Genomic DNA, 115,343 nt, shown 5'->3' with positions numbered 1-115,343 from the left:
GCGCCATTGGCGCCGATCAGCGTCACCCGTTCGCCTTCATTAATATGCAGGTCCAGGGACTTGACCGCCTCGATGGCGCCGTAGCGCACCTTCAGGCCGTCAATCTGCAACAACGCTTCAGACATGGGCGCCGGCTCCCAGGTAGGCCTGGATCACTTGCGGGTGGCGGCGCACTTCGGCCGGCGCGCCCACGGCGATCACGCGGCCGTAGTCCAGCACGCTGATGCGGTCGCACACGCCCATTACCAGCTTCACGTCATGCTCAATCAGCAGCAGGGTGTGGCCGTCATCGCGGATCTTTTCCAGCAGGCTGCGCAGTTGCACTTTCTCGCTGGCATTCATCCCGGCGGCCGGCTCATCGAGGGCCAGCAGGCGCGGTTCGGTGGCCAGGGCGCGGGCAATTTCCAGGCGCCGCTGGTGGCCGTAGGACAGGCTGTCGGCGCGGTAGTGGGCAAACCCGGCGAGGCCGACATAGGCCAGCAGGCGGTGGGCGTGGGCGCGGGTCTGCGCTTCTTCCTCGCGCCCGCGCGAGTGCCCGCTCAAGGCCGCCCACACGCCGTTATGGGTGCGCACGTGGCGCCCGACCATGACGTTTTCCAGGGCGCTCATGGCGTTGAACAGGCGAATATTCTGGAACGTGCGCGCAATGCCGGCACGGGCCACCTGGTGCACCGCCGTGGGCTGGTACTCCTCGCCGTCGAGCTGGAAGCGCCCGGAATCCGGGGTGTACAGCCCCGTCATCACATTGAAGAAGGTGGTCTTGCCGGCGCCATTGGGCCCGATCAGGCCGTAGATTTCCCCGGCCTCGATACTCAAGCTCACGTCATCGAGCGCAGCCACGCCGCCAAACTGTTTATTGACCTTCTCGATCTGCAATAACGGATGGTTCAAGGTGCACCTCCTGTGCGGCTCGGCCAGAGGCCGGCGGGTCGATACAGCATCGCCAGAATCAGCGCCAGGCCGTAGAACAGCTGGCGGATAATCTCCGGGTCCACCAGCACTTGGCCAAACAGCGCCTGCTGCAAGGGGCCCATACTGGCGCGCAACGCTTCGGGCAGGGCGGCGAGCAACACGCAGCCCAGAATCACCCCGGGGATATGCCCCATGCCGCCGAGCACCACCATGGCCAGCACGGCGATGGACTCATTGAGGGTGAAGGATTCGGGTGAAACAAAGCCCTGGAATGAGGCAAACAGCGCCCCGCTGATCCCGCCGAACGCCGCGCCGATGGCAAATGCCAGCAGCTTCAGGCGCAGGGTGTTCAGGCCCATGGCCTGGGCCGCCTCTTCGTCCTCGCGGATCGCCATCCAGGCGCGGCCGATACGCGAGCGCTGAAGGCGGATGCAGGCAAACAGGATCAGCACCACCAGTGCGGCGAACAGGTAGTAATAGAGGTAGACCGAGGGCAAGCGCAGGCCGAACAGTTCCTGGGTACGCCCCAGGTTGACCCCCAGCAGCGTCACCGGATCGACCTGGGCGATGCCCTTGGGGCCGTTGGTGAGGTTCACCGGGCGGTCGAGGTTGCGCAGCAGGATGCGGATGATTTCGCCAAAGCCCAGGGTGACGATGGCCAGGTAATCGCCGCGCAGGCGCAGGGTCGGCGCCCCCAGAATCACCCCGAACCCCGCCGCCAGCAGCGCCGCCAGCGGCAAAATCAGCCAGATCGAGGTGTGCATGCCCTGCGGCATCAGCGCCAGCAAGGCCGGGAACTGTTGCAACAAATGGGGCGATGACAGCAAGGCCGCCAGGTAGGCGCCCACCGCGTAGAACGCGATAAAGCCCATGTCCAGCAGGCCGGCATAGCCCACCACGATGTTCAGGCCCAGGGCCAACATGATGTACAGCAGGGCAAAGTCCAGGGTGCGCACCCAGGTATTGCCGCCGGCATGCCCGACAATCCACGGGGCCAATACCAGGGCCAGGGCGAACAGCAACAGCCCAAGGCTGGCGCGTTTGCTCGAAGGGCTCACAGCGGTTGCCAGGCTCATGCGCGGGTCGCCAGTCGTTCGCCCAACAACCCCTGGGGCCGGAACACCAGCACCGCGATCAACACGATGAAGGCGAACACGTCCTGGTAGTTGCTGCCGAACACGCCGTTGGTGGCGGCCCCCAGGTACCCGGTGCCGAGGGCTTCGATCAGCCCCAGCAGCAGGCCGCCGAGCATCGCGCCCTTGAGGTTGCCGATGCCGCCCAGCACCGCCGCGGTAAACGCCTTGATGCCGGGCAAAAAGCCCATATAGAAATGCGCGCTGCCATAGTTGCTGGCCATCATGATGCCCGCCAGCGCGGCCAGGGCGCCGCCGATGGCGAAGGTCATGACGATGATGCGGTTGGGGTTGATACCCATCAGGCTCGCCACTTGCGGGTTCTCGGCCACGGCGCGCATGGCCCGGCCAAAACGCGTGCGCTCGACCAGCAGCAACAGCCCGACCATCAGGCTCAAGGCCACGCCAATGGTGGTCAGGGCGGTGGCATTGGTCACGGCGGCGTGGGTGGCATCGCCGGCCAGCACTTCGATGGGCTCCAGGGGCAGCAATTGCGGGAACATCTGCGGGTTACGGGTCCAGACCAGCATCGCCACGGTCTGCAACAACAACGACACGCCGATACCACTGATCAATGGCGCCAGGCGCGGGGCGTTACGCAAGCGCCGGTAGGCCACGCGCTCGATCACCACCGCCAGCACCGCACAGAAAGCCATGGCGATCATTGCCGCCACCAGCAGCAACAGCACCGGCGGCATATCCGGCCAGGCCGCCTGCAACACCCGGATCACCGACAGGCCCACCAGCGCGCCGATCATCAACACATCGCCGTGGGCGAAGTTGATGATCCGCAAAATGCCGTAGACCATGGTGTAACCCAAGGCCACTAAGGCGTAGAGACTGCCCGACAGCAAGCCGTTGAGCAGTTGCTGGATAAACGCATCCATGAGAACCATCAACTCCATACACAGAAAACATCGGTGCCAGGGCGCACCGACTAAAAGTCCGAGCGCGGAACACTAGTTATTTATTCTGTTTTTATCAAATATCTGAAAGGAATATGTTTATACCCAATACCAAACGCCCTATATGCGGCACATTTTCCACACTGATGCTGCTTTATTTATCTTTTCACTTGGTATTTAATTCAACACATGAATAATTTAGAACAGTTAGCCAACGATCCACCCTTGCGTGCCGTGCGCACGTTCGAAGCCTTTGCCCGCCATGGTGGGGTGAATGCCGCCGCCCGCGAACTGGGGGTGTCGCCCTCGGCTGTCAGCCATCAGTTGCACTTGCTCGAAAGCTTCCTGCAACAGCACCTGACCCTGCGCCAGGGCCGCAACCTGGGGTTGACCGACGAAGGCCGCGAGTACTACCGGGCGATTCGCTCGGCATTCGCGGTGCTGCGCAGTGCCACCGAGCACGTGCGGGAAAAAAGCGCGACGCGCCAGGTCACCATCAGCCTGATCCCGATGTTCGCGACCCACCTGTTCATCCCGCGCCTGCCGCAGTTTTTGAGCGCCAACCCGGCGCTGGATATCAACATCACCTACGCCAACCACCGCAGCTACCCCAGCGATGCCGCCGACCTGTCGATTCGCTTCGGCACCGGGCACTGGCCGGGGTATCACAGCGAGCCACTGATCAGCGGCGCGGTCACGCCGTTCTGCAGCCGCGAGTTCCTCCAGCGCCACGGCCCCATCGCCACGCCGCAAGCCCTCAGCGAACTGCCACTGCTGCACGACGAAGAGCGTGGTACCTGGGGCCAATGGTTCGACGCAGCCCAGGTGCCGCACACCCACTCGCACAATGGCCTGCTGCTCGAGGACGGCCAGTTGACCCTGGTCGCCACCCTCACCGGCCTGGGCTGCTCGCTGTTGCGTGCGCCGTTGGTGGCGCCGCTGGTGGCCAGGGGGGAACTGGTGCAACTGTTTGACGTGCAGGCAGATGACGGGCGCCAGTACTACCTGTGCCGCCGGGCCAACAGCGAGTTGTCGAGCGAAGGCAACAACCTGTACGACTGGATCAAGGGCCGCCTGGGCCACAGCCCCGTGTAGGAACAGTGGTTAACGATGCCGCGGCGTGCCCTCTCAGGGTCTTCGCCGGCAAGCCGGCTCCTACAGATGGGGTATGATGCCGCGCTTTGAAGAACCAGCTGTAGACCTGCGAGGAAACGCACCTTGAGTAACGACGCAAAAATGACCGGCGACCTGTTCGAAGTAGACAAGCGCCTGTCGCTCAAGCCTGTGGTGGATTTCAATAGCTACCTGCAGGCGGCCTTCGGCGATGGCCCTTGCACCTGTGTGCGCTGTGTTGCCAGTGCGGGTGACGAGAAAGGTTACGAGTATCAGCACAGCTTCAACTTCCTGGGCCAGGTGGCCCACCGGCGCTTTGCGTTGACCGCTGGCAGCGATGTGCTGCAGATGCTGAAAAAGGCCTGGCTGTCGTACACCAAGGCCGAGCTGCCTGGCAGTGGCGACTTGGCACTGGAAACGGTCAAGGAGTTCGTCGAGCCGCAGTTGCACAAGCGCTTGCTGCCACTGTTGCTGGCCAGTGGGTTGGTCAAGGATGTCGAGGGTGGGTTGCAGCTTCAGGCTGTGGCGGCCTGATAGACAACCGGATCATTACAGCGAACGCATCACCCTGTGGGAGCAAGCCCGCTCCCACAGGGTGATGCGTCTCATGGGCGTCTACAGATGTTGCACGCCCTGCAACGGCAACTCATAAGACTTCTTCACGGTGCGCACCACCAACGTCGAAGAATAGGTACGAATCGGAATATCCCGGTAAGTGTCGAGAAACCGATAGATGTATTCGGTGTACTCCGTGGCATCACGAAACTTGGCCACCATCACAAAATCAAACTCTCCGGTCATCAGGTAGCAGTCCTGGATCTCCGGGTGATTGGCCAGGATGTGCTGCATCTTGCGATCAATGTCGTTGCTGTCTTTGTCGAGCTTGATCAAAAAGAACGCGGTGACCTGGATCCCCAGCTTTTTTTCATCCAGCACCGCGACTTTCGCCTTGATGATGCCCACGCTCTCCAGGCGCCGGATGCGCCGGTAACAACTGGTCGAGGACAGCCCCACGCTGTCGCTGAGCAGGTCCAGGCTTTGGGTGCAGTCTTTCTGCAACTTGCCGAGAATTTTCAAATCCATGGCGTCTGTCATTATTTCCACTTCTTCCTTGAGAAAACTGCAATGAATCCGCCGTAAAAGCGGGCCAATTTGCACAATTCTCTGCACAGTGGCCCGTTACTATCAAATCCAGCTTAGCAGCCCCGGCAGATCCAGCATGGGGGCTGCATGAGAGGGATCTTATGATAGTCGCGAAACCGACATGGACCGCTGATATCCAAGGGCTTTTCACCGCGCCTTACTGGATCCCGGCGGCAGATCGCGCCAACGTCGCAGGCTCGTGGGTGCGCTGCATGAATGCCTACGATGTGTTCCTGCAAGACCCCGATTCGGTCAAGACCTGGTCTGAAACCATCTACCAGCACCTGGCGTCGCGCAATATGCCGCTGACCCTGGATGACCGGCAGTTCTGGCCTATCGACGCCCTGGAAACCTTCCGGTTGTGGGTCAACCAGGGCTGGCGCCTGAACAGCTTTTCGCCGTTCGACATCGCCGAGCGCATCCCCCCTCCAGACCTGCCGCACCCGGTCAAGCGCGTGCGCCAGGACATCCGCGCATTGAGCCAGGAGCAACTGGACCTGTACCGCGCACGGCTCGACGACGTGATGCAGATCGGCAATCCGGACAGTGGCTCACCCTGGCAGCGCTATGCCTATATCCACACCAACTGGTGCCTGCATTACCAGGAAGCCTTTGCCCTGTGGCATCGCGCTTACCTGCTGTACCTGGAAGCCTTGATTGACTATCCGATCCCCTACTGGGACTGGATGGCCGAGGACGCCAGTGTCGACGGCAGCCCCCAGGCCGGCCTGCCCCAGGCCTTTCTCGATGAGACCTATGTGCACCCGCACAGCGGCGAGGTGCGGCGCAACCCGTTGCGGTATGCGGCGGCCAAGGATGGCCGCTCGAAAGTCTGCGCCTCGGGCAATGTCGAGGGGGTGGACTGCGGCTTCGTGCAGCGCAACCCGCTGTTCTACACCCAGGGCGACCAACAGCGGTTCAAACGTACCCAGCTGTACGGCATGAGCCGGATTTTCCAGCAGCAGGTGGTGGACGCCTTGAAATTCAAGACCTTCAGCCAGCCCCAGGGCGTGCCGGGGTATCCCTGGGCCAATATCACCGTGTTTGATCCACCGCAAAAGGACGCGCTGTACCCCAACCGCACGCTGAATTTCGATGGCCTGTACGAACAGCCCCACGACAACTATCACGGCTGGATCGGCGGCGATATGGCCGACAACGCCTACACCGCCTTTGACCCGCTGTTCTGCTCCTATCACGCCAATATCGACCGCGTGCTGGAGATCTGGATCCGCGCCAACCCGGCGGCGCAATACACCACCCAATGCCTGCTCCAGCCGTTTGCCGGCAGCCAGGCCGACGCGGTCACGTTCACCAGTGCCGATGCCTGGCGCTACACCACCTTGGGCGATATGGCCCAGGACAGCCGGCACATCGGCTACGACTACGCCACCCCGGTGGCGCCGCCGTTCGGCGCCCGCCGCGCCAGCGCCAGTGCGTGCTGCCCCCACAGTGCCGCGCCGGTCCAGGAGCAGGCCCAGGCCAGCGGCCCATGGGTGGTGTTCGACCATGTGCGCTGCACCCATGACACCTATTTGATCGACGTGTTCCTCAACCAGCCCGACGCCACGCCCCAGCAGGTCAACGCGGATAACCCGCACTACGTCGGGCGCTTCAGCCGCATCGGCATGGGGCTGGTGGACGACAAGGGGCGCTGCATCACCCACGGCGTCTGCCGCGCACTGAATGCGGCGCGCAGTGCCACGGCGTTGCACCTGGGCCCCACGGACGCCGTGCAGTTGAGCCTGCTGGTCACCCATCTCGATAGTGGCCGGGTATTGGCGCCGCAAGAGTACGCGCCGCTGCCTGGCTTTATCGCCCAACTGGTGTGGGACGACCCGCGCCAGACCGTTGCCGACCCTCCCCCGAGTGCCGGTTGCTGCGCAGCTTCTACCCCCACACCCCATGGAGATCTGTCATGAGCACGCCGTTCAAGCAATTCACCTCCCCCGCTGGGCAAGCGCCAAAGGACTACAACAAGCTGGGCCTGGAAAACCAGTTGCCGCAATTTGAAATCGACTGGAACAACGACGTCACCGGCTGGACCGAAGCGGCGATCATCGGCAACCCGTGGTCGGGCCTCAACGACGCGCCGCGCTCGGGCTATTACAACCCGCTGGTCGAGGGCTATGGCGACGTCACCCCGCCGGCAATCACCTGGCAACCCTTCCCTAACCGGCTGTGGACGTTTTTCTACAACAACGGCACGGCCGTGATTCCGCAACTGGGCGGCAAGGCCATGACCCTGCAACAGGTCATGGAACTGACCGACAACGGCCAGATCACCCTCAACAACACCCTCTACACCCTGTACGACCCGGACAAGAAAGGCACCCTGCTACAACTGCCGGTGACCCGTTGCCCGAGTATCGACTGGAACGGCAAGTACAAGGATTTCTCGCCCTCCGGCCCACGGGGCTGGCTGGACGAATACTGCGAGTGGTCGATTGTGCGCGATACCAACGGCAAGATGCGCAAGATCACCTTCACCAGCGAAAACCCGGCGTACTTCCTGGCCATGTGGCGCATCGATCCGAATGCAGTGCTGGGGCTGTATCGCGACTACATCGACCCGAACGTGCAACTGCAAGACCTGTACCTGCGCTACACCGCCAACTGCCCGACCGGCAATGCCGGTGACCCGGTGATCGACCCGACCACGGGCCTGCCGGCCTACGACACCGTCAACAAATGGAACGCCGGCACCGCCTGTACCCCCGGCCAGTTCGGCGGCGCAATGCACCTGACCTCCGGCCCCAACACCCTCAGCGCCGAGGTGTACCTGGCGGCAGCGGCCACGATCATGCGGCCCCTGAAAAGCAGCCAGAACCCCCAGTCGCTGATCTGCTGCGCGCAGTATGGGCAGAACTATCGCAACTCCGACCCGCATATCGGCTTTGCGGCCAATGAGGCGGCCATCAGCAGCCGTATTTCCCTGACCAACCCCATCGCCCTGTACCTGCAACAGCCCACCAACTTCAGTGCCTGGAAAGGCCCGCAGGGGCAGGATGTGAGCCAGTACTGGCGCATCACCCGTGGTACCGCCAAATCGGCGATCAACGGCTCCGACCAGATCCTCCAGGCGGTGTTCGAGGTCCCGCAAAGCGCGGGGTTCTCGATCAATGACATCACCATCAACGGCCAGGCCGTGGACTATGTGTGGGTGATTGCCCAGCAACTGCTGGTGGGCCTGAGTGTGACCGCCACCCCAAGCACCACGGCGCCGCCGTCCCCTTGCGTGCAGGACCGGGTCAATGGCCTGCAACCCTGGCCGGTGCAGCTGTTGCCGCTGGACCTGTTCTACGGCCAGTCGCCCACCGACCTGCCGGCCTGGCTGGCCCCAGGCAGCAGCGGGCAGTTCGCGCTGGTGGTGCAAGGCGCCGACCTCAAGACCACCGCCGCCACTGCACGGATCCAGTTCAGCAACCCCGGGGTGACCGCGCAGGTCACGAAGTTTTTGCCCGATGCCTCGGCCATTCCCGGCCAGACCAATGCGGGCGGTACCCAGGGTTACATCATGACCATCAGCGTCGCGAAGAACGCGGCGCCGGGGCTGGTGACGGTCCGTGCGCTCAACCCGGGCGAAGCGGATAACGTCAGCGCGGCGGACCACCCATGGGAATCCGGGCTGGCGCTGGTGCCATCCCTTTAAGGGCCCCCCCCCTGTGGGAGCTGGCTTGCCAGCGAGAATCCTCAACGATAACGCGGGGTATCTGATGCCCAGCGGTGCTCTCAGGTTTTTCGCCGGCAAGCCGGCTCCTACAGAACGGCTAGAAGCTTCACCTTCATGCAAGGAGCGCGATGATGTACAAATTTCGCTTAAGTGTGCTGCTGGCCGGCACGCTGCTGTCGCTGTTTCTCCTGCCCACGGCCCAGGCATCGGATGCCGATACCTGCGTCCAGCAGCAGTTGGTGTTCGACCCCAACAGCGGCGGTTTTCTACCCGTCAACAATTTCAACACCACTGGCCAGAGCTTCATGAACTGTTTTGGCTGGCAGCTGTTTATTGCCCTGAACTGGCCCGTGGATCCCGGATGGCCAGCCAATGCAGCCCTCGCGGGCGAGCCGAACCGCAAGATCAGCATGGCGCAATTTGGCGTGCCCCAGGTCGCCGGGCAACCCATGACCACCGCGCCGGTGTGGGCAAGCTTTAAAGACGCTAACGATATATTCCTGCCCGGCGCCCGACCGCCCACAGGCTGGGGCGTGCAAACGTTGGTGCCGTCCAATTGCAGCAGCCAGGACAGCCTGCAGGCGCTGTCGGTAGGCGCGCGCAAATTCATGAACGCCACCTCGGAAAGCGCGACCAACGCCAAGCATCGCTTCCACTTGTCCAGCGGCACCCTGGCGTCGATTCCCGACCCGATCATGGAGGCCGCCGGTGGCTGGCTGACGGACCAGACCGGCAACCTGGTGTATTTCGAACGCAAGGTGGGCAAGGCCGAGTTTGACTACATCGTCGACAACGGGTTGTACGATGCGGCCAATCAACTGGCCGTGGCACAGAACAGCGATGGCAAGCACCCTGCAGGCCTGTCGCTGCCGGCCGGCGAGTTGATGCGTTCGATGCCGGCCAAGCCGCTGCCCCAGGAACAATTGGGCGCCCTGGAACTCAAGGCCGCCTGGCGCATCCTCACCGGCAAGCCCCAGCTCTACGGGCGCTACCTGACCACCGTGGCCTGGCTCAAGAACCCCGCCACCCTGCAATGCACCCAACAGGTGGTAGGCCTGGTGGGCCTGCATATCATCAACAAGACCCAGAGTTCACCGAACTTCATCTGGACCACCTTCGAGCAAGTGGACAACGTACAGGAACCGGGGCAAAACCCGGCGCAACAGACACCGCCCGACGGCTATACCTTCTACAACCCCGATTGCAGCGGTGGCCCTGACGTGTGCACGCCGAACGTAGCCCGTATCCAGTGCAAGCAGCACCACCCTGATCGCGAATGCACCGAGCCCTATCCCCGCAACCAACCGGTGCAGACCACCCGCGAACACCCCTTGCCTTCGGACATGCAAGCGCTCAACGGCGCGGTGCAGGCCAGCTTCGCCCAGCAGACCAGCGGCCAGTCGGTGTTCCAGTACTACAAGCTGGTCAATGTGCTGTGGATCACCGCCCCGACACCGCCGGACCCCGAGCCGGGCGCCGGCGCAAAGGTGCCCCTGTCCTATGGACCCTTTATCAGCGATAGCAACGTACCGGTGGCCAATACCACCATGGAGACCTACGTCCAGGGCCTGAACTGCAATGACTGCCATCAAAAGGCAACGATTGCCGGCGACCCGAGCCTGGCCTCGGACTTTTCGTTCCTGTTCAACAACGCCGATTCGGCCAAGCAAAAAAGCCTGATCAAGCGCGTGCATGCCTTCGAAACCCTCAAGGACGGTCAACCATGAAACGCTCCCTCGCCACTCTCCTGCTCGCATTATCGATGGCCCTGGCCCCCCTAGCCCTGGCCCATTCGCCCCATGAACTGCATGCAGTCAGCAACGGCGCCGATGCCGATGCACCGGGCAACCACGGCATGTTCATGGTCGGCTCGCAGACCCTGTTTTTGGTGCACATGCCGATGTTCACCACGGAAAAGCACATGTACCAGATCGTCCTGCAGGCCAGCCTGCCCGCCGACGTGATGGCCAAATACCAGGCGCTGCGCGCGGCCAACCCGAGCAAGCCGTATAACCTGATCAATGTCGATAACGACACCTTCACCCTGCCCCAGCTCAAGGCCGGTGAGGTGACCACGTTCAAGGCAACGATCTTTGACGGCTACTCCAATGATGGCGGCGGCACACCGGGGCCGGTGTTGTTTGACAACGTGCCGGTGACGGTCGAAGCGGTGGTGATCTACCGGCCGTTCAACCTGGGCATCGACCGCCCCAAACAGCTGGTCTACACCTTGTTTGGCCGGGGCAATGAGGCGCACTTGACGCACTACATCGCCCAGGATCCGGACTTCCAGGAAATCATTACCCTGCCTGGGCCACCAGCACCGTTTTCGGCGGCGCAGTTGGTGTCTACGGTGGATTTGAATTTCACCACCGTGCAATCGTTGCCGATCGTATGCCAGTCGCCGCTCAAGCCCGGGGTTTACCCAACGTTGCTGGAGGGGCGTGCGGATGCGCCGGTGGCCCTGGATCTGGGACCGGCGGCGCAGCGCGTGTGGTATTCGACGGGCAATCTGTTGAACAAGACAGATCCTTGTCAGCGTTAGGCGGTGCCATTGACCTGCATACGGCCGTTTTCCGCAAATGCAGCAATAATCCGCAATCGATAGGAATGTGGCGGGAGATTTGCCAGAATGCGCGACTTAGAAACATTCGCATTCGCAGGAAATTCCCATGCACGCCCACCCTTCGCTCCCCGCTGCGCGTCGCATCCTCGCCGTCGAGGATGACCCGGTGCTCGCCGCCCACCTGGACAGCCACCTGGGCCAACGTGGCTTCGATGTCACGTTGCGCCAGGACGGTGGCGAGATCGTCGAGTTGGTGCGCGCCCAACCTTTCGACCTGATCCTGATGGATATCATGCTGCCGGGCAGCAGCGGCCTGGAGGTGCTCGCGCAACTGCGCCGGCATCAACGGGTGCCGGTGATCCTGATGTCGGCCCTCGGTGCCGAGCAGGACCGCATCACCGGGTTCAGCCAGGGCGCCGACGATTACCTGCCCAAGCCGTTCAGCATGCTGGAGATGGATGTGCGCATCGACGCGATCCTGCGCCGGGTGGCCTATGAACATGAGGTGCCCGGCACGGCGCGCAATGAGGACCCGCAACTGACATTCGACGAACAACGCACCGATGTCAGCCTGAACGAGCAGTGGGCCGACCTGACCACCACCGAGTATCGGGTGCTGGAAACCCTGGTGGCCCATGTCGATGAGGTGCTGACCAAGGCGTTTCTGTACCAGCAGGTCATGCACCGTGCCTATTCCAGGCATGATCGCAGCCTGGACATGCATGTCAGCCGCATCCGGCGCAAGTTGCAGGCCATCGGCTACACCGCCGGGCGCGTGGAGACGGTCAGGAGCACCGGCTACATGCTGACCCGGCTGCAAGCATGAGGCTGCCCAACCGCCATTCGCTGTTGTGGAAACTGATCGGCTTGCTGGCGGTACTGTGCCTGTTGGTGGTCAGCCTGCAAGTGGATGTGAGCCAGCGTATCTATGAAGCCACCGCGCGCCTGCCCGCCCCCACCCGCTACATCCTCGGCGAATACGCGCGCCAGGCCGAAATGGCCTGGCGCGAGCGCGGTGCGGCAGGGGTCGATGAGTTCCTCAAAAGCCTGCGTGCCCAGGAGCAGGTGTGGGCGGTGGTGGTGGACGACCACCATTCGCTGTCCTCCCAGGCCTTGACCACGGTCGAACGGCGCAAGCTGGACTTTGTGCGCCAGATCGACTGGCCCGTGGGCCGCCCTGGTGGCCGGCCAACGTTTTACATGCCGTTCAGCGACGGCGCAGCCCGCCTGGTCATGGAGTTGCCGCTGCACCTGGACCCGCGCCAGGGCCGTGGCCTGTGGGACATTTTGCTGCGCCAGGTGCTGCCGACAGGCCTGGCGTTGTTGTTTGGCGTGCTGTTGTACCGGGTGCTGATTTCACCGCTGGTGATCCTGCGGCGCCAGGCCAATGCCCTGAGCGCCGGTGACCTGGCCTCGCGGGTCGGGCCGCAGGTGACGCGGCGCCGCGATGAATTGGGTGAGTTGGCCCGGGCCTTCGACCATATGGCCGAGCGCCTGGAAAGCACGGTGGTGCTGCAACGGCGCTTGCTGCGGGACTTGTCCCACGAACTGCGCACGCCCTTGAGCCGGCTGCGGGTGGCCGGTGAGCGCGAGCCTGATCCAGGCGCCCTGCGCCAGCGCCTGGAGCGCGAAGTGCAAGGTATGGAACGCTTGATCGGCAGCACCCTGGAGCTGGTCTGGCTGGATACCGAACGCCCATCCATGCCCGTGGAAGCGGTCGAGATGGAGCCTTTGTGGGACCTGCTGCGCGAAGACGCCTGCTTTGAAAGCGGCTGGCCCAGCGAACGCCTGCCCTGCGAACTGCCCGCAGGCGTCTGGGTGCTGGGCAACCTCAATGGCCTGGCCCAGGCCCTGGAAAATATCCTGCGCAATGCCATCCGCCACTCCCCCGAACACGGTGTGGTGCGCTTGACCGGTGTGCTTGAGGGCGATTTCTGGCACCTGTGCATCCAGGACCAGGGCCCGGGGATCGAGCCCGACAAGCTGGAACAGATCTTCCTGCCCTTCACCCGCCTCAATGCCGCCCGCCCGGGTGGTGACGGTTATGGCCTGGGCCTGTCGATTGCCCGCAGCATCGTGCAGTTGCAAGGCGGCCAGCTATGGGCACAGAACACCACGCCCGGGCTGTGCCTGCATCTGCGACTCAAAGTGTATAAGTTGTAAATTGCGTTTACTCTCATATGAGAATCACTAGCATTCGAGCCAACCCTATGCATGGTCGCCCTCTGTAGGAGCCGGCTTGCCGGCGATGGCGGCTGATAAGTCAGCACAAGGCTCAAAGGCCTGATCGCCGGCAAGCCGGCTCCTACAGGGGATATTCGTTGCTGACCTGATTCTGATGAGTCCCCATGAAAAGCAAATCCCCTGCCTGGCCGACACTCTCGCGGATGGTCGCCGCGCTGATCGGCGGCTACCTGTTTACCTATGCGTTTACCGCCGCCCTGGCGCGCCTGTTGCCCATGGACAAGGTGGATGCCCTGGTGGTCGCCAGCCTGCCCTCGTTCCTGATCTACACCCTGGCGATCCTCTGGGCCTTCGCCTGCCGCAACGCCTGGCGCGCGTGGGCCGGCATGGCCCTGGCACTGCCCTTGGCCGCCATCGGCTTCTGGCCCCAATGGCGTGAGGTACTGGGATGAAACACAAGACCCTGACCCAGGCCATGGCCTGGCTGCATACCTGGAGCGGGCTGGTGTTCGGCTGGCTGCTGTTTGCGATCTTCCTCACCGGCACCCTGGCGGTGTTCGACAAGGAAATCGACGGCTGGATGCGCCCGGAAATCCCCACCTCCACCCTGTCGCAAAGCGCTGCTGCGCAACAGGCCCTCGGCTATCTGGCGCGCCAGCATCCCGAGGCGCGCACCTGGAACATCGGCCTGCCCGGCGAACGCTCCGACACCCTGACCGTATCGGCCGGCGAACAACGGCGTGGCGGCGGCACCGCGCTCGACCCGCACACCGGCGAGCCGCTGGCCGTGCGCGAAACCGCTGGGGGCGGGTTCTTCTTCCGCTTCCACTTCACGCTCAACCTGCCGCGCGACCTGGGGATCTGGACGGTCGGCCTGGCTGCAATCGCGATGCTGGTGGCATTGCTCAGCGGAATCGTGATCCACAAGAAATTCTTCAAGGAATTCTTCACCTTCCGCCCGGCCAAGGGCCAGCGTTCATGGCTGGATGCGCACAACGCCACTGCAGTGCTGGTGTTGCCCTTTCACTTGATGATTACCTACACCGGGCTGGTGATTTTCTACCTGATCTACATGCCGGCGGCGGTGGACGCGCTGTTTGACGGCGACCGCGACAACCTCTTCCGCGCCTTGCGTGGCGCGCCCGCCGAGCACCAGGTACGCGGCGAACGCCCCAAGCACAGCGAGGCCGCCGAACTGACAGCGCTTGGCCCGGTGCTGGCCGAGGCCGAGCGCGCCATGGGGCCGGTGTCCAGCTTGTCGATCCACAATCCCGGACGCAGCGACGCACGGATCGAGGCGCGCCCGGTGCTGGGCAACCGCATCGAGCTGACCAAGGGCCAGAGCATGCTGTTTGACGGGGTCAGCGGTGAAGTCCTGCGCCAGCCGGCGGTCAGTCGGCCCAGCCTGCTGACCCAAAAGGTCATGGCCGGCCTGCACTTTGCGCAGTTTGGCGGCTACTCCATGCGCTGGTTGTACTTTGTCTGCGGCCTGGCCAGTTGCGCGATGCTGGCGACCGGCGTGGTGCTGTTTACCGTCAAGCGCCGCCGGCGCCACGATGGCGAAGGCGCGGTCGGCGCCCTGCTCTACCACATCGCCGAGCGGCTGAATGTGGCGGTGGTGGCCGGGCTGATAGTGGCGTGCGTGGCCTTGCTGTGGGCCAACCGCTTGCTGCCGGTGGAACTGGCCCAACGCGGTGGCTGGGAGGTGCGGGTGTTTTTCCTGGTGTGGCTGCTGAGTCTGGGCCACGCGATTGTCCGCCCCTGGCGCAGTGCCTGGCGCGAGCAACTGGGCCTGGCCGCCGCCCTGTGTATCACTCTGCCGGCCCTGAATCTGCTGGGGCAAAGCCTGGGTGATTACGTCTACCTGGAATTGACCACCGTGGGCCTCGGCCTGCTGCTGGCCTGGCCGTGCTGGAAGCTGTACCAGGCGCCCAAGGAACGCAGCGCACGGCGCGTGGCCAAGCACGCCGTGGCGCAGGTCAATTGAGATGGTGTTGATAGTCGCGTTATTACTGGCCTGCGCGGGGATGGTGGGGTTGTGCCTTGGGTTGGAGCGCCATTACCAGCAACTCAGGCGGCGCCTGCCCTCGCCGATGCTGCGACGTGGCCTGCGAGTGCTGGGCTGGGGGATGCTGGCGGCGAGTCTTGCCGTCAGCGTACTGGGTTGGGGCTGGGCCATGGGGCCGGTGGCGTGGTTCGGCTTGATGTCGCTGGCGGGGCTTGGCGTGGTGTTTCTGTTGCCGTATAGCACCCGTTGATTACCCAAAAAAACTTGTGGGGGGTGGGTTTGTGTACATATCCGTTGCTGCGGTCATGGCCACTTAGGGTTCCGCCCTTACGGCGGGTCAATTTCGAAAAGCGCGAAAGTAACCAAAGCGCTCTTGCCCCACCACTCGGTGCCTCGCCTAGGCTCGGCATGCCCGCAGTCAGGCATTGCTCCGTGGGCCCGCCGCGATCGGCCATCGTGGTTTGACGGGGCACCCAAGATCAAAAGCCAGATCAAAAGCAGAGCAACAGCAACAGTAGAACCAGAGCGCGAAGCTGCATTCCCCTGTAGGAGCTGGCTTGCCTGCGATGACGCCCGAAAGAACACATCAGAGTATCTGGTATTCATTCGTCATCGTTAACGACCATCGCAGGCAAGCCAGCTCCTACAGGGGTACGCGTACGCTTCGATGATCAGGTCGGCTGTCAGGCCGCCTCGCTTAGCTTGTGAAGGCGCCCCGTTAAACCACGCTGGCCGTCATCCGATATTGATTTGGGGGTAACCCGGCAGGACGCCGGGTTAGCCGCGCTGGGCCAGGGATGGCCCATCGCGGCGGCCCCCCAAATCAATGTCGGATGACGGGCACACCGAGCCTAGGCGAGGTGCCGAGTGGTGGGGCAAGAGCCCTTTTGGTTACTTTTGGCTGGGCCGGCACTCCGGGCTCTTTTCCAAAAGTGACCCGCCGTAAGGGCGGAACCAATAGCCGCCATGACCGCAGCAACGGATATGTACCCAAACCCCGCCCCCCCATCAGACCGCCTGGATCTCGCGCTTGAGGCTATCCATGTCGATCACAAAGCGATACTTCACATCACCCTTGAGCATGCGCTCATAGGATTCGTTGATGGCCTGGATATCAATCATCTCAATCTGCGAAACGATCCCGTGCCGGGCGCAGAAGTCCAGCATGTCCTGGGTCTCCTGGATGCCGCCAATCAATGACCCCGCCAGGCTGCGGCGCTTGAAGATCAGGTTGAACACCGAGGGCGATGGGTGCGGGCTGTCCGGCGCGCCCACCAGGGTCATGGTGCCGTCGCGCTTAAGCAGGTTGAGGAACACATCCAGGTCGTGGGGCGCGGCCACGGTGTTGAGGATGAAGTCCAGGCTGTTGGCGACCTTGGCCATTTCGTCGGGGTTCTTCGACACCACCACTTCGTCGGCCCCCAGGCGCAGGCCGTCTTCGCGTTTGTTGGGCGAGGTGGTGAACAACACCACATGTGCGCCCATGGCATGGGCGATCTTCACCGCCATATGGCCCAGGCCGCCAAGGCCGACCACGCCGACTTTCTGCCCAGGGCCGACCTTCCAGTGGTGCAGCGGCGAATAGGTGGTGATGCCGGCACACAACAGCGGTGCCACGGCCGCCAATTGCGCCTCGTCGTGGGAGATGCGCAGGACGAACTGCTCCTTGACCACGATGTTGTCCGAATAGCCGCCAAAGGTGTTTTCGCCGCCAAACACCGGACCGTTGTAGGTGCCGGTAAAACCGTTCTCGCAGTACTGCTCCTCGCCTTCGGCGCAGGATTCACAGTGCTGGCAGCTGTCGACCATGCAGCCGACGCCGGCCAGGTCGCCGACCTTGAAGCGGCTGACATTCGCCCCCACCGCCGTCACCCGGCCGACGATTTCATGGCCCGGCACCGACGGATAGAGCGTGTTGTGCCACTCATTGCGCACGGTGTGCAGGTCGGAGTGGCAGACCCCGCAATAGAGGATATCGATCTGTACATCGTCGGCCCCGGGGGCGCGGCGCTCGAAGGTATAGGGCTTGAGGGCATCCTTGGCGTCACGGGCGGCGTAGCTGTAAGTCTTGGCCATTGCGGTCACCTCTTTGCGTCGACATTGAAGGTCAGTTGACCAGCATAGCCGCCCAAGCGTTCAACCGAAGTAAATCAGCGGTACTTCAAACAAACACAGACCCTCTGTGGGAGCGGGCTTGTCGGATCGCCGCATCGCCGCGAAGACGTCGGCCCAGCAAACACTGATGTTGACTGACCCACCGCTTTCGCGAGCAAACCCGCTCCCACACAAGCCCACACACAAGGCCACGGTCAGTGAACCATCGCCCGGGTCACCAAAAAGCTCAGCAGTTGCGGCTCGTCATCCAGCTCAATGGCCTGCACCGGGCGCGGCAGGTTATCCAGTACGCTGCGCCAGAACGCCTGGGACACCTCGTCCTGGTCATAGAAGCGCACCAGCCAGTCGGCCTCGCCGCTGGTCAATACCTGGGTGGCCAGTGCTCGGCCTATGCCCTTGCGCCGATAGCGTTTCAAGATAAACAGGTCAGCCAGTTCCAGGGCGTTGATCCCCGGCAGTTCGCTGCGCTCGATCAGCAGGAATCCGGCGATGTAACCATCCACCAGCAATAGATTGGCGCTCCATTGCGGGTCTTGCCAGTAGCGCGACAGGTGTTCTTCATGGATGTAGAAGCGGCCGTCCTGTTCGACGTCCTCCTGCTCCCAATCCGAGGATTCATAGGCATAGAACTGGTAGAGATTGCAGATCAGTTCGGCCTGTTCAGGGCCGGTCTGGATCAGTTCGACAGTGGTGTCACTCATGGCGGGGCTCACGCGGGCGGGGCGCCACAGTAGCGAAGGGTGGCGCCCCAGGCAAGCCGCTAGGCCTGCTGCTTGAGCAAGGGCTGCGCGCCCAACCACTGTCCCAGTTCGCGATGCACCTGCGGCGCCAGCAGTTGCCGGTCGGCCATCCATTGGTCGTTGAACACGGTGTCGAGGTACTTTTCGCCGCCATCGCACACCAGTGCCACGATCACGCTGTGGGCCGGGGCGTGCCGCGCCTCGCGCAGGGCTTGGTAGACCACTCCACCTGCCGAGCCGCCAAGCAGCAGACCGTAATGCCGTGCCAGGTAGCGCGCGGTTTCAAAGGCCTGGGCATCACTGACGGTGAGGCCTTTATCAATCAGTTCGTAGTCGACCACGGCACCGATTTCCGCGCCCTCCGGGGTGCCGGTGCCGGACTGGTGATACGGCGCCCCGGGGCCGCCGAAGATCACTGAGCCGCAGGGCTCGACACCGATCACTTGCAGGCCGTGGGCATGGCGTTTCAACGCACGCGCGGTGCCGCACAGCGAGCCGCCGGTGCCCACGGCGCCCACCAGGTAGTGGATTTCAGCGCCGAGCACCGCACGCAGTTCTGCGGCCAGTTGCGTGTAGCCGTTGGCATTGGCCGGGTTGTGATGCTGGCGGGTCCAGTAGGCGCCCTGCTCCGTGGCGATACGCTCGGCGGTGGCATCGCGGTCGGCGGTGGCCAGCCCGCCACCGGGGTCGCCGACCCGCACCAGTTGCGCACCAAAGGCTTGCATCGCCCGCAGTTTGTCGGGGCTGGCGTGTTCGTCGACCACGGCGGTGAAGCGATAGCCGCGCTCGGCGGCCAGCAGCGCCAGGCCCAACCCGGTGTTGCCTGAGGTCGACTCGACAATCCGCCCACCCGGCTTGAGCTGCCCGCTGGCCTGCGCCTCGTCGAGCATTTGCCGGGCCATGCGGATCTTGGCGGTACCGGTGGGGTTGAATTGTTCCAGCTTGAGCAGCACGCAACTGCCGTTTTCGGTGACGCACAATTTGAGCAGCGGCGTATCGCCGATCAGCTCGGACAGGCAACTCTTGATCATGACAACCTCTGGGCAGTATGAAAAACCGGCTCGGCGCTTACCCGGCCAGGGCCGCGACGGCGCGTTGCAGGCTGGCGAGAAACGCCTGGTTTTGTTGGGCCAGGCCCAGGGACACGCGGATAAAACCGGTGTACCCCGGCTCGCGCCAGGCCTTGACGATGATCCCGTCCTTGAGCAGTTCGTCGACCACTTCCAGGGCGTTGCAGGCGGTGTCGATAAACAGGAAATTGGCCTGGGACGGCGCCACGCGAAACCCCGCCGCCTGCAACCCCTCGGTCAGCCGTTGGCGCTCGATGGCGACAAATTCACGACTGCGCGCCACGTGTTCCTGATCGAGCCAGGCAGCCTTGGCGGCCTCCTGGGCCGGTTGATTGACGTTGTATGGCGTGCGCACCCGGTGCAGCGCATCGATCAGGCTTGGGTGCGAGGCAATGCCATAGCCGATCCGCAGCCCCGCCAGCCCATACGCCTTGGAGAATGTGCGCAGGACGATCCACGGCCGCGACTGCGCGCCGAGGATCGCCAGGGCATCGGCGCCCTGCTCGACGAATTCGAAGTACGCCTCGTCGATCACCAACAAGGTGTCGGCGTGAGCGGCGGCGATCAGTGCCGTCAGCTCAGCGCTGGACAGCGCGGTGCCCACCGGGTTGCAGGGGGTGCTCAGCATCAACAGCTTCGCCGGTTGCTTGAGGGCCGTGGCCCAGGCGTGCAGGTTGAAGCTGAAATCCGGGTTGAGCGGCACCTTGTCCAGCGTCGCGCCCATCATCAACGGCAGGCTTTCATGCAAGCTGAAGCAGGGTTGCTGGGTGACCACCCGGTCCTGGGGATCGAGCAGCGCCAGGCACAACAGCTCGAGGATATTTTCCGAGCCATTGCCGAGGATGATCCTGGCCGGATCCACATCCAACTGCCCGCCGATCAGCTGGCGCAGCGCCCGGCCAGTGGGGTCGGGGTAGCGCTCCAGCCCTGCCCCGCCCTGGCGTGCGAGCATGGCCGCGGCAGCCGGCGACATGCCCAGCGGGTTTTCGCAGTTGGACAGCTTCGTCACCATTGGCGTACCCATCTGGCGTGGGTCGGCGCCCGCGTCATACAGGGGCAAGCGCCGCACACTGGGCCGCACCAGCGCCTCGATGCGCTGTGCGGGGTTGTCTTGATGCATGGAACACCTCCTGGTCATGACAGTGCGATAGCGCCCGCGCGGTCCAGCGCGTTGAGTTGGCGTTCAAACGAAACAATCAGCAGCAACGCCGTGGCCGCCAGGCCTATCGCCAAACCGGCCCACACGCCAAAGATCCCGTAGGGGCTGACAATGCCCAGCAACCAGGCGGCGGGCAGCCCCACCAGCCAGTAGCCGAACAGGGAAATGCGCAGTGGCCCCGCCGTATCGCCGATGCCGCGCAGGATGCCGTTGCCGATGTTCTGGCTGGCGTCGAACACCTGCAGGACGATGGCGATCAACAAACCGGTGGTCGCCAGGCGCACCGCATCCAGGTTGTTGGCGTGTTCGGTGCTGATAAACAGGCCGATCACCTGTTCGGGCAGCAGTGCGTAGGGAATGGCAAACAGCAGCATGACTAGCACCCCCAGCCCCAGGCCCAGGCGCCCCAGTTGCCGCGCGCGCTGATACTGCCCGGTGCCGCAGGCCTCGCTGATGTGGATCGAGGCGGCATGGGAGATACCCGCCGAAAACATGAACACGATGTAGATAATCTGGTTGAGCACGGTCTGCGCCGCCAGCGCTTCCATGCCCAGGGTGCCGATCAGCAGGGTCAGCACACTGAAGAACCCGGCCTCGCTGGCATAGGTCCCGGCAATCGGCAGCCCGAGCTTCCACACCGCCTTGATCGCCGCCGGCGAAAAACGCAGGTGCGAAAGCTTGAAGTAACCGGCCAGGCGCCGATGGGTCAGTACCACCGCGAAGAACATCAGGAACGACAGCAGGAACACCACGGCGCTGGTGATCGCCACCCCCGCCAGCCCGTAGGCCGGGACGCCGAACTTGCCGAACACCAGCACGTAGTTCAGCGCCGCCGTGAGGAAGATCGACACCAGGGTGATCGCCAGCAACGGCCCGGGGAATTTCAGGCCCACGGTAAAGTGGCGCAGCGCCTGAAACCACAGGCAAGGCAGCAGGCCGGGAGCAATGATCAGCAGGAAATCCATGGCATTGGCTACCACGCTGGCATCCTGGCCCAGCCAGGTCAGCGGCTGGCGCAACCCCAGCAACACCCCCATAAACACCAGGCCACTGACGGTCGCCCAGAACAGCCCCGCCACCAACAGCGCCCGCACCTGGGCTTCATCGCCCTGGGCATTGGCCTGGGCCACCAGGTTGCTGACGCCGGTGACCAGGCCAGTGCCGGTGGTGCGCAACTGGTTGAACAGCGCGATGGCCAGGCCGCCGGCGGCCAGCTCCTTGGCACCCAGCATGCCGAGCACCACGATGTCGATGGTGGTCAGGGCAACGTAGGCCAGGTTGGTCAGGATCAGCGGCAACGCCAGCAACAGCAGGGCCCGGCTGTCGGCGCGCCACGCGCCGGGTTGTGCGGCAGTCAGGCCGACCATAGTTGGACCCTCTGCCCACGGTTCTGCGCCAGGGCGCGGTCGGCCATCAGGCGGCCGAGGGCGACATCAGTCACCACCATGCCGCTGTTGTAGGCGAACACCACATCGCTTGGATCGCGACGTGCGGGCGCCAGGCCCAGGAGAATGTCCGGCAGTTCGGCGTCTACCTCGGGCAGGCTGCCGTCGGCGGCGGCCAGGTCGGCGCTGGTGACTTGCATCTGCGCGGTGTCGGTGGCGATTAGGTAGTCGGCGCCGTGCAGCACGTCGGCGTCGATGCCATAGCCGACCAGCACCGCCACGGCGCCCGGCTTGAGCCACGCCCGCTGCACTTGCTGGCGTGCCGAAAGCCCGGCCACGCCAAGGATGATATCGGCCTCGCCCGCCGCCGCCGGCAGGTCATCGACCACGATCACGTCGCGCAGCGGGTAGTGTTTGCGCAGGGTGTCCTGCACCGCGCGCAGGCCCTCGGCGTAGTGCCCGTAGACATACAAACGCTCCAGGTCCGGCATGGCCGCGAGCAACATGGGCAACGCCACCTGGCCCTGCACGCCGGTACCGACCACCAGGGCACTGCGGGCATCCGGGCAGGCGGCCCGGGCCATCAGCGCCGAGGTGGCCGAGGTGCGCAGCGGGCCGAGCTTGACCACGTCCATCAAGGCAATCGGGCGGCCGGTGCGGTCATCACACAGGAAGATAAACGAGTGGAACTGATAGGCGTCGCGAGCGCGCTGCGGGTCATGCTCGTAGACCACCTTGAAGCCCACGGTGTGGCTGGCGCCATCGCGGCCGACCATCGAGTAGCTGATGGAGTGGCGGTCCGCAGGTTCGACAATGGTCTTGAGCGGGTTCTGCGAGTCGCCGCTGCGCAAGGCCTTGTACGCCTGCTCGACCACCTGCAGCACTTCACGGTAACTCACCCCCAGGTCTTCGAGCGCAGCCTGGGGCAGCACCCATAGGTCGGCGGGGGCTGCGGGTTTATTCAAACTGTTCACTCGGGGCTCCTTGTTGAATGCGCTCAAGCCAGGCTGTCCAGCTTCCAGCGCAGGTAGGGGTTACGCAGCTCCAGCACCACTTTGTGTGGCAATGGCGCTTCGTGAAACGGCGACTCGTTGGAATCCATCTGATAGCCGGCGGTATTGAGGTAGATAAGCAAGTCACCCGCCTGGATCGGGTAGTCGAAGGCGACTTTGCGCCAGGTCAGCATGTCCGACTCCAGGCAGGTGGACCCGCCAATACACGCGACAAACGGCGACCGCGGCCGTGGCGAGGCCGGCACCAGCAGCGGGTCGGGCAAGAACTCGCTGTTGAACCACTGCTCGGAGAGGTTGAAGCTGCTGCCCTGCACGGTGACCTGGGCATAGCCGTCGCAGGCCGTGCGGTCCTTGACGCCCTGCACGCGGAACACGCTGATACCGGCCTGGTCGAGCAAGGCGCGGCCGGGTTCGATGATCAGCCGCACGCCCTGTTCGATGACCTTTTGCGCCAGGCTCAGGCCGGGGCCCACGGTCGTGGCGAGGACATCGTCAAGGGCCTCGGCGCCGGCGCGTGGCGCACCATAGGGATAGAAGCCGGCGAAGCCCTTGTCGCTGTGGTAGCGCTCGGCGCAGTCCTCGGCCATAAACGCCTGCCACTGCGCCGGGTCGACATAGCGCACGGCAAAGCCACCGCCCAGGTTGACCGTGCGGCAGTCGTCCAGCTCACTGGCCTGGCACAGGTCGACCAAGTGGCTGGCGACGTGCGCACGCTGCGCGGTGTCGTAGCCACCAAGGTGAAAGGAAAAGCCTTGCAGATCCAGGTTCGCCACATGCTTGCGGCAAAACACCAGGGCCTGGTCACACTCCCGTGGATTGAGGCCGAAGCGGCTGTGGAGCTGGCTGGCAGGGCAATAGCGCAACAACAGGCGCGCCCGCTGGCGCAGGGATAACGCCAATTGCTGGATACGCAGCAACTCCTCCAGCGAATCCACCGCCAGCAGGCACTGGTGACTCAAACTCAACCCAAGTAATTGATCGCTTTTACGCGGCCCGGACACGCCGATCTCACGGCCGGCCACCCCGCCCGCCAGGGCCTTTTGCAGCTCGCCGACGCTGGCCACATCCAAGCCAATCGCACATTGCGCGCAGGCCTGGGTAAAGCAGTTGGCCTTGTTGGCCTTTTTGGCAAACAGCAGGCTGCCGCGCACCTGGGCCTGGGTAAAGCTGTGCTGGAAGGCTTCGACATTGGCGTGAAATACCTGCGGGCACAGCAAGTGCAGCGGCGAGCCAAGGCCATCGACCAACTCGGTCAAGGTACCCGCGTGCCGCTCAAGCAGGCGCTCGACCCACAGGTGGCGCAGGCCGGGCAATGAGCTGGAATACGTCATGGTTCTAGAACTCGAACTTGGCCGACAGGAACACTTCGCGCTCGCGCCCCACATCCAGCCCGCCCTGGTAATAGGCACTGGCGTAGTAGTACTTGTTGGTCAGGTTCTTGCCGTGCAGGCGGTAGGTCACCGGGGTATCCGCCAGTTTCGAGCGGTAGCTGATACCGGCGTCGAGCAAGGTGTAGCTGGGGATGTAGCCGCTGTTCTGCGCATCCACCGGGCGGCTGCCGACATAGCTGACGGTGCTGTCCAACGACAGGCCGGGCACAGCGGCCACGGTGTACAAGGCACCGACCGCGCCTTTCCACTTGGGCACGCTTTCGGTGCGTTTGCCGTCCACGGTGACGTCATCCACATCTTCCATGCGCGTGGCCAGGTAGGCGGCGTTGGCGCTGAGAGTCAGGGCATTAGTGACGCGGTTGGACAGGGTCAGCTCGGCGCCACGGTGGTGGAATTCACCGTTGCTCACATAAGTGTTGCTGGTGTTCAGGTAACTGGCCTTGCGCCGGATATCGAACACCGCCAGGCCCAGGTTCAGGCGATCATTGAGGTCCAGCTTCAGGCCCACCTCGTATTGCTGGGACTCGATGGCGTCGGTGGGCTGGTTGGCGTTGGTCGCGTTATAGGGGGCGTAGTCGCCTTTTTCAAAGCCTTTGGAGTAGCTGACGTAAGTCATCACGCTGTCCCAGGGCCGGTAGATCAGCGCAGCGCTGGGCACGAACACGTCATGGCTTTGCGAAGGCGCGATGGCCGAGAGTTGATCCGCGCGGTACCAGATATAACGCCCGCCGAGCATCACCTGGAATTGCTCGGTGAGGGAAATCAGGTCGCTGGCAAAGACCGAGGTTTCCTTGATGGAAGACACAAAATCGGTGGGCCGTTCCGGGCCGAAATGCCACTTGGGCGGATTGACCGGGTGGCGGATATTGCCCACCGATACATCGCCGATGCCGATGCCGGGAGTGCCGCTGTCCACCGAATCCCAGAACGGGCTGACGTCCTTGAACTGCTTGTAGCCGGTGCCGAAGAACACGTCGTGATAGATGTTGCCGGTGGCGAATTTGCCGGCCAGGTACGACTGCAGCGACCAGGTGCTGAACACTTCGCCACGGGACACGTAAAAGTCGGCCGAGCCGATATCGCCGTTGGGCTTGATCCCGAACAGGTCGTTATAGCCGCCGTGGCGCTCGACCCGCGAGTAGTTGCCCTGGGTCACGGAGGTCCAGTTGTCGTCCAGTTCGTACTCGAACTTGGCATCGAGGTTGGCGCCTTCGGTCTGGTGACGGAACCAGGAGCCGGTCAACAGATCGCGGCGATTGACCTTGGGCGGCAGCACATAGCTGGACGGGTCCAGCGGGTTGGCGCGACCACTCTGGTCGGCACGCAGCAACGGGTCGGAGACCGTGGACTTGCGCGACCAGTCGGCATTCAGTTGCAACAGCGCGCGGTCGCTCAGACGCAAGTCGGTGGCCAGGCCGATAAACTTGCGCTCCATGTCGCGGGCATGGTCGAAGTCGCCGTTTTTCTCGTAGCCGGCATTCAGGCGATAACCAAAGGCGCCATCGTTGAACGAATCGCTGGTATCAATCGCCACGTAGCGGCCGAGCAACGAGGAGCCTTGCACGCTGACATTGAGCAGCGGCTCCAGGGTCGGGCGCTTGAGGATGTAGTTGATGGTGCCGCCCGGTGAATTGAAACCGTAGAGGAAACCCGACGGGCCCTTGAGCACGTCGATGCGCTCGACGTTTTCCAGGGGCACGTCGTGGTGCGGGGCCAGGGTCAGGCCATCGCGGCGGATGGTGTTGAAGTTGTCCATGGCAAAGCCGCGCAGGCGGAAGTTGTCAAAGCCGCTGCCGCCCGACGAACTGAGCACCGAAGGGTCGAGGCTCAGCACATCCACGGCGGTGCGTGCGGAGCTGTCGGCGATGGTCTTGCTGGAGTAGCTCTGGATGGCCAGGGGGATCTCCATGGCATCCTTGGCGCCGAAGCCACCGGCGTTGACTTCCAGGGCCTTGTTCAGCGGCGCACTGACCCGCGTGGCTTCAAGCTCGGTGACCGACTCTTCACGTTCCAGCGCCGCGACGGCGGGCAAGCCGGTGAGCGAGGACATCAGGCCTACTGCCAACAACGTCGAAAACCCTGGAGCTACACCGTGCAACTGGTTCATCTGCAATCCCTTGAGCCGAAAAAAAACGTATCGACCTCAAGCCCGGCAACACTTGAGAATCGATCTCAAGAGATACAATATAACGTTTCTTTTAACCTGACAATCGCACGATCATTCAATACCCGTTCTCACGTGGCACTTAATGTCAGGCTTCGATCACCTGAGATGACTGCCATGCCCTCCTACACCGCCATCAACTTTGCGCAAAAATACAGCCTGTTCAGCGAGCAATGGACACCCAAGGTCATCGCGCAGATGAACGACTACCAATTCAAGGTGGTGAAGATCGAGGGGGATTTTATCTGGCACAGCCACGCGGACACCGACGAGACCTTTATCGTCCTCGAAGGCGCGCTGCGCATTGATTTTCGCGATGGCGCGGTACAGATCGGCACCGGCGAGATGTTTGTGGTGCCCAGGGGCGTCGAGCACAAACCGTATGCCGACGGCGAGGTGAAGTTGCTGCTGGTCGAACCCTGCGGCGTGTTGAACACCGGCAATCAGGGCGGCGAGCGGACCCAGCAGAATGATGTGTGGATCTAGATCACCACGTTGCGGATAAAGCGCACCGCCACTGGGCCCTCATTGCGATAGGCATGGGGCTGGTGGCTGGGAAACATAAAGAACTCGCCGGCGGCGATGGTGGTTTCGACGTCATCCACTACCAGGGTCAGGCTGCCCTCGAACACGAACAACTGCTCGCTCCAGCCTTCCAGGTCTGGGTCCGGGCAATAGCGATCGCCCGGTTCCAGGCGCCATTCCCATAGCTCCACCTCACGCCGGGCGGTGGCCTTGGCCAGCAATACGGCCTTGCTGCCATCGATCTCACCGGCCCAGGCCAGTTCGTTGATGCGGCTGTGGTCACGGGCGTCGGGGGCCTGGATCAGGTCGCTGAAGGCCACGTCCAGGGCTTCGGCCACGCGGTCGAGGGTGGACAGGCTGACGTTCTTTTCACCCGCCTCGATGGCCACCAGCATGCGCCGGCTGACCCCGGACTTTTCTGCCAGGGCTGTCTGGCTCAGTTCGGCGGCGTGGCGCAGGCGTCGAACGTTCTGGCTGACGTGCTGCAGGACCGAGGCCCGTTGCGGATTTTCTTTGTGCACTATATTGCTCACTTGGTGGGGTTGCGCAGTATACTGCCCAGCTGCGGCGCATTGTGCGTTCCGCGCCCTTCCTGTGCAAGACCAGAGCCGCCATGACCACCTCGACCGCCTCCCCATTGTTTTCCCGCTTCAGCAAAGCCGAATGCGTGCTGGTGCTGATCACCATGATCTGGGGCGGCACGTTTATCCTGGTGCAACATGCCATGACCGTCAGCGGGCCGATGTTCTTCGTCGGCTTGCGCTTTGCCGCGGCGGCACTGGTGGTCGGCTTGTTTTCCCTGCGCAACCTGTGTGGCCTGACACGTTTTGAGCTCAAGGCCGGCGTGTTTATCGGCACCGCGATCATGTTTGGCTACGGCCTGCAAACCATTGGCCTGCAGACCATCCTCAGCAGCCAGTCGGCGTTTATCACCGCGCTCTACGTGCCCTTTGTACCGCTGCTGCAATGGCTGGTGCTGGGACGGCGCCCGGGGTTGATGCCGAGCATTGGCATCATGCTGGCCTTCGCCGGCCTGATGCTTTTGACCGGACCGGCCGGCGCATCGTTGAATTTCAGCCCCGGCGAAATCGCCACCTTGATCGGTGCTATCGCAATTGCCGCCGAAATCATCCTGATCAGCGCCTATGCCGGCCAGGTGGATGTGCGCCGGGTGACCGTGGTGCAACTGGCCACCGCCTCGTTGCTGTCGTTCCTGCTGGTAGTGCCCACGGGCGAGGCATTGCCGGACTTTTCCTGGGTACTGCTGTTCAGCGCCGTGGGCCTGGGCCTGACCAGCGCGGTGATTCAACTGGCGATGAACTGGGCGCAGAAAAGCGTCTCGCCCACCCGCGCCACCCTGATCTATGCCGGTGAACCGGTGTGGGCCGGGATAATCGGGCGGATTGCCGGCGAGCGTTTCCCGCCGATTGCCATGCTCGGCGCGGTGTTGATTGTGGCGGCGGTGATTGTCAGCGAGATAAAGACGCGGGAGCAAAAGCCCGTTTCCCTATAGGAGCCGGCTCCTACAGCGCGACAGATAGGGGTTTTCGGTCCATCTTGTAGGATCCTGCCACAGGTTGCCGTTTGGTAATCCGGTTTCCGGCACGTATGATGCATCCCAAACCACCGCAGATTAGAAGCCTATGTCCCTGATAGTTCTACTGCTTCTGCCTTTCATCGGCAGCTGTCTGGCGGCCTTGCTGCCGCATAACGCACGTAATACTGAATCCCTGCTGGCCGGCCTTGTGGCTCTGGTCGGTACCGTACAAGTCGCCCTGCTCTACCCCCAGATCGCCGACGGTGGCGTGATCCGCGAAGAATTTTCCTGGCTGCCCAGCCTGGGCCTGAACTTTGTGTTGCGCATGGATGGCTTTGCCTGGCTGTTCTCGATGCTGGTACTGGGCATCGGTAGCCTGGTGTCTTTGTACGCCCGCTATTACATGTCGCCGGATGACCCGGTGCCGCGTTTCTTCGCGTTTTTTCTGGCGTTCATGGGCGCGATGCTCGGGTTGGTGATCTCCGGCAACCTGATCCAGATCGTGTTTTTCTGGGAACTGACCAGCCTGTTCTCGTTCCTGTTGATCGGCTATTGGCACCACCGCTCCGATGCGCGCCGGGGGGCCTATATGGCGCTGATGGTCACCGGTGCAGGCGGGTTGTGCCTGCTGGCGGGGGTCATGCTGCTCGGCCATGTCGTCGGCAGTTACGATCTGGACCAGGTGCTCGCCGCCGGTGACCAGATCCGTGCCCACTCCCTCTACCCCGTCCTGCTGACGCTGATCCTGATCGGTGCCCTGAGCAAAAGCGCGCAATTCCCCTTCCACTTCTGGCTCCCCCACGCCATGGCCGCACCGACACCCGTGTCGGCCTACCTGCACTCGGCCACGATGGTGAAGGCCGGCGTGTTCCTGCTGGCCCGCCTGTGGCCCTCGTTGTCGGGCAGCGAAGAGTGGTTCTGGATGGTCGGCGGTGCCGGCGCCCTGACCCTGTTGCTCGGCGCGTATTGCGCGATGTTCCAGAACGATCTCAAGGGCCTGCTGGCCTACTCCACTATCAGTCACCTGGGCCTGATCACCCTGCTGCTGGGCCTCAACAGCCCGCTGGCCGCCGTCGCCGCCGTGTTCCATATCCTCAACCACGCTACGTTCAAGGCCTCGCTGTTCATGGCCGCGGGCATCATCGACCACGAAAGCGGCACCCGCGATATCCGCAAGCTCAGCGGCCTGGTGCGCCTGATCCCGTTTACCGCGACCCTGGCCATGGTCGCCAGCGCCTCCATGGCCGGGGTGCCGTTGCTCAACGGCTTCCTGTCCAAGGAAATGTTCTTCGCCGAGACGGTATTCATCTCCTCGACCCAGTGGGTGGAAATCGCCCTGCCGGTGATCGCGACCATCGCCGGCACCTTCAGCGTGGCCTATGCCTTGCGCTTCACCGTGGATGTGTTCTTCGGCCCGGCCGCCACCGACCTGCCGCACACGCCCCACGAACCGCCACGCTGGATGCGCGCGCCGGTCGAGTTGCTGGTGTTTACCTGCCTGCTGGTAGGGATCTTCCCGGCCCAGGTGGTCGGTTCGATCCTCGCCGCTGCCGCCCTGCCGGTGGTCGGCGGCGTGTTGCCCCAGTACAGCCTGGCGATCTGGCACGGCTGGAACGCCCCGATGATCATGAGCCTGGTGGCCATGACCGGCGGCGTGGTCCTGTACCTGCTGCTGCGCAAGCAACTCAAGCGCGGGCGCTTCAAGTACCCGCCGATCATCAGCTACTTCAACGGCAAGCGCATGTTCGAGCGCTGCCTGGTGGTGATGATGCGTGGCGTGCGCAAGGTCGAGAAACGCATCAGCACCAAGCGCCTGCAGACCCAATTGTTCCTGCTGGTGCTGGTGGCGGTGATCGCCGGGATGATCCCCATGCTGGGCAGCAGCCTGAGCTGGGGTGACCGGCCGAAGATCCCCGGCTCCATCGTGTTCGTCACCCTGTGGCTGCTGGCGATTGCCTGCGCCCTGGGCGCCGCCTGGCAAGCCAAGTACCACCGGCTGGCGGCCCTGACCATGGTCAGCGTGTGCGGCCTGATGACCTGCGTGACTTTTGTCTGGTTCTCCGCGCCAGACCTGGCGCTGACGCAACTGGTGGTCGAGGTGGTGACGACGGTATTGATCCTGCTGGGCCTGCGCTGGCTGCCACGGCGGATCGAAGAGGTCTCGCCACTCCCCAGTTCGTTGCGCAAGGCGCGCATTCGCCGCTTGCGCGACTTGCTGCTGTCGACCGTGGTCGGTGGCGGCATGGCGCTGTTGTCCTATGCGATGCTCACCCGCCAGACCCCCAACGACATTTCCTCGTTCTACCTCAGCCGCGCCCTGCCTGAAGGCGGCGGCAGCAATGTGGTGAATGTGATGCTCGTGGACTTCCGGGGCTTCGATACCCTGGGCGAAATCACCGTGCTAGGCGCCGTGGCCTTGACGGTGTATGCGCTGCTACGGCGCTTCCGCCCGCCCAAGGAAAGCGAGCAACTGCCCGCGCAACAGCGGCTGTTGGCGCCGGACGTGGACACCGACCTGGTCAACCCACGCCAGGCCAGCGACACCGCCCTGGGCTTTATGATGGTGCCCGCGGTGCTGGTGCGCCTGCTGCTGCCGATTGCCCTGGTGGTGTCGTTCTACCTGTTCATGCGCGGCCACAACCAGCCGGGCGGCGGTTTTGTCGCCGGGCTGGTGATGTCGGTGGCGTTTATCCTGCAATACATGGTCGCCGGTACCCAGTGGGTCGAGGCGCAGATGAACCTGCGGCCGATGCGCTGGATGGGCTTCGGCCTGTTGTCGGCAACCTTGACCGGGCTTGGCGCGCTGTTCTTCGGCTACCCGTTCCTCACCACCAGCACCCTGCACCTCAGCTTGCCGGTGCTGGGCGACATCCATATCGCCAGCGCGCTGTTTTTTGACGTGGGTGTGTACGCCATGGTGGTCGGCTCGACCCTGCTGATGCTCACCGCCCTCGGCCACCAATCGGTGCGGGCCCATAAACCCGGCAACCAGGCGAAAGCCGCCGCCACGCCACCACAAGGAGCTGCTGCCTGATGGAAGAAGTCATCGCAATTGCCATTGGGGTCCTGGCGGCCTCCGGCGTCTGGCTGGTGCTGCGGCCACGGACGTTCCAGGTGGTGATGGGCCTGTGCCTGTTGTCCTATGGGGTCAACCTGTTCATCTTCAGCATGGGCAGCCTGTTTATCGGCAAGGAACCGATCATCAAGGACGGCGTGCCCCAGGACCTGCTCAATTACACCGATCCCCTGCCCCAGGCCCTGGTGCTGACGGCGATTGTGATCAGCTTCGCCATGACCGCGCTGTTCCTGGTGGTGCTGCTGGCGTCCCGGGGCCTGACCGGCACTGACCATGTGGACGGCCGGGAGCCCAAGGAATGAGCTGGATGAACCAACTGATCATCGCGCCGATCCTGCTGCCGTTGCTGACCGCTGCGCTGATGATGATGCTGGGCGAGAAACACCGCCCGCTCAAGGCCAAGATCAACCTGCTGTCGAGCATGACCGGCCTGGGCATCGCGATGTTGATGCTGTACTGGACGCAGCAAGGCGGCCCCGCCTCCATCGGCGTCTACCTGCCGGGCAACTGGCAGGTGCCGTTCGGCATCGTGCTGGTGGTGGATCAACTGTCGGCCCTGATGCTGGTGCTCACCGGGATCATCGGCGTCAGCGCCCTGCTGTTCGCCATGGCCCGCTGGGACCGCGCCGGCACCAGTTTCCATGCGCTGTTCCAGATCCAGTTAATGGGCCTCTACGGTGCCTTCCTCACCGCCGACCTGTTCAACCTGTTCGTGTTCTTCGAGGTGCTGCTGGCCGCGTCCTACGGCTTGATGTTGCACGGTTCGGGCCGGGCGCGGGTGTCGTCGGGGCTGCATTACATTTCGATCAACCTGCTGGCTTCGTCGCTGTTCCTGATTGGTGCGGCGCTGATCTACGGGGTCACCGGCACCCTGAATTTCGCTGACCTGGCGCTCAAGATCCCGCTGGTCCCGCAAGCCGATCGCGGCCTGCTGCATGCCGGCGCGGCGATCCTCGCCACCGCGTTCCTGGCCAAGGCCGGCATGTGGCCTTTGAACTTCTGGCTGGCGCCGGCCTACTCCTCGGCCAGCGCGCCGGTAGCGGCGATGTTTGCGATCATGACCAAGGTCGGCGTGTACACCGTGTTGCGCCTGTGGACCCTACTGTTTTCCGGGCAAGCCGGCGCCTCGGCGCTGTTTGGCGGCGACTGGCTGGTGTACGGCGGCATGGCCACCATCCTCTGCGCCGCCCTGGCGATGCTCGCCGCCCAGCGCCTGGAGCGCATGGCGAGCCTGAGCATCCTGGTCTCGGCGGGCATCCTGCTGTCGGCGGTAGGCTTCGCCCAGCCCAGCCTGACGGCCGGCGCGCTGTTCTATCTGGTCAGCTCGACCCTGGCGTTGAGCGCGCTGTTCCTGCTGGCCGAACTGGTCGAACGCTCGCGCTCGGCCAACGAGCTGCCCCTGGACGATGAAATCGAAGTGTTGCCACGGCCAGTCGAATCCCTGCACCCGCCCAAGGGCACCAACCTGGACGATGAGCAAAAGGCCGTGGTCGGCCAGGTCATCCCGTGGACCATGGCGTTCCTGGGCCTGAGCTTTATTGCCTGCGCCCTGCTGATCATCGGCATGCCGCCGCTGTCGGGGTTTATCGGCAAGCTCAGCCTGCTCAGCGCGCTGATCAACCCGCTGGGCCTGGGCCAGGCCGTGGATGCGCCGATTCGCCCGGCAGCCTGGGGCCTGGTGGCGTTGTTGATCTTCTCGGGCCTGGCCTCGCTGATCGCTTTTGCGCGCCTGGGCATCCAGCGCTTCTGGACCCCAGAAGAGCGGCCCTCGCCGCTGCTGCGCCGCTTTGAGTGCATCCCGATCTTCGTCTTGCTTGGCCTGGCGATTGGCCTGACCTTCAAGGCAGAAATGCTCATGCGCTTTACCCAGGACACTGCCGCCAGCCTGAACAACCCCGAGCACTACGTCATGGCCGTCATGGCCACGCGCCCGGTGCTCAGCCCGCAAGCCCAGGCCGCCGCCGTGGAGGTGCAGCCATGAAGCGCCTGTTCCCTGCCCCGTTACTGTCATTGGCGTTGTGGGTGCTATGGCTGGTGCTGAACCTGTCGATCAGCCCCGGCAACCTGCTGCTGGGGGCGCTCCTGGGCCTGCTCGCGCCGCTGATGATGGCGCCGCTGCGCCCACTGCCGGTGCGTATCCGCCGCCCCGGGGTGATCATTGGCCTGTTTTTCCTGGTCGGGCGCGATGTGATCATCTCCAACCTGCACGTGGCGTGGGGCGTCTTGACCTGCGGTACACGGCCGCCGCGCTCGCGCTTTGTCAAAATCCCCCTGGACCTGCGTGACGCCAACGGCCTGGCGGTGCTGTCGATGATCACCAGCGTGACCCCCGGCACCGTGTGGTCGGAACTGGCCCTGGACCGCAGTATCCTGTTGCTGCACGTGTTCGACCTGGATGACGAAGCGCAGTTTATCGAGCACTTCAAGCAGGCCTACGAACGGCCCCTGATGGAGATCTTCGAATGAGTGCCCTGCTCGCCAATGCGATCCTGTTGAGCCTGTTCCTGTTTTCCCTGGCCATGGTCCTGACCCTGGTGCGCCTGTTCAAGGGCCCCTCGGCCCAGGACCGGGTCCTGGCCCTGGACTACCTGTATATCCTGGCGATGCTGATGATGCTGGTGCTGGGCATTCGCTATGCCAGTGATACCTACTTCGAGGCGGCGCTGCTGATTGCGCTGTTCGGCTTTGTCGGCTCGTTTGCCTTGGCCAAATTCCTGCTGCGTGGTGAGGTGATCGAATGATCAATGTCAGTGAACTGCCACTGTGGGTGGAAATTATCGTGGCGATCCTGCTGCTGCTCAGCAGCCTGTTTGCGTTGATTGGTGCGCTCGGGCTGTTGCGGATGAAGGATTTTTTCCAGCGCATGCACCCACCGGCGCTGGCTTCGACCCTCGGCGCGTGGTGCGTGGCGCTGGCGTCGATCATCTACTTCTCGACCCTCAAGTCCGGGCCGGTGCTGCATGGCTGGTTGATCCCGATTTTGCTGTCGATCACCGTGCCGGTAACCACCCTGTTGCTGGCGCGCACGTCGTTGTTTCGCAAGCGCATGGCGGGGGAAAATGTACCGGCCGAGGTCAGCAGCCGCAGGGCTGACAGCGGTAGCTGATCCCTCTGAATGTACGCGGTAAACAATGTGGGAGCGGGCTTGCTCGCGAAGGCCGTGGGTCAGTCAACATCAATGTTTGCTGGGCCGACGTCTTCGCGGCGATCCGACAAGCCCGCTCCCACATTTGGCCCTGCATACCGTCAGTCAGGTCCAGGCGACGACCAGCAACCCCGTCCCCAACACCAGGCACAGTGGCGAATAGAAAAACGTGTCCAACCGCGCGAACCGTGACCCGCCGACTTTCTTGAAGAACCCCACCAGCTCCGAATCACCAATCGCCCGCCCAAACATGATCAGGGCAATCGCGCTGATCCCCCATTGCAGGGCCTGATGCCCCACTGGCTGGAAGAACAGCCCCGCCCGCAGGCACACCAATACGGCAATCAGCACCAGCCCCACGGCCACCAGGAACGTACCCAGCGCCGACGCCTTGAACGCCGGCCGTGGCCCGCTGGCGAATTCGCCGGGCAGTTGCGGGATCGCTACGCTGCTGCCCAGCTTGCCGCCTGCGGCCCAGTACACATGGATCATGCTGATAAACGCAAATACCCCGACGACCCACCTCGCAATGACAAAGCTCATGGTTGGATACCCCTGGAAAAGTGCGAAAGAGGATAGTCCTTTTCAGATTTTTTGCAGGCATTTAGTCGTCTGGTGATAAAGTGCCGCCCCATGAAACTCGCCCGTGCCGACCGCTCGTTGATTGCCTGGATGCTCTATGGCTGCGTCCTGTTCAACGTGTTCGCCTGCAGTATTGGCCATGGGCAAATGGTCGGCATGCAGCTCAACGGCATTGGCGGCCAGTTCTGTACCGTAGACCCCCGCACCCAGGCGCCAGCCCCCGTAAACACCGGCGATCAGTCGCTGCCCACGCTGTCCAAGGCCTTCGGTTGCCCGCTGTGCTCCACCGGCGGCATGGGCCCGGCGCTCAACTCCAGCCTTAACGTTGCGGTACTGCCCCAGCCTCACGCACCACCGCCGGCGGTGGTACTCACCGCTGACATTCCCACCCGCTTCACCTGGCCTGCGGCTAATCCGCGCGCCCCGCCTACCTACGCCTGATACCTGCGCTTTTTGATCCGCACACCGCGCGGCTTCCCCAGGGAAGCGCGGGCGGCTGTGCGTTGCTTTCAAGCCCTGCTTTTCAGGATTTATCGATGAAACATTTACCTCTATTGGCGGGCCTGTTCGGCTGCCTGCCTTTTTGCGCCTGGGCCCTTGAGCTGGCCCCCACCACCATCGACGGCGCCGCCGCCAACGAGCCGGGCCTGGCTCTGGACCAATCCGGCGGCATGGCCTCGCGCCTGGGCCTGAGCGTGCGGGAAACCCCGGCCTCGGTCAGCATCGCCGACCGCAACGATATCGAGCGCCGTGGCGCCAAGACCTTCCAGGATGCGGCCAACACCCTGCCTGGGGTCAACGCCAGTGCGCCGCCGGGGTTTGGCGGGTTTATTTCCTATCGGGGCTTTACCAGCAGCCAGATCACCCAGATGTTCAATGGCATCAACGTCGCCGGTGGCCTGGCACGGCCCGTGGACGCATGGATTTATGACCGGGTGGAGCTGGTGGGCGGTCCCTCCTCGTTGATCAACGGCGCCGGCTCCGTGGGCGGCTCGCTGAACTACGTGACCAAGCTGGCCACCCGCGAGGAGCAGGCCGTCGAAGGCCAGATCAACTACGGCAGCTACGACACCACCGGCATCGCCCTGGGCCTCAACCACGCCCTGACCGAGCCCGGTGCCGAGGTCCAGCACTACGCGCGCCTGGATGTCAGCCGCAACACCAACCATACCCATATCGACCGCCAGCAACGCGATGCCTGGAGCGTGGCCTTTTCCCTGCTCAGCGACCTCACGCCCAACCTGTCCCATACCCTGGCCCTGGAGTACCAGGACGAACACGAGGACAGCCCGTACTGGGGCACCCCGGTGCTCAATCCCAAGGCCGGCGAGCTGAAAATCGACAGGCACAACCGCTTCAACAACTACAACGTCGCCGATGGCCGCTACGAACAACGCACGATCTGGGCCCGGTCGATCATCGATTACCGGATCAACGACAGCACCACCCTGCGCAACACCCTCTATCACCTGGACAGCCAGCGCGACTACCGCAACCTGGAGACCTACCAGTACAACGCCGATAACAGCCTGGTGAACCGTTCGACGGCCTATCAGGTGCGCCATCAGGGCGAGCAGGACGGCAACCAGTTCGAGCTGCGCCATGACAGCAGCGTGTTCGGCCTGGCCAGCACCTGGTCCGGCGGTTTCGAATACAAGGTCAACAGCACCACCGCCAGCCCGCTGAACGTGTCGGCCAAGAACGCTGTGGACCCCAACCACTACGATCCGGGGCATTTCTACGACCTGCCAGGCACCAAGCCGGGCTTTATCAAGGACAAGACCACCGAAGTGACGACCAAGGCGCTGTTTGTCGAGAACCGCCTGGGCCTGACCGACAAGCTGTCGCTGCTGAGCGGCCTGCGTTATGACGCCATCGACCTGGACGTGACCAGCCACCGCGACAACCTGGGTAACGTCAAGCGCCGTTGGGAGCCGGTGACCGGGCGCGTGGGCCTGACCTACCAGTTCATCCCGTCAGCCAATGTCTACGTGCAATACAGCACCGCCGCCGAACAGCCCACCAGCACCACCCAGGTGTTTGATGTCTCCACCGGCAAGCAATGGGAAGTGGGCAGCAAGTTCGATTACCTGGACGGGCGCGGTTCAGCCACCGTGGCCGCCTACCACATCGAGCGCAAGGACTTTGCCGTGACCGACCCACAAGACCCCACCCGCAGTATTGCGGTGGGTGCGCAGTCGTCCAAGGGCATCGAACTGGCCAGCTCGTTGCGCATTACCCCCAGGCTGTTGGCCGAAGGCAATTTCGCCTGGGTCGATGCGCAATACGATGATTTCAACGAGAAAATCGCCAGCGGCGCAGTGGTATCGCGCAAGGGCAACACGCCGACCAACGTGCCCAAGCGCGTAGGCAACCTGTGGCTGACTTATGACATCGCCCCGGCCTGGCAAGGTGGCGTGGATGCGCGGTATGTGGCGCAGGTGTACGCCGATAATGCCAACACCCTGACCGTGCCGGCGTACACCTTGTTTGGCACGTTCCTGACCTACAAGGTCGATCAACACACCTCGGTCACGGGCCGGGTGCGTAACCTGACCAACGAGGTATATGCGCAGTTTGCCCATGTGTCGCCGGCGTATTACCTGGGGTCGCCGCGTACCTTTGAATTGGCGGTGCAAACCAAGTTCTAAGGGGAGCGCAATCAAAACTGTGGGAGCGGGCTTGCCCGCGATGGCGGTGTATCAGGTTAGAAATACTTGACTGACACACCGCTATCGCGGGCAAGCCCGCTCCCACGTTTGGATCGTCGTTTGCAGTGACGGCGTGGCTATTTCAGGCTGGCTTGGACCTTTGTAGCCACATCCTCCGTCAACCAGGCCTTCCACACTTGCGGATGCTCTTTGAGAAACGCCTGTGCCACTTCGCGCGGCGGGGTGTGCTTTTCGCTCATGGTTGCCAGGGCTTCGTTCAACGGTCCAATTGGAAACTCGACCTTTTCGAAGAACCCGGCAATCTGCGGATATTCCTTCTGGAACGGCGTGGACACGCCAATGCTCAGTTTGGACGCCAACGAACGCGTCGGCTTGGGGTTGGGGTTGTCGGCATCCGTCAGGGTCTTCCACGCCTCGGCGTCGAAGGCAGGTTCCTCCAACTGGATCAACTTGTAGCGCCCCATCAGTGGGGTCGGCGACCAGTAGTAAAACAGGATTGGCTTGCCACGGCGGATCGACGAGGCTATCTCGGCATCCAGCGCCGCGCCCGAACCGCTACGAAAGTTGACGTAGCTGTCGTCCAGGCCATAAGCCTTGAGCTTCTGCTTATTGACCACCTCTGAGGTCCAGCCGATAGGGCTGTTGAGGAACCGTCCCTTGCCGGGGGCCTCCGGGTCCTTGAACACATCTTTATAGCGCGCCAGGTCCTGTACGCTGCGCAGCTCAGGGGCCAGTGGCTTGATCCCTTTGTCCGGGTCGCCCTTGATCACGTATTCCGGGACCCACCAACCTTCGGTCGCGCCCTTGACGGTATCGCCCAGGCCAACCACCTTGCCTTCGGCCTCAGCCTTGACCCACACCGGGCTGCGGCCCGCCCATTCCTCGCCGATCACCTGGATATCATTCTTGGCCAGGGCGGTTTCCAGGGTGATGGTGGTACCGGGCAGGGTATCGGTGGGCAGGTCGTAGCCCTTCTCGACAATAAAGCGCAGTACTTCGGTGATCAGGCTGCCACTTTCCCAATTCAGGTCGGCAAAATGAATGGGCGCCTGGGCAGCCGCTACCGGTGCGGCCGCCATCGACAGGCCCAAGGTGGTAAGGGATGCTGCCAACAGCGCTCGTATTGCTTTCATGCCTTTGAACCTCGCGTTTACACAGCCATGGCGGATGGCTTTGCTGTCATGCGAAAGCCCTGAATAATTAAGTCCACCCAACTGTAGTAGAGGTTCAACCGATTGCCGGTGCGCTCGCTTATTACTCGCTGGCCTTGAAAGTCACCAGTTCACCCTTGCGCCACTTGGCGGCCTTGCCGGTCACGGCCTTGAGGGTCTTGCTCAGGCCTTCTTGCAGTTGTTCATTGGCGGCGAACACCAGCATCACGCTGTGACCTTCCTTGAACACAATGCCCTCGCCCTGCGCCGTGGAAACAAACGCGTAGTCACCCAGGCCATAGACCGTCAACTTGATATCGCGAAACTTCAGCTCGAACTTGCCACCTTCACGGCTGGGCAGGACTGCGGCGCGAAAGTGATCGCCGACCTTGAGCTCCAGGCGAGGTTTGTCATCGACCACCAACGCTGTTTCGGTATCGATTTCAGCAATGTAAATGCCTTCCGGGGTTTGTTCCGTGATGTAAACAAACCGCGACTGAAACTGCTTAACCAACTTCGCGCGCAAATCACCCAGCACGAACAATGCGTGCATATCCAGATTACTAACTGCCAAGGAAACGCCCCCACATCTAAAAAAGCGCCGCCCGCCAAGGGCAGACAGCACAAAAAAGGCCGATACGGCACGGTACATTAAAAAACTGAAGTTGATTCCCGCCAGACTCGTACAGCCGTGCCTGACAGCCCTTGTACAAGGTCGTCAGGCGGTGCAGGAAATCACAGGTTTATCGGCCAGAGAATACTGGACGCCCCACTTCAGAGAATACCCCATTTGAAAGGGTGGTTTTCCGACAGCCAAAAACCAAGGAAAAACGTTGGATGGAACCGAACGCGGGCTGCCGACAACAATATTAGAACAGCAACGCGGCTTAAAACCACCCGAAATGCTGCAAGTAGGTCAACAGATCAACAGGAGCTCGCCATGCAAAGACTTCATCGCGAACCGACACTGACTCGCGACACCTTATCGCGCAAGGATAGCGCGCTATTCTACAGCGTGTACGCCCACAACGCGTGCCCGGATTTCGCCCTGTATCGGGTCGTCCCGGCGGGCAAGAATTTTTTCCATATCCTGGAAGTGCCCAGCGGTCGGATCAAGGGCTTTCGCAGTGACCATAACAAGGCCTGCGCCCTGGCCAAGGAGTTGGAAGCTCTCCTGTGCATCAATGCCCGTTGACACGCGACTCAAGCAAAATCGAACTATGCGCGCTGGCACGCCTCCCATGGGAGTAGAGACTTAACTATCGTGGAGAATGACATGGACGCGCCAACGCATACCTTGCAAGACCTGTTCGAACAGTTGGGGTTGGAGGCCTCGCCTGCTGCCATCGACACGTTTATCGGTGAACATCCCCTGGCAGAGACTGTGAAGCTGATCGACGCGCCCTTCTGGACCCCGCAACAGGCGCAGTTCCTCAAGGAAGAACTGCGCGAAGACGCGGACTGGGCGATTGCCGTGGATGAGCTGAACCAGCGCCTGCACCAGAGCGTATAACCTGCAGTCAGTGCAGGCGGTCTGAGCGCTCCAGGTCCAGCAGCGCCTGCCAGGCCGCGCGGCATTCCTGGGCTTCGTCGCGACTGGCGAAGGCCGTGCCGCGCTGTTCACCGTTGAGCAACACCACCCAGCAGGCCCTAAGGCCCAGCGCACGCAGGGTCTGTGGCACACCGCTGCCAATCATCACCGCTACATCGACTTTGCTTTGCATGGAAGTTCTCCGCAGGATTAGTTAGCTAGCTAACAATGTGCAGCATCTTAAGCTGTTCCTCACGCCGGAAAAAGCTATCGGCGTAAAAGCTTCCTTGCATAACACGCAACAATCCGTGCCTGGGCCTAGTGCGCGCCAGCCTGTCCCTCAGGCTTATAGCCCAGGCGCAAGCCGCCCCAATGCCGGCCACTGACCATGATCGGCACCGACAGATCGTGCATCAACTCGCCGGTATCACGGGTATAGGTCTGCAACAGCACAGCCTGCTGGTGGCTGCCGCAGCGAATGCCGGTGCGGTCTTCAAACTTGCGCTTGGTGCGATTGTTCACCGCGTCCACCTGAACATCGCCGGTAAGCGCCTGGGAAAACACCTTGTTGTGCGTCGGCACATAGCCCTGTGGCGTGCAGGCAATCGCGAACACCAGGCCTTCGTGCCGGGGCAGCAAGGCTTCCTGGATAGCGGGCAATACCTGGTCGGTGTAGCCGTCGAAACGGCTGTGGTACTTGGTCGGCTGGCTGTTGGCAATCGGTGTGTAGCTGCGATTGAACAAGTCATCGAGGCTGATGCGGCTCTGCTGGACATCCGCCTCGAACTGCGCGGCGATGCGGCTCGCGCCTTCGCGGGCGAGGTCGTAGATGCGCTGGTGATAATCGTCCAGGCCGACTTCGGCCAGGCGCTCGCTGATCGTTTCGGCCTGCCCTTCCATTTGTATGGCGGCCTCGGCCAACTGCTGGGTCTGCTGGTCGCTGACGGTCAGGTCGCTGCGCATCTGCTCCACCGCATGGAACAGGCTGTCGAGCTGCACCCGATTGGTCTCGGTGCCCTGGGCAATCGCGTTGACCTGGCCTTCCACCCCCGCCGCCAACGTGGCAATGCTCTCCAGTTGCTCGCCGGCGTGCTCCACTTGCTCGACACCGGCCTGCAGATCCACGGACAACTGGCGGATTTGCTCCACCACCTGGGCGGTGCGCTGCTGGATGTCCGCCACCATCACCCCGACTTCGTCGGTGGCAGTCGCCGTACGGCCGGCCAGGCCGCGCACCTCATCGGCCACCACGGCGAACCCGCGCCCATGCTCACCGGCCCGGGCGGCTTCAATGGCGGCATTCAAGGCCAGCAGGTTGGTCTGGCTGGCAATCGACTGAATCACCAGGGTCACGCGCTGGATCTCTTCGCTGCGCTGGCTCAGGGCCTCGATCAATTGCCGGCTGTCGCTGGCGCGCTGGCTGAGTTGATGCATGCGGCTGATGGACTCTCCGAGCACCGCGCGCCCCTCGGTGCTGCGCTGATGGGCCTGGCCCGCCGCGCCGAGGGCTTCACGACTGAGCTGGGACGTCAGTTGCTCAGTGCCAATCATCACTTCGGCACTGCTGACGATTTGCTGGGCGGCGCCCAATTGCGATTGCAGGCGGGCCGCCAGTTGCTTGACCGAATAGGCCACGCCGGCGGCTGACAGCGCGTTATGGCTGGTGGTGTAGGACAGATCGCGGGTCAACGCGCCAATGGCATCCTCGACGACAGCCGGCGCAAGGCTGCGGGCCGGCTTTTTCAGCAGCGGTAGCCAGACCAGCAACAGGGCCACGGGCACGCAGAGGTACATCGACAGGTCGGCAAACACCAGGCCCGACAATACCAGCACCAGGGCGATGCTTTGCAGGAACGGTGTGACCCAGCCAGGCAGTTGGCGGCTCACCGCGTGCGGCACCACGGCGGCGCCCATCAGAGATCCATCCCCAGCCATGCTTGTTACCCCACTGCTTGTCATTATTGTCTCTGCATTAAACGCCACTAATTGGCCATTATCTATGGGCCTTTGGTGTTAGGGCTTGCAGCAGATCAATAGACGGGGGGATGACACGCGCAGGATCACTGCAGGAGCCAGCTTGCTGGCGATAGCGGTGTTGATCGACCGCTTTCGCCAAGCCAGCTCCCTACACAATCAAACAGATCAGGCTTGGCGCTGATGCTTGTCGATTTGCTCGTGGCGCTCTTGCGCTTCGATGCAGTACTTGGTGGTCGGGCTGATCAGCAGGCGCTTGAGGCCAATAGGCTCGCCGCTGTCATCACACCAGCCAAAGGAATCTTCCTTGATACGGCCCAGGGCCTGTTCAAGTTGCGGCAGCATGCGCTGGTCGCGGTCGATGGCGTTGACCAGCCAGGTGCGCTCTTCTTCTACCGAAGCAGCGTCAGCAGGGTCAGCCGGGGTGTCCAGGCTTTCAATGGCGATGCGGTTCTGCTCAATGCGCTCGTGGTGCTCGACTTTCATGTCTTGCAACAACTGCTCGAAAAAAGCGTGCTGCTCGGCATTCATGTAGTCATCCGCCGGCATGGCCAGCAACTTTTCCTTTGTCATTGATTTCTCTATAAAAAATACGTGCATTAAGGCGAATAAGGGAGCGTTCCGGCCAACCTCTGCAGGTCGGGGAAAGACGCCGTCCATTCCAAGCGCCACCCGGCACTCAATTTACGAGGGGCGGCAGTCTACGGCTGACTTGAGGGCGCAGCAACTGAAATGACAGGCAATTTGTCCGACATTCCCCCAAAAGGCACCAGGACGGGCTCGGCAGGTGGTTATCGGAGTGCGTTTATAGCAAGAAATTCAGTGTTGTGGAGCTATATAGAAGACAAACGGTTGGCGGTGCACAAATGTAGGAGCGGGCTTGCCCGCGATAGCGGTGGGTCAGTTGATAGATATTTGACTGACCCATCGCTATCGCGGGCAAGCCCGCTCCCACATTTTGCGTTTCTACAGGTTCAAGTCGGCTCAGCGCTTAAGCTTGCGCTTATTGCGATACTGGTCGATCACCACCGCCACCACGATGATCAGGCCCTTGATGATGTCCTGGATGTACGCATCCACCCCCACGAAGGTAAACCCGCTGGCCATCACCCCGAGGATCAGCGCGCCAATCACCGTGCCGGTGATGCGCCCTACCCCGCCCGCCAGGCTGGTGCCGCCGATCACCGCAGCGGCAATCGCGTCCAGCTCATAAGACATGCCCATCCCCGCCTGCCCGGTAGCCGCCCGAGCCGAGGCAACCACACCCGCCAACCCGGCCAGCAGCCCGGCAATGCTGTAGACGATGATCAGGTGCCGCTTGACGTTGATCCCCGAAGTGCGCGCCGCCTGCATATTGCCGCCGATGGCGTAGGTGTACTTGCCGTACTTGGTGTAGCGCAGGGCAATGTGGAAGATCACCGCCACCACCAGAAAGATGATCACCGGCATCGCGCCATGGCCGATGGCCGTGTAGGAATCCGACAACATGCTCACCGGCTGGCCTTCGGTGTAATACCGCGCCAGGCCACGGGCCGAGACCATCATGCCCAGGGTCGCAATAAACGGCGGGATGCCGGTAATGGCGATGATGCTGCCGTTGATCGCCCCCGCCAGCAGGCCCACGCCCAGGCCGGCCACCACCGGGATCCACACCGGCAAGTCCGTCAGCGATGGAAACACCGCGCGGGAAAAGTCCGAGGTTTGCGCCAGGCTCGCGGCAATCATTGCCGACAACGCCAGCACCGAGCCCGACGACAGGTCGATCCCCGTGGTAATGATCACCTGGGTCACGCCAATCGCCAGCAAGCCGATGATCGACACCTGCAGGATCATCAGCACCAGGCGCTGGGAGTTCATCAAAAAGCTCTGGTCACGCACGATCCAGCCAAACACTTCGAACACCAGGCCGATACCGATCAGCACCAGGAAAATGCTCAGCTCGGTAGGAAACCGCCGCCGGCTCTTGACCGGTGCCGCAGCGGGCTTTTTTTCCTCGGGTTTGCTTTCCAGTATTGCGTTCATTACCCGTCACCTTTTTTATTCGTTAGTGGACTGCCGTCATACCGGAAGCCAACTGCATGACTTTTTCCTGGGTGGCCTCGGCCCGGTCCAGGGTGCCCATCAACTCGCCTTCGTGCATCACCATCACCCGGTCACTCATGCCCAGCACTTCCGGCAGTTCCGAAGAAATCATGATCACCGCCATGCCCTCGCTGGCCAGGAAGGCAATCAGGCGATAGATCTCGGCCTTGGCCCCGACATCGATGCCACGGGTCGGCTCATCGAGGATCAACAGCCGTGGCTGGGTCATCAACCAACGGGCCAACAGGGCCTTTTGCTGATTGCCGCCCGACAGGGTGTCGATGCACTGCTCAAGGGAGGGGGTTTTTACCCGCAGCTTCTTGCACATGTCCTCGCACAAGGCCCGCAGGGCTTTTTGCTGGATAAAGCCCTTGCCCGAGTAATGGGGCAGCACGGCCATTTCCATGTTTTCCAGGACTGACAGGCACGGGAACAGGCCACTGAGCTTGCGGTCCTCGGTCAACAGCGCAAATCCCTGCTTGATCGCCATGTGCGGGTCGCTGATGCGCAGCACCTGGCCGTCGAGGCGGATCTCGCCGCCGTCGCTTGGGGTAATGCCGAAAATCGTTTCCGCCACATTGGTGCGGCCCGAGCCCATCAGCCCGGCAATGCCGAGGATCTCGCCGGCATGCAGGTCAAAGGACACGCCCTGGAACACGCCGTCCAGGCGCAGGTCGCGCACCGACAGCAGCAACTCGCCGATGGGTTTGTCGCGCACCGGGAACAGTTGGCTCAATTCGCGCCCGACCATCATCGAGATCAGGCTGTCGCTGTCCATGCTGTCGGCTCGCTGCAGGCCGATATAGGCGCCATCGCGAAACACCGCCACCTCATCGGCAATGGCAAACACTTCATTCATTTTATGGGTGATATAGATGATGCCTTTGCCCTGGGCCTTGAGGTCGGCAATGATCGAAAACAGGTGGGCCACTTCCTTGTCGGTAATCGCCGACGTCGGCTCATCCATGATCAGGATGTCGGAGTCGTAGGACACCGCCTTGGCAATCTCCACCATCTGCCGCTCGGCAATGCTCAAGTTGCCAACCTGCTCCTCGGGGTCAAGGTTGATCCGCAGCCGCGCCAGCAACTGCGCAGTGCAACGGTGCATGGCCCGGTGATTGACCAGGCGCAGGCCATTGAGCTGCTCGCGGCCGATCCAGATGTTCTCGGCGATGCTCATATGGGGCATCAGGTTGAGTTCCTGGTGGATCATCGCGATGCCCGACTGCAAGGCGGCCAGGGGTGTATCAAACACCACCGGCTTGCCCCGTAGGCGGATTTGGCCGGCGTCGGGCTGGTAGATGCCGGCGATGATTTTCATCAGCGTCGACTTGCCGGCACCGTTTTCTCCCATCAGCGCCAGGACCGAGCCGGGGCGCACCCGCAGTTGCACATCGTCCAGGGCCACGACGCCGGGAAAACCTTTGCTGATATGGGCGATTTCCAGCAGGTAAGGCTCTTCTAGACCTGCGGGCTGCAAAGCAGTCGCTTGAGCGAGCATATCGGGGCTCCATCGGCAGGGCGATTGCGACCGCCCTGCGGGCTTATTGTTGTTATTGAACGCTACTTGAACGACGCGACATTGTCCGGGGTGATCAGCTGGAACGGCACCACGACGTTTTGCTCGACCGCCTCGCCCCTGGCCATTTTCACCGCCGCCTCCACCGAACCGACCGCCTGCCCCTTGGCATCCTGGAACACCGAGAGCGCCATCTCGCCCTTGGTAATCGCATTCAAGCCGTCGGGCGTGCCATCGACGCCGCCAATCAACACGCTGCCCGGTTTGACTCCCGCGGTTTTCAAGGCCATGGCCGCGCCAATCGCCATTTCGTCATTGTTGGCCACGACCGCATTGAACTCGCGGCCCTGGGTCAGCCAATCGTTCACCAGGGTCATGCCCTTGTCCCGCAGCCAGATCCCGGTCTGCTCCTGTTCAATCTTGATGTCCGGGTATTTGCCGAGGACCTCCTTGACGCCCTTGGTGCGATTGGTCGTCGAGTTGTTGGCCAGGTCACCCAGCAGAATCACGATTTTGCCTTTGCCGCCCAGTTTCTCGGCCAGGTACTGCATTTGCAGTTTGCCGGCCTCGACGTCATTGGACGTCACCGTCACCACCCCTTTGGGCAGGTCGGTCTGATCCGGGCGGCGGTTGACGTAGACCAGCGGGATACCGGCTGCCACCGCGGCCTTGGTAATGCGTGCGGTGGAGGCGGTGTCCACCGGGTTGACCACCATGGCATCGACTTTCTGGCTGATAAAGTTCTCGACCTGGCTCAGTTGCTTGACCACGTCGGCGCGGGCATCTTCGAACTGCAGTTGCACGCCGTCGCCCTTGGGGTAGGACTTGGCTTGCTTGTCCATATCCTCACGCAGGTAGGTGAGGAAGGTGTCGTCGAACTGCGACATGCTGACGCCAATCTTGATATCGGCGGCCGCGGCCACGCCGCTGGCAAGCAGCATCGACAAGGCCAGCGAGGCGAAACGGATCTGGGTCTTCATGAACGGTCTGTCTCCACTTTCTTGTTGGTTTTCTGGACGTAGCGTTTATCAGAGCGATGAGTTGGCAGCAGGCAGCCGTACCACGGGCGCCCCCGGAATGCAGCACACCAGGGCGCCCTTGCTTTCGATGCAAAGGACATTGAGAAAAGAGAAATAGAAGGGCCGTGCGCGGGGCGGGAAGGCAGTACGTAACACTCGCAGTACAGCGTTGAAGATTTTCATCTGACGGTACCTGGTTGTTTTTTTATCTTGTTTTTGTTGAGCCCACCGCGTCCTTTATAAAGGAAGGCCGGGACAGACTTTCAGCAGCCTGGAAATGACTTTATTGGAAAATAATTTCCATATCAACTCATTTTAGAATTTTATTCTATTTCCACTCTACCCCTTCCAGCGTGGCCATCTCCACCACTTGCCGGCGCTCGGCGCTGAGCCTGGCGGCATCCAGCACGCAGGTGGCTTCCCAGGCATCCCTGGCCTGCACCGGCAGTTCGCCCTGGCCCTGGACTGCGCTTTGCAATTGGCGATAGAACTGGTTCCAGGCGCCCTTTTGCGAAGGGATCCGCTCGCGTTCCGCGCCTTGTTCGAACCAGCCCCAGCGGCGATGATCTTCGGCGCCCCAATGTTCACCTTCGGTCTTCGGATTCTTGCCGGCCAGCAGCGCCTGTTCCTGGCCATCCAGGCCTTCGACGGTGTAGCAGCCCGCCGTGCCGTTCACTCGAAAACGCGGGGCCTGGCTGTTTTGCAGGGCGCTGCCCCACAGGTGGGAAATCACCCCGTTGGCGTGGGTCAGGCAGACAAAGAAGCCATGATCGACCGTGGGATGCTCGGCGCTGTACTGCAATTGCGCATACACCAGCTCTACCGGACCGAACAGCTGCAAGGCCTGGTCCACCAGATGGCTGCCCAGATCCCGCAGGAACCCGCCGCCGCTGGCGTTGCCCACCGCTTGCGGACTGTAGCGCTCTACCCTGGATTCAAAGCGGGTGATAGTACCCAGGGCGCCAGCCTCGATCAGCTTGCGCAGGGTCAGGTAGTCCGAATCCCAGCGCCGGTTCTGGTAGACGCTGAGTTTTACCCCTTCACGTTCGGCGGCGCTAATCAGCGCCCGCGCCTGCTCGGCATTGGCGGCGAAGGGTTTGTCGCTGACCACCGCCAAACCATATTCAATGGCCTCCAGCACCAGGGCCGGGCGGCCCTTGAGGGTGGTGGAGATCACCAGCACCTCCACCCCGGCTTCGACGATCTGCGCGATGCTGTCGAATGCCGGCACCCCGGGATGCTCCGTCGCCAGTTGCTGGCGGCGCTCGGGGGCGCGGGTCACCACGCCAACGAAGATTGCCCCGGGCAATGTGGCGATCAGCGGGGCATGAAAAAAACGGCCACCGTGGCCGTATCCAACCAGTCCGATTCGCATGAACCAACTCCTCTCGTGATCTGCAAACCCAATCAAAATGTAGGAGCTGGCTTGCCTGCGATAGCGGTAGATCAGTCAAGTATTTCTAACCTGAACCACCGCCATCGCAGGCAAGCCAGCTCCTACATTGACCGCGCTAGCCGTAGAATGCCGGGCGCTGCGGCAAGCTGACCGCAACGATCTGCCCACTGCCCTGGGCCTCGATACACGCATCCGCCGCCACCGCCGCCGCAAAACCATCCCAGGCCGAAGGTCCCCCCACCTGACCGGCGCGCACGCCATCGATAAAGGCCTGCAACTCGACGTCATAAGCGCCAATAAAACGGTCTTTCCAATCCATCAGAATTGCATTCGATAGCTTGGCGCCGCTGCGCAGTTGCACCTGGGACGGCTCAGGCAATTTGGCAATGCCCGTCTCCCCCACCACTTCACACTGGATGTCGTAGCCGTACTGGCAGTTCACAAACACTTCCACATCGATCCGCGTACCCCTGGCGGTTTCCAGCAGCACGATCTGCGGGTCGCGCAAATGGCTCAGGGCCTTGCTGGTTTTACGCGGGAACACCACCTGCACTGACACATAGTCATCGGCCAGCAGCCAGCGCAGCACGTCCAGCTCGTGGATCAAGGTGTCGGTGATGGCCATGCCGGTGTTGTAGTTTCCCCCCACCGTCGGGTTGCGGTGGGCGCAGTGCAGCATCAACGGTTCGCCGATCTGGCCGCTGTCGATCACCGCCTTGAGCGCCTGGTAGCCCTGGTCATACGGGCGCATGAAACCGACCTGGACCAGGCGCTTGCCGTGGGCCACTTCCGCCTCGACGATCTTGCGACAGCCTTGGGCCGTGACAGCCAGGGGTTTTTCACAGAACACCGGTTTGCCAGCTGCGATAGCCGCCAGCACAAATTCCTCATGGCTGGGGCCCCAGGAGGTGACCAGCACCGCCTCGACCTGCGCCGAATGGATCAGCGCATGACCGTCGGCGTACACCTCGGCGTTCAGTTGCAGGTCAGCCACCACCTGGGCCGCCTGCTCAAGGTTGATATCGGTGACCGCCACCACCTGGCTGTTGAGCAAGGTCTGGCTGCACCGGCGGATATGGTCCCGGCCGATGGCGCCCGTACCGATCACACCCAGCTTCAAAGACATGGAAACGCTCCTCTTATGGTCAGTACTGCCGGGCCTTGGCCAGGCGTTCATTGAGTTGTTTGGCGCAGGCATTGGTGCGTTCGCTGGTGGACACCTGCGCCACGCCAACCCGCCACCACGACAGGTAGCCGTGGATCATGGTCTTGGGCAGCACCTTGATATCGATCAGCGTCGACACGCTCTGCGCGCGTGCATCGGCCAGCGCGGCGTGCAGCTGCGCAACCGTCGTAACCTTGTAGGTCTTGCAACCATAGGCCGCCGCGCTCATGGCGAAATCCACCGGCACCAGGCCGCCATCGAGCTTGCCGCTGTCGGGGTTGCGGAAGCGGAACTCGGTGCCGAAGCTGTCCATGCCATTGCCCATCTGCAGGTTGTTGATGCAACCGAAGGCCATGTTGTCCAGCAGCAGCACGTTGATCTTGCGCCGCTCCTGGATCGAGGTAGCCAGCTCCGAATGCAGCATCATGTAGGAGCCATCGCCCACCAGGGCGTAGACCTCGCGCGCAGGCTCGGCCAGCTTCACCCCCAGGGCCGCGTTGATCTCGTAGCCCATGCACGAATAGCCGTACTCGACGTGGTAGGTGTTGACGCCCTTGCTGCGCCAACTGCGCTGCAAATCCCCCGGCAGGCTGCCGGCGGCGGCCACAATCACCGCGTCGTCGGCCAGGGTCGCGTTAAGCACACCCAGTACCTGGCTCTGGGTCAGGCAGGAGCCGGTCAGCTCGATGAATTCGCGTAGCACCGCCGCATCCATGTGGTCGTTGATCTCGGGGCTGAAGTCGGCGTCGGTGTAGCGCGCCTGATAGACCCGGTCCACTTCGGCATCCCCCTGTGCACGGGCCTGGCGGGGCTGCTCGCCCCATTGCGTGGCGTAATCGCCCAGCGCGTCGGCCAATGCCAGCAGCCCGACCTTGGCATCTGCCAGCACCTGGACACCGTCGAGCTTCAGCACATCGCCAGGGCTGATATTGAGGTTGAGAAACTGCACCTCGGGATGTTGGAACAGCGATTTCGACGAGGTGGTGAAGTCGCTGTAGCGCGTGCCGATGCCGATGATCAGGTCGGCGTCCCGGGCCAGCAGGTTGGCGGCCAGGCAGCCGGTTTCACCGATGCCGCCGACATTCAGCGGGTGGCTGGAGACGATGGCGCTCTTGCCGGCCTGGGTCTCGGCAAAGGGGATCTGAAAGCGCTCGGCAAACGCCTGCAGCGCGGCATTCGCGCCGGAGTACTTGACCCCGCCCCCGCAGATAATCAGCGGCTTGCGCTTGGACTTGAGCAGCGCGGCAGCGTCGCGCAGCATCGCTTCGGTGGCCGGGCGCCGGTCCAGGCGGTGCACGCGTTTTTGCAGGAAGTAATCGGGGTAATCCCAGGCCTCGGCCTGCACGTCCTGGGGCAAGGCCAGGGTCACGGCGCCGGTTTCGGCCGGGTCGGTCAGTACGCGCATGGCGTGGATCGCCGCACTCATCAACTGTTCAGGGCGGTTGATGCGATCCCAGTATTTGCTCACGGCGCGAAACGCATCGTTGGTGCTGATGCTCAGGTCATGGAATTGCTCGATCTGCTGCAACACCGGGTCGGGCTGGCGACAGGCATACACATCGCCGGGCAGCAGCAACAAAGGGATGCGGTTGGCGGTGGCGGTTGCCGCGGCGGTCAGCATATTCGCCGCGCCGGGGCCAACCGAAGCGCTGCAGGCGTAGACCTTGCGCCGCAGGTGCTGCTTGGCAAACCCAATCGCGGCATGGGCCATGCCCTGCTCGTTGCGGCCCTGATGCACCACGAGCTCGCCACTGTCTTGCTCCAGGGCCTGGCCCAGGCCCAGCACATTGCCGTGGCCAAAGATGGTGAACACGCCGGCGACAAACTTGCTTTGCACGCCATCGACTTCGATGTACTGGTTATCCAGGAACTTCACCAGGGCCTGCGCCATGGTCAATCGGGTTGTGCTCATGTTTGGCCCCCTCGGCGCCTACGGGTTAAAGATCCAGCAACCAACTGTGCTGCGGGTCATTGTGAAAGTGCCAGGCGCGCTTGGGGCCGGCCATCACGTTCAGGTAATACGATTCGTAGCCATAGGGCACGCTGACCGGGTGATAACCCTTGGGCACCACCACCAGGTCGTGGTTTTCCACGGCCATGGCCTGGTCGATGCTGCGGTCGTCGGTGTACACCCGCTGGAACACAAAGCCCTGGGAGGGGTTGATCTGGTGGTAATAGGTCTCTTCAAGAAAGCTCTGGTGCGGCAGATCATCGGTATCGTGCTTGTGCGGCGGGTAGCTAGATGAGTGCCCGGACGGCGTACGCACCTCCACCACCAGCAGCGAATGGGCCGGCTCGCTGTCGGGCAGGATGTCGCAGACGTAGCGGGTGTTGGCGCCCTTGCCGCGCACACTGCGCCGGCACTGCTCGGGGCGGATCAGCCGGGGCGCGAGACCGGCGGCAAGGGCGCCGGGCGCGGCGCAGACGGCGATCTGCACATCGCTCAGGGCTGTCACCTGGGCCCGCGTGCTGGGCGGCAGATAAGCTGCGAAGGGCGACTTATCCTCGAACACCGACTGGCGATCACCGAGGTTTTGCCAGCTGAAGCCCTCGCCTTCGATGCTCACCCGGCCGCTGAGCAGCACCAGGCACAGCTCGTCGTCGTTGGCGCTGACCGGCAGTGTTTGCCCCAGGCTCAGGCGGTAAGCGGCAAACCCTACATATTCCAGGCGCCCCTCTGGCAGCGCGACCATGGTTGGCCCGCGCGGGGTGCTTTTGACCAGCAGGCTCATTGTGCAGCCCTCGCATCCAGCAGCGCGCGCAAGGTATCAAAGCCTTTTTTTGCATAGATATAGCTGGGGGCCACGGCCGGGTCCTGCTCAGCCTCCACCACCAACCAGCCGCTGTAGCCAGCGCCCAGCAACACGTCCAGCAACTGGGCGAAGTCGATATCGCCATCGCCCGGCACCGTGAAGGTGCCGTTGACGATACAGTCGGGAAAGCTCCACAGCTGGTTGCGCGCCAGTTGCACCACCGGTTTGCGCACATCCTTGAAGTGCACATGGCAGATACGGTCCAGATGCTTGCGCAGCACCTCGACCGGCTCGCCACCGCCCATGTAACAGTGCCCCGAATCGAACAACAGGCCGACCTCCGGGCCAGTGAGGCGCATCAGGGTGTCGATGTCCTCCGGGGACTCGACGTACGCGCCCATATGATGGTGGTAGGCCAGGCGCACGCCCTGGGACAGGGTAAAACGCGCAAGCTCAGTGAGCTTGTCGGCGTAGGCCTGCCATGCCTGTTCGCTGTGAAAGCGCGGGCGCTCGATCAGACGGATCGGCGAGCCCTGGATCGAGTCGGCCACTTCACCGTAGACCAATACCGTGGCGCCGTTCTCGCGCAGCAGTTGCACATGGCTGGCGATGGCGTCGATTTCCTCGGCCACCGAGCGCCGGGCCAGGCGGCTGGAGTACCAGCCGGAGACCAGCGCCAGGTCGTAGGGGCGCAACACATCACCCACGCCCTTGGCGTCCTTGGGGAATTTGCCGTTGAGTTCGAAACCTTCGTAGCCGATGGCCTTGCCTTCGCTGAGCGCGGTGCTCAACGGCGTCTCGCCGCCCAGGGCCGGCAGGTCGTCGTTACTCCAGGAGATGGGGTTGATGCCAATACGGATTGCGGGCATGGCTGCACCTTTTATTGTTTTAACCTTGAGGCTGCTGAAATCTGCTTGTGTGGGAGCGGGCTTGCCGGCGCCCACATTTGAGCGTGTTTAAACTCTCGAGCTGCGCCAGGCCTGGATCAGTTGTTCGAAGGTCTGCTGTACCTGCTGGATCAGCGTTTCGTCGTCGATTTCCCCTGCCATCCACGCCCTGCTCGGCTCCTGGAAGATCGTGCGGCCCACGGCAAACCCGCGGCAGGTCCGACTCTGGCTGGCCTGCTGGAAGCCCTCGGCCAAAGAGTGCGCCGGCGCATTCAGGCCCAGCAATACCACGCCCCGGCAATAGGGGTCGCGTTCCTCGATCAGTTCATCGAGCTGGTGCCACTGCTCGGCCGACTGCGCCTCAATCTTCCACCACGCCGGGTAGATACCCAGGTTGTACAGGCGCTTGAGGCTGCGATAGAGCACATCCGGGTAGGTCGAAGGGTGATCCTTGGGCGGCACCACTTCCAGCAGCAGTTCGTGGCCGCTGGCTTGCGCGGCTTGATACAGGCCCTTGAGCTGCGCTTCCTGCTCCAGGCGCAGCAGCGGCTCATCGTCGGGGTGAAACTGCACCAGGCACTTGATGATCTGCTCCTGGGGCCAGCCGATCAGGTTACTGCCGATCGAGCGCCCGTGTTCGAACGCCAGCGGCCGCGAACCCTGGACCTCTACCGGGCGCGCGACCCACCAGCCACGGCCGGTGGCGGCGTTCAGCGCGTCCTGGCCAAAGCGCTGGTCGGCCAAAATACCCACATCGGCCTCCACACCCTGCTCGTGCAGTTTGCCTTCGACGCGTTCTACCGCCTGGATAAACAGTTGCTTGATCGCACTGATCCGCGCCGGGTCCTGGCCGCCTTTTTGCGCCAGCTCCAGCAGTTGCCAGCGATGGTCGAAAGCAAACACAAACAGCTGCTTCCAGGCCTTGCGCGGCACGCTGACCTGATGCAAACGCTGCAGTACCAAATCCTGATCCGGCCGGGTGATAGGCACCGGGCTGTTGAACAGATACTCAAGCTCCGCCGGGGTCGGCATTGCCGGGGCGCAGGCATGGCGCGACACCACCAACCCGCCGCAGGCATTGGCTAGTTGGCAGCAACGCGCGTCACCGGCGTCGTTCAACCAGCCACTGAGGAAGCCCGACATAAACGCATCGCCGGCGCCCAGCACATTCAGCACTTCGACGCGCACGCCGGGATAGATCGCACCGTCTTCGAGGCGCGCCGGTATATCCCCATGAATCACCGTGCACCCTTGCGGGCCGAGCTTGACCACCAGGGTCGCCGCCGTCAGTTGGCGCACCGTGCGCAAGGCGCTTTGCAGATCGTGGCTGGCGCCGGCAATCAGGAACTCTTCCTCGGTGCCGACAATCAGGTCAAAGCGCGGCAGGATCCCTTGCAGATGCTGGCTGACGCTCTGGTCGGCGACAAAACGGGTCTCACCGTCAGCCTTGCCCGCCAGGCCCCAGAGCACCGGGCGGTAGTCAATATCGAGCACGCGCTTGACGCCGTGTTGCTCGGCGTAATCCAGGGCCTGGAGGCTGGCCTGGTACACGCCGTCGGTGGAAAAGTGAGTGCCGGTGATCAGCAGCGCCTTGCTGCTGGCAATAAAGGCTTCGCTGATATCCGCGGCACACAGGGCCATATCGGCGCAGTTTTCGCGGTAGAACACCAGGGGGAAGGTTTCGCGGTCCTTGAGGCCCAGCAGCACCATGGCGGTCAGGCGCTGTGGGTCGACGGTGATGCCACTGACATCACAGCCCTCGCGCACCAGCGACTCCACCAGAAAGCGCCCCATGTGATCGTCACCGACCCGGCTCAACATCGCCGACTTGAGCCCCAACCGCGCAGTGCCGAAGGCGATGTTGGCGGAGGAGCCGCCCAGGTACTTGGCAAAACTGGCGACATCTTCCAGGCGCGCCCCGACTTGCTGCGCATAGAGATCGACGCCCAGGCGCCCAAGACAAATCAGATCCAATTGACGCCCACTGGCAAAACGAGTCTGGCCCATGCTGGCTCCTGTTATTTTTATCAGCCCGCGCCTGCCGTCGTGACGGCGACGCTCTTGGTGGATGCAGACTAGGACGTCCGGCGCCAGCAATCAATATTTATTCTATAAATATTTTATGTGGAATATATTTTCCATTAAGATATTTTTTGCCGCCTTCCCTGTAGACTTGCGCCCATCGACCTATTGTCATGGGCGAGGTGCGCCTCACCTGCCCTGTAAGAACAAGCCAGAAGGATTGCCTATGTCCCGCTCCGATCAGCAGGCTCCCGCCGAGATGCTCGCCAGCCCTCCGATCAATGCCGAGCGTCTGTTGCAGCTGATCACCGATGAATACGAAAGCCTGCCCCGCCAGCTCAAGCGCATCGCCAGCTACATGAGCCAGCAGAGCGATCGGATCATGGTCGACCGCATCAGCGACATCGCCCGGGAATGCGAAGTCCATCCTTCGGCCATCGTGCGGTTTTCCCAGCGCTTTGGGTTCAGCGGGTTCAGTGAGATGCAGGCGCTGTTTCGCGAGGCGTATACCCACAAGACCACGCCGGTGCAGAACTACCAGCAGCGCATCCGCAGCATGATCGCCAACAAGTCGCAGAAAGCCAGCGCTGGCGACCTCGCCCGTGAATGCGTGAATGCCACACTGTCCGGCATCGAGCGCTTGGGCCTGGAACTGGACGACGCAGCCTTCGAGAAAGCCGTGGACCTGGTGGTCAACGCCGACAATATCTACGTGGTCGGGGTGCGCCGCTCTTTTGCGGTGGCCGACTACCTGGTCTACAACCTGCAGCACACCAACAAGCGCATCCACCTGGTCTCGGGCCTGGGTGGCAGCTATCGCGAGCAGATGCGCAGCGTGCGCGCCAATGACCTGGTGATCGCCATCAGCTTCACGCCCTACGGCAAGGAAACCCAACACTGCCTGCGTATCGCCCAGCATCACCAGGCCAAGACGCTGATCATCACCGACAGCAACCTGTCACCGCTGGCCAAGCGCGCCAACACGGTGTTGCTGGTCAATGAAGGTTCCTCGTTTGCGTTCCGCTCGCTCAGTGCCACGCTGTGCCTGTGCCAGGCGCTGTTTATTGCGGTGGCGTACCGGCTGGAGTTGAAGGTCGATGAGATTCACGAACAGGTGGGGTTTGACGACTGATAAAAAGGCCGCCCCTGCCATGCAGGAGCGGCCTTGATCAAGCGGGTACGCGGGTTAGTGCATGAAGATCGCGATCAGGATAATGACCGGGATCGGCACACCGAGGAACCACAGCAGTAATGAGCGCATGACGTTCTCCTTGAATTAACGAATGGTTTCCAGATACACCACGGCATCCCGGCGGCGACCGCCGAAGGTCGCGGCGAAACTGGCGAAGAAGGCACCGAGCAACAGCGCGACGAAGGTCCACAGCGAGGTCACCGCGGCGATCTTGCTGGCGGTATCGGCGGCCTGTTTGGCCTTCAACTTGGCATCTTCCAGGGCTTTGCGGGCATCACCGTAGACCTGGTCGACACGCCGCTCGGCATCGGCCTGGCTGAGGTTGGTGCGCTGGCTGATCAACTGCGCCAGGTAAGTACGGTCTTGCGGCGCCAACTGGCCGTCGTTGCCCAGGGTGCGGGCGAAAATCCGCGCCACCACGCCATGCACCGCATCGTCACTGGCAGCGGCCGGGCGATCATCGCGGAACAGGCTGTCGACGTAGTAGCCGAAGTCATCGCCATTGGCCGCGTTGCCGGCAGCCTGGGTCAAGCCGCTGGCGGCACCCGAAACCACGCTCGCACCGGCCTGCACACCGCCGCCGACAATGCTGCTGACCGAGCCGACCACCAGGGTCGCGGTCACCAGCGTGGCCACGGCCCAGGACAGAAAGCCGTGGGCGGTGTCGCGAAAGTACACCTCATCGCCATGCATATTGGCCCATTTGACCCGCAGCCGGCCGGCGATATATCCGCCCAGCCCCGCCGCGACAATCTGGGTAAAGGCCAGCCAGACAATCGTGGAAATGCCCAGGCCCTTGGCGCTGATGCCGCTGTCGGCCCACGGCGACACCGCCGAAAACCCCAGGCCGAAGCCCAGCAACACCAGGACCAGGGATAACGCAGCGGCAGCTGCGGCCCCGGCAAAGATCGCCCCCCAGGAAACCCCGGAGAGCGTGCTCGACTCTTGCAAAGTGGATGAGGATGTCATCATTGTTGTTGTGCTCCAGGCATTGAAAAATGGTGTTACATCTGTCGGAAAGGACAGTGCAGGCGGCGTGCCAGTCGCCGTTAAAATAAAAACCTATTAATTTCAATGAGATAAGTAAGTTGAACTTCCTAGGATCATGCAACTTGCAAGAACGTAGGTTAAGTGGCGGGCGTTATGCATTCCCGGGCCATCCGCCAACCTTGTGGGAGCGGGCTTGTCGGATCGGCGCATCGCCGCGAAGACGTCGGCCCAGCAAACATTGATGTTGACTGACCTGCCGCTTTCGCGAGCAAGCCCGCTCCCACAGGGGATCTGCGTTTAACTGACTGGCTTAGGGCAAGCCCGCTCCCACATTGACCGAGGCCTACATGAATTTTCTTTTAGAAACCTCGCTATCATTTCTTGGCAAAATGCCCCCCACTCCCGTGTGACCAGGTAACCCTTATGACCCGCATTTTGACCATCGAAGACGACGCCGTGACGGCTCGCGAGATCGTCGCCGAGCTGAGCAGTCATGGACTGGACGTGGACTGGGTCGACAACGGCCGCGAAGGCCTGACGCGGGCAGTCAGTGGCGACTACGACCTGATCACCCTCGACCGTATGCTCCCGGAGCTCGATGGCCTGGCCATCGTCACCACCTTGCGCACCCTCGGCGTGTCGACGCCGATCCTGATGATCAGCGCCCTCTCCGACGTGGATGAACGGGTGCGCGGCCTGCGGGCCGGTGGCGATGATTACTTGACCAAACCCTTTGCCTCCGACGAGATGGCCGCGCGGGTCGAGGTGCTGCTGCGCCGTAACAATGCGCTCAAGGCCGCGCAAACCGCGCTGCGCGTGGCCGACCTGGAACTGAACCTGATCAGTCGCGAAGCCAGTCGCGCCGACCAACCCCTGAGCCTGCTGCCCACCGAGTACAAGCTGCTGGAATTCCTGATGCGCAACACCGGGCAAATCCTCTCGCGGATGATGATCTTCGAGGAAGTCTGGGGTTATCACTTCGACCCGGGCACCAACCTGATCGACGTGCACATTGGCCGCCTGCGCAAAAAAATCGACCCGCCGGGCCTGACGCCACTGATCCGCACGGTACGAGGTTCGGGCTATGTCATTGCTGAACCCGTCTAACGGCTGGCGCTCGTCCAGCAGCCGCCTGCTGGCCCTGTACAGTTCGCTGTTCGTGGCCTGGAGTTGCATCCTCATGGGGGTGCTGTACTACGAAGTCTCGGGTTACCTGGGCGACCTGTCGCGCCATTCGCTGATGCAGCGCCAGCATCTGTTCCAGCGCTTCGAAGGCGCGCAACTGGATGAAGCCCTGGCCACCAGCATGACCTTCGATATGAAGGGCATTGACGCCTATGGCTTGTTCGATGGCCAACAGCGCCCCCTCAGCGGCCCGCTCCAGCAAATCCCCCCAGGCCTGCCCCTGGACGGGCGCATCCATGCCTTGGCCAACTGCATCGAATCGGATGACCCGAAACTGCCCCGGGGCAGTTGCGACGCGGTGGCGACCCATACCCAGGATGGCCGCTGGCTGGTGCTGGTGCGCGATAACGGTTCATTGCTGGGCGTGACAAGGATCATCCTGCAGGCCCTGCTCTGGGCAATCTCCCTGACCATCATCCCCGGCGTCGCCGGCTGGCATCTGCTACGCCGGCGCCCGTTGCGGCGGATTCGCGGGATCCAGGCCAGCGCCGAAGCCATCGTCGCCGGCGACCTGACCCACCGCCTGCCGCTGTCCAATCGCCGCGACGAACTGGACATGCTCGCCGCCATCGTCAACGCCATGCTTGAGCGCATTGAAAAACTGATGAACGAGGTCAAGGGCGTGTGCGACAACATTGCCCACGACCTGCGCACCCCACTGACCCGCTTGCGCGCACAGTTGTACCGGATCAAGCAACAGGCCAGCGAGGAGTCCCCCCTGGCCCTGCAGCTCGATGCAGTGATCAGCGAGACCGACACGCTGATGGCGCGTTTTCGCGGTTTGCTGCGTATTTCCGAGCTGGAGGACCGTCAACGACGCTCCGGCTTCCTGGTCTTCGATCCCCTGCCGTTGCTCCAGGAACTCCATGACTTCTACCTGCCCCTGGCGGAAGAAGGTCAGTTGGAACTGCTGCTGCAAGTCCCCGAAGCATTGCCACCGATTACCGGTGACCGCGCACTGCTGTTCGAGGCCCTGGCCAACCTGCTGAGTAATTCGATCAAGTTCACCCCGCCGGGCGGCGAGGTGATTCTGCGCGGGATCGACGTTGCTGGCAGCACGCGCATCGAAGTCCTGGACAGCGGCCCTGGGATTCCCGAAGCGGAACGGGCGGCGGTGTTCCAGCGTTTCTACCGGGTCGATGAGGTTAACCAACAGGGCAGCTTTGGCCTGGGCCTGTCGATTGTGGCGGCGATCATCAACCTGCATGGCTTCCGTCTGGAAGTTGGCAGCAGCGAGCGTGGGGGCGCGCGACTGACCCTGGACTGCCGCACACACACGCCACTGTAGGCGCCGGCTGGCCGGCGATAGTGGCCGATCAGGCCGGGAAGTTCTTGCGCAGGGCCTCGACGCCGCCGGTGTAGACGCCGCTGAACAGCTCTTCAACCTCAGCATCCGTCACGCCCGCAACCGGAGTGAACACACCCGACCAGGTGACCTTGGCCGAATGCTCACCCAGCGCTTCAACCTGCAATGTCGCCAGATAGGCACTGACCGGAAACGGCGATTCGCTGAGGGTGTAGCTGTAGGTGCGCGCAACGTTATCGAAGGTCTGCAAGTGCTCGACCACCACCGCGCCATCCACGGTTTGCAGGTGCCGCACGCGCCCGCCTTCGCCCGGCTCGCTCTTGGCAATCAGCGGCAGCCAATCGGGCAACGAGTTGAACCCACCGACCAGTTGCCAGACTTGATCGGCCGACACCGGGATTTCAATGACAGCAGCAGCTTTGGCCACGATATAACTCCACGACTGGGAAAAAGTCAGGCAGCTTACGCTGCCTGGCGGTGTTGGCGCTATTGGCCGCTCAGCCGTGGGCCGACTTGGCACACTCGCAGCCGGTGGCCGACTCGCACGGTTCACCATGGGCATGGTGATCGGCACAACCCTGGCAGCAATAGCCCTTGCCGTCTTTGGTCACAGCGTTCTGCCCCAGTACACATTTGCAATGCGGGCAGGCACAGGTTGGATCTGGCATGATCAGACTCCTTTTTTTGGTCGTCCCGGTGCAGCGAATGCCGGCACCTTTAGCAGTGACTGCGGGCCGCTGCCCTTGGTTCAGCGCCGTTAATCAGCCTGGCGCGTGCTGCTGCGATACATGAACACCAGGGCCAGCACCAGGCACAGCATCGCCAGCACCCGGCTGCCGGACAGTTCGATGGCCGTGTTGCCCATCCAGCCGAAGTTGTCGATCAGCATGCCCATGGCCAATTGGCCGACGATCACCGCCACCGTCGCCACCGCCGTGCCCACGATCGGCACCGCGCCGACCATCACCATCATGTACACCACACCGAACAGCGCCCCGGTCAGCTGCCACTTGGGCACCTCGAGCAGGCTGACGGCCTGGGCCGGCTCAAAAAACAGGATCAGCAGGCCGGTCACCAGCGTGCCCACCGAGAACGTCACCAGGCTGCTGCGCAGCACGCCGACGGTTTGCCCCAGGCGCCCATTGATCGCCGCTTGCACACTCAACACCGCGCCGGCGGCAACCACCAGCACCAACAATGCAATCAGATTCATCGCCTTAACCTCGCGCAATCAAAACAAGGGCTATCACAATCAACAGCAGGGCAACCCAGCGTTCGCCATTGACCCGCTTGCGGGCGGTGCCGAACCAACCGAAGTGGTCGATCAGCACGCTCTTGCCGACCTGGCCGCAGAGGATCGCGATCATGGTCATGGCAATGCCGATATGGGGCGTGGCCAGGGTCAGTACCACCACATACATCGGCCCCAGGAAGCCCCCGATCAACTGCCAGCGCGGCAGTTCATTGAGGGCCGGACCTTTTTGCGGGCCGCTGAACAGCAGGAGCAGCAGCAAGATTGCCGTGCCCACCGCGAAGATGCTCAAGGTCGCCCATAAGTGCCCCACCTGGGCACCCAGCGGCCCCAACAGGCCCGCCTCCACCGACAGGCCCATGCCTGCCAGGATCACCAGCGGCAACAGCAGCAGCCCCAGACGGTTTTTCGGCCGGGCCTGGGCCGCGGCCTCGAGAGAAGAAGTTTGCATACACCACCTACACGTCAGATTAAACAATGACGCGCATTATCCGCTGGCCCATCTGTGCGATAAATGGGAGCATGCAGACAACACCTTTGCGTAAATCGCACAGCACGGAGGGCCCATGCAGGGCTTCAATGAGTTGAGTTTCAAGGCGCTGCGCCTGTTCGTGGCGGTGCTGGACCACGGCAGTTTCTCCGAGGTCGCACGCCGCGAAGGCCTGGCGCCCTCTTCCATCTCCCGGCAGATCCAGTTGATGGAACAGGCCCTGAGCCAGCAATTGCTCTATCGGCACACCCGCGCCGTCAGCCCCACGGAAGCCGGGCGCCTGCTCGGGCATCATGCGCGCCTGATGCTGCAACAACTGGAAGAGGCCGGGCAGGCCCTGCAAGAACAGGAAAGCGAACCCAGCGGCCTGGTGCGCATCAATGCGCCCATGGTGTTCGGCCAACGGCACCTGTCGCCCTGGCTGGCGGAGTTGTGCCAGCGATATCCCAAGCTGCAACTGGACATCCAGCAGACCGACACCTACGTCGACCCCTTGCAGGAAGGCGCCGACCTGTTGTTCCGTATCGGTGTGCTCAACGATTCGGGAATGCAGGCGCGCATTTTCGCGCCCCAGCGCTACCGCATCGCCGCCAGCCCCGAGTACCTGGCGCGCTTTGGCACGCCGCGCCATCCCGATGAGCTGCGCAATCATCAGTGCCTGGCGTACAAGGGCGTGAACGGCCAGCAGCGTTGGTTCTTCCGCCGCGCCCAGGACGACTGGACGCCCTATACAGTCAAGGGCCCGATCACCGGCAACCACGCCGACACCCTGGCACGCGCCGCCGAACAAGGCCTGGGGTTCGTGGTGTTCCCCTCCTGGCTGATCGGCGACAGCCTGCGCGCCGGGCGCTTACAGGCGGTACTGAGCGATTACGAAGTGGCGACCACCCTGGAGCCGCAGCAGATTGCCGCGCTGTGGCCCGGCAGCCGGCGGTTGTCGGTGAAGGTGCGCACGGTCATCGACTTTTTTGTCGAGCGTTTTGGCAGCGTGCCCTACTGGGACCGCTGACTCAGAACAGCCACTGGCCGATCAGCCAGGCGTTGGCGCCGCTGATCACGGTGAACAGGCTCCAGGCCAGGATCCTGGTGGGCAGGCGATTGACGAACGGCCCCATCAATTGCCGGTCGCCGGTCATGCGGATCAGCGGGTACAGGGCAAACGGCAGTTGCAGGCTGAGCACCACCTGGCTGAGGATCAGCAACTTGCCAATGGCCTGGTCGCCCATCAACCACACCCCGAGGAACGCCGGAATCAGCGCCAGGCCACGGGTGATCAGGCGGCGTTGCCAGCAGGGAATGCGCAGGTTGAGGTAACCCTCCATGATCACCTGGCCGGCGATGGTGCCGGTGAAGGTCGAGCTTTGCCCGGACGCCAGCAAGGCAATGCCGAACAGGATACTGGCGAAGGCACCGCCCACCAGCGGGTCCAGCAGGTGGTAGGCGTCCTGGATTTCCACGACCTCGGTATGACCGCTCTGGTGGAAGGCCGCGGCGGCCAGCACCAGGATCGCGGCGTTGACCAGCAAGGCCAGGGCCAGGGAGCCGATGGTGTCGATACGCGCCAGCTTGACCGCGTCCTGGCGGCTGGCCAGGTCCTTGCCGAACAAGCGGGTCTGCACGATGGACGTGTGCAGGTACAGGTTATGCGGCATCACGGTGGCCCCGAGGATGCCGATGGCCAGGTACAGCGGCGCGGCATCGCTGATCGCCGAGAGCGACGGCGTGAAACCGCGCAAGACGTCCGGCCAATACGGTTTGATCAACACCAGCTCGACAAAAAAACACACCCCGATGGTCGCCACCAACGCCAGCATGATCGCTTCCAGGCGCCGGAAGCCGCGGTTTTGCAGGGCCAGGATCAGCAGCGTGTCAAACGCGGTGATGACAATCCCGGTGGTCAGCGATACCCCCAGCAACAGGTGGAACGCCAGGGCGCAGCCGAGGACTTCGGCGAGGTCGGTGGCAATGATCGAGATTTCCGCCAGCACCCATTGCGTGCGCGCTGAACGCCGGCTGTAGCGTTCGCGGCACAACTGCGCCAGGTCCTTGCCAGTGGCGATGCCCAGGCGCGAACACAGGCACTGCACCGCCATCCCCGCCAGGCTGGCGAGCAACACCACAAACAACAGGCTATAGCCATAGCGCGACCCGGCCTCGATGGCCGTGGCCCAGTTGCCGGGGTCCATGTAGCCGATGGAAATCAGCAGGCCGGGGCCGGCAAACTGCACGACCCGTTTGAAGAACGATGCGCGGGGATCGACGGGGATAGTGCCCGCCACTTCCGGTGGGCAGAACGGCGCGGTAGCAATTTTCGGCAGGCTGAATTTCACGCGGGGTACCAGGCAGACACACAGGACAAGCCCGCAGCTTAGCAGTCAGGCGAGACCGTGCGCATCAGCGTTTCACGGGGCAGATCGAACGCCTCGACCACCTGCACCACCAGGTCCATTTCCTGATTCAGCGCCTCGCGTTCCATGCGCTGGCGAATCACCCCCAGCACCAGCACCGCCAGGGTCGTGATGGAATACGCCGGCCCGGAAAACGCGCGCACCCCGCTCACCAGCAACATCGCCGCCGCCAACGCCTGCCCCACCACCGGAATCGCCGTGGCCGCGCCGCGCCGCACGATAAACCCGGTCAACCCGGCCAGCGCTGTACCGCTCAAGGCGGTGGTGGCCGAACGGCCGACATCGAAACGGTGGAAAAACCCCTGCTCCTTTTGCGCCGCCGCCCGCAGTTCAGCCTCGAACACCTGGCGGTCGGCCAGGCTGAGTTTGTCCTTGTACTGCTCGATCAGGGTCTCGGCGACCCGTTCTTCCAGGCTCACCAGGGCCACGCTGTCGAGGGGCTGGTCAAACTTGATGCCGACGCGCAAGGCCACGTCCTGGGCCAATTGGCGATAACTCACACCGTGCCCACGGGCCAGGTTCATGAAGCTGTCACCGCCCATGCGCTGCAACTCGATGGCCAACTGCAATGGGTCACGTACATCCGCAGCGATGGTCGCACTGCGCTTGGCGGCCATCAACTCGGCGAGGAACTGCAACTCCGGCGCCCGTGCCTGGAGCAGCACCGGGAACAGGTCCACGTCCTCTTCGGCAAAGCGCACCTGGGCACTGCGCTGGTCCGCACGGATCATGCCCCGGCGCTCGTGCAGCAAGTCGGTGTACTGCACCACGGTCTGCAACTGCGGCCAGTAGGCGGCGTGGTCGAAGGTGACCAGATGCACGTTGGTCACCTTGCCCTTGAGCGATGGGGTCAGGGGAATGGCATAGCGGCCGATGCAGCGCTCGGTATCCGGCTTGAGCGCCAGGGCCCAGTCCTTGCTGGAATGGCAGTTGATCACCCGCCCCTTGAGCGGTGCCGACACCTGCTCCCAGGGGCTGGACGTGCAAATCGCGCCGCCCATCAACAACAGGTGATTGAGCGGCAGCTCCCGGGCCAGCTCCGGGCTGGCCAGCAGGCTCTTGACCAGCAGGCGAGCGCCCAGGGAATGGCCGATCAGGTTGATCTGGCGCACCTCGATCGACTCGGCATGCAGGTAGTTGGCCAGTTCCGCCAACAGCGTCCTGGCCACTTCGTCCACCCGCGCCTCGACACTTTTGTAGTGATCGAGAAAATAGCCCACCGCCTTGCCCAGGCCCACGGTCGCCGCGCCCAGGGTCCCGCCGCCGAGCATCGAGGCGATGATGTCCTTGAAGGGGGCGAACAGGTTTTCCAGGAAGTGCCCGGCCGGCCAGAACAGCATCACGTTGGTCGAACCTTCGATCCCCGCCAGTTGCGCCTGGAAATTGGCCAGTTGTTGCGGGTTGAAAAACGCGGAATAACCATGGACATAGAGATTGAGCACCGGCCCCTGGGGCGCGCCGCACAGTACGAACGAAGGCTTGCGGGTACGGTGCATTTGGTCCCACTGGTGTTGCATGAGGCGCTGGCTCCTGGTGAAAACGCAGCGCGATAGTAGCAAGAATCGGCGCGAGGCCGCGGGGGTCATGGGCACACACCCAGCTTTAATGCAAAAAAAACCGCCCTCGCGGGCGGCTTGAAGAACCCGGCCTTGATCAGAAGCCGAGGGAGAAACTGATGGTCATCCCATGGTCCTTGTCGTTGCGTGACAACTGGCCCGAGTAGCCCAGTCCCAGTTTGCCGTTAGGGCTGATCTGGTAATCGACGCCCGCCTCCACCACCGCGCTGTCCTTGGCAATCGGCACGCCTTGAGTGCTGAAGGACGCGCCGCCATTGATAAAGCTCAGGTCGGCATCCGGCTGGGTGTCACCAAAGGCATGGCGCCAACCGATGCTGCCCCGTGGGGTGATGCTCGAACCGTTGCCCAGGGCGATGGTTTTACCCAGGCGCACGCCAAGGGTGGAGAACGTGATGTCCTGGTCGGCATCCCCTTTGAGGGCGGCCGAACCGCCTTTTTCCTTGAGGGTGTCGCTTGCGTAGTTGACGTAGGCCAGGCCCGCGAACGGTTCCACGGCCAGGCCGCCGGCCTCCACGGTGTACCCGACTTCACCGAACACTTGCGCACTGCGCGCCTTGTAGTCGGCTTTCAGGCGCTGACCCTCGGTGCCCACGGCCACGTCACGTTTGCTTTCGATGTCGTGCCAGGTGTAACCCATGCCCATGCGTGCGGCGAAGGCCTCCTGCTGATACGCGGTGTAGGCCATCAGGTGGTAGCTGTCGATGTCGGCACTGGCGTTGCGGCGCTTGGCGTCCAGGTCACTGCGGGTATAGCCAGCAGCGATACCGGCGCGCCAGGCATCATCCAGTTGCTTGTCGGTGCCCAGCAGGAAGCCGCTGAGGTTGCGATCCAGGCGCGCGGTGTTGCTGTCGCCGCCCAGGTGGCCCCAGGTGCCGAGGACGCGCATCCAGCCGACCATTTCGCCGTGGCACCCGGCGCTGCTCAGGCGGTTTTCGCTGGGTGCCAGGCTGTTGCGTGGATCGTCCTGGCGGTAGCAGCCCGGTTGGCGCATGCGCTCGTTGACCGCGTCACGCACGTAGCGCGAATCCTCGAGCAAGGCGCTGGCGGTGCTGGCGTGGATTTCCCCCGACAGGCTGTCGAACGCTGCGCGGGCATTGGCTGCATCGCCGGTGAGCAAGGCGTTTTGTACGGCACTGCCGCCCACTGCCACGCCGCTGCCCAAGGCCGTGGCCACGGCCCGCTGGTTGCCGGTGGCCGCCACGCTGGCGAAGCTGGTGGTGTTGCGGCTCACGGCCAACGCTACCTGGTTCGGGCTGTAGTTGAGGGCCGTATCGAGGAACGCCAGGTTCTGCAGGTTGGTGTTGGTAAAGGTGCCGGTCACGCCACCGCCAGCCGTCAACAGGGTGTAGGTGGTGGGCCCGGTGTAAGGGACCAGGTTGAGCACATTCAGGCTGCCCGCCAGGTTCGCGCTGCCGCCGACCGCCAGGGAACTGGCCACCGATGGGGTGATCACCAGGTTGAGAGTGCCGTCGGCAGCGTTGGTGAAGTTCCCGGCGACGCTGAGTTTGCCGCTGTCGGGAGTGACCACGCCATGGTTGACCAGCGAGCCGACACTGCCGTTGCCACTCAGGCCCGCGCCATTGGCCACAGTCACCTGGCCGCCGAGCACAGTCCCCGGGTTGCTGGCATTGCCCACTTGCAGCAGGCCCTGGTTGACGGCCACTGCACCGCTCAACGGCTGGTTGCCAGTCAGCAACAGGCTGCCGTTGCCCTGTTTGACCACAGTGCCGGTACCGGTCAGCGTGCCGTTGAACTGGCCATTGCTGTCTTGCTGGAACAGCAGGTTGGCGTTGTTGGTGATTGCCCCTTGCAGGCTGCCGGTGTTCCCGGCCAGCGTCCCCCCGCTGACGGTGGTCCCGCCGCTGTAGGTGTTGGCGCCGGTCAGCAACAAGGTGCCCGCGTCGGTTTTGTTGATCCCACCGCTACCCACCAGGGGCGCCGAGACCTCGGTGGTCACGCCGGCATTGATACGCACCGTCGCCAGGCTGCCGTCTGCGGCATTGGTGGGGCTGAGGCTGCCGCCCGTGCCGGCGACCAGCGTGTAGCCACTGTCCAACACTTGCAGGCCGGTGAAGCTCTGATTGCCCGCCACGGTGACGGTCCCGCCCTGCCCGCCGAACACGGCAAACTGGTTGTTCGAGGCCTGGCCTTGGGTGCCGGTCGGGTCGGTCCAGTTGGTGCCGGGGCCCCAGGTGCCGCTACCGCCATGTACCGTGCCGTCAGGGCTGGTGGTGGTGCCGTTCCAGAACTGGATTTGCCCAGGCGCGGTTTGCACCAGCAGGTTGAGCTGGTTGGCCAGCGCCGTTTGCAGGCTCAGCGCGCCCGGCACAATCGCGCCTGGCAAGTTGCCCAGCAGCAGGCCGTTATCGGTCAGGCTGCCGCCGTAGCGGAACAGTTGGTAGACGCCAACGCCAAACCCTCCTGCGTCGCTGATGTTAAGGGTGCCATCCAGGGTCAGGTTGCCGGCCACGTTGACCACCGTGGTCGATGCGCCCGGTGCGCCGAGGGCGAAGTCCAGGCTGGTCCCCGCTGACAAGGCCAGGGCACCCACGGACAGCGGCGTCGCAGTTCCGGCCGTGAGGGTCGAGCCGTCAGCCATGCTCACCGCCCCCGCCAATTGCCCGCTACCGCCCAGGGAGGCGCCGCTGGCGACCTGGACGGCGGCACTGTTCAAGGTGCCGTTGACCAGCAGGCCACCGGCCGTGACGTTGGTGCTACCGGTGAAGCTGTTGTTGCCGGTCAGCAGCAGATCACCGCTGCCGGTCTTGGTCAGCGAGCCGCTACCAGTGAGGTTGCCGGTGTAGGTGCCATCGGCATTTTGCTCGAAGGTCAGCGCCGCGTTATTGGCTATCGCCCCTTGCAGGCTGCTGGTGCTACCGGTGGTGCTGCCGCCATTGAGAATTGTCCCACCGCCATAGCTGTTGCTGCCGGTGAGCAACAGCGCACCGTTGCCGTTTTTCACCAGGCTGGCGGTGCCGCTGAGCGCGCCACTCAAGGTCAGGTCATGGCTGCCCAACAGCGTCAACTGACCACCCAGGGCAATGGCATTAGCCAGTTGCAGGGCGCTGCTGCCATCCAACTGCGCCGCGCCGCCCACGCTCAGGGCGCCACTGCCCAGTGCCGCATTGTTGCCCAGCGTCAGTTGCCCGGCATTGAAGCTGGTGCCGCCGCTGTAGGTGTTGACGCCATTGAGGGTCAGGCTGGATGCGCCGGTTTTCACCAGGCTGCCATTGCCGCTGACCACGCCATCCAGGGTCAAGGCACTGGCCCCGCCCACGGTCATCGCACCGTTGAGCAGCGCGTTATTGCCCAGGGTCACAGCAATGTTGCTGGCCAGGGTGGTGCCGTTGGCGGCGGTCAATACGCCGCTGCCCAGGGCATTGTTGTTGCCCACCACCAGGGTGCCGCCGTTCAGAGCGGTACCCCCGGTGTAGCCATTGGCGGCGTTGAGCACCAGGGTGCCGCTGTCCAGTTTGGCCAGGGTGCCACTGCCATTGAGGCTTACACCGAGGGTGGCAGTGACGTTGGGGTCGACCCGCACGGCGGTGTTGCCAGTGCCGCCGTTCACCAGGTTCAACTGGCCAGCGGTACCGGCCACCAGGTTGTAGCCGTCGCTGACGAACTGCATGCCCGTCAGGCTTTGGCTGCCGTCCACCGTGACCGTGCCAGCCGCGCCCTGGAACACCGCAAACTTGTCGTTCCAGCTCTGGTTGAGGCTGCCGTCGACATTCGCCCAATTGGTGCCGTTGCCCCAGGTGCCGTTGCCGCCGTCGATGGCGCCGTTGCCGATCAATTGGCCGCCGTCCCAGAACTGCACGGTGGTGTTGGGCGCGATGACCACCAGGTTGACCTTGTTGCTGATCGCGGTTTGCAGTTGCAGGTCATCGGCAGTCACGCTTGAGGGCAGAGTCCCGAGGGTCAGGCCGTTATTGGTCAGGGCCCCGGCGTAGTTGATGAGGTTGTAGACCCCAGTGCCAAAACCACCGAGATCACTGACATTGAGGTTGCCATCCAGGACCAGGTCACCGCCGACATTCAGCAGCCCGCTGCCGCCACCGACTACCGGTACGCCAAGGCCGACATCCAGGTTGGCATTGCCCCCCAGCACCAGCGAACCCACGGTCAGCGCACTGGCGCTGCTCAGGCCCAGGTGGCCGCCATCGGCCACCGTCACCGCACCGGCCAAGCTGCCGCCGCCGCTCAAGGTCGCGCCGTTGTTGACCGTCACGCTGCTGCTGGCCAGGCTGCCCGCCACGTTGAGCGTGCCGCCCGTGACGCTGGTAGCGCCGGTCAGGCCGCTGTTGCCGGTGAGGTTGAGGGTGCCGGTGCCGACTTTATCCAGGGCACCGCTGCCGCCCAGGCTACCGCCGAAGGTGTTAGTGCCGCCGACGGTCAGCGTATTGCCCGCCGCCACTTGCAGTGCACCGTTGCCGGCCAGGGTGTTGAGTGTGGCGCTGCTGCCCAGGTTGAGGGTGGCGCCGCTGCCCACGGTGACCCCGGAGGTGTTGCCCAAGGCGCCGGAGCCGACGGTGGTCAGGCTGCCCCCCAGCACCGCCAACGGGCCGCTCAGCAGGTTATTGCCGCTGAGGGTCAGGCCCGCCGTGCCGTTTTTGATCAGTGCGCCATTGCCGGCCACTACGCCGGCCAGGTTCAGGTCGTGGCTACCGGCGACGGTGAGGTCGGCATTGAGGTCAATGGCATTGGCCAGCACCAGCGGTGCGCTGTTATCCAGGGTGGCCGCACCGCCCACGCTCAGGGTACCGCTGCCCAGCGCAGTGTTGCTGCCGAGGGTGAGCGTACCGGCGTTGAGCAACGTACCGCCGCCGTAGCTGTTGGCCCCATTGAGGCTGAGGTTGGCCCCGCCGTTCTTGATCAACTGCGCGGCGCCGTCGACGATCCCGCCGAGGGTCAGGCCGTTGCTGCCGGCCACTGTCAGCGTGCCATTGAGGGTCAGCGCATTGCCCAGGGTCACATTCGCGCTGCTGTCCAGGGTCGCCGGGCCGTTGACCAGCAAGGCGCCTGCGCCCAGGGCGCTGCCCGTACCGACGGTCAGGCTGCCGGCGTTGAGTTGGGTACCGCCGACATAGCCGTTGCCACCGGCGAGGGTCAGGTTGCCGCTACCGCTTTTGATCAGCCCGCCGGCACCGTTGACTGGGCCATTGAGGGTCAGGTCCGACGTGCCGAGGATACCCAGGTTGCCGCTCAGGTTCAGAGCATTGGCGAGGGTCACTGCAGCGGTGGTGTCGAGGGTGGTCCCGGCGCTGCTGTTCAACGCGCCTGCGCCCAGGGCGCTGCTGGAGGCCAGGATCAAACCGCCGGCATTCAGGGTGGTAGGCCCCTGGTAGGTATTACTGCCACTCAAGGTCAGGCTGGCGATGCCGTTTTTGATCAGGCTGCCGGCGCCGCTGACAGTGCCCGCCAGGATCAGGGCATTGCTGCCGCCAATGGCCAGGCTGCCATTGAGAACCACGTCATTGGTCAGCGCGAGCGCTGTGTTGCTGTCCAGGGTGGTGCCGGTGGCGGCGGTCAGCAGGCCCGTGCCCAGGGCACTGTTATTGCCGACGATCAGGCTGCCGCCGTTCAGCGCCGTGCCGCCGGTGAAGGTGTTGCTGCCATTGAGCACCAGGGTGCCGCTGTCCAGCTTGGCCAGGGTGCCGCCGCCGCTGAGGTTCACATCCAGGGTTGCGGTGACAGTGGGATCGACCCGCACTGCGGTGTTGCCGCCGGCGCCATTGAACAGGGTCAGGCCGCCTGCCGTACCGCCCACCAGGTTGTAGCCATCGGTGACAAATTGCAGGCCCGTGACCGCCTGCGCGCCGTCCACGGTGACGGTGCCCGCCGTGCCCTGGAACACCGCCAGGCTGTTGGGTGCCCAGCCCAGGTTGAAGCTACCGTTGAGCTCGGTCCAATTGCTCGACGCCGCGTTCCAGGTGCCGTTGCCGCCTTCGATGGTGCCGTTGCCCACCAGTTGGCTACCATCCCAGAACTGCACGTTGGTGTTGCCATTGACCAGCAGGTTGATCTGGTTGCCAATCGCCGTTTGCAGGTCGAGGCTGCCAGGCAGGACGCCACCGGGCAGGCTGCCCAGGAGCACGCCATTGTTGGTCAACACGCCGGTGTAGTTGATCAGGCGATAGATCCCGGCGCCAAAGCCACCGGTATCACTGATGTTGAGGGTGCCATCCAGGGTCAGGTTGCCCAACACCCGCAGCAGCTCGGTGCCGCCCGTGGACGGCGCGCCGAGGCCGGCATCCAGGTTGGCGTTGGCCCCCAGCACCAGGGCGCCGGTGGTCAGTAGGCTGCCGGACTTCACGGCCAGGTGGCCGCCATCGGCAACATTCACCGTGCCCAGCAAGGTCCCGCTGCCGCCGAGGGTCGCGCCGCTGTTCACATTGACCCCGGCGCTGGCCAGTTGGCCGTTGACGTTCAAGGTGCCCGCGCTGACCTGGGTATTGCCTGCCAGCGTACTGACCCCGGCCAGGGTGAGCGTGCCGCTGCCAAGTTTGTCGACGTTGCCCAGGCCGGCAAGAACCCCACCAAAAGTGCCGTTCCCATTGTTGGCGCCCAGGCTCAAGGTATTGCCGAGGCCGACCAGCGCAGTACCGGCGCCGGTGAGGTTGCCCAGGCTGGCGGAACTGCCCAGGTTCAAGGCAGTGCCGGTCGCCAGGTTGATCGCGCTGTTGGTACCCAGCGCACCGTTGCCGACGGTGGTGAGGCTGCCCGCCTGGATATCCAGCAGGCCGCTGAAGGTGTTGTTGCCCGCCAGCGTCAGGTCTGAAGTACCGGTCTTGATCAGGCTGCCATTGCCGGCCAGCACACCAGCCAGCGTCAGGTTATTGCTGGCGCCCACGCTCAGGCCGGCGTTGACGGTCAAGTCGTTGGCCAAGACCAGTGGCGTGCTGCTGGCCAGGGTCGAATTGCCCGTCACGGTCAGCCCGCCCGTACCCAGTGCCGCCGCAGTGCCCAGGGTCAGGGTGCCCGCATTGAGGGTGAGGCCGCCCTGGTAGTTGTTGAGGCCATTGAGGGTCAGGTTGGCCGCGCCCTCCTTGGTCAGGCTGCCGCTGCCACTAATCACCCCGCCCAGGGTCAAGTCGGCGCTACCGCCAATGCTCAGGTTGCCTCCCAGGTTAAGGGCATTGCCGACACTGACCGCGGTGCTGCTGTCCAGGGTCGTGCCGCCCGCCGCATTCAACGCACCATTGCCCAAGGCGCCACTGCTCGCCAGGATCAGGCCACCGGCGTTCAGCGCGGTGGGCCCGAGGTAGGTGTTCACACCGCCCAACGTGAGCTGCGAGGTGCCGCTCTTGACCAGGCCGCCGGCGCCACTGATCACGCCATTCAAGGCCAGGGCATTGCTGCCAGTGACGTTGAGGTTGCCAGCCAGGGCCAGGTCATTGCCCAGGGCCACGGTTTTATTGCTGGAGAGTGTGGTGCCCGCGGCCGTGCTCAGCAGGCCGCCGCCCAGCGCGGTGTTACTGCCCACCACCAGCGCCCCACGCTCAAGGGCAGTGCCGCCGGTGTAGCTGTTGTTGCCATTGAGCACCAGGGTGCCGCTGTCGAGCTTGGCCAGTTTGCCGGCGCCGTCGATATTCACGCCCAGGGTCGCGGTGAGGGTTGGATCGACACGGATCGCCGTATTGCCGGCGCTGCCGTTGACCGCCGTCAGTTGCCCCGCAGCACCGCCCACGACGTTGTAGCCGTCGCTGGCAAATTGCAGGCCGGTGAACTGCTGCGTGCCGTCCACGCTGACCGTCCCCGCAGTCCCTGTGAACACTGCAAAGCCGCCGGCCCAGGCCGAGTTGGGCGTGCCGCCGATGGCGGTCCAGTTGCTGGCGCCAACGCTCCAGGTGCCATTGCCACCTTCGACCGTGCCGTTGCCGGTGGTCTGGCTGCCGTCCCAGAACAGCATGTTGGCCACCGACACCACCACGTTCACCTGGTTGGCCGTGGCGATATCTACCAGCACATCGCCCAGGTTGAAGCCCTGGGGCACGCCCGTCACTGTCAGGCCCTGCCCGGCCAGGCTGCCGGTGTAGTTGATCAAACGGTAGATACCGGCACCAAAGGCCCCGCCATTGCTGACATTCAGGTTGCCATCCAGGCTCACACTGCCATTGACGCTGAGCAGCGGCGTCGGGGACGGCGCACCAAGGCTGACGTCGAGGTTGGCACCGCTGCCCACCACCAGCGAGCCGGTAGACAGCGTATCCGCGCTGTTCAAGGCCAAGTGGCCGCCGCTGTTGATGTTCAGTGCTCCCAGCAGCGATCCGCCACCGGTCAGGGTGCCCCCGGCATTCACGTCGACAATGGCGCTGCCCAGGGTATTGCTCACCTTCAAGATGCCGGCGTTGACCTGGGTATTGCCGCTGAGGCTGTTGATGCCGGTCAGCTCGAGCTGGCCGCCGCCGACTTTGATCAAACTGCCGCTGCCTGTGAGGCTGCCGCCAAATGTGCTGCTGGTATTGGCACCGCCTACGGTGAGGCTGTTGTTCAAGCCCACGTCGATAACGCCAGCGCCGCTCAAGCCGCCGAGCACGCCATTGCCGGCCAGGTTGAGGCTGGCGCCGGCGCCAATGTTCAGCCCGCTGTTGCCACCGAGGGCCGCGGCGCTGCTGGCGAACACGCTACCGCCAAGGATGTTCAGTGCGCCGGTAAAGGTGTTGTTGCCGCTCAGGGTCAGGTCGGCCGTGCCATTTTTGGTCAGGCCACCGGCGCCACTGATCACCCCGCCCAGGGTCAGGTTATTGGTGCCGGCCAGGGCCAGGTCGGCATTGAGCGTGATGTTATTGCCCAAGGTAAACGCCGCGCTGTTGTCCAGGCTCGCCGCGCCACCCACGGTCAACGCACCGCCGCCCAGGGCTGCGGCATTCCCCAGGGTCAGGCGGCCGCCATTGAGCAGCGTGCCCGCCTGGAACGTGTTGATCCCATTGAGGGTCAGGTTGGCCGTGCCCGCTTTGGTCAGCGTGCCGGTGCCGCTGAGCGCACCGTCCAGAGTCAGGGCGTTGCTGCCCGCCACGGTCAAGCCGGCGTTGAGCACAATGTTATTGACCAGGGCCACCGCGGCACTGCTGTCCAGGCTCGAGGCGCCACTCACGGTCAAATTGCCCGACCCCAGCGCTGTATTGCTGCCCACTTTCAACGTACCAGCGTTGAGGTTCAGGCCACCGAGGAAAAGGTTGTTGCCGGAGAGGTTCAGGGTGGCGCCGCCATTCTTGGTCAGGCTGCCGCCCCCGATAATCGGCCCGGTGAGCGTCAAGTCTGCGGTCCCGCCCACGGTCACCGCGCCGTTGAGACTGACCTGGTTGGTCAGGCTCGCCGTGGCATTGGCATCCAGAGTGGTGCCGGCGGCGGCGCTCAACGCTCCGGCGCCCAGTGCACCGTCGGCACCCACCACCAATTTGCCGAGGTTCAGCACCGTGTTGCCCTGGTAGCTGTTGGTGCCGCTGATAATCAGGTCGCCGCTGCCTTCCTTGACCAGGCCGCCGCTACCACCGATCACCCCGCCCAGGGTCAGCGCATTGCTGCCAATCACGGTCAGGTTGCCCAGCAGGTCGATGCCATTGGCCAGGGCAATCGCCGCGCCCAGCAGCGGGCCGGTGCTCAGGTTGGTCCCGGCGCTGGCGGTCAGGGTGCCCGAGCCCAGCGCGTCCGTGGCCCCGAGCACCAGAGTACCGGCGTTCAACTGGGTGCCACCGCTGTAGGTATTGGTGGTGTTAAGGGTCAGGTCCGCCGTACCGTTTTTGCGCAAGGCCCCCGTGCCGCTAAGGTTGCCGCCAAAGGCAAAAGCGTTGGTGCCCTGCACCGTGAGCCCACCGGCACCGATCACCACGTTGTTGGCCACGTTCAGGTTACCGGTGCTGGCCGCCAGGGTCCCGCCATTGACGTTCAGCACGCCGCTGCCGAACGCGGCGCTATTGTCAAATTGCACAAGGGCGCTATTGAGTATCGTCGACCCGTTGACCAGCGCCCCTTGCAGGGTCCAGGTCCCGCCATTGATCAGCAGTTTGTTGAAGTTGATGTATTGACTGCTGGATGCGGTGCCGGTCTGGATAACAGCATTCACCCCGGCCAGTTGGTTATCCAGGACCAGGGTATTGTTGGTCCCCCCCACGCCGCCATCGACCTTGCCGGAGGGCGCGAACGACAGATTGACGTTGACCAGTCCACCCAGGCTGATCCCGGTACCGGCATTCACCACAGACCCGGTGACCGCGGTAAATGTATTGCCCCCACGCCCGGCGCCCAGGGACACCCCACCATTGAGCGTGCCTGCGTTGATAAACGAGTTGCCAACCCCGCCGGCGGCACCCGAGGCTTCAAAGCCTATCCGGCCGGTGACCGTGCCGCTGTTGGTCATATTGACCCGGGAGCCGCCCTGCACCACCACCACAGGGGCTTCGTCAGGTTGCAGCACCGATACGCCAATGCTCGAAGCGCCGATAGTGCCGCTGTTATAGATGTTGGTGGTGAAGTTTGCACCATTGGTGATATTGAGCGCCGCGCCGCCCAGCAGCGAGGCCACATCCAGCAATGGGATGGTGCCTCTGATCGTGCCGCTGTTGGTCACCGATACGTTGCCTGAGGTTGAAGCGTTGCCAATCACCACGCCACTGGTCAAGGCGCTGAGGGGCAACAGGAACGCCGGATCAATCACCCCCAGGTTAGTCAGCGTTATACCGCTACCCGTCAAGCTCAATACCGTGCCCAGCACAGTGTTCATCCGCGCTGCGGCATCGACGGTGACCTGCAGGCCATTGGTCGAACTGGAAAAGTTGTTGACCGGCGTCAGGGGCAGGCTTGGCGCTCCGGTACAGGTAACCACCGCGTTTACGCCCGGGTTCGCCGGCGAGCACGCCGCCAACGCCTCGGGGCTCGCCAGGCCTGCCACCAGCCCGAGGACACCCAGACGAATCGCAAGAGAGAGAGGAGAAACATGGGTTTTGGCGCCAGCAACAATTCTTCTTTCCACGGGCAACAACTCCTTCGTGGTCCAAGCCTTTCGTCCGTGAATGCGTAGAAGCCCCATACAACAGATCCAACACGCATCGAAAGCGAATTACCTGACCGTGATGACAACAATCCTGTTGTCAGAACCGTAGCTGACGCGCGTTAAAGTCATTGAAATAAATGGTATTAATACTTTCGTAAGTGCCTTGTAGGATTTGGACGACATCCAACAGGCGCCGGCGTGCAGCGCCCTACCTCGGCAAAAATTCAGATTCAACCGCATAAAAGCGCGCTCTAATAGCGCCCTGTCGATTCGACTCAAAGATCCTGGAGTAAGCGATGCCCCATGAAGGCAACCTGTTACAAGCGGCCGTGGTGTTCCTGCTAGCGGCGGTGCTCACCGTACCCCTGGCCAAGCACCTGAAACTGGGCGCGGTGCTGGGCTATCTGTTCGCCGGTGTGATCATCGGCCCCTCGGTGCTGGGGTTGGTGGGCAACCCGCAAAGCGTCGCGCAGTTCTCTGAGCTTGGGGTGGTGTTGTTGCTGTTCATCATCGGCCTGGAGCTGTCGCCCAAACGCCTGTGGGTGATGCGCAAGGCCGTGTTTGGCGTGGGCCTGGCGCAAGTGCTGTTGACTGCCATGGTGATGGGCGCCGTGGCGCTCTGGGCGTTTGGCCAGTCGTGGAACAGCGCGATTGTGCTGGGCCTGGGCCTGGCGCTGTCTTCCACCGCCTTCGGTCTGCAAAGCCTGGCCGAACGCAAGGAACTGAACAGCCCCCACGGGCGCCTGGCGTTTGCCATCCTGTTGTTCCAGGACATCGCGGCGATCCCGCTGATCGCCATGGTGCCGCTGCTGGCTGGCAGCGACCACACCACCACCGCCGCCCAGGACCTGAACCACGGTTTGCAGGTATTGGGCAGCATCGCCGTGGTGATCATCGGCGGTCGCTACCTGTTGCGGCCGGTGTTTCGGATCGTCGCCAAGACCGGCCTGCGCGAAGTGTCCACCGCCACCGCGCTGCTGGTGGTGATCGGCACCGCCTGGCTGATGGAACTGGTGGGCGTGTCCATGGCCCTCGGCGCGTTCCTCGCCGGCCTGCTGTTGGCCGACTCGGAATACCGCCACGAGCTGGAATCGCAGATCGAGCCGTTCAAGGGCCTGTTGCTGGGGCTGTTCTTTATCAGCGTGGGCATGGGCGCCAATATCGGCCTGTTGTTCAGCACGCCCTTTGTGGTGCTGGGGCTGACCCTGCTGCTGATCGCCATCAAGTTGCCGCTGCTGTACGCGGTCGGGCAGATGGTCGGCGAACTCAACCGCGAGAGCGCAGTACGCCTGGGCGTAGTGCTGGCGGCCGGCGGTGAATTTGCCTTTGTGGTGTTCAAGATCGGCCGCGACCAGGGCCTGTTCGCCCCGCAGCTGTACGACGTGCTGGTGTTGACTATCACCCTGTCGATGGCCCTCACTCCGCTGCTGTTACTGCTGTGCCCGAAGCTGTTTCGGCCCAAGGCCAAGCCGGTGGAAGTGCCGGAAGAATACCGCGCCATCGAGAGCGATGCGCCACGGGTGGTGATCGCCGGCATGGGCCGCATGGGGCAGATCGTGGCGCGGATCCTGCGGGCGCAGAACATCTCGTTTATCGCCCTCGACACCTCGGTCGAAACCATCGAGCTGACCCGCAGTTTCGGCGGCATGCCGGTGTTCTACGGCGACCCCCAGCGACCCGAAATCCTGCATGCGGCGAAGGTCGACCAGGCCGAGTATTTCGTGATCGCCATGGATGATCCAGAGATCAACATCAAGACCGCCGAACTGGTGCGCAACCTCTACCCGCACATGAAAATCATCGCCCGCGCCCGTAACCGCCAGCACGTGCATCGCCTGGTGGACCTGGACGCGTCACCGGTGCGCGAAACGTTCTATTCCAGCCTGGAAATGAGCCGCCGCACCCTGGTCGGCCTGGGCCTGAGCGAGGCCCAGGCCGATGCGCGGATCAACCGTTTCAAGCATCACGACCTGCAACTGCTGACAGCGCAGCACGCGGTGTACGACGATGCGGCCAAGGTGATGCAGTCGGCCCAGGAAGCCCGTGCGGAACTGGCGCGGTTGTTTGAAATGGACCGCCTCGAAGAAGAGTCCGGAAAGGTCTGAGGATGGATCCGAACGAAATTGCGAATTTTCTGACAGAATACAGCGCAATTTCGTTCATCCATTGGAAGACCTCATGCTCACCCTCAGCAAAACCGCCGCCCGCCTGGCCCTGGCGCTGACTGTCAGCCTGGGCGCCAGCCCGCTGTTCGCGGCTGCCAAGCCGGCCGCCGCGCCGCCGGACGACTTCCAGATCGTCTCGACCCTGGACGGCAAGTTCACCTTCACCCTGCCCAAGGGCTACGTGGCCGACGCCCTCCCCGCCGGCGCACAAGCCCAGGGCACCGCTGGCGCCAATGGCACGATGTACATCAACCAGGCGTCAAAAAGCGTGGTGGTAGTGGCCCAGACCTTGCGCAACGACGGTATCGACCTGAAGGACGACGAACCGCTGTTTCTCGATAGCGCGGCTGAAGGTTTCCTCAAGGACGTAGGCACCAGCCTGCCGGACTACAAAAAACTGGCGCAGAAGAAACTGCTGATCAAGGGCGTGGGCCTGCGCCAGATTGATGGCACCGCCAGCATGGGCGGCGGCAAGACCTTGAACTCGACCTTCCTTGCCGGCTCCGGCAACCGATTGCTGGTGATCCAGGCGATTTCCCGGGCCGAGGATGTGGCGGGGCATGGCCTGCTGGTCAGGCAAATTACCAGCGGCAAGTGACATTCCCCCAAGCACCACACATCCAATGTGGGAGCGGGCTTGCCCGCGATCGCGGTGTATCAGCCAATACATAGGCTGACTGACACCCCGCCATCGCGGGCAAGCCCGCTCCCACTTTGTTTATTGCATTCCCCCCTACGGCTTGCGCAGCAGGTAGGTATCCATGATCCAGCCATTGGCCTGGCGCGCCGCCTTGCGCACGCGCTCGATTTCGTCGGCCACCTCGGCCACCTTGCCGCTGATCAGGATTTCATCCGGGGTGCCCAGGTACGCGCCCCAATAGATGTCCATCTCCTGGTCCGCGACGCTACGGTAGGAGTCCTCGGCGTCAAGCATCACCACCAACGTATCGGCATCGCTGGCCTGCCCCGCCGCGAGCCGGCGCCCGGTGGTGATCTCGATGGACCGGCCGATGCGGTTCAACGCCACCTTATGCTGGGCCGCCAAGGCCTGGACGCTGGTAATCCCGGGAATGACCTCGAATTCAAACTCACTGCTGCCACTGGCCAGGATCGCCTGCAGGATGCGGATGGTGCTGTCGTACAACGCCGGATCGCCCCAGGCCAGGAAAGCGCCCACTTCGCCGTCGGCCATTTCCTGGTTGATCATGCGCTCGAACGTCTGTTGCTTGTCGCGGTTCAGATCCTGCACGGCCGTGGTGTAGTCAATCTCGCCACGCACGCGCTCGGGGCAGTCGGCTTCGACAAAGCGGTAGACGTGCCCGGCGTCGATGTAGGTCTGGCAGATTTCCCGTCGCAGGTCGATCAGCTTGTCCTTGCTCTGGCCCTTGTCCATCAGGAAAAACACGTCGGTGCGGTTAAGCGCCTTCACCGCCTGCATCGTGATGTAGTCGGGGTTGCCGGCGCCAATGCCGATGATCAGGATTTTTTTCATGACGGGGTTCTCAGTGCGGGGCGGGGATTTTGCCATGTTCGCGCCGCTCAGGTCTCGCGCGTTTGCAGGCGCAGGCGCCAGATGCCATTGAAACGCAGCTCAGTGCTAGAGAGCGGTTCCACATCGATCCGGTTGAACATAGCCGGGGGGCATTGCAGCGCATGCAGCAACGCAGCACGGATCACAAAGGGGTGAGTCACCGCCAGCACATGGCCCGGCGCCTGTTCCAGGGTGCCTAGCCACTGCGCCACTCGCTCGCACAACTGGGCCACGGACTCGCCGCCATGGGGCGCTGCCGTGCTGTCCGTGAGCCAGGCCTGCAAGGCCTCGGGTTCAGCGTGTTGAATCGCATCGATGGCCATGCCTTGCCAGCGCCCCAGATCACAGTCACGTAACGCCTGTTCAACCTGCGCGGACTCGCCGAACAACCCCGCAGTTTGCCGGGTTCGCGCCTCCGGTCCACACAGCAGGCGCGGTGCCCGCTTGAAGCGCTGCGCCTGGGACAGGCGTGCCTGCTGCCAGTCCATTTGCAATGACTCGTCCAGGGCAAAACGTGCCGGTTTACGGGCGCACGTAGGGGCGTGGGCGATCAGGGTCAAGCGAGTGGCCTGCATTCAGAATCCCGCGAGGTTGAAGGTAGTGGAAGGGTCGACCGCCGAAGCGGCCTCACCATAGTACAGCGGTTGGTGCGACACATTATCTATCGCATGGGTTGGCGCTCGGGGCGGAACCGCGGGCAACCGACCGCCACCCAAAAAGCCTCCCCTATTGTCCAAGGATTGCCCATGAGACTGACCGACTCCCGCCCCGCCCTCGCCCCTGCGGGCACCTACCCAAGCGTGCAACCGGCACCCGCGCAACCCAGCGATGCGACCCCCCTAGGAAGGGTGCCGTTTATCAGCCTCGACGCCCAGCAACAAGCCCGGTCATTGGTCAGGCAAGCCGATAGCGACCTGGCGTGCCTGTTGGCCGCCACCTTGATGAGCCGGGTCATTTCCCTTGAGCCTGGCGGGCAAGACAGCCCCAGCGCCAGGCAGGTGGACGCTATTCCCGCCGACTCGACCTTCGGCCAGGCCTGGTCGCGCCTCACTCAAGCCGTGAATAGCGAGCCATTTGCGACATTTGCCAAAGAACACCATATCGACACCTCACGCTTTACGTTCAACCCCAGGTCGGGGTGGCTGGACTGCACCGTCAACGACAAACCGGCCACGTTTACCTCGTACGACAGCGGCTGGGACCAGGCATCCGCCGACGTTTTAGCGGCTGCGCGGGTGCTGGCCCCGACACTTGCACAGTCGTTTGAATACGCCGGTGAACACAGCGCGTCATCCAACGTGGTAAGCGACTTCTACGGGGACTCCTTCGCCAATACCAAGGCCGACACCCTCACCTATATTGGCCGCCTACAGACCGAACATGGCTTTGCCGCCCTGGCTTACCCAGGCTCTGAGCAGCCGCGCTATAACCGCCCCGAGCACCAACACGCCAAGCAACTGCAGCGGGATGCGATCGACACCGTTGCGGCCCGCGATCAGAGCCCGTCGTTGCCCCAGCAGAGTTCATTGGAAAAAATCAGCGCAGGCGATCTGTTTCTGGCCAGGCTGTGCAGCAGCGACCTGAGCTCCGGGCACCCCGAAACCCGGCTGCCTGGGCACGGAACATCGGGGGGGAGCATAGGCCGGTTGCCAACGTTCTCGACGATGGGCCAAACCCGCCAGGCGTTCGAACAGGCGTTGAACGCCGAGGCTTTTTTGCGCTTTGCGCAACAGCACAAACTTGACCTGCCCAGTGTCAGCATTGCCCCGCAAACCGGCGATCTGGTCTGCCAGGTCACCGACCCCAATGGGGTGATGCTCGAAAAACGCTTCACCCTGAGCGACGACTCCGGCTGGTCAGCCGTCGCGGCCGACATCGTCGCGCAGGCCCGGGACCTGGCCGCAGGGTCGACAGACAGGGCCCGTCACCCGCACTACAACGCGGTCCGTTTCCAGGACATCTTGAACTTCTATGGTGAAACACCCGCAGACGGCACATTGCTGGAAACCCTCAAACGCTGCGCGGTACTCAACCGCAGTGGTTTCCCGGCGTTAAGCGCAAGTAGCCCCACGGACACTGCCCCCACACGCGCCCTCCAGCAAAAACGGCGCCTTGCGGTTGAACGCCTCGACCAGGCAACCGGTGCCACTGCGGCCGGGCCTGCCAAGGCCCTCAACCCGACAACCGAGACCGTTCGCCGCCAATTTGACGGCCAACCCGATGTGCGTTCGGTTGTGCAACGACTGCTCACCGAGGCCATTCAGAAGGTCTCTCCCGGCCTGGACTTCGATATCAACCAGATCGCTTACGCCGAGCCCGACCCGGCCAACCCGGGGCACTTCCGGCGCAGCTCCCTCACGGCCGTGGCCTTGAACTACCTGAGCGGCGAGGACGCGCCGAGCTTTCCCGACAACAGCAAGTTGGTCGACACCCGCCCGGACCTGCTCGCCCATACGGGCAACACCCCCGACACGCCCCTGCCGATCAATCTGAAAGCCGTTGAAGCAGCCCTGCACGCGCTGCCCACGCAGTTGAGCGAGGCCATGGCCAGCGACCTGCGCAGCTACTGGGCACAACCGGCGTTCAGCACCGCGGCGGGGCCATTCGCCGGCGATCGGCAGGCGCTGGTCAGTGAGTTGTTGCGCAACAATCTGCGCCTGGCCGGGCTCAAACAGCCGGGGCTGGATGACGCGCAACGCGAAACCCTGGACCAAATGGTGACACGCCCACCTCCCGCCGCCAACAGTGACATCACCGTATTTGCCCTTGGCAGCGTTACACGGCAACACCCGGACGCCAGCGAAACCGCCTCCCCCAACCTACTGGTGCAACGCCATATCGGCGAGCGTTTGATCCTGTTGCTGTGCGCGCCAAACGGCACCGTCACCCCCTATGACTCCTACGCCGCGTTCGACGCCGCCCGGGCGCAACACCTCAGCCAACAAGCCCCAGGCACGGGGCGCCTGAACACCTTGAAGAAAATCGACGCAGATCCGTTCGTCGCCCAGGCACAGACCCTCATCGAACAGGGCCTGGGTGACGTGCTCAGCAGCAGCCCGGCCTACGGCGCGGTGGCGGGCGAGCGGCCCACACGCAAAATGCCGGGCTGGGTCAACAACGCCAGCGAGGCCGAACGTTTTGTGTTGCATGACCTGAGCCTGCAGTTGGCAAGCATCCACCAGCGCAACAAGGGCCGCACCTACAACAGCGACATTCCCGATATCCGCCCCTTTGCCGAACAGACTTTCGATAACCTCAAGGCGGTGAACCATCCCGCCAAGGATCTGCAGGTGGTGTTCAAGGTTGCGGTGGGCGGCACCTCGCCCGGTGGTGTGATCAGCGGCGGCATTCATCGCGAGTCCATGAGCCTCACCGACGCCCTGCTGCGCAACCTCTCGGGCCTGCCCAGTCGAGACGTGGAGGTCTACCTCAAGCCGGGCAACACCCGCGTCACCGAACTTGAAAAGGATGGTGTCCTGCAGAAGCTGATCGAGGACGCCGACGTCGGCAAGAAGTACCCGCTGTTGCTCAAACGTGAACTGCAAGACGAGCGCACCAAAAAGGCCGAACGCCTGGCCCTGTTTGCCGAGCAAGTGCCAGTAGAGCTGCAAATAAAGGCCCTGGAGTTGGCCGTCAACAAACAATCCGGTGTCGATACCACTGGCTTGAGCTACATCCAGGCCATCCTCGACCCCGCCCCCGGCACCAAGCGCGTCGACGGCCAGGAGATCGTAATCCGCCCACTGGCATTCGTGCCGGGCCCCGGCAAGAGCCCCGATGTGGTCGACAATATGTACCTGATCGAACCCGAGGACAGTGCCAAGGGCCCGCATATCCTCTACCGCCCGCTGATCGCCGATGCGCCGCTGCTGCAATTTCCGACGCGCCAGGCATTGCTCCAAGCCATCCAGCAACCAGGCCGCCTGCAAAAAGACATCCTGGCCTGGTTGCCCGATGACGCGACCCGGGCGTACTACAAGGCCTGGAGTTTCAAGGAGCCCAGCCTCCAGACCACCAGCATTTTTGGCGTGGGCGACGGTGAGACCGTGCCTGCCGAGCCCAAGCTGGCCGCCGGCGGTTACGAGGCGGCCAATACACTCAAAGAGAAGCTGCAAACCGGGCAACTGATGAACCACCTGTACGACGCCAATGCCTTGGGCCTGACCAGCATTGCCGAACAACAGTCGGTCTCCGATGACGAAAGCCGCTGGGCCACGCTCAAAGAGGGCGGTTATCTGCTGCTCAACGCCGTGCTGCCCGCACTGCGCGGGCCGGGCGCGGCCATCGGCGTGGCGTTGCAGTTCCAGGGCATTCTTAGTGACCTACAGACCCTGGCCGACGACGATACCGGCAACAAAGCCCCGGCCATGGCCGACTTGTTGGTCAACCTGGCAATGCTGTTACTCCAGACGCCCGCGCGGCCTGCGGCCAGGCGGGTCGGCGCCCCCGTGAGCGCCAGCCGCAACAGCATTGTCGAGGCCCCCAATGGCCAGAAGGTCCGGCGCCTGCAGGTCATGAAGGGCACGATGGAAAAGATGCAACTGGTCAAAGGCAACCTCTTTACCTTTGAAGACCAATACAAAGGCAAACCCCGGCTCAATATCAACGCTCATGGCCGCGACCTGAGCGTCACCGAGCGCCTGACCGGCGCCAGCTCAACCATCCTCTATGACGGCGCCGAACACACCCCCGAACAACTGCACGCCCACCTGCTGGCCAAAGGCATCGACCCCAGCCAGTTCGACAACGTGCGCCTGCTGGTGTGCTACTCCGGCAATGGCGCCGAAAACTCCTTTGCCGCCCAGTTCCAGCGCTTGATCAACAAGCCGGTAAAGGCCTTTGTCGGCACGGTGACCGTAACTCCCAGCCCCGAACTGGTGACTGCCGAGTTCAAGACCGGCATCCAGATGCACGGGCCGCACGACGGGCCCAGACTGGTGAGTGACACCTATGCGCAGTACGACAGCGTGGAAACCGTCAAGGATCGTACGGACATCTCCATGATCCGTAACCCGCTGGAGTACCTGCTGTTCTCCTACTACCCCGTCCACTACCCGCCTCGCGCGGCCAATCGCTGAGCCCAGGCAAGCACGCGGCGCTGCGCAATCGGTTCGGCACATTGACGAACGGTCCGGCGAATGTTCAGATGCGGCCCTGTTTCAGGTGCCGCATGCCGCCGTGCATGAGGTGAAACGGGAAACCGGTACGCTCGTTCGAGCAAGTCCGGTGCTGCCCCCGCAACGGTATTCGCGTGACCCCTTCGACACACCACTGTGGCCAGAGCGCCATGGGAAGGTGAAGGGTTCGATACGCGAGAGCCCGGAGACCGGCCTGGAATGTGTGTTTGGCAAAATCCTGCGGTGGGCGGGCATGGGCCGGTATTGGCGTGTGCTCGATACTTTCTCCTGCGTGCTTCTGCGAAGATACTTTCGAGAAGACTATGATTTTTCAACGTTACGTCACTTCTGGCCCAACCCTGCTGTTGGGTTGCGTGTTCAGCCCCCTGCTACTGGCTGACAACAGCGCCCTGGAACTCAAGCCGCAGACCATTCTGGCACCGTCGGTGGAGTCCACCACCGTGGCCGACATGGCCCAATACGGCAGCAAGGTCGAGATCGTCACCCGCTCCCAGATCGAACGCGCCGGCCCCAGCGCCGATATCACGCGGGCGATGCAGATGTTTATCCCCGGTTTCTACGTCGCGCCGAAAAACGGCCCGTTCGACTACGGCACCTATTCCCTGCTGGGCGGGCGCAACGACGACACGCTGATCCTGCTCGACGGCGTACGCCTGAACAACCGCCTGTACGGGGGCCTGTACCTGGACACCCTGCCGGCCAACGCCGTGGAGCGCATCGAAGTGCTCAAGGGTGGCCAGAGCCTGTTGTTCGGCACCCAGGCCGTGGCGGGCGTGATCAATATCGTCACGCGCAGCCCGCAGACCCGTGAGGTGTCCGGCGAAACCAACCTGGGCGTCGATACCTTTGGCGGCACCACGGGTGATGCCCGGGCCGAGCGGATTTTCACCAATGGCCTGGGCGACCTGGGCCTGCTGGCCTATGTCAGCCATAACGTGTCCGAGGGCTACCAGCCCTTTCGCAACCGCGACATGAGCAACGTCACCGACAAGAAACGCTCCTACGAAGTCACCACCCTCGGCGCCAAGGCCATCCAGTCTTTTAGCGATGACTCGCGCCTGGAACTGTTCTACCAGTACTCCGATGCCAACCTGGACTTTGCCGGCGCCACCAACAACCGCAAGACCACCAACGACCGCGTGCAGCAGATTGCCACGGCGACCTTCGAGCAAAACATCAACGAGCGGCTGAGTTACTTCCTCAAGGGCCATATCAACGACTGGGACACTCGCTACTCAAGGGTCAACAACACCGCCGACGGCGGCACCGTGGTGCGTAACCACAATGACTACTGGGGCTTTACCGACTGGGGCGTGCAGGCCGAAGGCAAGGCTGAGCTTACGGGCGGCCATGTGCTGGTGTTCGGCTCGGATAACCAGTGGTTCAAGGGCCAGGACGACGTGCTGGTGATCGACGACAACAAGGCCCAGGCCCACGCCCTGTACACCCAGCTGCGCCCGCAGATCGACGCCCTGCCCGACTGGCATCCGAGCATCGGCGTGCGCCACGAAACCATGAGCGGCGGCGACAGTGCCACCGTCGGCATGCTCACCTCGCTCTACGACCTCAACCCCAACTGGGCCCTGCGCGGCCAGTACGGCACGGCCTACAAGCTGCCGAATGCCGAGCAATTGTTCGTCAATGAACCCGGCGACGAGTTGGGCAACCGCAACCTCAAGCCGGAAAGAAGCCGTAACGCCGAGCTGGGCCTGGACTACAAGGGCCTGCTGGCCGACCGTGAATTCAGCGCCAGCGTGACCCTGTTCAAGCGCAAGATCACCGACCTGATCACCCTCGACGATAGCCACTGGGTCAACGGCCAGGGGCAGATCCAGGTGCGCGGTTTCGAGGCCGACGCCAAGCTGGCGCTCAACGACCAGTGGAGCTTGCAGGCGGACATGACCCGCAACCTGACCGAATCGCGCGCCGGGGTCACCCTCAATGACGTGCCGAGCTTCTTTGCCCGCTCCCGGGTGGGTTTCGAGTCGCAGAACCGCCTGTGGGGCGCCGGCGCGGCGATCCGCTATATCCACGATGTAATCAGCTCGAAAAGAGTCGAATACGGCCACTATTCGGTGGTGGACGCCGACGCCTATCGCTACCTCGACCCTGCCCATCAACACCGCGTGAGCCTGCTGGTAGAAAACCTGTTCGACCGCGACTACGTCACCAGCCGCTCCAGCAATGTCGACAACCTGGGCCGGCCGTTCACCACGGAGGTGCGTTACACGTATCGCTTCTGATGACTGAAATCACGCAAATCGACGGGGTGGACACCCACCCCGACTGGTCCCGTATACCCGAGCATGCCCACCATGTGCTGCTGTGCACCGGCCCGCGCTGCACCCAGCGTGGCGCCCTGCAACTGTGGAAAACCCTGCGCCGGCGCCTTTTGGAGCACCAGCACATCGAAGTGCCTGGCGGTGTGCTGCTGACGCGCACCCATTGCCAGTTCCCCTGCAACCTGGGGCCAGTGCTCACGGTGTACCCGCAGCGCTGCTGGTATGGGGTGCACAGCAAGGCCGATGCCGTGCGCCTGGTGGATGTGCACCTGGTGGGCGGCGAGGTGGTCGAGGAACTGTTGATCCGGGAGCATCCATGAAACGTTTGGCAGGCGTTGCCATCGCCCTGTTGTGCAGTGCCTCGGCCATTGCGCACGACTACCGCAACTGCCAGCAGGATTGGCAACTGCCCCATGCACCGCCGGCGCGGATTGTCGCCCTCAATCAACACGCCGCCGATATGCTGCTGGCCCTGGACGCCGGCCCGGCACTGGTGGGCGTGGCGTACCTGGATGACAACGGCGCCGCGCATAAGCAGGGCAAGTATTTGGGGGTGTCGGTGATTGCACTGCGCTATCCGGCCAGCGAAGTGTTGTATGGGCAGAGGCCGGACCTGGTGGTGGGCGGTTTTGCCACGGCCTTTGGCAGCGGCATTACTTCACGCACTGGGCTGGCGGGCAATGGCGTGGCTTCGTATCTGCTGGAATCGGCCTGTGCCGGGCACTCCCTGGATTATTTCGGGCATATCCGCACAGACCTGCAAACCCTGGGCAACCTGCTGCATAAGCCGCAGCGCGCCCGCGAGCTGATTGCCGCCCTGGACGCCGACCTGGCCAGCGCCCGGGCACTGGCCAAGCCGGCAACACCCTTGTCGGTGTTTTACCTCGACAGTGAAGTCAACGGCCTGGACAGCGAAGGACAGCAAGGTTTCGTCACTGCCCTGCTGGCCGCCGCCGGCGCGCGCAACCTGTTGGCCGGGATCAATCAATACCGGGTCACGGTCAGCAGTGAGACGTTATTGATGAGCGACCCGGATGTGATCCTGCTGGCCGATGCCATATGGTCCCCGGCCAGCCGTAAACGCCAGTTGCTGACCCGCGACCCGGTGCTGTCGCGCCTGCGGGCAGTGCGGGAAAACCGCATGATCGATATCCCGTTTACCCACCTGGTGCCCACTGTCGGCAGCGGCAAAGTGGTGCTGGACCTGGCGCGCCAGCTCAACACCCTGTAGGAGCGGGCTTGCCGGCGACTCGTGACTTGTGGTCAAGAGTCATTTGAACAATCGTGGGTGTTTCCCCGGGCGCCCGGGGCAGATACTCGAGGCCATTGTTCACGCCACCACAGGAGTCACTCATGTCTATTCCCGCATTCGGCCTTGGCACTTTCCGCCTGCAAGGCCAGGTGGTCATCGATTCCGTCAGCACTGGCCTGGGCCTGGGCTACCGGGTCATCGATACCGCGCAGATCTACGAGAACGAAGCCGAGGTCGGCCAGGCTATTGCTGACAGCGGTATCCCCCGCGATGAGCTGTTCATCACCAGCAAGATCTGGATCGCCAATTTTGCCGAAGGCCAGTTGATCCCCAGCCTCAAGGAAAGCCTGCGCAAGCTCAAGACCGACTACCTGGACCTGACCCTGATCCATTGGCCGTCGCCGGAAAACCAGGTGCCCGTCGCCCAGTTCATGGGGCAGTTGCTCGAAGCCAAGCGCCAGGGCCTGACCCGGCAGATCGGCATTTCCAACTTCACCGTGGCATTGATGGAACAAGCCATCGCCGCCGTCGGCGCCGAGAATATCGCCACCAACCAGATCGAGCTGCACCCGTACCTGCAAAACCGCAAGGTGGTGGATTTCGCCACGCGCCACGGCATCCAGATTACCTCGTACATGACCCTGGCCTACGGCGAGGTGCTCAAAGACCCGGTGATCCAGGCGATTGCCGAGCGTAACCAGGCCACACCGGCACAGGTGGCCCTGGCCTGGGCCATGCAACTGGGGTACGCGGTGATTCCGTCCTCGACCCAACGCGCCAACCTGCAGAGCAACCTCAAGGCCGTGCAACTGACCTTGAGCGAAGCCGATATGGCGCAGATCGCAGGCCTTGAGCGCGGTCAGCGCCTGACCAGCCCCAAGGGCATTGCGCCGCAGTGGGACTGAGCTAAACCGCCGGGCTGCGCGCCAACTCCCGCAGCCACGGCAAGACCCGCAAGCCGCTGGCCGGTGACGGCGGGTCGATGATGCCCATGAAGTGCTCCAGGGTGAGGCTGTCGGGCGACCCCGGCAAACGCATCATCGCCTGGGAGGCCGGCGCCCCGCTGTGCTGGTCGTCATAGACCAGCACATGGCGCACCTGCTGGAACGCCAGTGCGTCACCCGCGCTGGCGGCCAGGCCCGCATTGATAATCAGCACATCGAATGGCTCGGCTGGAATATCGGTCAGGATCAGCACTTCATCGAAGGTCTGCACCGGGACGATCCGGTAGTAACCCAGTTGGTTGAGCATTTTCTCGAGGTGCAAGCGTTGCAGGTGCTGTTCATCAGCGATCAGGATGGTCAGTGCTTTGGTGGGCATGGCAGGTCCCTGAGCAGGCAGCGCTCGTGGTTTGAAGGAGCGGCCTACTTTTTCAGACATATTTCGATAGCAAAATCAGGGTAGTTCCCTCTGCACGTAGGAGTTCTCCTAAACACTCTCGCACTTCCTACTCTTATGCCCGGTTGCAATAGTCCGCCAGGGCCTGATGCAACTGATCAATGGCTGCTTGCACGCCAGCCACCGCCAAGGCCAACGCCTCCCGATCACGTTGTTCACAGGCGGCTTCCAGGGCCTCACAGGCGCTCACCAACGCCTGCGCCTCAACCAGGCGCGCCCCGCCCTTGGTCCGGTGGGCCAGGTCATGCAACTGTGCGTAGTGGTTTTGTTGCAGCAAGGCCGGCAGTTGCATGCGGTCTTCGGCGAGGCTGTCGAGCAGCGGCTCCAACAGTTCCCTGATCGCGTCCATATCGCCACCGGTCAACTTCAGCAAGCGGCCCAGATCGATCGTCTGGATCGCCTCGGCCGCCTGCGGCTCGTTGACCGAAGGCAGGGCCGTACGCGAAGCCAGCGCCGCATGCAGGTCGTCGAGGCCAGTCGGCTTGAACAGGCAACCGTCCATCCCTGCTGCCAGGCAACGCTCGGTTTCCTCGGGCTGGGCATTGGCGGTAAACCCCAGCAACAGGCAAGGCGCCAGGCCACGGGCACGCTCGTCGGCACGAATTTCCCGCGCCAGGTCATAGCCGTTTTTCAGTGGCATATTACAATCGGTGATCACCCCATCGAAGCGCTCGGCCCGCCAGTACTCCAGGCCCTGCACGCCATCTTCGGCCGTAGTGATGCGGTGCCCCAGGAAACTCAGTTGGCGGGTCAGCAATTGGCGATTGGCCGGGTAGTCATCCACCACCAGGATATTCAACCTATGGGCCGGCGGAGCATCCAGAGCGGCCGGCTCGTGATGGGCCGCGGCAGCAGACGCCACGGCCAGGGCCAACGTGACCTCCACGCGAGTGCCCTGCCCCAGCACACTGCTCAACTTCAGTTGGCCACCCATCATTTCACACAGGCTGCGGCTGATCACCAGCCCCAGGCCAGAGCCACTGCGCGCCGACTGGTCGGTATTGCGCCCCTGGACAAACGGGTTGAACAGGCGCATCTGGTCCTCGACGCTGATGCCTACCCCCGTGTCTTCCACCACCAGCCGCAGGCTCAGATAACCATTGGCAACCGCAGGCGAGCCACTGCAGCTCAAGCGCACATGGCCCTGGGCGGTGAACTTGATGGCGTTGCTCAACAGGTTGGAAACCACCTGCTTGAAGCGCAACGGATCGATCAGTACATGCCGGTCAAGCAGCGGGTCCAGTGCCACCTGCAACACCAGGCCCTTGGTCCGCGCCAGCCCTTCGAAGATGCGCGCCACCGAGGCCAGCAACTCACGCAGGTTCGATGGCTCCAGGGCCAGGGACAGATGGCCGGACTCGATGCGCGCAATGTCGAGAATATCGCCGATCAATTCCAGCATGCCCCGCGAAGCGTCGGAGGCCACGGCCAGGGCATCATGGTCGATCCGCCCCTGCTCGGCATTTTTCAACGCCAGCTCGATCATGCCGATCACCGCGTTCATCGGCGTGCGGATTTCATGGCTCATGGTCGCCAGGAACGTGGTCTTGGCCCGGTTGGCAGCGTCGGCACCCTCCTTGGCCTCCTGCAATTGCCCCAGCAAGCGCTGGCGTTCACTGACATCGACCCAGCCGGCAATCATGCCCACGACCTTCTCGTCACCGTCGCGGTACGGCAGCATCCAGTGGTAAATGGTCAGGGTCGCGCCCCCAGGTACCTTGAGGACACGGTCGTGAATCTGCGGCTCGCCGCGCTCCATCAGGCGCAAGTAGTCTTCATGGTAGGACTGGGACTGGGGCTGGTTGCCGGTGTCGGTCTCGACCACGGTCTTGCCGATCACATCTTCAAGGCAAAAGCCGAATACATTCAGGTAGGCGCTGTTGCACGCCATCAACCGGCCCATGCGGTCGCGCACATAGATCGGGTGCGGCGTGCCGTCGATCAGCACGCTCATAAAGCGCATCTGGTCGCTCAGCGCGCGCTCGGCCTGGCCGCGCTTGCGTATCAGGCTGCGCAGGTAAATGGCCCAACCCAGGGTGAGCGCCAACAGCAGCGCGGCCAGCGCAAACCCCTGGATAATCGTGTCGCGGTGGCGCAGCCAGTAACTGTCGTCGATCACCACTTCGCTGCGCCAGTGGTTGGTCAACTCGTCCATTTCCTGGGGAGAGATGCTCAGCAGCGCCTTTTCCAGGATCGAATACAGCTCCAACTGGCCGCGCCCCACGCCAAAGGCGATACGCGCTGGCTGCGCGCCCACGGTACTGGTGATACGCAGGCGATCACGGTATTTATGGGCAATCATGTAACGCGCAATCATCAGCGCATTGACCGACGCATCGACCCCGGCACTGGCCACCAGGGCCATGGCCTCGGCGGGGCCGTCGACGTCTACCAGGATGATTTGGGGGTATTCCCGGCTGATGATTTCCCGCTGTACGCTGCTGCGAATCACCGCCAGGCGCTTACCTGTCATATCTTCCATGGTGATCGGGCTGCGCTCATCGTCGCGGGTGACCAGCACGAACGGGTTGCTCAGGTAAGGCCGGGTAAAGCGGATCTTGTCCTCCCGGGACATGCTTGGGGTAATCAGCGCGATCATGTCCGCGTCGCCCTCGCTGACCTGCTCGACTTGGCGCGGCAGCGAACCGCCGCGTATCACGTCGAACTTCAAGCCGGTGCGCAAGCTGACCTGCGCCAGTACCTCGGCACTCAAGCCCTGGAACTGCCCACGGTCGTTGAAAAATGACAGCGGCAGGAATTTGTCGAGCGCCGTGACCCTGACCCGTGGGTGCTTGTCCAGCCAGCGTTGCTCACTGGCGCTCAGGCGCAGGCGTTCGCGGCCGACCACCCCCAGGTTACCGGCGCTCCAGCGGCGCAGGATCTCCATCTGCTCATTGGCGGGGATCACCTCCAGCACCGCATTGACAATACGCAGCAGCCGCTCATTGTCGCCGGCGAGCGCGAACGCAAAGGGGTTGACCTCCAGGCTGGAAAAGTCCGCCATGCGCACGTTATTGAGATGATTTTTATTGATCAGATAGTTGGTGCTGATTGCATCGCCCAGGTAGACGTCCGCCTGGCCAAAGGCCACTGCGCCAATCGCCTCGAAGGCCGACGGATAGATATGCAATGAAGCATTGGGGTAGAAGGCCGCGACTGCACCGGGCTGCATGTAGTGATAAAGCATGGACAGGCGCTTGCCGTCCAGGTCGGCCGTCAGCGACTGGCTATCGCCCACCCGCGTCACCAGGATCGGCTGGTCATTGGCGTAGGAGCGCGACAGCTTCAACTGGCCGTCCGCCGCCTCGTAGCCGTTGGCCGTGCCTACAAAATCCACCTCTGCGTGCTTGAGGGCGGCGATGGCTTCGTCGCGGTGCTCATAGCGCTGCACCTGGACCTTGACGTTGAGGGCCAGGGCGATCAACGCCGCATAATCGGCGGTAATCCCCTCCAGTTCGTCGTTGTTATTCGTCAGATCAAAGGGCGCGTAGTCGGGAGCGGAAACCCCCATCACCAACGTGCGGCGCTGGCGCAACCAGCGCCAGTCCGCCTCATTGAGGTTCACCTGTGGCGCTTCCAGGCTCGAATGCCCCAACAGATGCAAAGCCTGTGGCTCGCCCAGAGCCACGTTGACGGTAAGTGACAGGCCCGCCAGCCAGAGTACGGCGAGCCACTTGCCCAGAGAGGTCGACATTTCAGATCAGATGATTGCGCTGGGCGAACTTGGATAAATGCACCACCGAAGACATGCGCAGTTTCTCCTTCAACCGGGTTTTATAGGTGCTGATGGTCTTGTGACTCAACAGCATGTCCTTGGCGATTTCATTGTTCCCCAGGCCCAGGGCGAGCTTTTGCAGCACCATCAGTTCGCGGTCGGAAAGTGCCTCTACCAGTTGCTGTTCAGTGGTTTGCAAGTCGTCTTTGCGCACCGAACTGGTGGGCAGGCTGGGGAAGCAGCTGTAGTTGGACATGACGGCCTTGATGGCTTTTTGCAGCTCATCGAGTTCACCGGTTTTCGCGACAAAGCCCATCGCCCCGGCGCGCATGCAACGAGTGGAAAAGAACACTGCCAGATAGGAGGTCAGCACCAGGATTTTACAGGGCAGGCCCAATGCCTTGATCCGGCTGATGACCTCCAGCCCGCCCAACTTGGGCATGGCCAGGTCGAGGATGACCAGGTCCGGTCGCTCCTCCCTGGCAATCTGTAAGGCGTCGGCACCGTTGGCAGCTTCGAAAATCTTCTCGAAGCCCTCCTGGCGCAACAGGTATTTGACGGTAGAACGAATGAACGGATGATCATCCACGATTAGCGCTTTGCTCATGCGGCTCCCTGGGAAGACACCACGATTGTTTAGTTGCTTCATTGGCGACCACTCATTTCAGGGGCGCCAACACCCTTACACATCACACGAAACCCCTGTACCTGTGAGAAATACCAGTTCCGACCAGCGGCACTGTCTACACAGAACGTTTCAACGGAATTTGGTTAGGTGCAACGGCGCAACATTAACAACGGAATGATGTTTCGCCCGAAGGGAAAATCCGGCGCACTTGTAGGATTAATCCTTCCAAAAGCGTAGTCAAATTCAATAAAAAAAGCCGCCCCCTATGACAGGAGGCGGCTTTTTGGGGGATGCAGGGTTTGCTTCAGTCGGTGGTGCTGGGGCTCCAGAAGGCCTGCACCACAAGGGTCGACTGCGAGATCCGCGCCACCAGGGCGTCCAGTTCGTCACCGTCGACCGAGTTGGCCGCCAGCGTCGCCTCGATTTCCACCTCCTCAGTGCCAAATGGCCGTACGTCGACATCACTGGCCGGGTAGTTGCAGCGCGCCAGTTCCGATTCGAGCAAGGCCATCACCGCCTGCTGCTGGGCGCGCCGGGCGATCACGTAGAGGATATTGGTGACCTCCGCCGACACCACATCCAAAGGCTGGCGGTTGATGTTATTGACGATCGGCCGCAGCAAGGTGTTGGCCGCCAGCACAAAACAGGTACCCAGGAACGCCTCGAGGATCAGGTCGGCGCCGGCGCAGGCGCCCACGGCGGCGGAAGTCCACAGCGTGGCCGCCGTATTGAGCCCGCGTACATTGCCCTCCTCGCGCATGATCACCCCGGCGCCGAGAAAGCCAATCCCGGACACCACATACGCCACCACCCGCACCGCCCCTTCGGCCCCGGCCAGGCGGTTGGCCATGTCGACAAAGATCGCCGCCCCCACCGCCACCAGCACGTTGGTGCGCAGCCCCGCCGTGCGCTGGCGGAACTGGCGCTCAAAGCCGATCAGCCCACCCAGGATGAAAGCCGCGCTGAGGCTGACCACGGTGTCGATCAGGGAATCCAGATTGATATTGTTGAGGGCTTGCATGATGAATCTCCCTTTGATTGCCCGCAGAATCAGCGTCGAAAAAAGGGGGATCAGGCAGGAACCGGACGGTTCGCTACCCAAAGACCGCTTCTCGCTTTATCGGCGAGGCAACGGCACGGGGATGCGCGTCAGCTGGCCAAGCCTGGTCGACAACTGTCACTCGAAAGTCTGTTCACGAAGGTCTGCGCTATGGTTGAAAACCGGCGCAGCTTACGCCCGCAGTCTGCGGGAGGAAAGTGACAGTGCGGCGAATCGCCGGGTTCTTCAGCCAGGGTTCAGCCAGGCATCGCTCCCGCGGGCGCGGGAACGATCTGCAACGCTGTCAGCTCGCGGTGGCCAGCAGCACATCACGCACCGAGCGCGCCTGGCCCAGGCTGCGGTCATGCTCGTGCAGCGAGGCAGCAATCTCATCGGCGCGAATCGGCAGGATCGACAGCAACGTATCGCTCAAGCCATGGCTGGCCTGGCTGAAACCCTGCATGTAGATGCCCGCCTTGCAGCGCTCGTCGGTGACCACGCGGTAATCGCGGCTGACTTCAAAGTCACCCATATAGGCCTCCAGCGGCGCCAGCAACTGGCGATGCATCTGCCGTTCATAACCTGTGGCCAGGACCACCGCATCGTAGTGGTTGATCACGGTCTCACCGGTGGCGTTGTGACGTACCAGCAACTCGATGCCCAAGGGCCCGGCGCTGGCTTTTTCCACGGTGGTCAGGGTGCGGAATGCGTGGCGGGCGATGCCGGAGACTTTCTGCCGGTAGAAAATCCCGTAGATGCGCTCGATCAGGTCCAGGTCCACCACCGAATAGTTGGTGTTGTGGTACTCGTTGACCAGGCGTTCGCGCTCGCTGCTGGGCTGCTGGAACACCAGGTCGGTGAACTCCGGGGAGAACACTTCGTTGACGAACGGGCTGTCATCGGCAGGCTTGAGGGCCGAGCCGCGCAGGATGATGTCCACCTGCACCGAGGGGAAGCTGTCGTTCAGGTCGATAAACGCTTCGGCCGCGCTCTGCCCACCGCCGATGATTGCAATGCGCATCGGCTTGCCCTCGACACACGGCTGCTGGGCCATGCGCGCCAGGTACTGGGAATGGTGGAACACCCGTCCGTCATCCTTGAGCGCCTTGAACGCCTCGGGAATCCGTGGCGTGCCACCGGCGCTGACCACCACCGAACGTGCAGTGCGCACCAGTTGCTCGCCATGGGCATCGCGGGAGATCACCCGCAGCGCCTCGACCTGCTGCTGATGCAGGATCGGCTCAATGGCCAGCACTTCCTCGCCATAGCGGCTTTGCTCGGTAAATTGCCCGGCGACCCAGCGCAGGTAGTCGTTGTACTCCATGCGGCACGGGTAGAAGGTGCCCAGGTTGATAAAGTCCACCAGGCGCCCGTGGGCCTTGAGGTAATTGACGAAAGAGTACGGGCTGGTGGGGTTGCGCAGGGTCACCAGGTCCTTGAGGAAGGAAATCTGCAGCTCGCTCTGGCTCACCAGGGTATTGCCGTGCCAGCGGTAGTCGGCCTGCTTGTCGAGAAACAGCACATCGAGCTTGCCCTGGGCTTTCTCGCGCTCTTGCAGGGCGATGGCCAGCGCCAGGTTCGAGGGACCGAAACCAATACCGATCAGGTCGTGAACCGCGGGCGATGCAATTGCCTGTGTCATTCCAGTGTCCTCTGGATAAGCCCCGTGGCGATGGGGCGGAAAGCCTGGGCGACCTGCTGAACAACAGGCCATGTGTTGATAGGAAACGAGGACCATGAAAAAAAATTTAAGCCTCGCACCGGATTCACCCTGGCAGGCGCGGAGCCGCCGGCGCGGGCAATGCGGTGATGGCAGTTTGAGGCCGTCTAATTTATAGTAATTCTCATGTAGATTTGAAAAGTCCTACACACAACGTCCAATACTGGCGTTTCGCCCAGCTGTAACGGCGTGTGTAAGCACTTAAATTTCAGGGCAAATACCTCGTTTACCTGACAGCTTGCCGCGCCTGTCTCTGCCCTTGTGGGCGATTGAGCTGCGGTCCGAACTTTCCTGGCTGGAACCCGTGCATGAACCGTCCCCGACACACCCGGCGCGCTCTGCTGGCAGCACTTTGCCTGATCCCCGTGGCCGCGTTCGCCGCCTGGCAACTGATCCCGCCCGGCCGGGATAAATTTGCCACCCTGCAAGTACACCGGGGCGATATCGAAAGCAGCGTGACCGCCCTCGGCACCCTGCAACCGCGGCGTTACGTGGATGTCGGCGCCCAGGCCTCCGGGCAGATCCGCAAGATTCACGTCGAAGCCGGCGCCCAGGTCAAGGAAGGCGACATGCTGGTAGAGATCGACCCCGCCACCCAACAAGCCAAGCTCGACGCCACCCGCTACTCCATCGCCAATTTGCAGGCCCAACTGCAGGAACAGCACGCGCAACACCGCCTGGCGCAGCAGAAGTACCAGCGCCAGCAACGCCTGGCCGCCGGTGGCGCCACCCGCGATGAAGACGTGCAAACCGCCCAGGCTGAACTGGATGCTACCCAGGCGCGCATCGACATGTTCAAGGCGCAGATCAGCCAGGCCCAGGCCACGCTGCGGGTTGATCAGGCTGAACTGGGCTACACGCGCATCTATGCGCCGATCTCCGGCACCGTGGTGGCCGTGGATGCCCGCGAAGGCCAGACCCTCAACAGCCAGCAGCAGACGCCGCTGATCCTGCGCATTGCCAACCTGTCGCCGATGACCGTGTGGGCGGAAGTCTCGGAAGCCGATATCGGCCATGTCAAACCGGGCATGCAGGCCTATTTCACCACCCTGAGCGGTGGCAACCGGCGCTGGACCAGCACCGTGCGCCAGATCCTGCCGGTGCCGCCCAAGCCCCTCAACGAAACCAGCCAGGGTGGCGGCAGCCCCAGCAGTTCGAGCAAGAGCGGCAGCGGCCGGGTGGTGCTGTACACCGTGCTGCTGGATGTGGACAACGCCGACAACGCACTGATGGCGGAAATGACCGCCCAGGTGTTTTTCGTCGCCAGCCGCGTCACCGATGCGCTGACCGCGCCCGTCGCTGCCCTGCAGGGCAGCACCCGCCCCGACATGCAACTGGCCCGCGTGGTGGCCAAGGACGGCAGCATCGAAGACCGTGAGGTGCGGGTGGGTATCAGCGATCGCCTGCGCATCCAGATCCTCGACGGCCTGAACGAAGGCGATCATCTGCTGATCGGCCCCGCCGACAGCAGCGGAGGCTGAATGTTGACGCCGCTGATCGAACTTCGGGACATCCGCAAATCCTACGGGGGCGGTGATGCGCCCCAGGTCGATGTGCTGCGCGGGATCGACCTGTCGATCCATGCCGGGGAATTCGTGGCGATTGTCGGGGCCTCCGGCTCAGGCAAGTCGACCCTGATGAATATCCTCGGCTGCCTCGACCGCCCCACCGTCGGCCAGTACCTGTTCGCCGGGGAAAACGTCGCCCAACTGGACACCGACGAACTGGCCTGGCTGCGCCGCGAGGCCTTTGGCTTTGTGTTCCAGGGCTACCACCTGATCCCGTCCGGCTCGGCCCAGGAAAACGTCGAGATGCCGGCGATCTATGCCGGCACACCGGCCGCCGAACGCCACGCCCGCGCCGCCGCCCTACTGACCCGCCTGGGGCTGGCCGGGCGCACCGGCAACCGCCCGCACCAGTTGTCCGGCGGCCAGCAGCAACGGGTGTCGATTGCCCGGGCCTTGATGAACGGCGGGCATATCATCCTCGCCGACGAACCTACCGGCGCCCTCGACAGCCATAGCGGCGCCGAGGTCATGACCCTGCTCGACGAACTGGCGAGCCAGGGCCACGTGGTGATCCTGATCACCCACGACCGCGAAGTGGCGGCGCGGGCCAAGCGCATCATCGAGATCCGCGACGGCCTGATCATCAGCGACACCCCCAACACCCACAACCAGCCCGCCACTGAAGCCAACCCCAAGGCCCTGCAAGCGGTGGACCTGCGCCAACGCCTGGCCGACGGCGCCGAGCACAACGGCGCCTGGAAGGCTGAACTGGTGGACGCGGTGCAGGCGGCCTGGCGGGTCATGTGGATCAACCGCTTCCGCACGGCCCTAACCCTGCTGGGGATCATTATCGGCGTGGCCTCGGTAGTGGTGATGCTGGCCGTGGGCGAAGGCAGCAAACGCCAGGTCATGGCGCAGATGGGCGCCTTTGGCTCCAACATCCTGTATGTCAGCGGCTCGGCGCCCAACCCACGTACGCCGCCCGGCATTATCACCATGAACGACGTCGCCGCCATGGCCGCCCTGCCCCAGGTCAAGCGCATCATGCCGGTCAATGGCGCGGAGGCCGGGGTGCGTTTCGGCAATGTCGACCACATGGCCTATGTCGGCGGCAACGACACCAACTTCCCGACGATCTTCAACTGGCCAGTGGTCGAGGGCAGCTACTTCACCGAGGCTGACGAACGCGCCGCCGCTACCGTCGCGGTGATCGGCAAACGGGTGCGCGACAAGCTGTTCAAGGACCTGCCCAGCCCTATCGGCCAATACATCCTGATCGAAAACGTGCCGTTCCAGGTGATCGGCGTGCTTGCCGAAAAAGGCGCCAGCTCCGGCGACAAGGACAGCGACGACCGTATCGCCATCCCCTACTCTGCCGCGAGTATTCGCCTGTTCGGCACCTATAACCCTGAATACGTGGTGATTGCCGCCGCCGACGCGCGCAAGGTGCATGAGGCCGAAAAAGCCATCGACCAGTTGCTGCTGCGCCTGCACAACGGCAAGCGGGATTTTGAACTGACCAACAACGCCGCGATGATCCAGGCCGAGGCCCGGACCCAAAACACTCTGTCGCTGATGCTCGGCTCGATTGCCGCCATCTCGCTGCTGGTGGGCGGCATCGGCGTGATGAACATCATGCTGATGACCGTGCGCGAACGCACCCGGGAAATCGGCATCCGCATGGCCACTGGCGCCCGGCAGCGCGACATCCTGCGCCAGTTCCTCACCGAAGCGGTGATGCTCACGGTGGTCGGCGGGGTGGCCGGGATCGGCCTGGCCCTGCTGGTCGGTGGCGCGCTGATCCTCAGCAGCGTGGCCGTCGCCTTCTCGCTGCCCGCAGCCCTGGGCGCCTTCGCCTGCGCGCTGGTCACCGGCGTCATCTTCGGCTTTATGCCGGCCCGCAAAGCAGCCCGGCTCGACCCGGTCACGGCCCTTACCAGTGAATGATCGCCCTATGAAAGCGCACTTGACCCTCGTTGCCGCCAGCCTGCTGCTGGCCGCGTGCAGCAGCCCGGCGCAGCGCCCGGCCAGCGGCCTGCAGCCGCCGCCGGCCTGGGACACGGCAAGCCAGGCCAACGCTCTGCACGTCAACCAGCAATGGTGGAAGGCCTTTGCCAGCCCGCAGCTCGACCAACTGATCGAACAGGCCCGCACCGGCAGCTACGACCTGGCCAGCGCCATGGCCCGGGTGCGCCAGGCCCAGGCCGGCGCCGTGGTGGCCGGCGCGCCGCTGCTGCCCGAACTCAAGGGCGGGCTCAACGCCAACCGCCGGAAACTGCTGCGCGGCAACGGCTACAGCGAACTGGATGCCGACAACAACAATGACGCGGTGGATTATTTCAATGCCAGCCTGACTGCCACCTACGAAATCGACTTCTGGGGCGGCAAGCGCGCCGCTCGCGACAGTGCTGAACTGGCGGTGCGCGCCAGCGAATTCGAGCGCGCCACGGTGGAATTGACCCTGCTCAGCGGCGTGGCCACCACCTACACCCAGCTCCTGGCCCTGCACGAACAACAACGCATCGCCGAGCTCAACCTGGCCAATGCGCAGAACGTGCTCAAGCTGGTACAGACCCGGCATGACGCGGGCTCTGCCACCCAACTGGAACTGGCCCAGCAAAAGAGCCTGGTCGCCGCGCAGCAACGCCAACTGCCCGAGGTACGCCAGCGGACCGAAGCCGCACGGATCAGCCTGGCCGCCCTGCTCGGCCAACCGGTGCAGACGCTGCAACTGACGCCCCAGGCCTTTGAGCAACTGCGCTGGCCAAGCATCGCCGCCGGCGTACCCAGCGACCTGCTCAGCCGCCGCCCGGACATTGCCAGCGCCGAAGCGCAACTGGCGGCCGCCCAGGCCGACATCATCGTCGCCCGCGCCGCCATGCTGCCCAGCGTGACCCTCAGCGCCAACCTGGGCTCGGGCGCCAACCGTGCTGGCGATATGCTGCGCAACCCGTTCTACAACCTCACGGGCGGGCTGATCGCACCGATTTTCAACAACGGCCGCCTCAGCGCCGAACGCGACAAGGCCACGGCACGCCAGGATGAGCTGCTGCAAACCTATCGCGGCGCGATCATCAATGGCTTTGCCGATGTAGAAAAGGCCCTGAGCAGCATTCGCCGACTGGACGAACAGCGCCAGTGGCAGCATGAAGAACTGGACCAGGCACAGACAGCCTTCCGTATCGCCCAGAGCCGCTATGAGGCTGGCGCGGAGGACTTGCTTACCGTACTGGAAACCCAGCGCACGCTGTATGCCGCCCAGGATTTGAACGTGCAACTGCGCCAGGCACGGCTGGGGGCGAGTATTGCGCTGTACAAGGCACTGGGAGGGGGGTGGCAGGCGTCTGGTCTTTAACGATGAGGATCTAATGTGGGAACTGGCTTGCCGGCGATGTTGCCTGCCCCATCGCCATTGCCATCGCCGGCAAGCCAGCGCCTACCGTTTGACGTTGATCGGACAGGTCAAACCGTCCGCTCCCTGACCTTCAAATGCCGCGCATACCACGGCCGCTTCGGCACCTTGCGGAACAAGTCCTGCAACTTGTCATCATCAGCGCCGAAGGTGATGCGCAACGCCAGCTTCATGGTTTCCGGATCCATCTCCACGGTGCGCCCCATCTGCAATCCCGGGGTGGCGCTGCAACCATGGGTATCCGGCCCCAGCCATGGATCACCCACCTCGACCCAGCGCCCTGGCGCAAACCATGGCACACCGTTGACCTCCAGGCGGCTCAGCTCACCCGGATTAAAGCGCTGATGGGCGCGGAACCAGTCCTCCAGCCGGTCATCGATCCAACCGTGGAAATGCCAGAACACCGGGTTCACATGGGAGGAAAACGGGTCGCCCAAAAAGTCATTTTCAGGCTCATACCAACGCGCCGAAAAATCCGCAGGATCGCGCGCAAAGGGCACCGGTGCGCCGTTGGAAGGGTCGCGCGGCACCGACGCCCAGCGCATGTGCAGCCAATCGTGCAGCCCCAGCTCAACCTCCGAGCCGAACTGGCCCAGGGTCAACCTGGCCAGGTAACGCGGGTCGCGGTACTGCGACTCCCACACCTGGAAGTTGCTGTGATAGGTCTCGCAAGCCTTGATATCACTGACCCACTGGCTGTACTGCTCATCGCCACTGGCCATCCAGGTCGGCGGCAGTGCGAAGCCATCGTGATTGTCAAAGTAGCGCGCGAAGCCCTGGCGATCACGCTCAAGCTCGGGCTGCGGCGGCGGGAAGCGCGGCCAGGACGGCAAGTCTTGTAGGGAGCGCGCCGTACCGAGCATATGCCGATGCATAAAGAAAAAATCGATACCCGAGCCGTTGCGGTCCTTGCGCGGGCCACGGGCATCGCGCTCTTGGTCCCGTGGCCCGGGCTGCCAACCGATGCCACGCAGCGCGTTGCGCTTGTCCTCGGGGAGCTTGTGCCACTGGTCCCGCGTGGCGTGCCAGAGCTGGTGGAACAGGCGGTGTTCGGGGGCAATCAACCATGCCAGCAGCGCTGGGTTGAGGCCGATGCGTTCGCGGGCTTCGGGGAACAGCTGTTTGGTGGCGACAAATCGGTTATCCAGCTCCAGCAGCGCCAGGGGCCGGTCGAGATTGAGAATCTGCCCGCTGAGGGTGCCGCTGCCGGCATTGCCGAAGCTGCCCCAGACTTCATCCAGGCGCATCGTCAATTCATAGGCCGGCATGCCGTCCGGCGCGTCGCGGTCGATCAGGCGCCAGTACAACAGCGCCGCGTCGCCCGGCGCCAGGTCACCCAGCACCTGATAGCGCGGCTCGCCCTGCCCACGCAGTTGGCCAGCGGTGTCCAGGTAGCCACGCACGCCACGGCCGCGCGGCGCAATATCAAGAAACAGTTCCAGACCGTCGAGGGGCAAGCCTTGCAGCCCGGCGTCACGCCCTTCCAGGCGCAGGCTCCAGATCCCGCGCAGGCTGTTCGCCAACTGCTGGCCGGCGGTGTCCGCCAGGTCCACTGTGGCTTCCTCGGGAGTGATGGGAAATTCCTCACGCGTCAACTCGCGATGGGCATAAAAGGCAGCAGGTACGGCGGCGCCGGTCAGCGCCAGGCCTGCGATAAACCCTCGTCGAGAAATCGTCATGTTCCTACCTGTGTCAGCCCTGGAGCAGGCTTTATCCAAGCTAGAACGTTTAGCCGGGCGGCAAATTTACTGTAGGGGCCGCGCTTAAATTTCCCGGCCCTGCGCTCGTTCTCCCCAGATAGCAAAGGCCCCTTGCGCCCGCACCTCAAAGGCGAACCGACTGAGATGGCAATGACAAAACCACGTTCGAAAAAGGCTCTATACATCGGCCTGCCCTTGGCCCTGGCCATTGCTGCCGGCGCAGGCCTGGCCTGGGATCACTGGCTTGGCGGCAATGCCGGCTACCCGCTGGAAGTGATCAAGCAGGCCAATGAACTGCAGGACCGCCTGATATCGTTCGACAGCCATATCACCGTGCCCCTGGACTTCGGCACCGCCGGCCATGAAGCAGACAAGGACGGCAGCGGCCAGTTCGACCTGGTCAAGGCCAGTCGCGGGCGGCTGTCGGGGGCGGCGCTGACGATTTTCGGCTGGCCCGAGCTGTGGAATGGCCCCAATGCACCACACAAACCTACCGCAGGTTTTGTCGACGAAGCCCGGCACCAGCAAGAGGTGCGCTACAAGATCATCGCCGGCATGGTCCGCGACTTCCCCAACCAGGTGGGCATCGCCTACACCCCGGCCGATTTGCGCCGCCTGCATGGCGAGGGCAAGTTTGCGATTTTTATCAGCATGCTCAACGCCTACCCCCTGGGCAATGACCTGAACCTGCTGGACATGTGGACGGCGCGCGGCATGCGCATGTTCGGCTTCAGCTACATCGGCAACAACAGCTGGGCCGACTCCTCGCGCCCACTGCCGTTTTTCAATGATTCGCCGGATGCCCTCGGCGGCCTCTCGGCCATCGGCAAGCAAGCAGTGCAGCGCCTGAACGACCTGGGCGTGATCATCGACGTCTCGCAAATGTCGACCACCGCCCTCGAACAAGTCGCCCAGCTTAGTCGCACCCCCATGGTCGCCTCCCACTCCGCGCCTAGGGCCTCGGTGGATATCCCGCGCAACCTCAGCGACAAAGAACTGCAACTGATCAAGAACAGTGGCGGCGTGGTGCAAGTGGTGGCCTTCGGCGGGTATCTGCGCCCGTTGAGCCAGCCGATCCAGGACAAGCTCAACACCCTGCGCGCGCGTTTCGACCTGCCACCCCTGCCCAACCTGGCGATGGCCCTGATGCCCGGCGACCCGATCATCGCTGCCTGGCCGGAGCAGAAGTTCGGCGAGTACGCCAGCGAGCTCTACGCCATTCTCGAAGAAGAACCCAAGGCCAGCCTCAAGGACCTGGGAGACGCCATTGACTACACCGTGCGCAAGATCGGTATCGACCACGTCGGCATCGCCTCGGACTTCAACGAAGGCGGCGGCGTCAAGGGCTGGAACGATGTCAGTGAAGTGCGCAACGTGACCGCCGAACTGATCACCCGCGGCTACTCCGAAGCCGATATCGCCAAGCTGTGGGGCGGCAATTTCCTGCGGGTGTGGGAGCAGGTGCAAAAGTCCGCCAAGCCTGGTGTGCTGCCAAGCGAGCAAACGCCATGACCGACCGTCGCACCTTTCTCAAACAGGCCGGCATCCTCGCCGCCAGCCTGCCGCTGGGGACCAGCCTGCACGTGCAGGCGGCTAGCGCCAAGGCCCCCGTCGATAAATGGGCCGGCCTGCGCCAACTGTTCGACCAGGATCCGAACTACATCCATTTCTCCAACTTCCTGATCACCTCGCACCCAAGGCCCGTGCGCGAAGCCATCGAGCGCCACCGCGCCGCCCTTGACCGCAACCCCGGCCTGACCATGGACTGGGACCTGCAGGAACCCTGGAAACGCGAAGGCCAGGTGCGTGAATGGGCCGGCCGCTACCTGCAAGCCAAACCCGGCCAGATCGCCCTCACCGGCAGCACCACCGAGGGCCTGGCGATGATCTACGGCGGCATCCACGTGCGCCCCGACCAGGAAATCCTCACCACCGAGCACGAGCACTTTTCCACCGACAGCATCCTCGCGTTGCGCACCCAGCGTGACGGCACCCAGGTGCGCAAGATCAAGCTGTTCGCCAACGCCCACCACGTGTCGGTCGATGAAGTGCTGACGGCCATCGAGCGCAACATTCGCCCCAATACCCGAGTACTGGGCATGACCTGGGTGCAGTCGGGCAGCGGCGTGAAGCTGCCTATCGCTGAAATCGGGCAACTGGTCAAGCGCCACAACCAGGGGCGCGAAGAAAAGGATCGGATTCTCTACGTGGTCGATGGCGTGCATGGCTTTGGCGTCGAAGACCTGGCCTTCCCGGACATGCACTGCGACTTCTTTATCGCCGGCACCCATAAATGGATGTTCGGCCCACGGGGCACTGGCCTGGTGTGCGCCGCATCGGAGCAAGTGACCACCCTCACCCCGAGCATGCCGACGTTTTCCGAAGACACCGATTTCGCCACCACCTTCTCCCCCGGCGGCTATCACGCCTTTGAGCATCGCTGGGCGCTGGACGAGGCCTTCAAGCTGCACCTGCAATTGGGCAAGGCCGAGGTTCAGCAACGCATCCACAGCCTCAACTCCTACCTCAAGGAGCGCTTGCAGGCGCGACCGAACATCGAGCTGGTCACCCCGGCCAACCCGCAGCTGTCGGCCGGTTTCAGCTTCTTCCGGGTCAAGGGCCAGGACAGCGACAAGGTGGCCGCCTACCTGATGCGCAACCGCGTGGTCAGCGACGCGGTGAACCGCGACGTCGGCCCGGTGGTGCGTACCGCGCCGGGCCTGCTCAATACCGAAGATGAGGTCGACCGCTTCCTGGCCCTGCTCGACAAAGCCCTCTGATCCCCTTTTTTCTTGCCCACGAGACGACTCATGAACGATGAACCGCTCACCCCAACGCTGCTCAAGTCCCTGGCGCTGACGGCATTGATCGCCTGCCTGGCACCGTCCGCCCAGGCCGCCACGCCGCCCAAGCCCGGCACCGTGTTCAAGGACTGCAAGAACTGCCCGGAAATGGTGGTGCTGCCCACCGGCACCTTCAAAATGGGCACCCCGGATGATGAAGTCGGCCGCCAGCCCGATGAAGGCCCGATCCATGACGTGACCTTCGCCAAACCCGTGGCCATCAGCCGCTTCCAGGTGTTGGCCGGCGAATGGGACAGCTACCTGCAAGAAACCGGCTACAAAATGCCCGACGGCGACGACCGCCCTGGCCGCAAATGCACGGCTGGCAAGCCCACCTACAAGATAAGCGCCAAACATCCGGCCGTGTGCATGGACTTTGCCGAAGCCCGCGCCTATGTCGCTTGGCTGTCGAAGAAAACCGGCAAGCAGTACCGCATGGTCAGCGAATCCCTGCGCGAGTACGCCGCCCGTGGCGGCACCTCCGGGCCCTTCCCGTTCCCGTTCGACGAGGGCAAGGAATACAGCATCGCCAAGCACGCCAACACCTACGGGCCGGCCGATGGCTACAGCTACACCGCGCCGGCCGGCAGCTATGCGCCCAATGCGTTCGGCGTGTATGACATGCATGGCAACGTCTACGAATGGGTCGAAGACTGTGAAAACGACAGCTACGTGGGAGCGCCCAGCGATGGCAGTGCCTGGCTGACCGGGCAATGCGAGGTGCGGCAGATTCGCGGCAACGACTGGGGCGAGGCGCCGGTGTTTTCCCGCTCCGGCAACCGCAACAACCTCTACCCCAACGTGCGCGGCGACTGGCTGGGCTTTCGCGTGGCACGGGAGCTCTGAGCCTGTGCAACTCGGGACGCGGCTAAATCGCGCCGGGCCCGACTCGTCCTCCTACTATCGGCCTGCCAGCGGTAAACCTTCGCGCGCAGGCCTTCACTTGCCCACAGCACGTAGCCACGTCGCGATCGAGGTAGTTTCATGACCGCAGCACCGCGCAGCGCCATTCGCGAACTCTTGAGCCTGCTCAAGCCCTATCGACGGATTGTCATTTCTTCCATCACCCTGGGCATCGTCGGTGGCCTCAGCGTCACCGCGCTGCTGGCCACGGTCAACCGCGGCCTGCACAGCGCCGACGGCATGGGCACCGGCGTGGTCCTGGCCTTCGCCGGGCTGTGTCTGCTGGCGTTGCTCAGCAGTATCGGCGCCGATATCGGCACCAACTTCGTTGGGCAGAAGGTGATTGCCAAACTGCGCAAGGACCTCGGCGCCAAGGTGCTCGCCGCGCCCATCGAGCAGATCGAGCGCTATCGCACCCACCGCCTGATCCCGGTGCTGACCCATGACGTGGACACCATCAGCGACTTTGCCTTCGCCTTTGCCCCGCTGGCGATTTCGACCACGGTGATCCTGGGCTGCCTGGGCTACCTGGCAGTGCTGTCCTGGCCGATCTTCCTCATGACCCTGCTGGCCATCGGCATTGGTTCGGCGGTGCAGTTCGTGGCCCAGAGCAAAGGCATCAAGGGCTTCTACGCGGCCCGTGACGCCGAAGACAACCTGCAAAAACACTACTCGGCAATTGCCGAGGGCGCCAAGGAACTGCGCATCCATCGCCCGCGCCGGCACGCCATGCACACCCGCAATATCCAGGGCACCGCCGACCATATCTGCGACACCCATATCCGCTCGATCAATATTTTTGTGATCGCCAAGAGCCTGGGCTCGATGCTGTTTTTCGTGGTCATCGGCCTGGCGCTGACCCTGCAACAGTTCTGGCCCAGCTCGGACCCGGCGGTGATGAGCGGCTTTGTCCTGGTGCTGCTGTACATGAAAGGCCCGCTGGAAAACCTGATCGGCAACCTGCCGATCATCAGCCGCGCACAAATCGCCTTCCGGCGCATTGCCGACCTGTCGGAGCGCTTCTCCTCGCCGGAACCGCACCTGCTGCTCGATGACGCCGACAAAAGCGTGCCGGTGATGAAGCACCTGGAACTGCGCAACGTGCAGTACGCCTTCCCGCCCGTGGAAGGCAGCGAGCCATTCAAGCTGGGGCCGGTCAACCTGAGCATCGAGCCTGGGGAAATCCTGTTTATCGTCGGCGAAAACGGCTGCGGCAAGACCACCCTGATCAAGCTGCTGCTGGGCCTGTACACCCCGCAGCAAGGCGAAATCCGCCTCAACGGCCTGCCCGTGGACGCCCTGGGCCTGGACGACTACCGCCAGATGTTCACCACGATCTTTGCCGACTACTTCCTGTTCGACGACCTGGTGCAGAACGACAAGGCCCTGCCCGACGACGCCACCCAATACCTGGAGCGCCTGGAGATCGCGCACAAGGTCAGCGTGCGCGATGGCGCGTTCACCACTACCGACCTGTCCACCGGGCAACGCAAGCGCCTGGCCCTGGTCAACGCCTGGCTCGATGAGCGCCCGGTGCTGGTATTTGACGAGTGGGCGGCCGACCAGGACCCGACCTTCCGACGGATTTTCTACACCGAGCTGCTGCCGGACCTCAAGCGCCTGGGCAAGACCATCATCGTCATCTCCCACGACGACCGTTACTTCGACGTCGCCGACCAATTGGTACGCATGCAGGCCGGTCGCGTCATCAGCGAAAAAGCCTGCGCCTGACCTCCCTCCCCCAGGAGCCGGCGTGCCGGCGATGGCTGCCTCAAGGCATGCGATGAAGCCACGAGCCTCATCGCCGGCAAGCCGGCTCCTACAACGCCTCCCGCCGGCTATTGCGCCTAAATCTGATCGATCGAACTTCGTCTTCCTGACACAGCTTATTTCCTCTGCCGACGGCGACGAGATCGATCATGAACCAATTGAACCAACTTCCCGACGACGACCTGCTGGCCCTGTTGCTGGCCGATGAAGCCGGCGCCGGGCAGTCCATCCAGAGCCTCGCCGGGCATGACCCGGTACCGCTGTCGTTCGCCCAGCAGCGCCTGTGGTTCCTGCAACAGTTCGATCCCCAGAGCCATGCCTACAACCTGCCACGGACGATTGCCCTCAAGGGCCCGGTAGACGCGCGCGCCCTGGAAGCGGCGCTGAACCGGGTGATCGACCGCCACGATATCCTGCGCACCGCCTTTCGCGACACCGACGGCACGCCGCTGCAAGTCATCGAGCATGATGCGCGGCTGACCCTGCTGGAAGAGGACCTGAGCGCCCTGGACAGCCAGCAGCGCGACCTGCTGCTGCAACAGCGTATCCGCCAGCACGCCACCCAACCCTTCGACCTGCGCCAGGCGCCGCTGATTCGCAGCAGCCTGCTCAAACGGGCCGAACAGGACTACGTGCTGCTGCTCAACATGCACCACATTGTCTCGGACGCCTGGTCCAACCCGATCCTGATCCACGACCTGGCCAGCGCCCTCGGCCAACCGGGCCAGGCCCTGCCGCGCCCGGCCATCCAGTACGCCGACTACGCCCAATGGCAGCGCCAGGACTACCCGCAGACGCCGCAACACAGCGCAGCCGCGCAGTATTGGAAAGCCTGCCTGGGCGACGAAATCCCCACCCTGGAGCTGCCTCGCGAGCGCCTGGAAAAGCCCGCCGGTGCCGGCCATCATCGGAACGCGTTGCCCGCCCACCTGAGCGAGCGCCTCCAGACCTTTTGCCAGCAACAGGGCCTGACGCCTTTCGTGGTGCTCCTGGGTGCCTGGCAGTTGCTGTTGGGGCGCTACAGCGGCCAGGTCGATTTCACCGTCGGCGTGCCCAACGCCACCCGTAACCAGGCGCAGATCCAGGACCTGGTGGGCTTTTTTGTCAGCAGCCAGGTGTATCGCGCGCGGCTGGCGCCCGAGCAAACCTGCAGCGCGTTCCTCCAGGGCCTGCGCCAGCAGTCCCTGGCCGCCCTGGAACATGCCGACTACCCCATCGAGCTGATCCTCGAAGACCTGCACCTGCAACGCAGCCCCCAGGCCAACCCGCTGTTCCAGACCCTGTTCAACTGGCGCGTCGGCGCCGCGCAGGAAGAGGCCCTGCACCTGGGCCCGCTGGAGCTGAGGTTTATGGACAGCCACCCGCTGCAGGCCAAGTTCGACCTGTCGCTGGACGTGGAATACAGCCAGCAGCAGATCACCGCGCATTTTGAATACGACGCCGCTTGCTTGCGTCCGGCGACCGTCGCCACCCTGGCCGGGCACTGGCAGAACCTGTTGCAGGGCATGATCGAGCAGCCCCATGCCCTGATCGGCGAACTGCCGATGCTCAGCGACCAAGAGCGCGGGCAGCAATTGGCGCAGTGCAATGCCACGGCCGTCGACTACCCCGACGCAGCGCCTGTGCACGTGTTGGTCGCCAAGCAAGCCGAACGCCAGCCACAGGCTGTCGCCGTGGTGTTCGGCGACCAGCAACTGACCCTGGACCAGCTCAATCGCCGCGCCAACCAACTGGCCCACAAGCTACTGGAACTGGGCGTCGGCCCCAACGTCTGCGTGGGCCTTGGCCTTGAACGCAGCCTGGAGATGGTCATCGCCCTGCTGGCCGTGCTCAAGGCCGGCGGCGCCTATGTGCCGCTGGACCCGGCCTACCCCGCCGAACGCCTGGCCTACATGATCAACGACAGCGGCATCGGCCTGCTGCTGAGCCAAAGCAGCCTGGCATTGCCCGCCCCTGACAGCCTGCCGTCCCTGAGCCTGGACCAGGACAGCGACTGGCTGGAAGGCTATGACAGCGCCAACCCCCAGGTAACGGTCAGCGCCGACAACCTGGCCTACATGATCTACACCTCCGGCTCCACCGGGCAGCCCAAGGGCGTGCAAGTGCGTCATGGCGCCCTGACCAACCATATGCTGTGGATGCAGGGCGAACTGGGCCTGAGCGCTGCGGACCGGGTCTTGCAAAAAACCGCCTTTAGCTTCGACGCCTCGGTGTGGGAGTTCTGGCTGCCATTGCTCAACGGTGCGCAGTTGGTCCTGGCTTCCAGCGAGCTGGCCGAAGACCTGTCAGTGCTGTGGTCGCAAGTAGCCGCCCAGCGCATCAGCGTGCTGCAAATGGCGCCTTCCCTGCTGCAAGCCTTGCTCGCCGATGAACAGGGCGCACAGATGCAATCCCTGCGCCTGCTGCTGCTCGGCGGCGAAGCCCTCGGCACCCCGCTGGTCGCACAATTGCGCGAACGCTGGAACGGCCGCCTGTGCAACCTTTACGGCCCAACCGAAGCCACCATCGACAGCACCTTCTTTGATGTCCAGAGTTTGCCCGAGGGCGCCATTGCCCCTATCGGCCGCCCCATCGCCAACGTGCGCACCTACCTGCTGGACCACGACCTGCAACTGTGCCCCATGGGCACCAGCGCCGAACTGCTGATCGGCGGCGACTCCCTGGCGCAGGGCTACCACCAGCGCCCGGGGCTGACCGCCGAACGCTTTATTCCCGATCCGTTCGCAGGCAACGGCGCGCGCCTGTATCGCAGTGGCGACCTGGCCCGCTACCGCGCCGATGGGGTCATCGACTACATCGGGCGCATCGACCATCAGGTCAAAATCCGCGGCCTGCGTATCGAACTGGGGGAAATTGAAGCGCAACTGCTGCAACACGAGGCGGTGCGCGAAGCCGTGGTCATCGCCCACCCAACCCTGGGCGGCGCGCAGTTAGTGGGCTACGTGGTGCCGACAGCGCTGGCAACGGACACTGCCCGCCAGGAGGCCTTGCGCGAGACCCTCAAGGCCCACCTCGGCGAACACCTGCCGGACTACATGGTCCCCGGCCACCTGCTGATCCTCGCGCAACTGCCCTTGACCCCCAACGGCAAACTCGACCGCAAGGCCCTGCCCGCCCCCGACGCGAGCCAGGCCCTACACGCCTACGTAGCCCCGCAGAACGAAGTGCAACAGCGTATCGCCAGCATCTGGCAAGACGTACTCAAGCTGGAAAAAATCGGCCTGAACGACAATTTCTTCGAACTGGGCGGCGACTCGATCATCTCCATCCAGGTCGTCAGCCGCGCGCGCCAGGCCGGTATCCACTTCACCCCCAAGGACCTGTTCCAGCACCAGACCATCCAGGGCCTGGCCAGCGTGGCAAAAAACCACGGCCAGGGCCTCGCAATCGACCAGGGCCCGGTCACAGGCCCAGCCCCGCTGCTGCCGATCCAACACCTGTTCTTCGACACCGACATCCCCGAGCGTCACCACTGGAACCAATCAGTCCTGCTCAAACCCGCCACCCCCCTGGACCCGCACCTGCTGGAACAGACCCTCAACGCCCTGATCCACCACCACGACGCCCTGCGCCTGAATTTCACCCGGGCTGAACACGGCTGGCACGCCGAATACCGCCCGAGCACAACCTCGGTGCTATGGCAAACCCGCATCGACGACGCCACACAGTTGCACTCGGTGGGCGACGAAGCCCAACGCAGCCTCAACCTGCAAGACGGGCCGTTGCTTAGAGCGGTGCTGGTCAGCCTGGGGGACGGTAGCCAGCGTTTGCTGCTGGCTATTCATCACCTGGTGGTGGACGGCGTGTCGTGGCGGATTTTGTTTGATGATTTGCAGATGGCCTATCGTCAGGTGCAAGCGGGTGAAGGTTTCTCCTTACCGGAGAAAACCAGCGCCTATAAAGCCTGGGGCCAGCGTCTGCTGGACTACGGTCAAAGTGCCGAACTACAACGACAGATCGCCTATTGGCAACAACTGGCAGACGGCTGCGCCGATCTGCCAGTGATACGCGCTGACGCCAGCCTGAAGAAAGCAGACAGTCAGACCGTCAATACCCATCTCAATCAGGATCTGACCCGACGTCTGCTGCAAGATGCCCCGAGCGCCTACCGCACACAGATCAACGATCTGTTGCTCGCTGCACTGGCACGGGTCATCAGCCGCTGGACCGCCCAGCCACAGGTGCTGATCCAACTCGAAGGCCATGGCCGCGAAACCTTGTTCGACGACATCGACCTGACCCGCACCGTGGGCTGGTTTACCACGGTGTACCCGGTGTGCTTGACGCCCCAGTCCGACCACGGCACCACGATCAAACAGATCAAGGAGCAATTGCGCAGCATCCCGAACAAAGGCCTGGACTTCGGCGTCCTGCGCCACCTGGCCCCCCCCGAGACGCGGCAAGTACTACAAGCGCTGCCAGTGCCACGCATCACTTTCAACTACCTGGGCCAGTTCGACACCAGCTTCAACGCCAACGACGACGCCCTCTTTGCTCCAGCTCCTGAAAGCAGCGGTGCTGAACACAGCGCCGAGGCACCGCTGAGTAACTGGTTGACCCTCAACGGCCAGGTATACGACGGCGAACTGAGCCTGGTGTGGACCTTTAGTGCGCAGATGTTCGAGCCCGCACGCATGCAAGCCCTGGCCGATGAATACGCCGAGGAGCTGACACAACTGATCGAGCATTGCTGCGACCCACATAACCGTGGCGTAACGCCTTCGGACTTCCCCCTCGCCCACCTCGACCAAGCGCAACTAGACGCACTGCCAATAGCCGTCACGCAGATCGACGACATCTACCCGCTGGCGCCGATGCAGCAAGGCATGCTGTTCCATTCGCTCTACGAGCAAAACGTTGGCGCCTACGTCAACCAGATGCGCCTGAACGTTACCGGCCTCGACCCACAAGGCTTGCGTGATGCCTGGCAACAGGCGATGGACGCCCACGATATCCTGCGTACCTCGTTCATCTGGCAAGGTGAGCTGCAACAACCGGTACAAGTGGTCCATAAGCAATTGACACTGCCCATGGTCTGCCACGACTGGCAGCAACACGCAGACCTGCAACCAGCACTGGATAAACTGGCCTGGGAGCGTTTGCAACAGCGCTTCGACCTGGCTCGTGCGCCGCTACTGGACGTGCAGGTGATTCAGACCGGGGAAGCCCAACACCACCTGATCTACACCGTACACCACATCCTGATGGACGGCTGGAGCAACTCCCAACTCATGGGCGA

87 protein-coding genes, 1 pseudogene and 1 riboswitch (2 of these 89 running past the window's edge) are annotated in these 115,343 nt (G+C 63.2%); of the genes and pseudogenes, 43 read left to right on the top strand and 45 right to left on the bottom strand.

The window, feature by feature from the left end:
* The 4 genes in view from HBO19_RS23915 to HBO19_RS23900 are tightly spaced (each overlapping or abutting the next) and all read right to left on the bottom strand, a layout consistent with a single transcriptional unit that may run on beyond the window.
* Positions 1 to 125, bottom strand: partial view of an ABC transporter ATP-binding protein gene (locus HBO19_RS23915; protein ID WP_057438694.1) — the beginning only. It extends 592 nt beyond the left edge of the window; 125 of the gene's 717 nt are visible here — the first part of the coding sequence; it begins with the start codon at positions 123 to 125; the stop codon falls past the left edge of the window.
* Entirely contained in the window at positions 118 to 891 is a 774-nt protein-coding gene (locus tag HBO19_RS23910; protein ID WP_099168260.1) for an ABC transporter ATP-binding protein, read from the bottom strand. Before HBO19_RS23910 ends, HBO19_RS23915 begins: the two co-directional genes overlap by 8 nt.
* A complete protein-coding gene (locus tag HBO19_RS23905; protein WP_169957247.1) occupies positions 888 to 1,988 on the bottom strand; it encodes an ABC transporter ATP-binding protein in 1,101 nt (366 codons plus the stop codon). The genes HBO19_RS23910 and HBO19_RS23905 overlap by 4 nt, the downstream gene beginning before the upstream one ends.
* The gene (locus HBO19_RS23900; RefSeq protein ID WP_170041592.1) at positions 1,985 to 2,932 is read right to left on the bottom strand and encodes a branched-chain amino acid ABC transporter permease; all 948 of its coding nucleotides are present in this window, start codon (positions 2,930 to 2,932) and stop codon (positions 1,985 to 1,987) included. Before HBO19_RS23900 ends, HBO19_RS23905 begins: the two co-directional genes overlap by 4 nt.
* 207 nt (positions 2,933 to 3,139) lie before the next feature.
* Between HBO19_RS23900 and HBO19_RS23895 the strand changes: the two genes are divergently transcribed.
* Both HBO19_RS23895 and HBO19_RS23890 read left to right on the top strand, forming a co-directional pair.
* Positions 3,140 to 4,045: a LysR substrate-binding domain-containing protein gene (locus tag HBO19_RS23895; protein ID WP_170058442.1), complete on the top strand. Its 906-nt coding sequence runs from the start codon at positions 3,140 to 3,142 to the stop codon at positions 4,043 to 4,045.
* A 123-nt stretch (positions 4,046 to 4,168) separates the two neighbouring features.
* Positions 4,169 to 4,597, top strand: coding sequence for a hypothetical protein (locus HBO19_RS23890; protein ID WP_170058441.1), 429 nt, complete (start codon positions 4,169 to 4,171; stop codon positions 4,595 to 4,597).
* 81 nt (positions 4,598 to 4,678) lie between these two features.
* On the opposite strand, the gene HBO19_RS23885 is transcribed toward HBO19_RS23890, so the two are convergent.
* Positions 4,679 to 5,146, bottom strand: a complete 468-nt coding sequence (locus HBO19_RS23885) for an Lrp/AsnC family transcriptional regulator (protein WP_169957257.1) — start codon at positions 5,144 to 5,146, stop codon at positions 4,679 to 4,681.
* A 161-nt stretch (positions 5,147 to 5,307) separates the two neighbouring features.
* Between HBO19_RS23885 and HBO19_RS23880 the strand changes: the two genes are divergently transcribed.
* The 10 genes and pseudogenes from HBO19_RS23880 to HBO19_RS23840 all read left to right on the top strand — a co-directional run bounded on the left by HBO19_RS23880 (position 5,308) and on the right by HBO19_RS23840 (position 15,887).
* Positions 5,308 to 7,128 carry a tyrosinase family protein gene (locus tag HBO19_RS23880; protein WP_170041011.1) on the top strand — a complete coding sequence of 607 codons (1,821 nt, stop codon included), beginning with the start codon at positions 5,308 to 5,310 and terminating at the stop codon, positions 7,126 to 7,128.
* Positions 7,125 to 8,858 (top strand): hypothetical protein, encoded by a 1,734-nt coding sequence (locus HBO19_RS23875; protein WP_170058440.1) that lies wholly within the window; start codon positions 7,125 to 7,127, stop codon positions 8,856 to 8,858. The genes HBO19_RS23880 and HBO19_RS23875 overlap by 4 nt, the downstream gene beginning before the upstream one ends.
* A 13-nt stretch (positions 8,859 to 8,871) precedes the next feature.
* Positions 8,872 to 8,970: pseudogene (locus HBO19_RS28605) on the top strand (outer membrane lipoprotein carrier protein LolA); the annotation flags it as partial.
* A gap of 40 nt (positions 8,971 to 9,010) precedes the next feature.
* Positions 9,011 to 10,606 (top strand): hypothetical protein, encoded by a 1,596-nt coding sequence (locus HBO19_RS23870; RefSeq protein ID WP_170058439.1) that lies wholly within the window; start codon positions 9,011 to 9,013, stop codon positions 10,604 to 10,606.
* Positions 10,603 to 11,424: a hypothetical protein gene (locus HBO19_RS23865; protein WP_169957359.1), complete on the top strand. Its 822-nt coding sequence runs from the start codon at positions 10,603 to 10,605 to the stop codon at positions 11,422 to 11,424. Before HBO19_RS23870 ends, HBO19_RS23865 begins: the two co-directional genes overlap by 4 nt.
* Before the next feature lie 127 nt (positions 11,425 to 11,551).
* Positions 11,552 to 12,271: a response regulator transcription factor gene (locus HBO19_RS23860; RefSeq protein WP_169957357.1), complete on the top strand. Its 720-nt coding sequence runs from the start codon at positions 11,552 to 11,554 to the stop codon at positions 12,269 to 12,271.
* Positions 12,268 to 13,608 (top strand): sensor histidine kinase, encoded by a 1,341-nt coding sequence (locus HBO19_RS23855; RefSeq protein ID WP_170058438.1) that lies wholly within the window; start codon positions 12,268 to 12,270, stop codon positions 13,606 to 13,608. The genes HBO19_RS23860 and HBO19_RS23855 overlap by 4 nt, the downstream gene beginning before the upstream one ends.
* Before the next feature lie 185 nt (positions 13,609 to 13,793).
* Complete coding sequence (locus HBO19_RS23850) at positions 13,794 to 14,081, top strand: DUF3649 domain-containing protein (RefSeq protein WP_169957354.1); 288 nt, start codon at positions 13,794 to 13,796, stop codon at positions 14,079 to 14,081.
* Positions 14,078 to 15,616, top strand: a complete 1,539-nt coding sequence (locus tag HBO19_RS23845) for a PepSY-associated TM helix domain-containing protein (RefSeq protein ID WP_170058437.1) — start codon at positions 14,078 to 14,080, stop codon at positions 15,614 to 15,616. Before HBO19_RS23850 ends, HBO19_RS23845 begins: the two co-directional genes overlap by 4 nt.
* A 1-nt stretch (position 15,617) precedes the next feature.
* Positions 15,618 to 15,887, top strand: a complete 270-nt coding sequence (locus HBO19_RS23840) for a DUF3325 domain-containing protein (RefSeq protein ID WP_170058436.1) — start codon at positions 15,618 to 15,620, stop codon at positions 15,885 to 15,887.
* Between the two features lie 758 nt (positions 15,888 to 16,645).
* On the opposite strand, the gene HBO19_RS23835 is transcribed toward HBO19_RS23840, so the two are convergent.
* From HBO19_RS23835 to HBO19_RS23800, 8 genes are all read right to left on the bottom strand, one after another.
* The gene (locus tag HBO19_RS23835) at positions 16,646 to 17,713 is read right to left on the bottom strand and encodes an NAD(P)-dependent alcohol dehydrogenase (protein ID WP_169954705.1); all 1,068 of its coding nucleotides are present in this window, start codon (positions 17,711 to 17,713) and stop codon (positions 16,646 to 16,648) included.
* A 233-nt stretch (positions 17,714 to 17,946) separates the two neighbouring features.
* On the bottom strand, positions 17,947 to 18,453 hold the full coding sequence (locus HBO19_RS23830; RefSeq protein WP_169954706.1) for a GNAT family N-acetyltransferase: 507 nt from the start codon (positions 18,451 to 18,453) through the stop codon (positions 17,947 to 17,949).
* Between the two features lie 59 nt (positions 18,454 to 18,512).
* Positions 18,513 to 19,523, bottom strand: a complete 1,011-nt coding sequence (locus tag HBO19_RS23825) for a cysteine synthase family protein (RefSeq protein WP_170058435.1) — start codon at positions 19,521 to 19,523, stop codon at positions 18,513 to 18,515.
* A 37-nt stretch (positions 19,524 to 19,560) separates the two neighbouring features.
* A complete protein-coding gene (gene hisC / locus HBO19_RS23820; protein WP_262386316.1) occupies positions 19,561 to 20,682 on the bottom strand; it encodes a histidinol-phosphate transaminase in 1,122 nt (373 codons plus the stop codon).
* 14 nt (positions 20,683 to 20,696) lie between these two features.
* A complete protein-coding gene (locus tag HBO19_RS23815; RefSeq protein ID WP_170058433.1) occupies positions 20,697 to 22,088 on the bottom strand; it encodes an MATE family efflux transporter in 1,392 nt (463 codons plus the stop codon).
* Positions 22,076 to 23,080: a hypothetical protein gene (locus HBO19_RS23810; RefSeq protein ID WP_222934699.1), complete on the bottom strand. Its 1,005-nt coding sequence runs from the start codon at positions 23,078 to 23,080 to the stop codon at positions 22,076 to 22,078. Before HBO19_RS23810 ends, HBO19_RS23815 begins: the two co-directional genes overlap by 13 nt.
* Positions 23,081 to 23,103: 23 nt before the next feature.
* Positions 23,104 to 24,450 (bottom strand): alanine racemase, encoded by a 1,347-nt coding sequence (locus HBO19_RS23805; RefSeq protein ID WP_170058432.1) that lies wholly within the window; start codon positions 24,448 to 24,450, stop codon positions 23,104 to 23,106.
* 4 nt (positions 24,451 to 24,454) lie between these two features.
* On the bottom strand, positions 24,455 to 26,617 hold the full coding sequence (locus HBO19_RS23800) for a TonB-dependent siderophore receptor (protein ID WP_169954711.1): 2,163 nt from the start codon (positions 26,615 to 26,617) through the stop codon (positions 24,455 to 24,457).
* A gap of 174 nt (positions 26,618 to 26,791) precedes the next feature.
* Between HBO19_RS23800 and HBO19_RS23795 the strand changes: the two genes are divergently transcribed.
* Positions 26,792 to 27,160: a cupin domain-containing protein gene (locus tag HBO19_RS23795; protein WP_169954798.1), complete on the top strand. Its 369-nt coding sequence runs from the start codon at positions 26,792 to 26,794 to the stop codon at positions 27,158 to 27,160.
* Here the strand turns inward: HBO19_RS23795 and HBO19_RS23790 are convergent.
* Positions 27,157 to 27,720, bottom strand: coding sequence for an XRE family transcriptional regulator (locus HBO19_RS23790; protein ID WP_169954712.1), 564 nt, complete (start codon positions 27,718 to 27,720; stop codon positions 27,157 to 27,159). The two genes, HBO19_RS23795 and HBO19_RS23790, sit on opposite strands and share 4 nt — an antisense overlap.
* Positions 27,721 to 27,812: 92 nt before the next feature.
* On the opposite strand from HBO19_RS23790, the gene HBO19_RS23785 reads away from it, so the two are divergent.
* From HBO19_RS23785 to HBO19_RS23755, 7 genes are all read left to right on the top strand, one after another.
* Positions 27,813 to 28,712, top strand: a complete 900-nt coding sequence (locus HBO19_RS23785) for a DMT family transporter (protein ID WP_170058431.1) — start codon at positions 27,813 to 27,815, stop codon at positions 28,710 to 28,712.
* A 130-nt stretch (positions 28,713 to 28,842) separates the two neighbouring features.
* Positions 28,843 to 31,770 (top strand): monovalent cation/H+ antiporter subunit A, encoded by a 2,928-nt coding sequence (locus tag HBO19_RS23780; protein WP_170058430.1) that lies wholly within the window; start codon positions 28,843 to 28,845, stop codon positions 31,768 to 31,770.
* Entirely contained in the window at positions 31,770 to 32,114 is a 345-nt protein-coding gene (locus HBO19_RS23775) for a Na+/H+ antiporter subunit C (RefSeq protein WP_005789164.1), read from the top strand. Before HBO19_RS23780 ends, HBO19_RS23775 begins: the two co-directional genes overlap by 1 nt.
* Positions 32,111 to 33,793, top strand: a complete 1,683-nt coding sequence (locus HBO19_RS23770; RefSeq protein ID WP_169954715.1) for a monovalent cation/H+ antiporter subunit D — start codon at positions 32,111 to 32,113, stop codon at positions 33,791 to 33,793. The genes HBO19_RS23775 and HBO19_RS23770 overlap by 4 nt, the downstream gene beginning before the upstream one ends.
* Positions 33,790 to 34,278 carry a Na+/H+ antiporter subunit E gene (locus tag HBO19_RS23765; protein WP_170043741.1) on the top strand — a complete coding sequence of 163 codons (489 nt, stop codon included), beginning with the start codon at positions 33,790 to 33,792 and terminating at the stop codon, positions 34,276 to 34,278. The genes HBO19_RS23770 and HBO19_RS23765 overlap by 4 nt, the downstream gene beginning before the upstream one ends.
* Positions 34,275 to 34,553, top strand: a complete 279-nt coding sequence (locus HBO19_RS23760; protein ID WP_038440496.1) for a K+/H+ antiporter subunit F — start codon at positions 34,275 to 34,277, stop codon at positions 34,551 to 34,553. The genes HBO19_RS23765 and HBO19_RS23760 overlap by 4 nt, the downstream gene beginning before the upstream one ends.
* On the top strand, positions 34,550 to 34,918 hold the full coding sequence (locus HBO19_RS23755; protein ID WP_169954717.1) for a Na+/H+ antiporter subunit G: 369 nt from the start codon (positions 34,550 to 34,552) through the stop codon (positions 34,916 to 34,918). Before HBO19_RS23760 ends, HBO19_RS23755 begins: the two co-directional genes overlap by 4 nt.
* Positions 34,919 to 35,062: 144 nt before the next feature.
* Here HBO19_RS23755 and HBO19_RS23750 read toward each other — a convergent pair whose 3' ends face one another.
* A complete protein-coding gene (locus HBO19_RS23750; RefSeq protein WP_169954718.1) occupies positions 35,063 to 35,500 on the bottom strand; it encodes a DUF3995 domain-containing protein in 438 nt (145 codons plus the stop codon).
* Between the two features lie 90 nt (positions 35,501 to 35,590).
* Here HBO19_RS23750 and HBO19_RS23745 point away from each other — a divergent pair, with 90 nt between their 5' ends.
* Positions 35,591 to 35,980: a DUF2946 domain-containing protein gene (locus HBO19_RS23745; protein ID WP_170043739.1), complete on the top strand. Its 390-nt coding sequence runs from the start codon at positions 35,591 to 35,593 to the stop codon at positions 35,978 to 35,980.
* Positions 35,981 to 36,075: 95 nt separating this feature from the next.
* Positions 36,076 to 38,190, top strand: a complete 2,115-nt coding sequence (locus HBO19_RS23740; RefSeq protein ID WP_170058429.1) for a TonB-dependent receptor — start codon at positions 36,076 to 36,078, stop codon at positions 38,188 to 38,190.
* A gap of 137 nt (positions 38,191 to 38,327) precedes the next feature.
* Here the strand turns inward: HBO19_RS23740 and HBO19_RS23735 are convergent, their stop codons facing one another.
* Together HBO19_RS23735 and HBO19_RS23730 are read right to left on the bottom strand one after the other, a co-directional pair.
* Positions 38,328 to 39,344: an ABC transporter substrate-binding protein gene (locus HBO19_RS23735; protein ID WP_170058428.1), complete on the bottom strand. Its 1,017-nt coding sequence runs from the start codon at positions 39,342 to 39,344 to the stop codon at positions 38,328 to 38,330.
* Positions 39,345 to 39,465: 121 nt separating this feature from the next.
* Entirely contained in the window at positions 39,466 to 39,915 is a 450-nt protein-coding gene (locus HBO19_RS23730) for a hypothetical protein (protein WP_057439059.1), read from the bottom strand.
* 387 nt (positions 39,916 to 40,302) lie between these two features.
* On the opposite strand from HBO19_RS23730, the gene HBO19_RS23725 reads away from it, so the two are divergent.
* A complete protein-coding gene (locus HBO19_RS23725) occupies positions 40,303 to 40,557 on the top strand; it encodes a hypothetical protein (protein WP_169954704.1) in 255 nt (84 codons plus the stop codon).
* An 81-nt stretch (positions 40,558 to 40,638) separates the two neighbouring features.
* Complete coding sequence (locus HBO19_RS23720) at positions 40,639 to 40,875, top strand: DUF2789 domain-containing protein (RefSeq protein ID WP_169954722.1); 237 nt, start codon at positions 40,639 to 40,641, stop codon at positions 40,873 to 40,875.
* 7 nt (positions 40,876 to 40,882) lie between these two features.
* Here the strand turns inward: HBO19_RS23720 and HBO19_RS23715 are convergent, their stop codons facing one another.
* The 12 genes from HBO19_RS23715 to iolC form a co-directional block, all read right to left on the bottom strand.
* On the bottom strand, positions 40,883 to 41,086 hold the full coding sequence (locus HBO19_RS23715; protein ID WP_032861075.1) for a hypothetical protein: 204 nt from the start codon (positions 41,084 to 41,086) through the stop codon (positions 40,883 to 40,885).
* Positions 41,087 to 41,211: 125 nt separating this feature from the next.
* Entirely contained in the window at positions 41,212 to 42,807 is a 1,596-nt protein-coding gene (locus HBO19_RS23710; RefSeq protein ID WP_170058427.1) for a methyl-accepting chemotaxis protein, read from the bottom strand.
* A gap of 228 nt (positions 42,808 to 43,035) precedes the next feature.
* Positions 43,036 to 43,440 carry a TraR/DksA C4-type zinc finger protein gene (locus tag HBO19_RS23705; RefSeq protein WP_010173153.1) on the bottom strand — a complete coding sequence of 135 codons (405 nt, stop codon included), beginning with the start codon at positions 43,438 to 43,440 and terminating at the stop codon, positions 43,036 to 43,038.
* Positions 43,441 to 43,851: 411 nt separating this feature from the next.
* The gene (locus HBO19_RS23700) at positions 43,852 to 44,889 is read right to left on the bottom strand and encodes an ABC transporter permease (protein WP_169954724.1); all 1,038 of its coding nucleotides are present in this window, start codon (positions 44,887 to 44,889) and stop codon (positions 43,852 to 43,854) included.
* A gap of 22 nt (positions 44,890 to 44,911) precedes the next feature.
* Positions 44,912 to 46,450, bottom strand: coding sequence for a sugar ABC transporter ATP-binding protein (locus tag HBO19_RS23695; protein ID WP_169954725.1), 1,539 nt, complete (start codon positions 46,448 to 46,450; stop codon positions 44,912 to 44,914).
* 62 nt (positions 46,451 to 46,512) lie between these two features.
* On the bottom strand, positions 46,513 to 47,448 hold the full coding sequence (locus HBO19_RS23690; protein ID WP_169954726.1) for a sugar ABC transporter substrate-binding protein: 936 nt from the start codon (positions 47,446 to 47,448) through the stop codon (positions 46,513 to 46,515).
* A 367-nt stretch (positions 47,449 to 47,815) separates the two neighbouring features.
* The gene (locus HBO19_RS23685) at positions 47,816 to 48,862 is read right to left on the bottom strand and encodes a Gfo/Idh/MocA family oxidoreductase (RefSeq protein ID WP_170058426.1); all 1,047 of its coding nucleotides are present in this window, start codon (positions 48,860 to 48,862) and stop codon (positions 47,816 to 47,818) included.
* 136 nt (positions 48,863 to 48,998) lie between these two features.
* Positions 48,999 to 50,009 carry a Gfo/Idh/MocA family oxidoreductase gene (locus HBO19_RS23680; RefSeq protein ID WP_170058425.1) on the bottom strand — a complete coding sequence of 337 codons (1,011 nt, stop codon included), beginning with the start codon at positions 50,007 to 50,009 and terminating at the stop codon, positions 48,999 to 49,001.
* A 19-nt stretch (positions 50,010 to 50,028) separates the two neighbouring features.
* Positions 50,029 to 51,960, bottom strand: coding sequence for a 3D-(3,5/4)-trihydroxycyclohexane-1,2-dione acylhydrolase (decyclizing) (gene iolD, locus HBO19_RS23675; protein WP_170058424.1), 1,932 nt, complete (start codon positions 51,958 to 51,960; stop codon positions 50,029 to 50,031).
* Positions 51,961 to 51,985: 25 nt separating this feature from the next.
* The gene (iolB, locus tag HBO19_RS23670; protein WP_170058423.1) at positions 51,986 to 52,780 is read right to left on the bottom strand and encodes a 5-deoxy-glucuronate isomerase; all 795 of its coding nucleotides are present in this window, start codon (positions 52,778 to 52,780) and stop codon (positions 51,986 to 51,988) included.
* Complete coding sequence (gene iolE / locus HBO19_RS23665) at positions 52,777 to 53,670, bottom strand: myo-inosose-2 dehydratase (protein ID WP_169954731.1); 894 nt, start codon at positions 53,668 to 53,670, stop codon at positions 52,777 to 52,779. Before iolE ends, iolB begins: the two co-directional genes overlap by 4 nt.
* Before the next feature lie 87 nt (positions 53,671 to 53,757).
* Positions 53,758 to 55,695, bottom strand: coding sequence for a 5-dehydro-2-deoxygluconokinase (iolC, locus tag HBO19_RS23660; RefSeq protein WP_170058422.1), 1,938 nt, complete (start codon positions 55,693 to 55,695; stop codon positions 53,758 to 53,760).
* Between the two features lie 241 nt (positions 55,696 to 55,936).
* On the opposite strand from iolC, the gene HBO19_RS23655 reads away from it, so the two are divergent.
* Positions 55,937 to 56,842 carry a MurR/RpiR family transcriptional regulator gene (locus tag HBO19_RS23655; protein WP_169954733.1) on the top strand — a complete coding sequence of 302 codons (906 nt, stop codon included), beginning with the start codon at positions 55,937 to 55,939 and terminating at the stop codon, positions 56,840 to 56,842.
* Positions 56,843 to 56,986: 144 nt separating this feature from the next.
* On the opposite strand, the gene HBO19_RS23650 is transcribed toward HBO19_RS23655, so the two are convergent.
* Positions 56,987 to 57,874: a hypothetical protein gene (locus tag HBO19_RS23650; RefSeq protein WP_169954734.1), complete on the bottom strand. Its 888-nt coding sequence runs from the start codon at positions 57,872 to 57,874 to the stop codon at positions 56,987 to 56,989.
* A gap of 441 nt (positions 57,875 to 58,315) precedes the next feature.
* Between HBO19_RS23650 and HBO19_RS23645 the strand changes: the two genes are divergently transcribed.
* Positions 58,316 to 58,999 (top strand): response regulator transcription factor, encoded by a 684-nt coding sequence (locus HBO19_RS23645; RefSeq protein WP_169954735.1) that lies wholly within the window; start codon positions 58,316 to 58,318, stop codon positions 58,997 to 58,999.
* Positions 58,977 to 60,365 (top strand): HAMP domain-containing sensor histidine kinase, encoded by a 1,389-nt coding sequence (locus HBO19_RS23640; protein WP_169954736.1) that lies wholly within the window; start codon positions 58,977 to 58,979, stop codon positions 60,363 to 60,365. The genes HBO19_RS23645 and HBO19_RS23640 overlap by 23 nt, the downstream gene beginning before the upstream one ends.
* 28 nt (positions 60,366 to 60,393) lie before the next feature.
* Here the strand turns inward: HBO19_RS23640 and HBO19_RS23635 are convergent, their stop codons facing one another.
* The 4 genes from HBO19_RS23635 to HBO19_RS23620 form a co-directional block, all read right to left on the bottom strand.
* Complete coding sequence (locus tag HBO19_RS23635; protein ID WP_169954737.1) at positions 60,394 to 60,810, bottom strand: SRPBCC family protein; 417 nt, start codon at positions 60,808 to 60,810, stop codon at positions 60,394 to 60,396.
* 70 nt (positions 60,811 to 60,880) lie between these two features.
* Positions 60,881 to 61,051 carry a metallothionein gene (locus HBO19_RS23630; RefSeq protein WP_169954738.1) on the bottom strand — a complete coding sequence of 57 codons (171 nt, stop codon included), beginning with the start codon at positions 61,049 to 61,051 and terminating at the stop codon, positions 60,881 to 60,883.
* 89 nt (positions 61,052 to 61,140) lie between these two features.
* Positions 61,141 to 61,596, bottom strand: a complete 456-nt coding sequence (locus HBO19_RS23625; RefSeq protein ID WP_169954739.1) for a DMT family transporter — start codon at positions 61,594 to 61,596, stop codon at positions 61,141 to 61,143.
* Between the two features lie 4 nt (positions 61,597 to 61,600).
* Positions 61,601 to 62,086: a DMT family transporter gene (locus HBO19_RS23620; RefSeq protein WP_169954740.1), complete on the bottom strand. Its 486-nt coding sequence runs from the start codon at positions 62,084 to 62,086 to the stop codon at positions 61,601 to 61,603.
* Positions 62,087 to 62,201: 115 nt separating this feature from the next.
* Here HBO19_RS23620 and HBO19_RS23615 point away from each other — a divergent pair, with 115 nt between their 5' ends.
* Positions 62,202 to 63,134 carry a LysR family transcriptional regulator gene (locus HBO19_RS23615; RefSeq protein ID WP_170043730.1) on the top strand — a complete coding sequence of 311 codons (933 nt, stop codon included), beginning with the start codon at positions 62,202 to 62,204 and terminating at the stop codon, positions 63,132 to 63,134.
* A 1-nt stretch (position 63,135) separates the two neighbouring features.
* Here HBO19_RS23615 and HBO19_RS23610 read toward each other — a convergent pair whose 3' ends face one another.
* The 3 genes from HBO19_RS23610 to HBO19_RS23600 all read right to left on the bottom strand — a co-directional run bounded on the left by HBO19_RS23610 (position 63,136) and on the right by HBO19_RS23600 (position 77,079).
* The gene (locus tag HBO19_RS23610) at positions 63,136 to 64,455 is read right to left on the bottom strand and encodes an Nramp family divalent metal transporter (protein WP_169954742.1); all 1,320 of its coding nucleotides are present in this window, start codon (positions 64,453 to 64,455) and stop codon (positions 63,136 to 63,138) included.
* A gap of 38 nt (positions 64,456 to 64,493) precedes the next feature.
* Complete coding sequence (locus HBO19_RS23605) at positions 64,494 to 66,050, bottom strand: DUF726 domain-containing protein (RefSeq protein ID WP_169954743.1); 1,557 nt, start codon at positions 66,048 to 66,050, stop codon at positions 64,494 to 64,496.
* 136 nt (positions 66,051 to 66,186) lie between these two features.
* A complete protein-coding gene (locus HBO19_RS23600) occupies positions 66,187 to 77,079 on the bottom strand; it encodes an autotransporter-associated beta strand repeat-containing protein (protein WP_346266509.1) in 10,893 nt (3,630 codons plus the stop codon).
* 317 nt (positions 77,080 to 77,396) lie between these two features.
* On the opposite strand from HBO19_RS23600, the gene HBO19_RS23595 reads away from it, so the two are divergent.
* Together HBO19_RS23595 and HBO19_RS23590 are read left to right on the top strand one after the other, a co-directional pair.
* Positions 77,397 to 79,205, top strand: a complete 1,809-nt coding sequence (locus tag HBO19_RS23595) for a monovalent cation:proton antiporter-2 (CPA2) family protein (RefSeq protein ID WP_169954745.1) — start codon at positions 77,397 to 77,399, stop codon at positions 79,203 to 79,205.
* Positions 79,206 to 79,278: 73 nt separating this feature from the next.
* Positions 79,279 to 79,863 carry a hypothetical protein gene (locus tag HBO19_RS23590; protein WP_169954746.1) on the top strand — a complete coding sequence of 195 codons (585 nt, stop codon included), beginning with the start codon at positions 79,279 to 79,281 and terminating at the stop codon, positions 79,861 to 79,863.
* A gap of 135 nt (positions 79,864 to 79,998) precedes the next feature.
* Here HBO19_RS23590 and cobF read toward each other — a convergent pair whose 3' ends face one another.
* Together cobF and HBO19_RS23580 are read right to left on the bottom strand one after the other, a co-directional pair.
* Entirely contained in the window at positions 79,999 to 80,757 is a 759-nt protein-coding gene (gene cobF / locus HBO19_RS23585; RefSeq protein WP_169954747.1) for a precorrin-6A synthase (deacetylating), read from the bottom strand.
* Between the two features lie 47 nt (positions 80,758 to 80,804).
* Positions 80,805 to 81,371 (bottom strand): histidine phosphatase family protein, encoded by a 567-nt coding sequence (locus HBO19_RS23580; RefSeq protein WP_169954748.1) that lies wholly within the window; start codon positions 81,369 to 81,371, stop codon positions 80,805 to 80,807.
* Positions 81,372 to 81,542: 171 nt separating this feature from the next.
* Here HBO19_RS23580 and HBO19_RS23575 point away from each other — a divergent pair, with 171 nt between their 5' ends.
* The 5 genes from HBO19_RS23575 (at position 81,543) to dkgB (ending at position 90,373) form a co-directional block, all read left to right on the top strand.
* The gene (locus HBO19_RS23575; RefSeq protein WP_170058420.1) at positions 81,543 to 85,874 is read left to right on the top strand and encodes a hypothetical protein; all 4,332 of its coding nucleotides are present in this window, start codon (positions 81,543 to 81,545) and stop codon (positions 85,872 to 85,874) included.
* Positions 85,875 to 85,940: 66 nt separating this feature from the next.
* Positions 85,941 to 86,146: riboswitch (cobalamin riboswitch) on the top strand.
* A gap of 90 nt (positions 86,147 to 86,236) precedes the next feature.
* Positions 86,237 to 88,177, top strand: a complete 1,941-nt coding sequence (locus HBO19_RS23570; RefSeq protein WP_170058419.1) for a TonB-dependent receptor — start codon at positions 86,237 to 86,239, stop codon at positions 88,175 to 88,177.
* Positions 88,177 to 88,536 carry a (2Fe-2S) ferredoxin domain-containing protein gene (locus tag HBO19_RS23565; protein ID WP_169954751.1) on the top strand — a complete coding sequence of 120 codons (360 nt, stop codon included), beginning with the start codon at positions 88,177 to 88,179 and terminating at the stop codon, positions 88,534 to 88,536. Before HBO19_RS23570 ends, HBO19_RS23565 begins: the two co-directional genes overlap by 1 nt.
* Positions 88,533 to 89,447, top strand: coding sequence for an ABC transporter substrate-binding protein (locus HBO19_RS23560; RefSeq protein ID WP_170058418.1), 915 nt, complete (start codon positions 88,533 to 88,535; stop codon positions 89,445 to 89,447). The genes HBO19_RS23565 and HBO19_RS23560 overlap by 4 nt, the downstream gene beginning before the upstream one ends.
* A gap of 122 nt (positions 89,448 to 89,569) precedes the next feature.
* Positions 89,570 to 90,373 carry a 2,5-didehydrogluconate reductase DkgB gene (gene dkgB, locus HBO19_RS23555; RefSeq protein ID WP_170058417.1) on the top strand — a complete coding sequence of 268 codons (804 nt, stop codon included), beginning with the start codon at positions 89,570 to 89,572 and terminating at the stop codon, positions 90,371 to 90,373.
* 1 nt (position 90,374) lies between these two features.
* Here dkgB and HBO19_RS23550 read toward each other — a convergent pair whose 3' ends face one another.
* The 5 genes from HBO19_RS23550 to HBO19_RS23530 form a co-directional block, all read right to left on the bottom strand.
* A complete protein-coding gene (locus tag HBO19_RS23550; protein ID WP_170043724.1) occupies positions 90,375 to 90,788 on the bottom strand; it encodes a chemotaxis protein CheY in 414 nt (137 codons plus the stop codon).
* A 133-nt stretch (positions 90,789 to 90,921) separates the two neighbouring features.
* Entirely contained in the window at positions 90,922 to 94,560 is a 3,639-nt protein-coding gene (locus tag HBO19_RS23545) for a transporter substrate-binding domain-containing protein (protein ID WP_169954755.1), read from the bottom strand.
* 1 nt (position 94,561) lies between these two features.
* Positions 94,562 to 95,188 carry a response regulator transcription factor gene (locus HBO19_RS23540; protein WP_169954756.1) on the bottom strand — a complete coding sequence of 209 codons (627 nt, stop codon included), beginning with the start codon at positions 95,186 to 95,188 and terminating at the stop codon, positions 94,562 to 94,564.
* Between the two features lie 325 nt (positions 95,189 to 95,513).
* Positions 95,514 to 96,230, bottom strand: a complete 717-nt coding sequence (locus HBO19_RS23535) for an MgtC/SapB family protein (RefSeq protein WP_170043722.1) — start codon at positions 96,228 to 96,230, stop codon at positions 95,514 to 95,516.
* Between the two features lie 322 nt (positions 96,231 to 96,552).
* A complete protein-coding gene (locus tag HBO19_RS23530) occupies positions 96,553 to 97,890 on the bottom strand; it encodes a SidA/IucD/PvdA family monooxygenase (RefSeq protein ID WP_169954758.1) in 1,338 nt (445 codons plus the stop codon).
* 386 nt (positions 97,891 to 98,276) lie between these two features.
* Here HBO19_RS23530 and HBO19_RS23525 point away from each other — a divergent pair, with 386 nt between their 5' ends.
* The 3 genes from HBO19_RS23525 to HBO19_RS23515 are packed head-to-tail and all read left to right on the top strand — an operon-like array spanning position 98,277 to position 102,831.
* Positions 98,277 to 99,449 carry an efflux RND transporter periplasmic adaptor subunit gene (locus HBO19_RS23525; protein ID WP_170058416.1) on the top strand — a complete coding sequence of 391 codons (1,173 nt, stop codon included), beginning with the start codon at positions 98,277 to 98,279 and terminating at the stop codon, positions 99,447 to 99,449.
* The gene (locus HBO19_RS23520) at positions 99,450 to 101,423 is read left to right on the top strand and encodes a MacB family efflux pump subunit (protein WP_169954760.1); all 1,974 of its coding nucleotides are present in this window, start codon (positions 99,450 to 99,452) and stop codon (positions 101,421 to 101,423) included.
* Positions 101,424 to 101,430: 7 nt separating this feature from the next.
* Positions 101,431 to 102,831, top strand: coding sequence for an efflux transporter outer membrane subunit (locus tag HBO19_RS23515; protein WP_169954761.1), 1,401 nt, complete (start codon positions 101,431 to 101,433; stop codon positions 102,829 to 102,831).
* A 107-nt stretch (positions 102,832 to 102,938) separates the two neighbouring features.
* On the opposite strand, the gene HBO19_RS23510 is transcribed toward HBO19_RS23515, so the two are convergent.
* Positions 102,939 to 104,567, bottom strand: a complete 1,629-nt coding sequence (locus tag HBO19_RS23510; RefSeq protein WP_170058415.1) for a PvdJ/PvdD/PvdP-like protein — start codon at positions 104,565 to 104,567, stop codon at positions 102,939 to 102,941.
* A 171-nt stretch (positions 104,568 to 104,738) separates the two neighbouring features.
* Between HBO19_RS23510 and pvdM the strand changes: the two genes are divergently transcribed.
* The 5 genes from pvdM to HBO19_RS23485 form a co-directional block, all read left to right on the top strand.
* Complete coding sequence (gene pvdM, locus HBO19_RS23505) at positions 104,739 to 106,100, top strand: pyoverdine-tailoring dipeptidase-like protein PvdM (protein WP_170058414.1); 1,362 nt, start codon at positions 104,739 to 104,741, stop codon at positions 106,098 to 106,100.
* Positions 106,097 to 107,368, top strand: coding sequence for an aminotransferase class V-fold PLP-dependent enzyme (locus HBO19_RS23500; RefSeq protein WP_170058413.1), 1,272 nt, complete (start codon positions 106,097 to 106,099; stop codon positions 107,366 to 107,368). Before pvdM ends, HBO19_RS23500 begins: the two co-directional genes overlap by 4 nt.
* Positions 107,369 to 107,398: 30 nt before the next feature.
* Entirely contained in the window at positions 107,399 to 108,277 is an 879-nt protein-coding gene (locus tag HBO19_RS23495; RefSeq protein WP_169954765.1) for a formylglycine-generating enzyme family protein, read from the top strand.
* Between the two features lie 138 nt (positions 108,278 to 108,415).
* Positions 108,416 to 110,065, top strand: a complete 1,650-nt coding sequence (locus HBO19_RS23490) for a cyclic peptide export ABC transporter (protein ID WP_169954766.1) — start codon at positions 108,416 to 108,418, stop codon at positions 110,063 to 110,065.
* A gap of 188 nt (positions 110,066 to 110,253) precedes the next feature.
* Positions 110,254 to 115,343, top strand: the beginning of a protein-coding gene (locus HBO19_RS23485) for a non-ribosomal peptide synthase/polyketide synthase (protein WP_170058412.1). It continues 7,228 nt past the right edge of the window; only the first 5,090 of its 12,318 coding nucleotides appear in the window; the start codon lies at positions 110,254 to 110,256; the stop codon falls past the right edge of the window.

The organism is Pseudomonas sp. WS 5021 (assembly GCF_012985535.1).
In the GTDB taxonomy this organism is placed as follows: Bacteria; Pseudomonadota; Gammaproteobacteria; order Pseudomonadales; family Pseudomonadaceae; genus Aquipseudomonas.
This window is presented reverse-complemented; position numbering and strand designations above follow the sequence as displayed.

Excerpts from the sequence above, each read along its gene's own strand:
- HBO19_RS23895 (WP_170058442.1), top strand. The coding sequence starts at position 3,140 with ATGAATAATTTAGAACAGTTAGCCAACGATCCACCCTTGCGTGCCGTG.
- HBO19_RS23830 (WP_169954706.1), bottom strand. The coding sequence starts at position 18,453 with ATGAGTGACACCACTGTCGAACTGATCCAGACCGGCCCTGAACAGGCC.
- HBO19_RS23650 (WP_169954734.1), bottom strand. The coding sequence starts at position 57,874 with ATGATGACATCCTCATCCACTTTGCAAGAGTCGAGCACGCTCTCCGGG.
- HBO19_RS23765 (WP_170043741.1), top strand. The coding sequence starts at position 33,790 with ATGAAGCGCCTGTTCCCTGCCCCGTTACTGTCATTGGCGTTGTGGGTG.
- HBO19_RS23850 (WP_169957354.1), top strand. The coding sequence starts at position 13,794 with ATGAAAAGCAAATCCCCTGCCTGGCCGACACTCTCGCGGATGGTCGCC.
- HBO19_RS23880 (WP_170041011.1), top strand. The coding sequence starts at position 5,308 with ATGATAGTCGCGAAACCGACATGGACCGCTGATATCCAAGGGCTTTTC.
- HBO19_RS23680 (WP_170058425.1), bottom strand. The coding sequence starts at position 50,009 with ATGTCTTTGAAGCTGGGTGTGATCGGTACGGGCGCCATCGGCCGGGAC.
- iolC (WP_170058422.1), bottom strand. The coding sequence starts at position 55,695 with ATGGGCCAGACTCGTTTTGCCAGTGGGCGTCAATTGGATCTGATTTGT.
- HBO19_RS23495 (WP_169954765.1), top strand. The coding sequence starts at position 107,399 with ATGAACGATGAACCGCTCACCCCAACGCTGCTCAAGTCCCTGGCGCTG.
- HBO19_RS23840 (WP_170058436.1), top strand. The coding sequence starts at position 15,618 with ATGGTGTTGATAGTCGCGTTATTACTGGCCTGCGCGGGGATGGTGGGG.
- HBO19_RS23870 (WP_170058439.1), top strand. The coding sequence starts at position 9,011 with ATGTACAAATTTCGCTTAAGTGTGCTGCTGGCCGGCACGCTGCTGTCG.
- HBO19_RS23530 (WP_169954758.1), bottom strand. The coding sequence starts at position 97,890 with ATGACACAGGCAATTGCATCGCCCGCGGTTCACGACCTGATCGGTATT.
- cobF (WP_169954747.1), bottom strand. The coding sequence starts at position 80,757 with ATGAAAAAAATCCTGATCATCGGCATTGGCGCCGGCAACCCCGACTAC.
- HBO19_RS23760 (WP_038440496.1), top strand. The coding sequence starts at position 34,275 with ATGAGTGCCCTGCTCGCCAATGCGATCCTGTTGAGCCTGTTCCTGTTT.
- pvdM (WP_170058414.1), top strand. The coding sequence starts at position 104,739 with ATGACAAAACCACGTTCGAAAAAGGCTCTATACATCGGCCTGCCCTTG.
- HBO19_RS23625 (WP_169954739.1), bottom strand. The coding sequence starts at position 61,596 with ATGAATCTGATTGCATTGTTGGTGCTGGTGGTTGCCGCCGGCGCGGTG.
- HBO19_RS23795 (WP_169954798.1), top strand. The coding sequence starts at position 26,792 with ATGCCCTCCTACACCGCCATCAACTTTGCGCAAAAATACAGCCTGTTC.
- HBO19_RS23720 (WP_169954722.1), top strand. The coding sequence starts at position 40,639 with ATGGACGCGCCAACGCATACCTTGCAAGACCTGTTCGAACAGTTGGGG.
- HBO19_RS23500 (WP_170058413.1), top strand. The coding sequence starts at position 106,097 with ATGACCGACCGTCGCACCTTTCTCAAACAGGCCGGCATCCTCGCCGCC.
- HBO19_RS23570 (WP_170058419.1), top strand. The coding sequence starts at position 86,237 with ATGATTTTTCAACGTTACGTCACTTCTGGCCCAACCCTGCTGTTGGGT.
- HBO19_RS23730 (WP_057439059.1), bottom strand. The coding sequence starts at position 39,915 with ATGCACGCATTGTTCGTGCTGGGTGATTTGCGCGCGAAGTTGGTTAAG.
- HBO19_RS23535 (WP_170043722.1), bottom strand. The coding sequence starts at position 96,230 with ATGCAAGCCCTCAACAATATCAATCTGGATTCCCTGATCGACACCGTG.
- HBO19_RS23905 (WP_169957247.1), bottom strand. The coding sequence starts at position 1,988 with ATGAGCCTGGCAACCGCTGTGAGCCCTTCGAGCAAACGCGCCAGCCTT.
- HBO19_RS23575 (WP_170058420.1), top strand. The coding sequence starts at position 81,543 with ATGAGACTGACCGACTCCCGCCCCGCCCTCGCCCCTGCGGGCACCTAC.
- HBO19_RS23590 (WP_169954746.1), top strand. The coding sequence starts at position 79,279 with ATGCTCACCCTCAGCAAAACCGCCGCCCGCCTGGCCCTGGCGCTGACT.
- HBO19_RS23565 (WP_169954751.1), top strand. The coding sequence starts at position 88,177 with ATGACTGAAATCACGCAAATCGACGGGGTGGACACCCACCCCGACTGG.
- HBO19_RS23520 (WP_169954760.1), top strand. The coding sequence starts at position 99,450 with ATGTTGACGCCGCTGATCGAACTTCGGGACATCCGCAAATCCTACGGG.
- HBO19_RS23550 (WP_170043724.1), bottom strand. The coding sequence starts at position 90,788 with ATGCCCACCAAAGCACTGACCATCCTGATCGCTGATGAACAGCACCTG.
- HBO19_RS23685 (WP_170058426.1), bottom strand. The coding sequence starts at position 48,862 with ATGCGAATCGGACTGGTTGGATACGGCCACGGTGGCCGTTTTTTTCAT.
- HBO19_RS23640 (WP_169954736.1), top strand. The coding sequence starts at position 58,977 with ATGTCATTGCTGAACCCGTCTAACGGCTGGCGCTCGTCCAGCAGCCGC.
- HBO19_RS23780 (WP_170058430.1), top strand. The coding sequence starts at position 28,843 with ATGTCCCTGATAGTTCTACTGCTTCTGCCTTTCATCGGCAGCTGTCTG.
- HBO19_RS23700 (WP_169954724.1), bottom strand. The coding sequence starts at position 44,889 with ATGAACGCAATACTGGAAAGCAAACCCGAGGAAAAAAAGCCCGCTGCG.
- HBO19_RS23725 (WP_169954704.1), top strand. The coding sequence starts at position 40,303 with ATGCAAAGACTTCATCGCGAACCGACACTGACTCGCGACACCTTATCG.
- HBO19_RS23735 (WP_170058428.1), bottom strand. The coding sequence starts at position 39,344 with ATGAAAGCAATACGAGCGCTGTTGGCAGCATCCCTTACCACCTTGGGC.
- HBO19_RS23515 (WP_169954761.1), top strand. The coding sequence starts at position 101,431 with ATGAAAGCGCACTTGACCCTCGTTGCCGCCAGCCTGCTGCTGGCCGCG.
- HBO19_RS23745 (WP_170043739.1), top strand. The coding sequence starts at position 35,591 with ATGAAACTCGCCCGTGCCGACCGCTCGTTGATTGCCTGGATGCTCTAT.
- HBO19_RS23690 (WP_169954726.1), bottom strand. The coding sequence starts at position 47,448 with ATGAAGACCCAGATCCGTTTCGCCTCGCTGGCCTTGTCGATGCTGCTT.
- iolD (WP_170058424.1), bottom strand. The coding sequence starts at position 51,960 with ATGAGCACAACCCGATTGACCATGGCGCAGGCCCTGGTGAAGTTCCTG.
- HBO19_RS23755 (WP_169954717.1), top strand. The coding sequence starts at position 34,550 with ATGATCAATGTCAGTGAACTGCCACTGTGGGTGGAAATTATCGTGGCG.
- HBO19_RS23695 (WP_169954725.1), bottom strand. The coding sequence starts at position 46,450 with ATGCTCGCTCAAGCGACTGCTTTGCAGCCCGCAGGTCTAGAAGAGCCT.
- HBO19_RS23875 (WP_170058440.1), top strand. The coding sequence starts at position 7,125 with ATGAGCACGCCGTTCAAGCAATTCACCTCCCCCGCTGGGCAAGCGCCA.
- HBO19_RS23835 (WP_169954705.1), bottom strand. The coding sequence starts at position 17,713 with ATGGCCAAGACTTACAGCTACGCCGCCCGTGACGCCAAGGATGCCCTC.
- HBO19_RS23645 (WP_169954735.1), top strand. The coding sequence starts at position 58,316 with ATGACCCGCATTTTGACCATCGAAGACGACGCCGTGACGGCTCGCGAG.
- HBO19_RS23855 (WP_170058438.1), top strand. The coding sequence starts at position 12,268 with ATGAGGCTGCCCAACCGCCATTCGCTGTTGTGGAAACTGATCGGCTTG.
- HBO19_RS23815 (WP_170058433.1), bottom strand. The coding sequence starts at position 22,088 with ATGGTCGGCCTGACTGCCGCACAACCCGGCGCGTGGCGCGCCGACAGC.
- HBO19_RS23560 (WP_170058418.1), top strand. The coding sequence starts at position 88,533 with ATGAAACGTTTGGCAGGCGTTGCCATCGCCCTGTTGTGCAGTGCCTCG.
- HBO19_RS23615 (WP_170043730.1), top strand. The coding sequence starts at position 62,202 with ATGCAGGGCTTCAATGAGTTGAGTTTCAAGGCGCTGCGCCTGTTCGTG.
- HBO19_RS23620 (WP_169954740.1), bottom strand. The coding sequence starts at position 62,086 with ATGCAAACTTCTTCTCTCGAGGCCGCGGCCCAGGCCCGGCCGAAAAAC.
- HBO19_RS23605 (WP_169954743.1), bottom strand. The coding sequence starts at position 66,050 with ATGCAACACCAGTGGGACCAAATGCACCGTACCCGCAAGCCTTCGTTC.
- HBO19_RS23825 (WP_170058435.1), bottom strand. The coding sequence starts at position 19,523 with ATGATCAAGAGTTGCCTGTCCGAGCTGATCGGCGATACGCCGCTGCTC.
- HBO19_RS23785 (WP_170058431.1), top strand. The coding sequence starts at position 27,813 with ATGACCACCTCGACCGCCTCCCCATTGTTTTCCCGCTTCAGCAAAGCC.
- HBO19_RS23655 (WP_169954733.1), top strand. The coding sequence starts at position 55,937 with ATGTCCCGCTCCGATCAGCAGGCTCCCGCCGAGATGCTCGCCAGCCCT.
- HBO19_RS23885 (WP_169957257.1), bottom strand. The coding sequence starts at position 5,146 with ATGGATTTGAAAATTCTCGGCAAGTTGCAGAAAGACTGCACCCAAAGC.
- HBO19_RS23540 (WP_169954756.1), bottom strand. The coding sequence starts at position 95,188 with ATGAGCAAAGCGCTAATCGTGGATGATCATCCGTTCATTCGTTCTACC.
- HBO19_RS23865 (WP_169957359.1), top strand. The coding sequence starts at position 10,603 with ATGAAACGCTCCCTCGCCACTCTCCTGCTCGCATTATCGATGGCCCTG.
- HBO19_RS23580 (WP_169954748.1), bottom strand. The coding sequence starts at position 81,371 with ATGCAGGCCACTCGCTTGACCCTGATCGCCCACGCCCCTACGTGCGCC.
- HBO19_RS23490 (WP_169954766.1), top strand. The coding sequence starts at position 108,416 with ATGACCGCAGCACCGCGCAGCGCCATTCGCGAACTCTTGAGCCTGCTC.
- HBO19_RS23525 (WP_170058416.1), top strand. The coding sequence starts at position 98,277 with ATGAACCGTCCCCGACACACCCGGCGCGCTCTGCTGGCAGCACTTTGC.
- HBO19_RS23845 (WP_170058437.1), top strand. The coding sequence starts at position 14,078 with ATGAAACACAAGACCCTGACCCAGGCCATGGCCTGGCTGCATACCTGG.
- HBO19_RS23770 (WP_169954715.1), top strand. The coding sequence starts at position 32,111 with ATGAGCTGGATGAACCAACTGATCATCGCGCCGATCCTGCTGCCGTTG.
- iolB (WP_170058423.1), bottom strand. The coding sequence starts at position 52,780 with ATGAGCCTGCTGGTCAAAAGCACCCCGCGCGGGCCAACCATGGTCGCG.
- HBO19_RS23750 (WP_169954718.1), bottom strand. The coding sequence starts at position 35,500 with ATGAGCTTTGTCATTGCGAGGTGGGTCGTCGGGGTATTTGCGTTTATC.
- HBO19_RS23510 (WP_170058415.1), bottom strand. The coding sequence starts at position 104,567 with ATGACGATTTCTCGACGAGGGTTTATCGCAGGCCTGGCGCTGACCGGC.
- HBO19_RS23595 (WP_169954745.1), top strand. The coding sequence starts at position 77,397 with ATGCCCCATGAAGGCAACCTGTTACAAGCGGCCGTGGTGTTCCTGCTA.
- dkgB (WP_170058417.1), top strand. The coding sequence starts at position 89,570 with ATGTCTATTCCCGCATTCGGCCTTGGCACTTTCCGCCTGCAAGGCCAG.
- HBO19_RS23860 (WP_169957357.1), top strand. The coding sequence starts at position 11,552 with ATGCACGCCCACCCTTCGCTCCCCGCTGCGCGTCGCATCCTCGCCGTC.
- HBO19_RS23800 (WP_169954711.1), bottom strand. The coding sequence starts at position 26,617 with ATGAACCAGTTGCACGGTGTAGCTCCAGGGTTTTCGACGTTGTTGGCA.
- HBO19_RS23775 (WP_005789164.1), top strand. The coding sequence starts at position 31,770 with ATGGAAGAAGTCATCGCAATTGCCATTGGGGTCCTGGCGGCCTCCGGC.
- HBO19_RS23710 (WP_170058427.1), bottom strand. The coding sequence starts at position 42,807 with ATGGGCGCCGCCGTGGTGCCGCACGCGGTGAGCCGCCAACTGCCTGGC.
- HBO19_RS23740 (WP_170058429.1), top strand. The coding sequence starts at position 36,076 with ATGAAACATTTACCTCTATTGGCGGGCCTGTTCGGCTGCCTGCCTTTT.
- HBO19_RS23715 (WP_032861075.1), bottom strand. The coding sequence starts at position 41,086 with ATGCAAAGCAAAGTCGATGTAGCGGTGATGATTGGCAGCGGTGTGCCA.
- hisC (WP_262386316.1), bottom strand. The coding sequence starts at position 20,682 with ATGCATCAAGACAACCCCGCACAGCGCATCGAGGCGCTGGTGCGGCCC.
- HBO19_RS23805 (WP_170058432.1), bottom strand. The coding sequence starts at position 24,450 with ATGACGTATTCCAGCTCATTGCCCGGCCTGCGCCACCTGTGGGTCGAG.
- HBO19_RS23705 (WP_010173153.1), bottom strand. The coding sequence starts at position 43,440 with ATGACAAAGGAAAAGTTGCTGGCCATGCCGGCGGATGACTACATGAAT.
- HBO19_RS23630 (WP_169954738.1), bottom strand. The coding sequence starts at position 61,051 with ATGCCAGATCCAACCTGTGCCTGCCCGCATTGCAAATGTGTACTGGGG.
- HBO19_RS23545 (WP_169954755.1), bottom strand. The coding sequence starts at position 94,560 with ATGTCGACCTCTCTGGGCAAGTGGCTCGCCGTACTCTGGCTGGCGGGC.
- iolE (WP_169954731.1), bottom strand. The coding sequence starts at position 53,670 with ATGCCCGCAATCCGTATTGGCATCAACCCCATCTCCTGGAGTAACGAC.
- HBO19_RS23900 (WP_170041592.1), bottom strand. The coding sequence starts at position 2,932 with ATGGATGCGTTTATCCAGCAACTGCTCAACGGCTTGCTGTCGGGCAGT.